The organism is Streptomyces sp. NPDC091682, assembly GCF_044756625.1.
GTDB lineage: Bacteria > Actinomycetota > Actinomycetes > Streptomycetales > Streptomycetaceae > Streptomyces.
This window is the reverse complement of the sequence record NZ_JBIVTH010000006.1, coordinates 1-112,261: the sequence shown is the minus strand read 5'-3', so window position 1 is coordinate 112,261 and position 112,261 is coordinate 1. Positions and strand designations below refer to the sequence as shown.

Sequence of the window (112,261 nt, the reverse complement as noted above, 5' to 3'; positions counted from 1 at the left end):
GCTGCCGTCGGACCGGTGGCGTTCCCCGGCGGAGATCCCGGTCCCCTCGACGGAGAGGAACGGCAGCACGCGGGTCGCGTACCGGAACCGTTGGGGCTCGCCCTCGGCGCACGGGAGGTGGTCGATGGAGGTGAAGCGCAGGTCCCACCGCTGGTGCTGCGCCGGGTCCTGGCTGCGCTCCCACAGCTCGTCCATGCCGACCCGGATCCGCGTCTCGACGTACAGGCCCATCGCCCCCCCGTGCCGCGAATTGAGCGATCGCTCAACCGGCACCTTAGGGGAAGTTGAGCGCTCGCTCAAGACACGCCCGTCCAGCTCCCCGGGGCATGCGAAAGCGCCCCCGGCCCGCTGTGGGCCGGGGGCGCTTTCGGAAGTACCGGTGGGACGAGGACCGGTGAGGGCGGCTCAGCCCTCGGCCAGGTGCCGCTCCACCGTCTCGACCTTGGAGGTGATCCCGTCGTGGACCCCGGGGCGGATGTCGGCCTTCAGGATGAAGGAGACGCGCGGCGCCCGTTCCTCGACGGCCGCCACCGCACGCCGGACCACGTCCATGACCTCGTCCCACTCGCCTTCCACGGTGGTGAACATCGCGTCGGTGCGGTTCGGCAGCCCGGACTCGCGGACCACCCGCACCGCGTCGGCGACGTACTCGCCGACTTCTTCGCCGACCCCCAGCGGGGTGACCGAGAACGCGACGATCATGCGTCGGCCGCCTCGCGCGCACGGGCCGCGACGACGCTGTCGGCCTCGTCGCGCTTGAGGAGCTTGTCGCCGTACAACCCGCCGAAGGGCACCAGCGCGAGCGCGAAGAAGAGGAGGGCCTTCTTGAAGGGCCACTTCGCCTTGTTCCAGACGTCCAGCAGGAAGACCGCGTACAGGACGAACAGGATCCCGTGGATGGCGCCGAGCGGCATCATCAGGTAGTCGATGTCCGAGATCCGGCTCAGCAGCGAACCGAAGATCAGCAGGGCCGGGAACGACAGCGCCTCCGGAACGGAGACGAGGCGCAGTCGGTGCAGGGCGGAGGCGGTCTTGATGTCCACGTGGAACCTTCGGGGTGGAGGCCAGGGTCCTTCCCAGTGTCTCAGCCGCTTTACGGGATCTTGACCCGGCCCCTCCCCCACCGCGGCCCGCGCGGGAGGTCCGGTACCCCGTACGGTCGCACCGATATCTCCTGGGTGTGGCATATATCAGCCACGAGGCCCTGTTCGGGTTCGCCCGCTGCCGATAACGTCTCCCCGTGGCTCAGTTCCGACTCCAAGGCAGCAAGGTGCTGGCCGTCGACCTGACCGGGGACGCCGTGAAAGCGAAGAACGGCTCCATGGTCGCGTACGACGGGCAGATGGCCTTCAAGAAGATGACCGGCGGCGGCGAAGGCCTCCGCGGCATGGTGACCCGCCGGCTGACCGGCGAACAGATGACAGTGATGGAAGTGCAGGGGCACGGCACCTGCTTCTTCGCCGACCGCGCGAGCGAGATCAACCTGGTCAACCTGCGCGGCGAGAAGCTCTACGTCGAGTCCAGCAACCTGCTGTGCACCGACGCCGGCCTGCGCACCGGCACCACCTTCACCGGCCTGCGCGGTGCGACGACGGGCAACGGCCTGTTCACCACCACCGTCGAGGGCTCGGGCCAGGCCGCGATCATGTCCGACGGCCCGGCCGTGGTGCTGCGCGTGAGCGCCCAGTACCCGCTGTCCGTCGACCCCGGTGCGTACATCGCGCACACCGGCAACCTCCAGCAGTCCTTCCAGTCCGGTGTGAACTTCCGCACACTCATCGGCGAGGGCTCCGGCGAGGCGTTCCAGATCCGCTTCGAGGGCGAGGGCCTGGTCTACGTGCAGCCCAGCGAGCGCAACACCGTCGGGGGCGACATCTGATGCCGTTCCGCGAGATCAACTCGAAGATGGTCGAGGCCCAGGTGATCCCGGGTCAGAAGATGTACAGCCAGCGCGGCGCCATGCTCGCGTACCGCGGCGAGGTCTCCTTCACCCCGAGCCTGACGGGCGGTCAGGGCGGGGTCATGGGCATGATCGGGCGCCGGGTGGCGAACGAGCAAACCCCGCTGATGGCGGTCGAGGGCAGCGGCACCGTGATGTTCGGCCACGGCGGCCACCACATCCAGGTCATCAACCTGACCGGCGAGACGCTCTACGTCGAGGCCGACCGGCTGCTCGCCTTCGACGGCGCCCTCCAGCAGGGCACGATGTTCATGGGCTCCCAGGGCGGGGTCATGGGCATGGTCCGCGGCCAGGTGACCGGCCAGGGCCTCTTCACCACCACGCTCAAGGGCCACGGCTCCGTCGCCGTGATGGCCCACGGCGGGGTCATAGAACTGCCGATCACCCCGCAGCGCCCGATCCACGTGGACCCGCAGGCGTACGTCGCCCACCACGGTGACGTGCGCAACAAGCTCTCCACCGCGCTCGGCTGGCGGGACATGGTGGGGCGCGGCTCGGGCGAGGCGTTCCAGCTGGAGCTGTCCGGCCAGGGCGCGGTGTACGTACAGGCCTCCGAGGAGAAGCTGTGAACTTTGGCCCCGTGACCGGCGGACCGGGCGGCGCTGGCAGTCCAACGGTCTACGACCCGTACACGCTGCCCTCCGACGACAACGTGAACGCGTACACCTTCTGCGTGGAGCTCAAGGGGAACCAGTGGTTCCTGCAGAAGGGCAAGATGATCTCGTACTACGGGCACATCGAGTTCAACGGCATCGGCAACGGCCGCTTCGACCGCCTGCTGCGCACCAGCTTCCACTCGCCGCTGCACGCCAGTGACTGGGTGGTCGCCGAGGGCTCGGGCAAGATGCTGCTGGCCGACCGGGCCTTCGACGTGAACTCGTACGACCTGGACAACGGCAACCTGACGATCCGGTCGGGCAACCTGCTCGCGTACCAGCCCTCGCTCGCCCTCAAGCAGTCGATCGTCCCGGGCTTCCTGACGCTGATCGGAACCGGGAAGTTCGTGGCGGCGTCCAACGGACCGGTGGTGTTCATGGAGCCGCCGCTGCGCGTGGACCCGCAGGCGCTGGTGGGTTGGGCGGACTGCCCCTCGCCGTGCCACCACTACGATCACGGCTACATGACGGGTGTGATGGGCGGACTGCGCTCGCTGACCGGCATAGGCGGCAGCTCGGGCGAGGAGCACCAGTTCGAGTTCGTCGGTGCGGGGACGGTGCTGCTCCAGTCGTCGGAGATGCTGATGGCGGAGCAGGCGATCGGCGCGGTCGGTGCCGGGGCGGCCACGGGCAACGCACAGGGCGTTCCCGGGGCCGGTCAGGGTCCGATGGGGCAGCTGGGTGTGCCGCGGATGCCGGGGCAGCTGGGTGATCTCCAGCGCCGCCTCGGACTGTGACCCACCCGACCTGAGATTTTTGTACGCAATTCAACTTTTTAGGTAGAGTTCATTCATGGAGACCATGGAGACCGAAACGGCCGCCCTCCCCCAGACTCCGCCCGGGGGGACCCCCTGGCTGACCGACGCCGAGCAGTGCGCCTGGCGCACCCACCTGGACGTCAGCCGGCTGCTGATGCACCAGCTGGAAAAGGATCTCCAGCCCTTCGGGCTCACCAACAACGACTACGAGATCCTCGTGAACCTCTCGGAGTCGCAGGACCACCGGATGCGGATGAGCGATCTCGCGACCGCCACGCTGCAGTCCAAGAGCCGGCTGTCGCACCAGATCACGCGCATGGAGACGGCCGGTCTGGTCCGCCGGGTGAACTGCGAGTCCGACCGCCGCGGCCTGTTCGCGGTGCTCACGGACGAGGGCATGGAAACGATGCGACGCGTCGCCCCGCACCACGTGGCGTCCGTCCGCCGGCACTTCATCGACCTGCTGCCGCCGGAGGCCCTGGCGGCGCTGCGCGCCTCGCTGACCCCGGTCGCGGAGCACCTGCGCGACAACCGCGGCAAGGTCTGAGGCCGGGGCCGTCCGGGCAGCGCTGGGCCCCACGGGCTCGCCGCGCCCCGGACGGCCATCGGCCCGACAATGGCGGGGAACGCTCGCTGCCGGCCCTGTGTCCGTGGGCCGGCCTGAGGAGGTCCAGCCCATGAAGCGCAACGTGTTCGTCTCAGCGGCCGCGTCCGTGGCCCTGCTGGTCGCGGGCCCCGCGGCGACCGCCGCCGCGGTCTCCGCCGACCTGGCGGGAACCGCCCCCGCGGCCGCCGCCGCCAAGGCCGACGTCACGGCCGAGCAAGCCCTCGCCGCCGCACTGAAGGACTACCCCGGCGTCGTCGAGTCCCTCGACCGCGACGGCAACGTCTGGCACGTGGACGTGATCACCAAGGACGGCAAGGGCCACGCCGAGCTGGAGGTCGACGCCGCCACGGGCAAGGTCTCCCGGCAGAACGTGGACACCGACGAGAACCCCGGCGAACACAAGGGGCTGATCGCGGCCAAGATCACCGCGGCACAGGCCGCCAAGGCCGCCGTGGCCGCCCACCCGGGCACGACGTGGACCGTCGAATGGGACTCCGGTGACAACGGCAAGGCCCCGTACTGGCACGTCGAGGTCAAGGGTTCCGACGGCAAGACGTGGAACGGGTCCGTGGACCCCACGACTGGCAAGGTCACCGCACAGTCCGACTCGGACTCCGACTCCGACTCCGATTCGGACTCGGACGAGAACTCCTGACGCACCGGGGCCGGGGCCCGGCAGCGGCGCCGCACGCGCCCTGCCGGGGCCCGGCCCGGTGTTTCGAGTCCTACGCCTGGCCTACGCCTCCGTCAACGTCGTCAGCAGCGCGTCCGCCGCCGCGTACGGGTCCAGCTCGCCCACGGCCACCCTCGCGGCCAGAGCGCCCAGGTGCGCGTCCCCGTGCACGTCCGCCATCCGCGCCCGCAGCGCCGTCACGGCGATCGTCTCGACCTCCCGGGCCGCCCGGGCCGCCCGGCGCTGGGCCAGCACGCCGCGCTCGTCCATCCACGCCCGGTGCTTCTCCAGCGCCTCGACCAGCTCGTCGATGCCCTGGCCGCGGGCCGCGACCGTCTTCACGATCGGCGGCCGCCAGTCGTCCCGGCCCCGGGCCTCGCCCAGGCCCAGCATGTGGTTCAGCTCCCGGGCGGTGGCGTCCGCGCCGTCCCGGTCCGCCTTGTTGACCACGTAGACGTCACCGATCTCCAAGATGCCCGCCTTGGCGGCCTGGATCCCGTCCCCCATGCCGGGGGCCAGCAGCACCACCGAGGTGTCGGCCTGCGAGGCGATCTCCACCTCCGACTGTCCGACACCGACCGTCTCGACCAGGATCACCTCGCAGCCGGCCGCGTCCAGCACCCGGATCGCCTGCGGGGCGGCCCAGGCGAGCCCGCCCAGGTGGCCGCGGGTGGCCATGGATCGGATGTAGACCCCGGGGTCCGAGGCATGGTCCGACATCCGCACCCGGTCGCCGAGCAGCGCCCCGCCCGAGAAGGGCGAGGACGGGTCGACGGCGAGGACGCCGACCCGCTTGCCGGCCTTGCGGTACGCGGACACGAGCGCCGAGGTCGAGGTCGACTTGCCGACGCCCGGCGACCCCGTCAGCCCCACCACGTACGCACCGCCCGTCAGCGGGGCCAGCGCGGCCATCACCTCGCGCAGCTGCGGGGACGCCCCCTCGACCAGCGAGATCAGCCGGGCCACCGCTCTCGGCCGGCCCTCACGGGCCTGGGCCACCAGCTGGGGGACGTCCACCGCCGTCATACGTGCTGCGCTCCTCGGTTCTCGTACGGGATGCGTGCGGGCCACCGGGCCCGGGGAAGAGGGTCCGCCGGGCCCCCGCATCGGGGCCCGGCGGCCTGGCGTGCCTACTTGGCGACGCGGACGATCAGCGCGTCGCCCTGACCGCCGCCGCCGCACAGGGCGGCCGCGCCGACGCCGCCGCCGCGGCGCTTCAGCTCCAGCGCCAGGTGCAGCACCACACGGGCGCCGGACATGCCGATCGGGTGCCCCAGGGCGATGGCGCCACCGTTGACGTTCACCTTTTCCGGGGTCACGCCGAGGTCCTTCATTGACTGCACGGCGACCGCCGCGAAGGCCTCGTTGATCTCGATGAGGTCCAGGTCGGAGACCTCGAGGCCCTCCTTCTTCAGCGCGTGCAGGATCGCGTTCGACGGCTGCGACTGGAGCGAGTTGTCGGGACCGGCCACATTGCCGTGGGCGCCGATCTCGGCGATCCACTCCAGGCCGAGCTCCTCGGCCTTCGCCTTGCTCATCACGACCACGGCGGCGGCGCCGTCGCTGATCTGGGAGGAGGTACCGGCGGTGATCGTGCCGTCCTTGGCGAAGGCCGGACGCAGCTTGCCGAGGGACTCCACGGTGGTCTCGGGGCGGATGCCCTCGTCCGCCGAGAAGATCACCGGGTCGCCCTTGCGCTGCGGGATCTCCACGGGCACGATCTCGGCCTCGAAGACGCCGTTCTTCTGCGCGGCCGCGGCCCGCTGGTGCGAGGCGGCGGCGAACTCGTCCTGCGGCGCGCGCTCGATGCCCAAGCGGGTGTTGTGCTTCTCGGTGGACTCGCCCATCGCGATGTTCTCGAAGGCGTCGGTGAGGCCGTCGTAGGCCATCGCGTCCAGCATCTCGACGGCGCCGTACTTGTAGCCCTCGCGGGTCTTGGGCAGCAGGTGCGGGGCGTTGGTCATGGACTCCTGACCACCCGCGACCACGATGTCGAACTCACCGGCGCGGATCAGCTGGTCGGCCAGCGCGATCGCGTCCAGGCCCGAGAGGCACACCTTGTTGATCGTGAGCGCGGGCACGTTCATCGGGATGCCGGCCTTGACCGCCGCCTGGCGGGCGGGGATCTGGCCCGCGCCGGCCTGCAGCACCTGGCCCATGATCACGTACTGCACCTGGTCGCCGGAGATCCCGGCCCGGTCCAGCGCGGACTTGATGGCGAAGCCGCCGAGGTCGGCACCCGAGAAGGACTTCAGCGAGCCGAGCAGCCGCCCCATGGGCGTGCGGGCCCCGGCGACGATCACAGAAGTGGTGTTGTTCGATCCGGACATGAGGCACAGCCCCTTGGATGAGGAGTGAACGAGGGTTTACGTGAATGTACTGGGCGGTACCGCAGCGGTCATCGGGCTGCCGGTGTGATCGCGCGCACGTTGCGTGACGGCCCCCTTCGGCGGTGCACTGTCACCATGCTGACAAGAATCGACCACATCGGGATCGCCTGCTTCGACCTGGACAAGACTGTCGAGTTCTACCGTGCCACGTACGGCTTCGAGGTGTTCCACTCCGAGGTCAACGAGGAGCAGGGTGTCCGCGAGGCCATGTTGAAGATCAACGAGACGTCCGACGGCGGCGCCTCGTACCTCCAGCTCCTGGAGCCCACCCGCGAGGACTCCGCCGTTGGCAAATGGCTGGCCAAGAACGGCGAGGGCGTCCACCACATCGCCTTCGGCACCGAGGACGTCCAGGGGGACTCCGAAGCCATCCGCGGCAAGGGCGTCCGCGTCCTCTACGACCAGCCCCGCACCGGCTCCATGGGCTCCTCCATCACCTTCCTGCACCCCAAGGATTGCCACGGAGTCCTCACCGAACTGGTCACCTCGAACCCCGAGCACTGACGGACCACTGATGGCCCGATTCCCCGGCCGGTAGAGTGGCCATGGCTCGGCCGGGGTTCGGTGCGGAGACGGGGTCGGGGCCTGTGACCCCTGCCCCGGTATCTGACACCATTCCCCCGGGGGCGTCGTTCAGCGGGCGAGCGATGCTCATTGGAAGTGAGCTTGCGACCAGGGGACGGATGGGACCGCGCTGTGCGGGGCTACGAAAGCCAGGAGAGCTATCAGGCCGAGGCCGACCATCTCTCGCGCTTCGAGGCCGAGATGGAGCGGCTGAAGAAGGAGCGCGGGAAGGCCGTCCAGCACGCTGAGGACCTGGGGTACCAGGTCGAGGTGTTGCGGGCCAAGCTTCACGAGGTACGACGCGCTCTTGCGTCCCGACCCGCCTACGACGGCGCGGACATGGGGTACCAAGCGGAGCAGCTGCTCCGCAATGCCCAGATCCAGGCCGACCAGATGCGTTCCGACGCGGAGCGCGAGCTCCGTGACGCCCGGGCCCAGACCCAGCGCATCCTCCAGGAGCACGCCGAGCACCAGGCGCGCCTGCAGGCCGAGCTGCACGCCGAGGCCGTCAACCGCCGCCAGCGCCTGGACCAGGAGCTGGGCGAGCGGCGCCAGACCGTCGAGGCCCACGTCAACGAGAACGTGGCCTGGGCCGAGCAGTTGCGCGCCCGTACGGAGTCCCAGGCCCGCCGGCTCATGGAGGAGTCCCGCGCCGAGGCCGAGCAGTCGCTGAACGCCGCCCGCGCGGAAGCCGCCCGGATCGCCGAGGAGACCCGGCGCCGGATGGCCGGGGACGCCGAGACCGCTCGTGCGGAGGCCGAGGCCACGCTGCTGCGCGCCCGCAAGGAGGCCGAGCGGCTGCTGACCGCCGCGTCCGCGCAGGCCCAGGAGGCCAGTGAGCACGCGGAACGGCTGCGCTCCACCACCAGCGCCGAGGCCGAGCACACCCGCCAGCAGACCCTGGACCTCGGCCGGATCGCCGAATCCCGCGTGCAGGAAGCCGATTCCGCGCTGCGCGGGGCCCGCGCGGAGGCGGAAAAGCTCCTCGCGGAGGCGAAGGAGAGCGCCACCCGGCAGCTGACGTCGGCGGAGTCGGTCAACGAGCAGCGCACCCGCACCGCCAAGGAGCAGGTCGCCCGGCTGGTCGGCGAGGCCACCAAGGAGGCCGAGGCCCTCAAGGCGGAGGCCGAGCAGGTCCTGGCCGACGCCCGCGCGGACGCCGAGCGGCAGCGCACCGAGGCCGGCGAGCAGGCCCGTACGGCTGCGGCCGAGGACATGGCGGCGCAGCTGGCGAAGGCCGCCCGCACCGCCGAGGACGTACTGAACAAGGCCTCGGAGGACGCCCGGGCCACCACCCGGGCCGCGTCCGAGGAGGCCGAGCGGATCCGCCGCGAGGCCGAGACCGAGGCCGACCGGCTGCGCCTGCAGGCGGCGGCCACGGCCGACGAGCTCAAGGGCGCGGCGAAGGACGACACCGAGGAGTACCGGGCCCGTACGGTCGAGCTCCAGTCGGAGGCCCGGCGGCTGCGCGGCGAGGCCGAGCAGCTGCGCGCCGAGGCCGTCGCCGAGGGCGAGCGGATCCGCGGCGAGGCCCGCCGTGAGGCCGTCCAGCAGATCGAGGAGGCGGCCCGGACCGCCGAGGAACTGCTCGGCAAGGCCAAGGCGGACGCCGACGAGCTGCGCGGCGGCGCGACCGCCGAGAGCGAGCGGGTGCGCGCCGAGGCCGTGGAGCGGGCCGGCATGCTGCGCAAGCAGGCCGAGGAGACCCTGGAGCGGACCCGCGCCGAGGCCGAGCGGCTGCGCACCGAGGCCGAGGAGCAGGCCGAGGGCGTACGGGCCGAGGCGGACGCGGCTGCCGCCGCCCGGCGCCAGGAGACCGAGCAGGCGCTGGCCGCCAAGCGGGCGGAGGCCGACGAGGAGCTCGTACGGCTGCACACGGAGGCCGAGACCCGGCTGACGACGGCCGAGCAGACGCTGCGTGACGCCCGTGGTGCGGCGGAGAACATCCGCCGGGAGACCACGGAGGAGAACGACCGGCTGCGTGCCGAGGCGGCGGAGCGGATCCGCACGCTGCAGGCGCAGTCGGAGGTCGAGGCCGACCAGCTGCGCACCGAAGCGGCGCAGGACGCCGGCCGGGTGCGCGCCGAGGCCGAGCAGTCCGCCGTGCGCCTGCGCGGTGAGGCCGAGGCCGAGGCCGAACGGGTGCGCTCGGAGGCCCAGGAGACCGCGGACCGGCTGCGCGCGGAGGCGAAGGCCGCCGCCGAGCGGGTCGCCGAAGAGGCCGCGGAGGCGCTGGCCGCCGCACAGGAGGAGGCCGCCCGGCGCCGCCGGGAGTCCGAGGAGACCCTGGCGTCGGCACGCACCGACGCGGACAACGAGCGGGCGCAGGCCCGCGAGCAGAGCGAGGAACTGCTGGCGCAGGCCCGCAAGCGCTCCGAGGAGGCGCAGGCCGAGGCGGTCTGGCTGACCGAGGAGGCCGAGCGGCGCGCGTCGGAGGTCGTCTCTGCTGCGGAGGCCACCGCCCAGCAGGTACGGGACTCCGTGGCCGGGCTGCACGAGCAGGCCGAGGAAGAGATCGCCGGACTGCGCAACGCCGCCGAACACGCGGCGGAGCGCACGAAGACGGAGGCCGAGGAAGAGGCCGGCCGGGTCCGCAGCGACGCCTACGCGGAGCGGGAGCGGGCCACCGAGGACGCCAACCGGGTCCGCAGTGAGGCGCGGGCCGAGACGGACGCGGCAAAGGCACTGGCGGAGCGTACGGTCGCCGAGGCCATCGCCGAGGCGGAGCAGCTGCGCAGCGACACCGCCGAGTACGCGCAGCGGGTGCGTACGGAGGCCACGGACGCGCTGGCCTCCTCCGAGCGGGACGCGTCCCGGACCCGGGCCGACGCCCGGGCCGACGCGAACCGCATCCGCGGCGAGGCGGCGGAGTCCCTGGAGGCCTCCCGCGCCGAGGGCGCCCGGATCACGGCCGAGGCGACGGCGGAGGCCGAACGGATCACCGCCGAGGCGGCCGAGGCCGCCGAGGCCGTCCGCACCGAGGCCGCCAACAGCCTGGACGAGGCTCGGGCCGAGGGCAACCGGCTGCGTACCGAGGCCGCGGAGCAGGTCGACCGGCTCATCAGCGAGGCCGCGGCGGAGGCCGACCGGCTCACCGACGAGACCCGCGCCGCGAACGCGGTGACCGTCGGCGAGGCGACGCTGGAGGCCGAGCGGCTCACCACCGCGGCGACCCGGCTCAAGGCGCAGGCGGCCGAGACCCTCGCGAGCGCCGAGCGCGACGCCGCGCGGATCATGGTCGACTCGCGCGCCGAGGGCGACCGGCTGATCGACGAGACCCGCGTGGCCAACGCGGCCACCGTCGGCGAGGCCACGGCGGAGGCCGACCGGCTGCGCGCCGAGGCGGCCCAGGTGCTGGACGAAGCCCGTGCGGAGGGCGGCCGGATCATCGGCGAGGCCACCGCGGAGGCGGATCGGGTCACGGCCGCGGCGAACGAGACCCTGGCGGGCGCCGAGCGCGATGCCGAGCAGACGCTGGACGAGGCGCGCGCCGAGGCGAACCGGCTGCGCACCGAGGCGGCCGAGCAGGCGGACCGGCTCGTCACCGAGGCCATCTCCGAGACGGAGAAGCTCACCGAGCAGACCCGCAAGGACAACGAGCGCACGGTCGGCGAGGCGGCCGGCGAGGCCGAGCGGCTGCGCGCGGACGCGTCGGAGGCGCTGTCCTCGGCGCAGGAGCACGCGACCCGCACCCGGTCGGAGGCCGAGCGGGTCAAGGCCCAGGCTGCGGCCGAGGCGGAGCGCACCCGCAGCGAGGCCCGTGCCGAGTCCGAGCGGCTGCTCGACGAGGCGCGCGAGGCGGCCAACAAGCGCCGCACCGAGGCCGCGGAGCAGGTCGACCGGCTCATCACCGAGGCCGCGGCGGAAGCCGACAAGCTCACGGCCGATGCGCAGAAGCAGGCCCTCGCCGCCACCACGGCGGCCGAGGAGCAGGCCGACGCGATGGTCGACGCGGCCCGCAAGGAGGCCGTGCGGATCACCTCCGAGGCGACCGTCGAGGGCAACTCCATGGTGGAGAAGGCCCGTACGGACGCGAACGAGCTGCTGGTCGGCGCGCGCACGGACGCGGCTGCCATAAGGGAACGGGCGGAGGAGCTGCGCGGCCGCGTCGAGGGCGAGGTCGAGGAGCTGCACGAGCGGGCCCGCCGGGAGTCGGCGGAGCAGATGAAGTCGGCCGGCGAGCGCGTGGACAAGCTGGTGCGCGCGGCGACGGAGCAGAGCGTCGAGGCCGAGGCGAAGGCCAAGGAGCTGGTGTCGGACGCGAGCAGCGAGGCGAGCAAGGTGCGCATCGCGGCGGTCCGCAAGGCGGAGGCGCTCCTCAAGGAGGCCGAGCAGAAGAAGGCGGAGCTGGCCCGGGAGGCCGAGAGCGCGCTCGCCGAGGCCAAGGCGGAGGCCGAGCGCCTCGTCGAGGAGGGCCGCCGCGAGCTGGAGGTCCTCGTCCGCAGGCGGCAGGACATTCAGGGGGAGATCTCCCGTGTCCAGGACGTTCTTGAGGCGTTGGAGTCATTCGAGGCGCCTTCGGGCGGCGGAAAGCCGGCGGTCGGCAGCCAGGGCACGGGGGGCGTGAAGGCCGGAGTGACTGCGGGATCCACTCGTTCGGGTGGCAAGTCGTCGGAGGGGTAGCCAAATGCTCCGAGGTGTGTGCACCTGATGAAGGTTCAGGCGAACGGGTGACAAGCATTCTGCCGCCTTGCCACTCAAAAGGGGTGTCATTGTCCAGATCAAACGCGGATTGACTCGATGACACGCCGTCTGGGCGCCTAGGATTCCCCTAACACCTCACGTAGCACCTCATCGGTCTCATTCGACAGGAACCCCATGAGCGACACTTCCTCCCCCTTCGGCTTCGAGCTCGTGCGGCGTGGTTACGACCGTGGTCAGGTGGACGACCGCATTACCAAGCTGGTCTCCGACCGCGACAGCGCCCTTGGACGTATCAACTCTCTGGAAAAGCGGATCGAGGAGTTGCACCTCGAAACGCAGAACGCCCAGGCCCAGGTGACCGACGCGGAGCCGTCGTACGCCGGTCTCGGCGCCCGGGTCGAGAAGATCCTGCGGCTGGCCGAGGAGGAGGCGAAGGACCTGCGCGAGGAGGCCCGTCGCGCGGCGGAGCAGCACCGTGAGCTCGCCGAGTCGGCCGCCCAGCAGGTGCGCAACGACGCCGAGTCGTTCGCGGCCGACCGCAAGTCGAAGGCGGAGGACGAGGGCGTCCGCATCGTCGAGAAGGCCAAGGGCGACGCCGCCACCCTGCGCGCCGAGGCCCAGAAGGACGCGGCCTCCAAGCGCGAGGAGGCCGACGCCCTCTTCGAGGAGACCCGCGCGAAGGCCGCCCAGGCCGCCGCGGACTTCGAGACCAACCTGGCCAAGCGCCGCGAGCAGTCCGAGCGCGACCTGGCCTCCCGTCAGGCCAAGGCGGAGAAGCGCCTCGCGGAGATCGAGCACCGCGCCGAGCAGCTGCGCCTGGAGGCCGAGAAGCTGCGTACGGACGCCGAGCGCCGGGCCCGGCAGACCGTGGAGACCGCGCAGCGCCAGGCCGAGGACATCGTGGCCGACGCCAACGCCAAGGCGGACCGCATCCGCAGCGAGTCCGAGCGCGAGCTGGCGGCGCTCACCAACCGCCGCGACTCGATCAACGCGCAGCTGACCAACGTCCGCGAGATGCTGGCGACGCTCACCGGTGCGGCCGTCGCGGCGGCCAACCCGATCGTGGACGACGAGCCCGTGACCCGCGGCGTGCCGGCTCAGCAGAGCCGCTGATTTCCGCCGGGCGGCACGCAGCACCCGTCGCACGCCCGATCGAGGGCCCTATGTCACCTTTTGCGGTGGCGTAGGGCCCTCGGGCGTTCTAGCGTGGCCGCATGATCGAGCTTGAGGGCCTCACGAAACGATTCGGTACGACGACCGCCGTCGACCACCTCAGCTGCCAGATCCGACCGGGGGCGGTGACCGGTTTCCTCGGCCCCAACGGCGCGGGCAAGTCCACGACCATGCGCATGATGCTCGACCTCGACACCCCGACCAGCGGCACGGTCCGGGTCTACGGGAAGCACTACCGCGACCTGCCGGAACCGCTGAAGCACGTCGGGGCGCTACTCGACGCGAAGGCCATGCACGGTGGCCGAAATGCATACAACAACCTTCTCTGCCTGGCCCAATCGAACCGCATCCCGCGACAACGGGTCGATGAAGTGCTGGATCTGGTCGGCCTGACGGCCGTGGCGAAGAAGAAGCCCAAAGGTTTTTCGCTCGGAATGAGCCAACGGCTTGGAATCGCCTCCGCATTGCTGGGTGACCCGGAAATCCTGATGTTCGACGAACCGGTCAACGGCCTGGACCCCGAGGGAATTCTCTGGATCCGCAATCTGATGAAGGGCCTGGCGGCGGAGGGGAGGACGATCTTCGTCTCCTCCCACCTGATGAGCGAAATGGCGCTGACCGCAGACCATTTGGTCGTCATCGGACAGGGAAAGCTGCTGGCAGACCTACCGATGGCCGATTTCATCCGGCAGAACTCGCGCAGCTACGTCCGGCTGCGCACGCCGCAGCAGGAGCGGCTGAAGGACGTCCTGCACGAGGCCGGGATCAACGCCGTCAGCGTTCCCGCCACCGGCACCCTGGAGATCGACGGCGCGAGTGCGGAGCAGCTCGGCGAGCTGGCCGCCCACCACCGGATCGTGCTCCACGAGCTCAGCCCGCAGCGGGCTTCGCTGGAGGAAGCGTTCATGCGCATGACGGCGGACTCCGTCGAGTACCACGCCCACGCACCGGGCACGGCTGCCGACGCCCCGGCCCGGCCGGCCGACGTCCCCGCCTGGGGCGCCGGCTTCCGGGCGACGCGCAAGGCCGGTGAGTGAGCATGGCCTTCACCGCCGTCCTGGCGTCCGAGTGGACCAAGATCCGCACGGTCGCCTCCACCAGCTGGACCCTCGCCCTCGTCTTCCTCGTCACCGTCGGGTTCGCCGCGCTGTTCAGCGCCACGTTCGACCCGAAGACGCTGGACGCGACCCAACGGGCCGCCTTCGACCCCACCTCGACGAGCCTCAGTTCGATGGAGCTCGGACAGCTCGCCATGATCGTCTTCGGCGTGCTGGTCGTGAGCACCGAGTACAGCACGGGCATGATCCGCACCTCACTGGCCGCCGTACCCCGCCGGGAGCGCTTCCTGCTCGGCAAGATGGCGGTCGCGACGGCGCTGGCCCTGGCCGTGGGGCTGCTGACCAGCTTCACGTCGTTCTTCCTCACCCAGGCGCTCCTCGGTGACCTCCGCATCGGGATCGGCGAGGAGGGCGTGCTGCGCGCCGTGACCGGCGCCGGACTGTACCTGGCGCTGCTGGCCCTCTTCTGCATGGGCGTGGCGACCATGCTGCGCAGCTCGGTCGCCGCCATCAGCGTCCTGGTCCCGTTCTTCCTGATCGTCTCGAACCTCCTCGTGGGTTTCGAGGCGACGCGTACGGTCGGCCAGTACCTGCCGGGCAACGCCGGGGAGAGGATCATGCAGGTCGTGCCGAACGCGCTGGGCACCTTCGAGACCCCCTACGGCCCCTGGGGCGGCTTCGGGATCATGCTCCTCTGGACGCTGGCCGCGGTACTCGGGGGCTACGCCGTCCTCCGCAAGAGGGACGCCTGACCTCCCACCCGCGTACTAAGGGGGATCCCCGGGCCCACCTCAGGGGCAGCTCAGGGATTCGGCCGGGACGGAACCGCGGGAACCTCGTTATCCTCTTAACCCTTACGCCGGCGAAAGTCGTCCCGGCCTGGTAAGGGGCAGAAAGATGATCGAGGCAGTCGGCCTGACCAAGCGCTTCGGCGCCAAGACCGCCGTCGACCAGCTGTCCTTCCAGGTCAAGCCGGGGCACGTCACCGGATTCCTGGGGCCCAACGGCTCCGGGAAGTCCACCACCATGCGCATGATCGTCGGCCTGGACCGGCCCACGTCCGGTCATGTCACGATCAACGGCCGGCCCTTCCGGGAGCTGCCGAACGCCCAGCGACACGTCGGGGCCCTGCTCGACGCCAAGGCCGTGCACGGCGGTCGCCGGGCCCGAACCCACCTGCTGTCCATCGCCCAGCTCTCCGGGATCCCGGAGAAGCGGGTGGACGAGGTGCTGGCCGTGGTCGGCCTCCAGGACGCCGCCCGGCAGCGCACGAAGGGCTTCTCGCTCGGCATGGGCCAGCGGCTCGGCATCGCCACCGCCCTGCTCGGCGACCCGCAGGTGCTGCTGTTCGACGAGCCGGTCAACGGGCTCGACCCCGAGGGCATCCTCTGGGTCCGCAACCTCATGCGCCGCCTCGCCTCCGAGGGCCGCACCGTCCTGGTCTCCTCCCACCTGATGAGCGAGATGGCGCTGACCGCCGACCACCTGATCGTGATCGGTCGAGGGCGGCTGCTGGCCGACATGGGTACGCAGGAGTTCATCGCGCACAACTCGGCCGGATTCGCTCGGGTGCGCACGGCCGACACTGATCCTGATGGCCGGGACGCGCTGGGTACGGCCCTGGCCAAGGCGGGCGGCCGGGTCCTCCAGGAGCCCGACGGAGCACTGCGCGTGACCGGCCTGGAGCTACCGCGCATCTCCGACCTCGCGCACGAGACCGGCGTACGACTGTGGGAGCTGTCGCCGCACCGGGCCTCGCTGGAGGAGGCGTACATGCGGATGACCCAGTCCACCGTCGAGTACACCTCCACCGACGACCCGCGTGCCGAGCTGTGGGAACCCGAGCCGCCCTCCGTCCCGGCCTGGGAGGAGGAGGCGGAGGCGGCGGCGGCCCCCGACGTCCCGCAGACCGGCTTCTTCGCGCCCCCGCCGCCCGGGGCGGGCGGGCAGCCCTTCCTGATGCCCAGCGAGCCGGGCGAGCTGGCGAGCACCGCCAGGGACACCACCCCGCACACCCCCGAGGACACCCGATGACCCCGACGACCCCGACGGCGGAGCAGCCCGGGAGCTACAGCTCTCCCCTCGCCACGCCGCGGCCGCACCTGGGGCACGCCATGGCCTCGGAGTGGACCAAGCTGGTCTCGCTCCGCTCCACCCTGTGGACGCTGGGCTCGCTCGTGCTGACCGTGGTCGGCGTCGGCCTGACGGTCGTCGCGCAGACCGCGGACGGGGACTACACGGACATCAACTTCACCACGCCCGCCCTCTTCGGCCTGCTGGTCGGTCAGCTCGCGGTGATCGTCCTCGGGGTGCTGACCATCAGCTCGGAGCACGGCACCGGGCTGGTGCGGACCACGTTCACGGCGGCCCCGGACCGCTTCCGGGTGCTCACCGCGAAGTACCTCGTCTTCAGCATGGTGGCCTTCGCCACCACCGCGTTGTCGGTCTTCGTGGTCGGGATCACCGCGGCGGTCGTGCGCGGCGGCACCGCCTCCGGCCCGCACGCGGCCGGCGAGTGGTTCGGGGCGCTGCTCGGCTGTGGCTACGTCACCCTGCTCGGCGTGCTCGCGCTCGCCATCGGCTCGCTCGTGCGGCACTCCGCCGGGGGGATCGCCGTCATGCTGGGCCTGGTCACCCTGCCGCCGGTGATAGGGGCCATGCTCTCCGTCTGGGAGGCCGTCGCGCCCGCCGGCCGGATGATCCTGCAGCACAACGTGCCGGTGGCGCTGATGACGCTGTTCGGCCTGCCAGGGGGCGGCGACCTGGGCCCGGATCCGAGCAGCCTCTCGCACGTGACGCTCATCGTGCTGGTCACCGGCAGCGCGGTGGCCGCCTCGTACGTGTTCGTCGGCCGCCGGGACGTCTAGGGTCAGTACCGCGGCGCGTTGCGGGACCGCTGCACCTTCGAGGTGCGGCGGTCCTTCGCGTTCCAGCAGGCCTTGTGCCAGTGCCGGCGGTCGTCCACGCCGCCGTATTCGGGCCAGGCCACCAGGTGCGGGGTGCCGGAGGGGATCTCCTGGTCGCAGCCGGGGCAGCGGTAGCGCTTGCCCACCGCGCTCGCGCCGGCCACGTGCCGGACCTTCCAGTCCTCGCCCTGGTACTCCTCCGTGCGCTCCAGCCCGTAGCGGTCGAGGCCGGTGCTCGGGCGTTCGTCCGGGGTCTCGCCGCCCCTGGGGCGGTTGTTGCGCGGTGACACGTATACCTCACGGATGGGCGGACGGCAGTGACTTTCTCCCAGACTACGCGCAGCGAGGCCGGGTACCCGCAGGGTTGCTGAGGAAGGCGGCCGCGCGAGAGGAATGGCCCGACAATCCCAATAACTTTCGTGTCAGCCCGTGCCTTTGGCACGTGTCAGACGTTGTTGCCATAGGAAGAACCGGTCCACCTGGGGGAGGCCGCGTCAGCCGCGAGGAGGATAAAGGCGATGCGCGTAGGAGCGTTTGTACTGGCGGCCCAGTTCCCGGGCCAGGGACAGGGAGAGGCACTGCACCGGGCGGTGCGGACCGCCGACGTGGCAGAGGAGGCCGGGCTCGACTCGGTCTGGCTCGCCGAGCACCACTTCGTCCCCTACGGGGTCTGTCCCTCGGCGGTGACCCTGGCGGCCCTGCTGCTGGGTCGGACCCGGCGGCTGCGGGTGGCCACGGCGGTGAGCGTGCTGCCGAGCACGCACCCGGTGGCGCTCGGGGAGCAGGCGGCCCTGCTGCACATGACCTCGGGCGGCCGGTTCACCCTCGGGGTGGGCCGCGGCGGGCCCTGGATCGACCTGGAGGTGTTCGGGGGCGGCCTGGACAGTTACGAGAACGGCTTCCCGGAGGCCCTGGACCTGCTGCGGCGCTGGCTGACGGAGGCGCGGGTGGGCGCCGCCGGCGAGCGGTACGGGTTCCGCGAGGTGGCCGTCGTGCCCCGCCCCTCGGAGGCCCTGGACGGGGACGCGGCGGGGCCCGAGGTCATCGTGGCCTGCACCTCGCCGGCGTCGGTGCGGATGGCCGCGGAGCGCGGGCTGCCGATGCTCCTCGGGATGCACTGTGGGGACGACACGAAGGCCGAGATGATCGCGCTGTGGCGCAGCACGGCGCTGGCGGCGGGCCACTCGCACGAGCAGGTGGTGGACGCCGGGCACGTCTCCGCCGGGGTGTGCCAGATCGCGGACCGTACGGCGGACGCGCGCGAGACCCTGCTGAAGGCGATGCCGGGCTGGCTCAAGCAGGGCCTCGACGCGCATGTGACGGTGGACGGTCGGGCGCGCGCGATGCGGGATCCGGTCGCCTACACGGAACTGTTGTGCGACCTGCACCCGGTGGGCACCCCGCAGGTGGCGGCGGACCGACTGGCGGCCACGTCGGCACGGACGGGCATCACGCGCTTCGCCTTCCTGACGGAGGGCTCGGGCGATCTTGCCGCGACGGAGGAGAACGTACGCCGGCTCGGCGTCGAGGTCCTTCCCCGCCTCGGCTGAGAGCTGCCGGCCCCACCTGGACGTTTCTTTCGGATCACGCCCGAACGGCATGATCCGAAAGAGGCGGCCCGGACACGGCCGGCAGGGCCTAGCAGTCGCGCAGCTCGGGCGACTGGTTGAGCAGCTGACCGCGGATCGAAGTGAACTTGGCCAGCCGGTCGTCCACCGAGGAATCCAGCGGGAACACCGCCACCCGGTGGCAGTTCTGGAATGCCAGGCGCACTCCGAAGTGCCGCTGCAGCGCACCGCGTATCGCGTCACTCGCGAGGGCGCGCAGCAGCTGCCCCCGCGCCTGCTCGTCCGGGGGCGGCGTCTGGTTGTCGGCGAACTCTCCGCCGTCCACCTTCAGCTGAGCCACCAGCGAGCTGATCATCTCCCAGGCGAAGGGCAGGGAGGTCCGGACGCAGTCGACGAAAGCGGCTTCGTCGACCTCGCCTCGCTCGGCCTGTTCGAGTAGGGCCGGTGAGACGTCGAGCGACATGGGTTCTCCTCTCGCGACCCCGGCCGTTTGGGTTGCCGGAGTCTTACGGGCAGGGAAGGAGGTCGCGACGCAGAGTGCACGCTCGACAACCTCCCGCTCACCACGGTAGGCGTCCCATCGGTGACGCACCAGGAGAATGCGCATACAACGCGCCATCGGCGAACGGGGCTTTCAGGGGCGAATCGCGTGAAGGCCTTCTCGTCGAGTAGCGTTGCCGACCATGCGTCTCGTCATCGCCCGCTGCTCCGTCGACTATGCGGGCCGGCTCACCGCCCATCTGCCCTCGGCACCCCGTCTGATCCTCGTGAAGGCCGACGGCAGTGTCTCGATCCACGCGGACGACCGAGCGTACAAACCGCTCAACTGGATGTCGCCGCCGTGCACCCTCAAGGAGGGGAGCGGTGATGAGGCCAACATCTGGACGGTCATCAACAAGGCGGGCGAGAAGCTCATCATCACCATGGAGGAAGTCCTCCACGACTCCTCCCACGAGCTCGGCACCGACCCGGGGCTCATCAAGGACGGCGTCGAGGCGCACCTCCAGGAACTGCTCGCGGACCGCATCGAAACGCTGGGCGAGGGCTACACGCTGATCCGGCGCGAATACATGACGGCGATCGGCCCGGTGGACATCCTGTGCCGGGACGCCTCGGGCGCGACGGTGGCCGTGGAGATCAAGCGCCGCGGCGAGATCGACGGTGTCGAGCAGCTGACGCGCTACCTCGAACTCCTCAACCGCGACCCGCACCTGGCCCCGGTCCGGGGTGTCTTCGCGGCCCAGGAGATCAAGCCGCAGGCGAAGGTCCTGGCGACGGACCGCGGCATGGACTGCGTGGTCCTGGACTACAACGCGCTGCGCGGCATCGAGGACGACAAGCTCCGCCTGTTCTGATACTCCGCCGCGCTCCGCACAACGGCTCCGTCCCGAGGGACGGAGCCGTTGTCGTTCACTGCTCCGTGACCGGTGAGACGGCCGTACCCGTCTGGGTGGCGGTGGCCGTCGGCGTGGGCTCGCCGGTCCCCGTCGGGGTCGGCGAGGGCTCCGCGCTGGTCGGCGCGGGCGAAACGGGCGTCGCCGGCGGGGACTTGGGCGGCGTCGGGGACGGGCGGCGCGACGGGGTCCGGGCGGGGCTGCGGCCCGGGGTCGGGGCGGCGCTCTGCCCGGGCGCGGAGGTTTCCGCCGGCGGGGCCGATACGGGCGGCTCCGGTGCAGGATCGTTCCCGCTGTTCACGGTGGTCGTGGTGGACTCCGTGACCGTGGGGGTGGCGGACACCGCCGGTCCCTGCTCCGGGGGCGCGCTGTCCGAGGAGCTCAGGGCGAGGCTCACGGCCGTCCCCAGCGCCACCACCGCCAGTGCGCCCGCGCCGGCCAGCAGGACGAGCCGGCGACGGCCGGGGGACGGGGTCGGTGCGGTGGTGGGCCGGGGCGCGGCGGGCGGTGCGGGCGGGGCGGGCTTCGGATTCAGCGGGAAGGCGTCCTCGAAGACCTCGGACAGCGTCGTGGGCGCGTCCGAGCGGCCGGTCACCGGCACGACCGGGGTCATCCGGGTCACGGCCTCGGCGGATACCGGGGCCACGGGGGCGACCCGGGCTCCGGGAGCCACGGGGGGCACCTTGCTCGTGGGCGCCTCGGAGGCCGCCGGGGACGTCGTGGGCAAGGGGGCCGTCATGGGCGCGGGGGCGGCCTTGGGTGCCGCGGCGGCCGGCGTGGCCACCGTCACGGCCTCCCCGGCCGCGGCAGCAGCGACCGGCGCCTCCAGACGCAGCGGGGGTGATGCGGCTGCCCCCGCCGTCTCCTGGTCGACGACGAGCGCGAGCGCCCGCCGCCCGGCGACCGTGCCCCGCTTGTCGGCCAGGGCGCCCCGCAGCCCGATCGAGGTCTCCAGCTCGGCCCGTGCCCGGTCCAGGCGCTCTTCGCACAGGGCCAGCACCCCGAGCTCGTGGTGGAAGTACGCCTGCTCGGCGACCTCTCCGGCCTTGCGCGCGGCCTCCGCTCCCGAGCGCAGCACACGCTCCCAGGCCTCCCAGTGCAGCGAGGCCGCGAACGCCGGAGCCGCCGTGCGCGCCAGCAGCACCGCCGCGACCACGTCCGCTCCGGCCAGTGCCGCCAGCACCGCGTCCGCCTCCGCCGCGACCCGCTCCGGGACCACCGAGGCGTGCCCGGTCCACCAGGCGTAGTGCCGGGCGGCCGTGCGGGCCGCCTCCGGCGCGGTGTCCCCGTAGCCGACCTCCTCCAGCTGTCGTGCGACGCCGGACGCCAGCCGGTACCGCGTCCCGACGGGCGTCAGCAGGCCGCAGGCCAGCAGCTCCGCCACCGCCGTGTCGGCGTGGGTGTCCCCCACCAGCGCGGGCAGGTGCGCGTGGTGCGGGAGTTCGCCGCCGAGCGCGCACGCGATGCGCAGGGCCGCGCGCGCCGACTCGCTGACCCGCGAGGCCAGCAGCTCTGCCGGGGCGGCGGCCTCGGCGAGGGTCGGCAGCGGTACGTGCACGGCGTCGCGCGGGCGCCCTTCGAAGACGCCGGGCTCCTCCTCCTCGTCGTCCTCGTCGCTGTGGTTGAGCTCGTCCCGCTGCCGCAGCAGCGCGGCGGCCTGTACGAAGCGCAGGGGCAGCCCCTCGGAGGCGAAGCCCAGGTCCCCCGCCCAGGCGGCCTCCTCGTCCGTCAGCGGTCGTCCGACGCCCGCTTCCAGCAGTTCCAGGCAGTCGGCCTTGCCCAGTCCGCCGAGGAAGACCTCCTCGACGTGCGAGTCGTCGGAGGGGGCCCGGGTGTCGGGGGTCCCGGCCAGCAGGTAGGCGCATTCGGGGGTGGCGCGCATCAGCTCGTCGAGGGCGGTCCCGCCCATCTCCAGGTCGTCCAGGAGGACGACGGCGCCTATCTCCCGTACGCGGGCCAGGAGCTCGGCCCGTCCGGGGCGCTGCTGCTCGGCCTCGTACACGGTCGCGTAGAGGGCGTGGAGCAGTTCGCCGGGCTGCTGGTGCCCGTATCCGCTGAGCCGTACGACGCCGTCGGGCGCGAGGCCCGCGCACCGGTCGGCGACCGCGTCGAGCAGTGCGCTGCGGCCGGACCCCGAGGGCCCGGTCAGGCGTACGGACCGGCCCCGGCCCAGCAGCCGCACCAGCCGTTCGCACTCCTCCTCGCGCTCCAGCAGGGGGCGGGCGGGCGCGGCCGGGCCCGGCAGTGCGGGCGGCCGGGCGGCGGTGGCACGGGCCGCGCGGGCGGCCTCGGTGCGCTTGGCGGGTCGGGCCGGCTCGGTGCCGGGGCGCAGCGGTTCGATCTCGCTGCCGTCGACCGGGTTGACGGTGAGGGCGAACCCGCCCGCGGTCAGGCTGACGACCCGTGCGGGCCAGGCCGCCGCGGGCGTCGCGGAGACCGTGGGCGCCACGGGCGCGGAGCCGCCCGTGGGCTGCTCGTGCTGTTCGGTCTGCCCGTGTGTACGGTCCATGACCCAGTCCCCCGATCGCGGGCCGCGCGCCTCGCCGTCGTACCGCCCGGCCTTCGCGCACCCGCTGTCGCCACCGGTCCGGTTTCCGCCCGAACCCTAGACGGTGGCCGGTCGTGCGGGAAACCGCAGGGGTGCGATCACCACCGGACCGTTACGTTTCCGCCGGGAATGCGGAGGTCAGCGGGGTGCCGGTCAGACGCGGGGCAGGGACTCGGCTTCCAGGCCGCCTTCGATCGCGAGGATCCGGTGCAGCCGGGTCGCGACGAGCAGCCGCTGCATCTGCGGCGGCACGCCGCGCAGGACCAGGCGCCGGCCGGTCCGGCCGGCGCGGCGGTGCGCTCCCATGATCACGCCGAGACCGGTCGCGTCCCAGGAGTCGAGCCCGGTGAGGTCGAGCACGAGATCGCCCTGGCCGTCATCGAGGGCGGAGTGGAGGGCCGTACGGGCGTCCGCCGCGCTGCGCACGTCGAGGCGGCCCCCGACAGCGAGTTCGGCGTGGTCGCCCCTGATGTGCATGTGTACTCCCGGCAGTACTGCGTACGTATGGTCCGACTGGTCCGTGGTCGGCAACTCTCACTGCAACTGACTGCCGCGCGGGCAGGGAAGTTGCCGACCGTGAGCGAACCGATACTTAATTCACCCTTAGGGGTGAAGGCATTCGAACGGTGGCGCTCCGTGGCAGGGCCAGGCCTCAGTGCTTGTAGAAGCCCTGGCCGCTCTTGCGCCCAAAGTCCCCCGCGTCCACCATCCGGCGCATGAGCTCCGGCGGGGCGAACTTCTCGTCCTGGGACTCGGTGTAGATGTTGCTGGTGGCGTGCAGCAGGATGTCGACGCCCGTGAGGTCGGCGGTGGCCAGCGGGCCCATGGCGTGACCGAAGCCGAGCTTGCAGGCGATGTCGATGTCCTCGGCGGAGGCCACGCCCGACTCGTACAGCTTTGCGGCCTCGACGACCAGCGCGGAGATCAGACGGGTCGTCACGAAGCCGGCGACGTCGCGGTTGACGACGATGCAGGTCTTGCCGACGGACTCGGCGAACGCGCGGGTGGCGGCGAGGGTTTCGTCGCTCGTCTTGTAGCCGCGCACGAGCTCGCACAGCTGCATCATCGGAACGGGCGAGAAGAAGTGGGCGCCGACGACCCGCTCCGGACGCTCCGTCACGGCCGCGATCTTCGTGATCGGGATGGCGGAGGTGTTGGAGGCGAGGATCGCGTCCTCGCGGACGATCTTGTCCAGGGCGCGGAAGATCTCGTGCTTGATCTCGATCTTCTCGAAGGCCGCCTCCACCACGATGTCGACGTCGGCGACCGCGTCGAGGTCCGTGGTGGTGGTGATGCGGGCGAGCGCCGCCTCGGCGTCCTCCGCCGTCAGCTTCCCCTTGGAGACGAACTTGTCGTAGGAGGCCTTGATTCCGTCCGTGCCACGGGTCAGCGCGGCTTCGGTGACGTCGCGGAGCACGACGTCCCAACCCGCCTGAGCGGAGACCTGCGCGATTCCGGAACCCATGAGTCCGGCACCGATGACGGCGAGCTTCCCAGCCACTACACACCCCTCGTTTCCCTACGGCACAGTCACGTAGTCACTCCGGCGGAGACTAGCGCCCGGGCGGTGCGGTGTGACCGTGAAGTAACACGCGTCACGTCTCAGATGACGGACATCACACCGGTACGGCCCAGCAGCCCTGCCCGGCCGTCCAGTTCACGCACCGTCGGCCCCGGGGCACTTCTCGGCCAGTGCGCGCAGTCGCCGCAGCTCCTTGCGCGCGGCCCCGAGATGCCCGATTTCGACGGCCATGGCGCCCCGGCCCGCGAGGTAGTGCGCGTCGGCCCCGGCCTGCGCGTCCGCGTGCGGGCAGGTATGGATCTCCCGTTGCAGGAAGCGGAGCCGCGCGAGGATGTCGCGGGCCGCGGGGAGGTACGCCCGCGCGGGCGCGTGCTCCGCGCGCAGCATGTCCTTGGCGTAGTCCCAGACACGCGCGTCGTGTTCGGCGGCGCCCGGTTCGCCCGGATGGTGCGGATGCTCCGCCCAGCGGGCGGCGTGCTCGCGCAGGTCGTCGACGCGGTCGAGGGCCTCCCCCAGCCGCCCGGCGGCCACGGCCGCGCGCCCGTCCCGGGCGCACTCGGCCGGTTCGGCGAGGTGGTGGTCCGGGCCCGGTGCGTGCCGGGTCGCCAGGAAGCCCGCCAGGAGGTCGATCTGCTGGGCGGCCTCTGCCAGCCGCCAGGTGTAGTACGCGTCGGCCACGTGGCCGCTCCCCCGTTCCCGGGGCTCCCACGGCCCCCTCGGACCGTACGCGGACAGCGGCGACCTCGCCCGGATTTTCCCCGGCGGGGCCGTCTACCCTGGCCGCATGGTGAACCTCACGCGCATCTACACCCGTACCGGCGACCGGGGCACGACCGCTCTGGGCGACATGAGCCGTACCGCCAAGACCGACCTGCGGATCTCCGCGTACGCCGACGCCAACGAGGCCAACGCGGCCATCGGGACGGCGATCGCGCTCGGCGGGCTGTCGGCGGACGTGGTGAAGGTCCTGGTCCGCGTGCAGAACGACCTGTTCGACGTCGGAGCGGACCTGTGCACCCCGGTGGTCGAGAACCCGGAGTACCCGCCGCTGCGCGTGGAGCAGTTCTACGTGGACAAGCTGGAGGCGGACTGCGACCTCTTCCTGGAGCAGGTGGAGAAGCTGCGCAGCTTCATCCTCCCCGGCGGCACCCCCGGCGCGGCCCTGCTCCACCAGGCCTGCACCGTGGTCCGCCGCGCCGAGCGCTCGACCTGGGCGGCGCTGGAGGTGCACGGCGAGGTGATGAACCCGCTGACCGCCACCTACCTGAACCGGCTCTCCGACCTCCTGTTCATCCTGGCCCGGGTGGCCAACAAGGAGGTCGGGGACGTGTTGTGGGTGCCGGGCGGCGAGCGCTGAGCGGGGGTACCGCCGGTCGGTCCGGGCCCGCGGCCCGACCGGCGTGACACCGCCTAACCGTCGGTCCGGGCGAGCCTGCGTTCCTCGGCGGCGGCGTCCGGGACGGCCGGGGGCTTGCTCGGCCAGACCGTGTACGCCGCGGCGACCAGGGCGTGGATCCCGACCACCCGCAGGGCGGCGAACTGCCAGCCCTGCAGCGAGCTGACGTCGCCTGTGTCGCCCACGTGCCAGATCGCCGCCTGGAGCAGGCCGAGGGCAACGGCCGCGCCGAGGACGGTGCGGGCCCACAGCTTCCACTCGTGGACGGCCCGCGCCTTGCCGTAGCCGGCGCCGACCGGCTTGGGCCCGCCGGCCAGGCGGTACGCGGCGTGCCCGTCGAGCCACTTGATCGTGTAGTGGCCGTAGGCCACGGTGTAGCCGATGTAGAGCGCCGCGACACCGTGCTTCCAGTCGGGTTCCGCCCCGTTCTTGAGGTCGACCGTGGTGACGACCAGCAGGATCAGCTCCATCAGCGGCTCGCACAGCAGGACCGCCGCCCCCAGCCCGGGCATCTTCGCGAGGTACCGCAGCGCCAGTCCGGCCGCCAGCAGTACCCAGAAGCCGACCTCGCAGGCGATGATCAGCGCGACGATCATGGGACTCTCCGTCCGCTCGGGTTCTCCGTTCCCTTCCAGGCTCCCGTCCTGCCGGGTCCGATACGTCGTCTCCATTGACCATGTGGGCCTGCATCGTTCGATGTACCCGAACCTCGGCCTGCCTGCCGACGTGCGGGGCCCGTGCACCCTGTTGGATGGGAACGTGACCGAGAAGAGCCTGCGCCCCCACCGTGACGACGTCTTCCTCGCGGTGGTCAGCACGGCCGCGGGCCTGGTCTTCTGGTCGCTCGGCGTCTACAGCAGCCCCGGCCGGGGCTTCCTGCCGGCCTGGGCGGCCCTGGTCCCGCTCGTGGTCCTCGGCTCGATGGAGCTGCTGCGCCGCACCAAGCCGAATCTGACCCTGACCGTCGGCACCATCGGGGTGATCGTCGACCAGCTCACCGTCGGTAGCCTCGCCACCGTCGTGATCTTCACCGACCTGATGTACGCCGCCGTCGTGTACGGGAAGCCGGCCATGGCCCGGCGGCTCCCGATCACCACCGGCATGGTCACCCTCGTGGTCACCATCGCGTCGCTGGCCTGGCTGCGCGTCCCGCAGGCCCTGCTGATCGGCGCGATCACCGGCATCGTGAGCTTCGGCCCGGCCCTGACCGGCGCCACCCTGCGCAACCACCGCGAGGCCGCCGAGGCCGCGCGGCTGCGCGCCGAGCAGACCGCGCTGTTGGCCGAGATGGACCGCAGCCAGGCCGTGGCTGCCGAGCGCGCCCGGATGGCCCGCGAGCTGCACGACATGGTGGCCAACCACCTCTCCGCCATCGCCATCCACTCCACCGCCGCGCTCTCCATCGACACGGCCGCGACCAGCCGGGACGCGCTCGGGGTGATCCGCGAGAACAGCGTGCAGGGACTGGCCGAAATGCGTCGGCTGATCGGGCTGCTGCGGGACGCCGGCGGCGACACGGAGCCGGTCGCCGTGCCCTCGTTGGACGGCCTGGAGGCCCTGCTCGGGCAGGCCAGGACCAACGGCTCGGCCAGCGGGCTGACGTTCGCGCTCCACGACGACCGCCCCTCCGGGGAGCCTGCGGCGGCGCCCGTGGAACTCGCCGCGTACCGGATCGTCCAGGAGTCGCTGACCAACGCCCTCAAGCACGCCGCCCCGGGCACCGTCACCGTCCGCGTGGCGCACGCCGACGGGCTGCTGACCGTGGGGGTGGACTCGCCCTTCGGGGATCGGCCCGGGCCCCGCGCCCCGGGCTCGGGAGCCGGGCTGATCGGCATGCGGGAGCGGACGGAGCTGCTGGGCGGGGAGTTCACGGCGGGGCGGTCCGGTGCGGTCTGGCAGGTGCGGGCGACACTGCCCGCGGAGGAGAAAGCGGTGGAGGCATGACCATTCGGGTGGTGGTGGCGGAGGATCAGGGCGCGGTCCGGGCCGGGCTGGTGCTCATCCTGCGCAGCGCGGGCGACGTGGAGGTGGTGGGCGAGGCGGGCGACGGCGAGGAAGCGGTGCGCCTGGCCCGGGAGCTACGGCCGGATCTCGTCCTCATGGACGTGCAGATGCCCCGGCTCGACGGGGTGTCCGCGACCCGTCAGGTGGTCTCGGAGGGCCTGGCCGACGTCCTGGTGCTGACCACCTTCGACCTCGACGAGTACGTCTTCGGGGCGCTGCGCGCGGGGGCCGCGGGCTTCCTGCTGAAGAACGCGGACGCCGCGGAGCTGATCGCGGCGGTACGGACCGTCGCGCGCGGGGAGGGGCTGATCTCCCCGGCGGTGACCAGGCGGCTGATCGCGGAGTTCGCGGCGCCCCGCCCGGCGCGGCCCGCCCCGGCGCCGGAGCGGGCCGCGGCGGTCGCCTCTCTCACCCGGCGGGAGCGGGAGGTGCTGAGCGCGCTGGGCGAGGGCCTGTCGAACGCGGAGATCGCCGTGCGCCTGGAGATGGCGGAGGCGACGGCCAAGACGCACGTCAGCCGGTTGCTCGGCAAGCTGGAGCTGCGCAGCAGGCTCCAAGCGGCCGTGCTGGCGCAGGAGTTGGGGATATAGGCACGTAGGCGCGCACCGGTCTGGACCTCTTGACGGTTGGTCCAGACCTTTCTACGCTCGCCGCAACACTGTGGTGAGCGTGCCATGACAAAGCGTGCTCACGGGCGGCGCAGGTCCCACCCCCATGTCGCAGTCGGCCCCACGACCGCGACGGACCTACGGAGGATCACCCTTGAGCACAGCATCCCCACCCCGCACCGGGCGCACCCGGCTCTTCCACCGCGTCGCGGCGATCGTGGCCGCGCTCGCCCTGCCCGTCACCGGCCTCGTCGCACTGGCCGGACCGGCCCAGGCAGCCGCAGCCGCGACGGCGACGTACACCAAGGTCTCCGACTGGGGCTCCGGCTTCGAGGGCAAGTGGGTGGTGAAGAACACCGGCACCACCACCCTCAGCAGCTGGACCGTGGAGTGGGACTACCCGGCGGGCACCTCGGTCACCTCCGCCTGGGACGCCACCGTCACCAGCTCGGGCACCCACTGGACCGCCAAGAACCTCGGCTGGAACGGCACCCTCGCCCCCGGCGCGAGCGCCAGCTTCGGCTTCAACGGCGCCGGCGCCGGCGCCCCGAGCGGGTGCAAGATCAACGGCGCCTCCTGCGACGGCACCACTCCGCCCGGCGACGCTCCCCCCACCGCTCCCGGCACCCCCACCGCGAGCAACGTCGCCGACACCTCGCTCACCTTGACCTGGACCCCGGCCACCGACGACAAGGGCGTCAAGAACTACGACGTCTACCGGGGCTCCGCCAAGATCGCCACGGTCACCGGGACCAGCTACGCCGACTCTGGCCTGACCAAGGGCACGACGTACACGTACAGCGTCACCGCCCGCGACACCATCGACCAGACGGGCCCCTCCTCCGGCTCCACCACGGTCACCACGACCGGCGGGGTCATCCCCCCGGACCCGGGCGGCAAGGTCAAGCTCGGCTACTTCACCAACTGGGGCGTCTACGGCCGCAACTACCACGTGAAGAACCTGGTCACCTCCGGCACCGCGGGCAAGATCACCCACATCAACTACGCCTTCGGCAACGTCCAGAACGGCCAGTGCACCATCGGGGACGCCTACGCCGACTACGACAAGGCCTACACCGCCGACCAGAGCGTCGACGGCGTCGCCGACACGTGGGACCAGCCGCTGCGCGGCAGCTTCAACCAGCTGCGCAAGCTGAAGAAGGCCTACCCCAACATCAAGATCCTGTGGTCCTTCGGCGGCTGGACCTGGTCCGGCGGCTTCCCGCAGGCCGCCGCCAACCCGACGGCCTTCGCCCAGTCCTGCTACAACCTGGTCGAGGACCCGCGCTGGGCCGACGTCTTCGACGGCATCGACCTGGACTGGGAGTACCCGAACGCCTGCGGCCTGTCCTGCGACACCAGCGGCCCGGCCGCCTTCAAGAACCTGATGCAGGCCGTGAAGGCCCGGTTCGGCGCGAACAACCTGGTCACCGCGGCCATCACCGCCGACGCCTCGGACGGCGGCAAGATCGACAAGGCCGACTACGCGGGCGCCGCGCAGTACGTCGACTTCTACAACGTCATGACGTACGACTTCTTCGGTGCCTGGGCGGCCCAGGGCCCGACGGCCCCGCACTCCCCGCTCACCTCCTACGCGGGCATCCCGCAGGCCGGCTTCAACTCGGCCGACGCCATCGCCAAGCTCAAGGCCAAGGGCGTCGCCGGCGCCAAGCTCAACCTCGGCATCGGCTTCTACGGCCGCGGCTGGACCGGAGTGACCCAGGCGGCCCCCGGCGGCACCGCCACCGGGCCCGCGCCGGGCACGTACGAGCAGGGCATCGAGGACTACAAGGTGCTCAAGACCAGCTGCCCGGCGACCAGCACGGTCGCCGGCACGGCCTACGCCAAGTGCGGCAGCAACTGGTGGAGCTACGACACCCCCGCCACGATCGCCGGGAAGATGACCTGGGCCAAGCAGCAGGGCCTCAAGGGGGCCTTCTTCTGGGAGTTCAGCGGCGACACCACCAACGGTGAACTCGCGAACGCGATCCACACCGGGCTGCAATAAGGACCGAAGCCGGGGAGACGGGTCCGCCCCCGTCTCCCCGGCTTCTCGGCGTACCGGCTAGGCCACGTTCACCCGCTGGCCGGGGGGCGCCGCCTCCAGCCACGCGAGGAACCCGGTCAGCGCGTCCTCGCTCATCGCCAGCTCCAGGCGGGTCCCCCGGTGGAGGCAGCCAAGCACGACGGCGTCGGAGAGCAGCGCCAGCTCCTCCTCGCCCTCCGGGGCACGGCGGGCGACGACCTCGATGGAGGAGCGCTCCAGCAGCCGCCGCGGGCGCGGGGAGTACGAGAACACCCGGAACCACTCGATCCGGTCACCGCTGTAGCGCGCGACCCCGTACACCCAGCCCTTGCCGGAGATGTCGGGCTCCTCGGACACGCCCCAGCGCATGCTGCAGTCGAAGGTGCCGCCGGACCGCTGGATGAGTCTGCGGCGCAACCCGAAGACAAACAGCCCGATCACCACCAGGATGACGACCAGGCCGCTCACAAGCAGAGCGAGGAGCATCTTCACCGACCTCCTCGCTCATCGAATACACATGAGAAACGGGGGCCCCTCCCAGACGGAGTCTGGGGGAGGACCTGCATCGCCTCAGCCGCGACCCGGTCTGGAAAATTCCAGCACGGACCGCGGCTGAGGTCTGTCGGGTCCCGGAGGTCGCCCCCCGGGACTCAAACGATCAAACTCCGACGGGCGTTCAGCCCGTTACGGCGCGCAGCCGGACATCAGCGCGACGCTCGGCGGCCGCATCGGCCTCCGCCTTCGCGCGCTCCAGTGCCCGCTCCGCACGCTGGACGTCAATCTCGTCCGCGAGCTCGGCGATCTCGGCCAGCAGGGACAGCTTGTTGTCCGCGAACGAGATGAAACCGCCGTGCACCGCGGCGACGACGGTGTTGCCGTCGCTGGTACGGATGGTCACCGGGCCCGATTCCAGCACACCGAGAAGCGGCTGGTGACCGGGCATGACGCCGATGTCGCCGGACGTGGTGCGGGCGACAACAAGGGTGGCCTCGCCGGACCAGACATTGCGGTCCGCCGCGACCAGCTCGACGTGCAGCTCAGCAGCCAAGGTGGCTCCTCGGGTCACCACCCGGCGGGTCGGCCGGGTGTTGGGTCAAATTCTAATGGGCGTGGGGAGAGGGACGGGACACACCCGCCCCTCTCCGTCTGCAGACGGCGTCGGCCTTCGCCGGCGGCCTGCGAACCGGATGCGCTCCGTGAGGAGCGCGCCGGATCAGGAGACGCCCAGCTCCTTGGCGTTGGCCTTCAGGTCCTCGATGCCACCGCACAGGAAGAACGCCTGCTCGGGGAAGTGGTCGTAGTCACCGTCGCAGATCGCGTTGAACGCGGTGATCGACTCGTCGAGCGGAACGTCCGAACCGTCCACGCCGGTGAACTGCTTCGCCACGTGGGTGTTCTGCGACAGGAAGCGCTCGACGCGACGGGCACGGTGGACAACGAGCTTGTCCTCCTCGCCCAGCTCGTCGATACCGAGGATCGCGATGATGTCCTGGAGGTCCTTGTACTTCTGCAGGATCCCCTTGACGCGCATCGCCGTGGCGTAGTGGTCCGCCGCGATGTACCGCGGGTCGAGGATGCGGGACGTCGAGTCCAGCGGGTCCACGGCCGGGTAGATGCCCTTCTCGGAGATCGGACGGGAGAGAACCGTCGTCGCGTCGAGGTGGGCGAAGGTGGTCGCCGGCGCCGGGTCGGTCAGGTCGTCCGCGGGGACGTAGATCGCCTGCATCGAGGTGATCGAGTGACCACGGGTCGAGGTGATGCGCTCCTGGAGGAGACCCATCTCGTCGGCCAGGTTCGGCTGGTAACCCACCGCGGAGGGCATGCGGCCGAGCAGGGTCGACACCTCGGAACCCGCCTGGGTGTACCGGAAGATGTTGTCGATGAAGAAGAGCACGTCCTGCTTCTGCACATCGCGGAAGTACTCCGCCATGGTCAGACCGGCGAGCGCGACGCGAAGACGCGTGCCCGGCGGCTCGTCCATCTGGCCGAAGACGAGCGCCGTCTTGTCGATGACGCCGGAGTCGGCCATTTCCTCGATGAGGTCGTTGCCCTCACGGGTACGCTCACCGACGCCCGCGAACACCGACACACCGTCGTGGTTGTTGGCGACGCGGTAGATCATTTCCTGGATCAGAACGGTCTTGCCGACACCGGCACCACCGAACAGACCGATCTTTCCACCCTTGACGTACGGGGTGAGGAGGTCGATGACCTTGACGCCGGTCTCGAACATCTCGGTCTTCGACTCGAGCTCGTCGAAGCGGGGCGCCTTGCGGTGGATCGGCCAGCGCTCGGTGACGTTGGCGTTCTCCTCCGGGTAGTTCAGCACCTCACCGAGGGTGTTGAACACCTTACCCTTGGTGAAGTCACCGACGGGGACGGTGATGCCCTCGCCCGTGTCGGTCACCGGGGCCTGGCGGACCAGGCCGTCGGTCGGCTGCATCGAGATGGTACGGACGAGGCCGTCACCCAGGTGCTGCGCGACCTCGAGGGTCAGGGTCTTGAGCGCGCCGTCCTCGGCCGGGTCGGTGACCTGGACCTTGAGGGCGTTGTAGATCTCGGGCATGGCGTCGACGGGGAACTCCACGTCGACGACCGGGCCGATGACCCGGGCGACGCGGCCCGTGGCGGCGGCCGTCTCAACAGTGGTCGTCATTACTTGTCACTCCCCGCGGTCGCGTCAGCCATGGCGCTCGCGCCACCGACGATCTCGCTGATTTCCTGGGTGATTTCGGCCTGGCGGGCCGCGTTGGCAAGCCGGGAGAGGCTCTTGATGAGCTCTCCGGCGTTGTCGGTCGCCGCCTTCATCGCGCGGCGGCGGGCGGCGTGCTCGGAAGCGGCCGACTGCAGCAGTGCGTTGTAGATGCGGCTCTCGACGTAGCGCGGCAGCAGGGCGTCGAGGACGTCCTCCGCCGACGGCTCGAAGTCGAACAGCGGAAGGATCTCGCCCTTCGTGCTGGTCTCCTCCGGAGCCTGGTCAAGGCTGAGCGGCAGCATCCGGCCGTCGACCGGGTTCTGCGTCATCATCGACACGAATTCCGTGTAGACGATGTGCAGCTCGTCGACGCCACCCTCGGCCGTTTCCAGCTGGATGGCCTCGATCAGCGGCCCCGCGACGCGCTTGGCGTCGGCGTAGGCCGGGCTGTCGGTGAAGCCGGTCCACGAATCCGCGACCTTGCGCTCGCGGAAGCCGTAGTAGGCCAGCCCCTTACGGCCGACGATGTAGGTGTCGACCTCCTTGCCCTCGCCGCGCAGCCGCTCGGTGAGCCGCTCCGCCTGCTTGATGGCGTTCGAGGAGTAGCCGCCGGCCAGACCGCGGTCGCTCGTGATGAGCACGATCGCGGCACGGGTCGGCGCCTCGGCCTCGGTGGTCAGGGCGTGCTTGGTGTTCGAGCCGGTCGCCACCGCGGTCACCGCACGGGTGAGCTCGGTCGCGTACGGCATCGATGCCGCCACCTTGCGCTGCGCCTTGACGATGCGCGAGGCGGCGATCATCTCCATCGCCTTGGTGATCTTCTTGGTCGCCGTGATGGCACGGATGCGACGCTTGTAGACCCGGAGCTGCGCTCCCATGAGTCAGGTCCCTTCCGTCGTCACTTGGAGACGTTGACGGCCGGTGCGTCCTCGCCCAGGAGCTTGCCGTCCGAGGTCTCGAACTGGCGCTTGAAGGAAGCAATGGCGTCCGCGATCGACGTCAGGGTGTCGTCCGACATCTTGCCGCCCTCGGCGATGGAGGTGAGGAGGTCCTTGCGCTCGCGGCGCAGGTGCTCCAGCAGCTCCGACTCGAAGCGACGGATGTCGGCGACCGGGACGTCGTCCATCTTGCCGGTGGTACCGGCCCAGACGGAGACGACCTGCTCCTCGACGGGCATCGGCTGGTACTGGCCCTGCTTCAGCAGCTCGACCAGACGCTTGCCGCGCTCCAGCGAAGCCTTCGACGCGGCGTCCAGGTCGGAACCGAAGGCGGCGAACGCCTCCAGCTCGCGGTACTGGGCCAGGTCCAGGCGCAGACGGCCGGAAACCTGCTTCATGGCCTTGTGCTGGGCGGAGCCACCGACGCGGGAGACCGAGATACCGACGTTCAGCGCCGGGCGCTGGCCCGCGTTGAACAGGTCGGACTCGAGGAAGCACTGGCCGTCGGTGATGGAGATGACGTTGGTCGGGATGAACGCCGACACGTCGTTCGCCTTGGTCTCGACGATCGGCAGACCGGTCATCGAACCGGCACCCATGTCGTCGGACAGCTTCGCGCAGCGCTCCAGCAGACGGGAGTGCAGGTAGAAGACGTCACCCGGGTAGGCCTCGCGGCCCGGCGGGCGGCGCAGCAGCAGCGACACGGCGCGGTAGGCGTCGGCCTGCTTCGACAGGTCGTCGAAGATGATCAGGACGTGCTTGCCGGCGTACATCCAGTGCTGGCCGATGGCGGAACCGGTGTACGGCGCCAGGTACTTGAAGCCGGCCGGGTCGGACGCCGGGGCGGCGACGATCGTCGTGTACTCGAGCGCACCGGCGTCTTCCAGGGCGCCGCGAACGGACGCGATGGTCGAGCCCTTCTGGCCGATGGCGACGTAGATGCAGCGGACCTGCTTGTTCACGTCGCCCGAGCGCCAGTTGTCGCGCTGGTTGATGATCGTGTCGACGGCCAGAGCGGTCTTACCCGTCTGACGGTCACCGATGATCAGCTGACGCTGACCGCGACCGACCGGCACCATGGCGTCGATGGCCTTGTAGCCGGTCTGCATCGGCTCGTGGACGGACTTGCGGACCATGACGCCAGGAGCCTGGAGCTCCAGGGCGCGACGGCCTTCGGTCGCGATCTCGCCGAGACCGTCGATCGGGTTGCCGAGCGGGTCGACGACGCGGCCGAGGTAGCCCTCGCCGACGCCGACCGAGAGCACCTCACCGGTGCGCTGCACCGGCTGGCCCTCCTCGATACCGCTGAACTCGCCGAGGACAACCGCACCGATCTCGCGCTCCTCGAGGTTGAGGGCGAGACCGAGGGTGCCGTCCTCGAACTTCAGCAGCTCGTTCGCCATGGCGGAGGGCAGACCCTCCACCTTCGCGATGCCGTCGCCGGCAACGCTGACCGTTCCGACCTCCTCGCGCGAGGCCGCGTCCGGCTGGTACGACTGGACAAAGTTCTCCAGTGCGTCCCGGATCTCCTCCGGCCGGATCGTGAGCTCCGCCATCTGGGTTCCCTGCTCTCCTTGTTGGGCCTGAAGCTTCTTAGGGGTCTGGGGGCGACCCCCAGGAATCTTCTGCAAGTTCTGCACGGCCCAACCGGGCCGCTAGGAATGCTTCTGTTCTATTGGTGGCTGGTCAGCCGGCCATGCGGCGCGACGCCTCGGCGAGGCGGTCCGCGATGGTGCCGTCGATGACCTCGTCGCCGACTCGCACCGAGATCCCGCCGAGGACCTCGGGGTCCACGTCGAGGTTCAGGTGCATCTGGCGGCCGTACAGCTTGGCCAGCACCGCGCCGAGACGCGTCTTCTGCACATCGCTGAGCGGAACCGCGCTGGTCACGGTGGCGACCATGCGGTCACGGCGCTCGGCGGCGAGCTTGGAAAGGGACTCGAGTCCCGCTTCCAGGCTACGTCCACGCGGGTGCGTGACAAGACGGATCACCAGGCGCTCGGTGACGGCGTTCACCTTGCCGCCGAGCAGGCTGCGCAGCAGCTCGCTCTTGGCGGAGGCGGTCGCCGCACGGTCGGTCAGCGCGGAACGCAGCTCGGTGCTCGAGGAGACGATCCGGCCGAACCGGAACACCTCGTCCTCGACGTTGTCGAGCGCGTCGCCCTGCTGGGCCGCCGTGAGGTCGGCGGTGGCCGCCAGCTCCTCCAGCGAGTCCACCAGGTCGCGGGACTGCGACCAGCGGGACCGGACCATGCCGGACACCAGGTCGAGGGTCTCCCCGCCGACCTGGCCGCCGAGCAGCCGCCCGGCCAGCTCGGCCTTGGCCTCGCCGGACTGCGCCGGGTCGGTCAGGACCCGACGCAGCGAGACCTCACGGTCGAGCAGCGCAGTGACGGCAGCCAGCTCACCGGCGAGCTTCGCCGCGTCGACGGACGTGTTGTCCGTCAGCGCGTCGAGACGCTCACGCGCGGAGGCCAGCGCCTCGCGGCTCGCTCCGTTCATCGGGCCGCCTCGGCCTTCTCCTCGAGCTCGCTGAGGAAACGGTCGATGGTGCGGCTCTGCCGGGCGTGGTCCTCAAGGGACTCGCCGACGAGCTTTCCGGCCAGGTCGGTGGCGAGCTTGCCCACGTCCTGGCGCAGCGCCTGGGAAGCGGCCTTGCGGTCCGCCTCGATCTGGGCGTGGCCGGCAGCGATGATCTCCTCACGCTGCCGCTGGCCCTCTGCGCGCAGTTCTTCCTTGAGCGCAGTGCCCTGCTCCAGCGCTTCCTGGCGCAGGCGCGCGGCCTCGTGCCGGGCTTCGGCGAGCTGGGCCTTGTACTGCTCCAGGACGCTCTGGGCCTCGGTCTGGGCGGATTCCGCCTTCTCGATACCGCCCTCGATGGCCTCGCGGCGCTCTTCCAGAACCTTGTTGATGTTCGGGAGGAGCTTCTTCGCGAGGAAACCGAAGACGATGACGAAGGCGAGCAGACCGATGACGAGCTCGGGGATCGGCGGGACGAGGGGGTTACCCGGCTCCTCGGCCGCGAGAACCAGGAGGTTCACATCAGTGCCTTTCGTCGATTCGGACTAGTCGTGGGGTTCGTCAGCTGTAGACGAACGGCATGACCAGACCGATGAGGGCGAGCGCCTCACAGAAGGCGAAGCCGAGGATCTGGTTGGCGCGGATCAGACCGGCAGCTTCGGGCTGACGGGCGAGCGCCTGGGTGCCGTTACCGAAGATGATGCCGACGCCGACGCCGGGGCCGATGGCCGCGAGGCCGTAGCCCACGGAGCTGAGGGAACCGGTGACGGCAGCAAGGGTCTGGGACATGCCAGTTCTTCCTTCTCTTTCACGGACCGGTGGGGGTTGGCCACCGGACGACTGGGGGATTGCTTGGAGCGGGTCGCGCTCAGTGGTGCTCGGCGAGCGCGCCCTGCAGGAAGCTGCAAGCCAGGAGCACGAAGACGTAGGCCTGGACAGCCTGGATGAAGAGTTCGAACGCGGTCATCACGATGACCATGACGAACGAGACGCCCGCGTAGGCGATGCCGATCCCGTTCAGCAGGTACCAGCTGGCGATGGTGAACAGCAGCAGCAGGGTGTGACCGGCGAACATGTTCGCGAACAGTCGGACCGCGTGGGTGAAGGGCCGGACCAGGACGTTCGAGAAGAACTCGATCACCATGACCAGCGGCAGGATCCCGCCGAGCGACTTGTCGTAGCCGGTGATGTTCTTGAAGCCGCCGACGAAGCCGTGGCGCTTGAAGGTCACCGACATCCACATGACGTAGATGACGAGGGCGAGACCGGCCGGGTACGCGATGACCGCGGTCACCGGGAACTGGGCGAGCGGGATGATGGACCAGAGGTTCATCATCCAGACGAAGAAGAACGTCGCGACCATGAAGGGGACGTACTTCTCGCCCTCCTTCTTGCCCATCGTCTCGTAGACGATGCCGCGGCGCACGAAGTCGTAGCCGGCCTCGGCGACCATCTGCAGCTTGCCCGGGACGACCTTCGGCTTCCGGAACGCGGCCCAGAAGAAGCCGACGATGATGATCGAGCCCAGCAGGGCCAGCAGCATCGTCTTGTTGAAGTACAGGCCGCTGTCGTCGCCGAAGATCGGCTTGAACAGGAACGAGTACAGGGTCGGGCCCGGGAAGCCGCAGCCAGTGCCGTCTTCGAAATGACAATTGATCTCGAAGGCGAGCGTCATGTCAGCAGCACTCACCGCAGGGCTCCTTCAGCGTGGCGCATAGGTACGGCAACCTCGTTGTGTCGGCGCGGCGCGCAGCCGCGGTTCGGCACTGGACTGGTGTAACGGATGGTGGGGCGGCAGTCAGGCATCGAGCCTCGCGATGGAACAGGCGTCAGCTCAGATGCCCGCGCCCGCAGTGCCGCAGTTGGCACCGGACGATAGCAGGATCTCGAACGCCCACTTATCCCGGCCCTACCCTTCACGACTTCGGCCCCGGATTTTCGGGCTTGTCGCCCTTCACCGAGTCCGGCTCGACGTAAAGAATCTTGGCCTTCATGTGAGCACGGGTCTGCGCGCCGATCCACACCAGGGTGGTGGCGACGAGCGTGATCGCGAACGCCTTGGGGTTGAACAGGGTGGTGTTCTTGAACGCCGCGACAAACACGAAGAGCAGCAGGATCTGGGCCGTATAGAGCATGAGCCCCATGGCCTGGAAGAGATGCGGAAGTGATTTCGCCGTGCGCTGCAGAACGACGAATCCGATGCCCATGAACAGAATCACGACCAGCGTCGCGACGACGGCTCCGACTGCACCCTTGCTGCCGACGACCAACGCGCTGATCACGGCGGCGATAGCGCCGGCTACAGCTGTGGGTACAGCGGCTTGCAGGAGGAGTCGGACGTCATCTGACCGCATGGCGGTTTGCTCCGCGTGGTGGTGGGGGCACTGGACTCGTACAGGACGAGCGTAAGCCCGGTCCGAGAGAGAACCTCGGGCCAAGGGGCCGTCGCACTACGGTCCTTCGGCTCTGTCGCCGGGTTTAGTGAACGGTATCACAAACTATTTGATGAGAGCTTTACCTGCTCGGTGTGCCGACTGTCACACATGAGAGTGACCCTGCGCGTGTGTGCGCGACAGGCAGCTGGCTTGTCTGGTAAAGGGCATCCATGTCCGACATGTGACCGGAGGGTCAGCGGGTGGATTCAGCCTTACGCCGGTCGGGGAAGCGCGAACGGGGGCCCACGGCGGTCGCTCCGTTGACGCCGGAGACGCCCGCGGCGATGGGCCTCACGGGCTCCGGCTCCTGGCCCGAGGCGTCCTGTGCGGCAGCCTCGGCCGCCCGTTCCGCATGGCGGTAGCGCGGCGGAACCAGACCTTCCGCCCAACGCGGGGCGCGCGGGGTGAAGCGCGGCAGGAGCAACAGGATCAGGCCGACCGCACTCAGTGCGACGATCGCCAGCACGATCCACATCGTGGCGGAATGCACGGAATAGGCCACCGTGCCGAAGGCGATCAGGCCCGACCAGAAGTACATGATCATGACCGCGCGGCTGTGCGAATGCCCGAGTTCCAGCAGCCGGTGGTGGAGGTGCCCGCGGTCGGCGGCGAAGGGCGACTGGCCCTTCCACGTACGCCTAACGATGGCCAGGACCAGGTCCGCCATCGGGATCGCGATGACCGTCAGCGGCAGGATCAGCGGGATGTAGGCGGGGAGCATCGCGTGCGTCGCGTTGCGCTCACCACCCGCGAAGAGGGCGAGCGCGTCCGGGTCCACCTGCCCGGTGAGGGAGATCGCGGAGGCGGCCAGCACCAGGCCGATGAGCATCGAGCCGGAGTCGCCCATGAAGATCCGGGCGGGGTGCATGTTGTGCGGCAGGAAGCCCAGGCACATGCCCATCAGGATCGCGGCGAAGAGGGTCGCGGGCGCCGCCGACTCGATGCCGTAGCCGAACCAGATCCGGTACGCGTAGAGGAAGAGCGCCGCGGCGGCGATGCAGACCATGCCGGCGGCCAGGCCGTCCAGGCCGTCGACGAAGTTCACGGCGTTGATGGTGATCACGACGAGGGCGACGGTGAGCAGGTTGCCCTGCCACTGGGTGAGCGGCACCGTCCCGATGCCCGGGACGGGGATCCACAAGATGGTCAGACCCTGCATGACCATCACACCGGCGGAGATCATCTGCGCGCCGAGCTTGATCAGGGCGTCGAGCTCGAACTTGTCGTCGAGGACGCCGACCAGCCAGATCAGCGCCGCGCCGGAGAGCAGCGCGCGCGGCTCGTTCGACAGCTCGAAGACGCCGTTGAGGTTCCGCAGGTGGTCGGCGACCAGCAGGCCGGCGCAGAGACCGCCGAACATGGCGATGCCGCCCAGTCGCGGTGTGGGCTCGCGGTGCACGTCGCGGGCGCGGATCTCCGGCATGGCCCCGGCCGCGATCGCGAACTTCCGCACGGGCCCGGTCAGCAGGTAGGTCACCGCGACCGTGACGCAAAGCGTCAGCAGATATTCACGCACGGGCTGCCCCAGATGTATCGCCGGCCATCTCAGCCCCACACATTAGCTGCGATGTCACCTCCTTCGAGGACGCGAGGGGACCGCATCCCGGTTCCAGTACGCCCCGCTTGTCCCGCTTACTCCCCGTAAGGGGGAAATCCGGCCGTGAGCTCGCCGACCTCCGTACGCGTTTTCACGCCATCCCCGTCCAGCGCCGCGGCGAACAACGCCGCGATCCGGACCATCTCCGCCTCCCCCATCCCCTGGGTGGTCACGGCGGCCGTTCCCAGCCGGATGCCGCGCTGGTCCCCGTACGGGAGGGCACAGGTGTCCAGCACGATCCCGGCGGCGGCCAGCCGGCCGCGGGCTGTCGGACCGTCCACGCCCAGCGGGGCCGGATCGGCGGTGATCAGATGGGTGTCGGTACCGCCGGTGGTGAGGGTGAACCCGTGCTCCTGGAGCGCGCCCGCCAGCACCCGCGCATGGGCGACGACCCGGTGCGCGTACGTGGTGAAGGCCGGCCGGGCCGCCTCGCCGAAGGCCACGGCCTTGGCGGCGATGGTGTGCATCTGGGCCCCGCCCTGGGTGAAGGGGAACACCGCCCGGTCGACGCGCTCCGCGTATTCGGCGCCGCACAGCACCATGCCGCCGCGCGGGCCGCGCAGCACCTTGTGCGTGGTCGCGCAGACGACGTCGGCGTACGGGACGGGGCTGGGCGCGGCCCCGCCGGCCACCAGCCCGATCGGATGGGCGGCGTCCACGATCAGATAGGCCCCGACCTCGTCGGCGATCTCCCGGAAGGCCGAGTACTCGGGGTGGCGGGGGTAGGAGATGGAGCCGCACACGATCGCCTTGGGGCGGTGCGCGTGGGCGAGGCGCTGGACCTGCCGGTAGTCGATGAGGCCCGTCGCGGCGTCGACGCCGTAGCCGACGAAGTCGAACCACCGCCCGGAGAAGTTGGCGGGCGACCCGTGGGTGAGGTGCCCGCCGTACGGGAGACCCATCGCCAGCACGGTGTCCCCCGGCCGCAGCAGGGCGGCGTACGCGGCCAGGACCGCCGAGGAGCCGGAGTGCGGCTGTACGTTGGCGTGCTCGGCCCCGAAGAGCGCCTTGGCCCGCTCCACGGCGGTCCGCTCGGCGAGATCGGCGTACTCGCACCCGCCGTGGTGCCGGGCGCCGGGGTACCCCTCGGCGTACTTGTTGGCGAGCGCGGACCCGAGCGCGGCGAGCACGGCGGTCGAGGTGAAGTTCTCCGCGGCGCTCATCTGCAACGTGTCGGCCTGCCGCTGCCGCTCCCCGGCCAGTACGTCGGCCATCTGCGGGTCCTGCGCGCGCAGCAGGTCCGTGGGCTGGGTGATGACGCTCATGGCGGCGCTCCAGGGGTACCGGGTACCAGCCACTGTAGGCCCGCGGACCCCGCGGTGCCCGGTCAGCGCGCGGCGGTCACGCCCGTCAGGGCCGTCACGACCGGATCGAGCGCCTGGTTGATTTCGTCGCCGATGGAGCGGAAGAAGGTGATCGGAGCCCCGTACGGGTCGTACACCTCGTCCGCGTCGGGCGACGGCGCCAGCAGCCAGCCGCGCAGGGCCGCGGCGGCCCGTACGAGCGCCCGCGCCCGCTCCGCCATGCCGTCGTCCAGCGGCGGCAGCGTGGCCGGATCTATCGCCCGCACCAGCCGGGTGAATTCCTTCAGCGTGAAGGTGCGCAGCCCCGCCGAGTGGCCCATCGAGATGACCTGGGCCCGGTGGTCGCGGGTGGCGGTCAGGACCAGGTCGGCGCGTATGACGTGCTCGTCCAGCAGCTCCCGCCCGGTGAACCCGGAGGCGTCGGCCCCGAAGTCCGCCAGCACGGCGGCCGCGTTGGCCTCCATGGGGGCGCCCTCGTGGCCCCAGGTGCCGGCGCTCTCCACGATGAGGTCGCCGGTGACGGGGCCGCCGAGGCGGTGCGCGAGGGCATGCCGCGTCAGCCGCTCGGTGATGGGCGAGCGGCACACGTTCCCGGTGCTGACGTGGAGTATGCGGAAAGTGGTTCCTCCGGCTACCGCCGGCCGGTACCCCCCTGCTATGCCACGCCCCTCAGGGCTCACGGGGCGACCTCGAGGTCGGGTACGACCTCCCGCAGCTGATCTGCGGTAAGTGCCCCCTCGCGCAGCAGGAGGGGAACCTTCCCGGTGACGTCGACGATCGACGACGGCTGGATGCCGGGCGTCGGGCCGCCGTCCAGGTACACGGACACGGAGTCCCCGAGCATCTCGCGCGCGGCGTCGCAGTCCTCGGGCGCCGGGTGACCGGACAGGTTGGCCGAGGACACCGCCATCGGGCCGACCTCGGTCAGCAGCTCGATTGCCACGGGGTGCAGGGGCATGCGCACGGCGACGGTGCCCTGGGTGTCCCCCAGGTCCCACGCGAGCGAGGGCTGGTGCTTAGCGACCAGGGTCAGCGCGCCGGGCCAGAAGGCGTCGACGAGCTCCCAGGCCTGCTCGGAGAAGTCCGTGACGAGGCCGTGGAGCGTGTTCGGGGAGCCGATGAGCACCGGGGTGGGCATGCCGCGACCGCGGCCCTTGGCGGCCAGGAGGTCGTGGACGGCCTCCGGGCTGAAGGCGTCCGCGCCGATCCCGTACAGGGTGTCGGTGGGCAGCACGACGAGCTCTCCGCGGCGCACGGCGGATGCGGCTTCACGCAGACCGGTCTTGCGGTCCGTCGCGTCGTTGCAGTCGTATCGCCGGGCCATCAGCGGGCCTCCTCGTGCAGCAGGGGGGTGGCGGGAATCGTCGCGCCGGTCACGGCAGGGCCTTGCGGGCCGTCGCGAAGCGCGGGCGGTTGTTGAGGTCCGGGTGGTCGGCGGCGTCGGCCCAGCCCTGCTCCTCGGCGAAGATCCACGGCACCTGGCCGCCCTGGGTGTCGGCGTGCTCGATGACGACGATGCCGCCGGGCCGCAGCAGCCGGTGGGCGGTCCGCTCGATGCCGCGGATGGTGTCGAGGCCGTCCTCGCCGGAGAAGAGCGCCATCTCCGGATCGTGGTCGCGGGCCTCGGGGGCGACGTACTCCCACTCGGTGAGCGGGATGTACGGCGGGTTGGAGATGACGAGGTCGACCTGGCCGTCGAGCTCGGGCAGTGCGCTCAGGGCGTCACCCTGGTGGACGGTGACCCGGGAGCCCTCGGCGTTCTTGCGGGTCCACCGCAGGGCGTCCTCGGACAGCTCGACCGCGTGCACGCGCGAGCGCGGCACCTCCTGGGCCATGGCCAGCGCGATGGCGCCGGAGCCGGTGCACAGGTCCACGATCAGCGGCTCGACGACGTCCATCGCGCGCACGGCGTGTATGGCCCAGTCCACGACCGACTCGGTCTCGGGCCGGGGCACGAAGACCCCGGGCCCGACCTGGAGCTCCAGGTACCGGAAGAAGGCGCGGCCGGTGATGTGCTGGAGCGGCTCGCGCGCCTCGCGGCGGGCGACGGCCTCCCAGTAGCGGGCGTCGAAGTCCGCGTCCTTGACGTGGTGCAGTTCCCCCCGTTTGACGCCGTGCACGAAGGCGGCGAGCTCCTCCGCGTCGAAGCGCGGTGAGGGCACGCCGGCGGCGGCCAGCCGCTGGGTGGCCTGGGCCACCTCGGCAAGCAGCAAGTTCACGCTGGTCCTCCGGGCTGCTGTCGTACGGGGGTGGTGCGGGGATCGGGTCAGTGCGCGGCCGCGAGCTTGGCCGCGGAGTCCGTGTCGACACAGGCCTGGATGACCGAGTCGAGGTCACCGTCGAGCACCTGGTCCAAGTTGTACGCCTTGAAACCGGTCCGGTGGTCCGAGATCCGGTTCTCCGGGTAGTTGTACGTACGGATCTTCTCGGAACGGTCCACGGAGCGCACCTGGCTGCGGCGCACGTCCGAGGCCTCCTGCTCGGCGGCTTCCTGGGCCGCGGCCAGGAGCCGCGAGCGCAGGATGCGCATGGCCTGCTCCTTGTTCTGGAGCTGGCTCTTCTCGTTCTGGCAGGAGGCGACCACACCGGTGGGGATGTGCGTGATGCGCACGGCCGAGTCGGTGGTGTTGACAGACTGGCCGCCGGGGCCGGACGAGCGGTACACGTCGATGCGGAGGTCGTTCATGTTGATCTCGACCTCGACCTCCTCGGCCTCCGGGGTGACGAGCACGCCGGCGGCTGAGGTGTGGATGCGGCCCTGGGACTCGGTGGCCGGAACCCGCTGGACGCGGTGCACGCCGCCCTCGTACTTCAGGCGGGCCCAGACGCCCTGGCCGGGCTCGGTGGCGCCGTTGCCGCCCTTGGTGCGGACGGAGACCTGGACGTCCTTGTAGCCGCCGAGCTCGGACTCGGTGGCGTCGATGATCTCGGTCTTCCAGCCCACGCGCTCGGCGTAGCGCAGGTACATGCGCAGCAGGTCGCCGGCGAACAGGGCCGACTCGTCGCCGCCCGCGCCCGCCTTGACCTCGAGGAGCACGTCCTTGTCGTCGCTGGGGTCGCGCGGAACGAGCAGCAGGCGGAGCTTCTCGGTGAGCTCTTCGCGCTGTGCGGCCAGTTCCTTGGCCTCGGCAGCGAAATCGGGGTCGTCGGCCGCGAGCTCCTTGGCCGTCTCGATGTCCTCGGCGGACTGCTTCCAGGCACGGAAGGTCGCGACGATCGGGGTCAGTTCCGCGTAGCGCTTGTTCAGCTTGCGCGCGTTGGCCTGATCCGAGTGGACCGAAGGGTCGGCGAGCTTCTTCTCAAGATCGGCGTGCTCGCCGACCAATTCCTCGACCGCTTCGAACATCGGGGGACTCCTGGGGTGAAAAGTGCGAAGGACTGCAGGGGACGTGCCGGAACGACGACAAAGGCGCCGGTCCGGCCGCCCCCGAGTGGACAGGGGGCGGCCGGAGACCGGCGCCTGGGTCGCGCTACTTCTTGGCCGCACCCTTGCCGAAGCGCGCCTCGAAGCGGGCCACGCGGCCACCGGTGTCGAGGATCTTCTGCTTGCCCGTGTAGAACGGGTGGCACTCGGAGCAGACCTCGGCACGGATGGTGCCCTCGGTCAGGGTGCTACGGGTGGTGAACGACGCGCCGCAGGTGCAGCTGACCGCGGTCTCGACGTACTCGGGGTGAACATCGCGCTTCAAGGTGTCTCCTAGATTCGGGAGGGCGCCGGGTCGCAGGAAGCCGAATTGCGTACTGCGTGAACCGGGGCCGACAGACCAGTCTGCCAGGACCGGGCCGCCTGTCAAAATTCTGAGGACGCCTTCCTCAACGGCAGGGGGTCGCCGTCTATTCCGCACCGGTGCGCAGGCCCTGCGACCAGGGGTGCTACTGGACGATCGACCCGGCGGCGCTCTTGTCCCCGGAGGAGTTCACGGTGGCCTCGGCCGGGATCGGCCGGTCCGCCAGCAGGGCGTCCCACACCATCTTCGTCTCCTTGGTGAGCGGGGCCACGCGGTTCGGGTCGCGGGGGTCCGTGGTCACCGGCAGCGTGATCATCTGCATGTCCTGCGCGTCGATGCCCTGGAGCCCCTGGGCGAAGCCCATGAGGGACTTCACATCGCCGAGCGCCTTGTCGGTGGTGATCGCCTTGGTCGCGGAGTCGGCGATGCCGAGCAGCTTCTTGGGGTTGTCGAAGACCCCGATGCCCTTCACCTGCTTGATGAGCGCCTTGATGAAGGCCTGCTGGAGCTGTATTCGGCCCAGGTCGCTGCCGTCGCCGACGCTCTTGCGGGTGCGTACGAGGCCGAGGGCCTGCTCCCCGTCGAGCCTGTTGGTGCCGGCCGCGAGGTCGAGGTGGCTGGCACCGTCCTTGATCGGCTTGGTGGTGGTCACCTCGACGCCGCCGAGATTGTCGATGATCTTCTTGAAGCCGGTGAAGTCGACCTCTATGTAGTGATCCATGCGGATCCCCGACATCTTCTCGACGGTCTTAACCGCACAGGCGGCCCCGCCGACGGTGAACGCCTCGTTGAACTGGGTTCGCTGACCGCCGGGGTCGGTCTTGCCGCCGGACGTCGGGCAGGAGGGCCGGGAGATCATGGTGTCGCGCGGTATCGACACGACGCTGGCCTTCTCGTGGCCCTCGTACAGGTGGATGATCATCGCCGTGTCGGAGCGGGCGGAGCCGCCGTCGTCCTGGCCGTACTCGCCGTTGGCGCCGCCCCGGGAGTCGGAGCCGAGGACCAGGATGTCCATGGAGCCGTTGTCGACGTTCTGCGGGCGGTCGGTGCCGAGGGCCTGGTCGAGGTCGACGCTCTTCAGGTTGCCGTTGAGCTTGAAGTAGAAGTAGCCGAGGCCGGCTCCGCCCAGCAGGACCACCCCCGCGGCGCTCCAGGCGGCGACGGCGACGGCCCTGCGGCGCTTCGCCGGTTTGCGGCGGGCGCGCCGGGCCGCGGCACGTCCGCCGTGCTCCTTGCTCTCCTCGGTCATGCTCTCCTCAGTCCTGTGTCCGGTCCCCTGGTCGTTCGGCCCGCCGTCCACCCCGCGGTTCCTCTGACACAGACGGGCGTACGCCGCGCAGGGTTCCATTCCCGCCCGAACCGCCCGGCGGGGGCGCAGCCGCGCCGCTGGGGCGCCCGTACCCAGAAAATCCGCCCGTACGCGCGACAGCCCCCGCCGCGGGTGCGGCGGGGGCTGTCGCGGTGATGCGCGAGCCGGACGTCAGTCGTCGTTCTTGCCCGACGGGGTCGTCTTCGCGATCTGCATCAGGAACTCGGCGTTCGACTTCGTCTGCTTCATCTTGTCGAGCAGCAGCTCGATCGCCTGCTGCGAGTCGAGCGCGTGCAGCACCCGGCGCAGCTTCCAGACGATGGCGAGCTCCTCCGCGTTGAGGAGGATCTCCTCCTTGCGGGTGCCCGACGGGTCGACGTCGACGGCCGGGAAGATGCGCTTGTCGGCGAGCTTCCGGTCGAGCTTGAGCTCCATGTTGCCGGTGCCCTTGAACTCCTCGAAGATCACCTCGTCCATGCGCGAGCCGGTGTCGACGAGCGCGGTGGCCAGGATGGTCAGCGAGCCGCCGTCCTCGATGTTGCGCGCGGCACCGAAGAAGCGCTTCGGCGGGTAGAGCGCGGTCGAGTCGACACCACCGGACAGGATGCGGCCGGAGGCGGGCGCCGCGAGGTTGTACGCGCGGCCCAGGCGGGTGATGGAGTCCAGCAGGACGACCACGTCGTGACCCAGCTCGACGAGACGCTTGGCGCGCTCGATGGCCAGCTCGGCGACGGTGGTGTGGTCCTCGGCCGGGCGGTCGAAGGTCGAGGAGATGACCTCGCCCTTGACCGACCGCTGCATGTCGGTGACCTCTTCCGGACGCTCGTCGACCAGGACGACCATCAGGTGGCACTCGGGGTTGTTGGTGGTGATCGCGTTGGCGATCGCCTGCATGATCATGGTCTTACCGGTCTTCGGCGGGGCCACGATCAGGCCTCGCTGACCCTTACCGATCGGCGACACGAGGTCGATGATGCGGGTGGTCAGCACGCCCGGGTCGGTCTCCAGACGGAGCCGGTCCTGCGGGTACAGCGGGGTGAGCTTCTGGAACTCCGGTCGGCCGCGGCCGGATTCGGGCGCCATGCCGTTCACCGAGTCCAGCCGCACGAGGGCGTTGAACTTCTCGCGGCGCTCGCCGTCCTTGGGCTGGCGCACGGCACCGGTGGTGTGGTCACCCTTGCGCAGGCCGGCCTTGCGGACCTGGGCGAGGGAGACGTACACGTCGTTGGGGCCGGGCAGGTAGCCCGAGGTCCGGATGAACGCGTAGTTGTCCAGGATGTCGAGGATGCCCGCGACGGGGATCAGCACGTCGTCGTCGGCGACCTGCGGCTCGCTCGGCGCGAACTCGTCGCGGCCACGGCGGCCACGGCGGTCGCGGTAGCGGCCGCGCCGGCCGCGCCGGCCGTCCTCACCGTCGAAGTCGTCCTGGGGACCGTTGTCCTGGCGGTCCTGACGGCCCTGCTGACCCTGGCCCTGGCCCTGGCCGCGGCCGCCCTGCTGCTGACGGTCGGCGCGCTCCTGACGGCCGCCGCCCTGGCCGCCCTGTGCGCCCTGGCCCTGGCCGCCCTGACCCTGGCCGCCCTGGCCCTGGTCGTCGGCCTTGGCGCCGCGGTCACGGCGGTCGCGCTGACGGTCGGTGCGCTCGGCACGGTCACCGCGGTCACGGCGATCGCGACGACCACGGCCCTCGCCGTCCTGGCCCTGCGCCTGGCCGGCGGAGACCGCGGTGGCGGCTTCGGCCTTGGTCTCGGACGGGGCGGTGGCGGCGGGCGCGGTCTCGGTCTTCTGCTCGACCTGTACGGCGACGGGGGCCGAGGCCTCCGGGCTGCCGGAGGGAGCCGTGGCACGGCGGCGGCGGCGCTCGCCGACCGGGGCGCCATCTCCCCCGCGCTCGGCTTCGCTCGTGCGGGAGGGACCCCCCGCCGGCTGACCCGGGATCTCGATCTGCGCCTGCACTGCGGGCTTCTCGGCGGGCGCCTCGGCGGCGGCCTCACCCGTGCGGGCCTTGCTGGTGGCACGGCGCTTCGGCTTGGCCTCGGCGGTGGCTGCGGCGGTGGAGGCGGCGGCCTTGGGGGCACCGCTGCCCGCCTGCGCCTCCTTGATGACCTCGATCAGCTGGCTCTTGCGCATCCGCGCGGTGCCCCTGATCCCGAGGCCCGAAGCGACCTGCTGCAGCTCGGCCAGGACCATGCCGTCAAGGCCGGTGCCGGTGCGTCGACGCTTGGGTGCGGCGCCCGCGGCGGGGGCACTGGTGTCGACAGAGGTGTCGGCAGCGCCCATCAGATCGGTGGTGTCGCTCACGAAGGGTCCTTCCCTGGAGCGGACGTCGGCCTGTCTGGCTCGGCGACCGGTTGTGCTGTCCGACAGCAGTCCTTGGTGTGGACCGTGCCGGGGCGGTGGTCCGCCGGTAGAAGTACGGCGGAAGAAACGTGCATGGCTGGTTCCGGCGAGAAGCCCCCGAGCTGAAAGCGTGGGAATGTCACGCCGATTCCGGAGCGTGCTCGAAACTGCTGGAGGTGATCAAAGCAGTCGGGGAGGCTCCCGGAAGAAATGTGGTCCCGAATGGGGACACTGAGCACCGAGCCATAGCGGCTTCCGATGCGCACTTGAGACTAACACTACCGGATCCAATAGTTATTCCCCCTCTCAATCACCGGCAATCGCGCCCTTCCGTGCGGGCGGCCTGCCCCGGCCGCCCGCCCCTGACCGGCTGTGCACTCCGGGGAAGCGGGTCTAGCCGCCCTGGGTGCCCAGCGGAAGTACGCTCGCGCCCGCGGCGTCGAGGGCGAGCCGGTTGGCCGCCCACCCCTCGCCCGCGAGCTGCGCGACCTTGTCGGCCGCGCCGTTGTCGACCAGCGCGAGGACCGTGGGGCCCGCACCGGAGATGACCGCGGGGATCCCGTCCGCCCGCAGCCTGTTGACGAGTGCCACGCTCTCGGGCATCGCCGGGGACCGGTACTCCTGGTGGAGCCGGTCTTCGGTGGCCGGCAGGAGGAGCTCGGGACGCCTGGTCAGGGCTTCCACGAGCAGGCCCGCGCGACCCGCGTTGACGGCCGCGTCCACGTGCGGGACGGTGCGCGGCAGCAGGCCGCGCGCCGTCTCCGTGAGGACCGGCTTGGAAGGCACGAAGACCACCGGAACGATGGATTCGGCGGGCTCCATCCGGATCGCCTTGGCGCTGCCGCCGTCCATCCAGGCGAGGGTGAAGCCGCCCAACAGGCAGGCGGCGACGTTGTCGGGGTGGCCTTCGATCTCAGTGGCGAGCTCCAACAGCGCCGCGTCGTCGAGCTTGGCCTCGCCGCCTATGGTCACGGCGCGCGCGGCGACGATGCCGGCGCAGATGGCGGCGGAGGAGGAGCCGAGTCCGCGGCCGTGCGGGATGCGGTTGGCGCAGACGACCTCCAGGCCGCGCGGCTGACCGCCCAGCAGGTCGAAGGCGGTGCGCATGGAGCGTACGAGCAGGTGGCTCTCGTCCCGCGGGAGGGTGTCGGCGCCCTCACCCGCGATGTCGATGTTCAGGCCGGAGTCGGCCACCCGGACGACTACGTCGTCGTAGAGCCCCAGGGCCAGACCCAGGGCGTCGAAGCCCGGGCCGAGGTTGGCACTGCTGGCGGGGACGCGCACCCGTACGGCGGCGGCGCGGAACGCTGGACCGGCCATCGTCCGATGACACTCCTTGTGACTGTGCGAGATCTTCGCTCTTCGCTGGCTCGCTGCGAATGTACTGGAGAACGTACGACACCCGAAGGCCCTCTGGGCAGCACCGCAGTCATATGCGCGGTGGCGGATGTGGGTACAGCGTATCGAAGGAAGGTTCTCTCGCGACATAGGGCGCACAGGAGGCGCACGATGCGTGTCGCGGACTTCAACCGACTTCGACCGACTTGAGCCGTATTTTTGTTGCCGTACGGGTGAGTTGCCGGGTTCCGAAGGATCTCGGGAAGGCCCCTGCGGGTGCTGCTCCACTACTGCGGGAGTGCCGCAGTAGTGGAGCAGCAGTGCCGTCAGACCAGGCCGAGGCGGACGGCGGCGGCTTCGGCGTCCACCGGAACGGTGACCGGCTGCGGAGCACCGGCGATCGCCCAGTCGGGGTCCTTCAGGCCGTTGCCGGTGACGGTGCACACGATCTTCTGGCCCGGGTCGACCAGGCCCAGCTCGGCGGCCTTGAGTAGACCGGCCACCGATGCGGCCGAGGCGGGCTCGACGAAGACGCCCTCCTGCGAGGCCAACAGCCGGTAGGCGGCGAGAATCTGGCGGTCCGTCACCTCGTCGATGAAGCCGCCCGACTCGTCCCGTGCGGCCAGCGCGTAGTCCCAGGAGGCCGGGTTTCCGATCCGGATCGCGGTGGCGATGGTGTGCGGCTCCTTGACGACCTCGCCGCGCACGATGGGCGCGGAACCGGAGGCCTGGAAACCCCACACGCGGGGCGTACGGGTGGACAGGCCGTCGGCCTTGTACTCCTTGAAGCCCTTCCAGTACGCGGTGATGTTGCCCGCGTTGCCGACCGGCAGCACGTGGATGTCGGGCGCGTCACCGAGCGCGTCGACGATCTCGAACGCGGCCGTCTTCTGGCCCTCGATACGCACCGGATTGACCGAATTGACCAGCGCGACCGGGTAGTTGTCGGAGAGCGCGCGGGCCAGGTTCAGGCAGTCGTCGAAGTTGCCGTCCACCTGCAGGATCTTGGCTCCGTGCACCAGGGCCTGGCCCATCTTGCCCAGCGCGATCTTGCCGCGGGGCACGAGCACCGCGGAGACCATGCCGGCGCGCACCGCGTACGCGGCGGCGGAGGCCGAGGTGTTGCCGGTGGAGGCGCAGATGACCGCCTTCGCGCCCTCCTCCTTCGCCCTGGTGATCGCCATGGTCATGCCGCGGTCCTTGAAGGACCCGGTGGGGTTCGCCCCCTCGACCTTCAGGTGCACCTCGCAGCCGGTGCGCTCGGAGAGCACCTGGGCGGGAACGAGGGGAGTACCGCCCTCGCGGAGCGTCACCACCGGGGTCGTGTCCGTCACCGGCAGGCGGTCCCGGTACTCCTCGATGATGCCGCGCCACTGGTGGGTGCGATTGCTGCTCATGGGTCCTTACTCCCCTTCAACACGCATGATGCTGGCGACACCGCGGACGGTGTCCAGCTTCCGCAGCGCCTCGACGGTCCCGGAAAGGGCGGCGTCGGGTGCGCGGTGAGTGACGACGACGAGGGAGGCCTCCTTGCCGACCCCGTCCGGACGACCTTGCTGCCGCACCGTGTCGATCGACACGCCGTGCTCCGCGAAGGTGGTCGCCACCTGGGCGAGGACGCCCGGCTTGTCCGCCACATCAAGGCTGATGTGGTAGCGGGTGACGACGTCCCCCATGGGGCTGACCGGCAGCTGGGTGTACGCCGACTCGCCGGGCCCCGTTGCCTCGGCGAGCTTGTTGCGGGCGACGGCGACGAGGTCGCCGAGGACCGCGGACGCGGTCGGCGCGCCGCCCGCTCCGGGCCCGTAGAACATGAGCTGCCCGGCGGCCTCCGCCTCGACGAAGACCGCGTTGTACGCCTCGCGGACGGAGGCGAGCGGGTGGCTGAGCGGAATCATCGCCGGGTGGACGCGGGCGGTGACGGATTCGCCGTCGGCGGCGCGCTCCAGGATGGCGAGGAGCTTGATGGTGCAGCCCATGCGCTTGGCGGAGGCGAAGTCGGCGGCGCTGACCTCCGTCATGCCCTCGCGGTACACGTCGTCCAGCCGGACGCGGGTGTGGAAGGCGATGCCGGCCAGGATCGCGGCCTTCGCGGCGGCGTCGTAGCCCTCGACGTCGGCGGTCGGGTCGGCCTCGGCGTACCCGAGGGCCGTGGCCTCGTCGAGCGCCTCCTGGTACCCGGCGCCGGTGGAGTCCATCTTGTCGAGGATGAAGTTCGTCGTGCCGTTGACGATGCCCATCACGCGGTTGATCTTGTCGCCCGCGAGCGACTCGCGCATCGGGCGGACCAGCGGGATGGCGCCGGCGACGGCGGCCTCGTAGTAGAGGTCCAGCCCGGCCTGCTCGGCGGCGGCGTGCAGTGCGGCGCCGTCCTGGGCCAGCAGCGCCTTGTTCGCGGAGACCACGGAGATGCCGTGCTCGAAGGCGGTGGTGATGAGGGTGCGGGCGGGCTCGATGCCGCCGATGACCTCGATGGCGATGTCGATGTCACCGCGTTTGAGCAGGGCGGTCGCGTCAGTGGTGATCAGCGCCGGGTCGATGCCCTCACGGACCTTGGAAGGGCGGCGTACGGCCACGCCGGCGAGCTCCACGGGCGCGCCGATCCTCTGCGTGAGGTCGTCGGCGTGCGTCGTCATGATGCGAGCCACCTCTGAGCCGACCACTCCACAGCCCAGCAGCGCCACCTTCAGCGGACGCGTACGCATCATTCGACCTACGCCTTTCGATCTTCCATCAGTCCCCGTGCGGGCGGTTTGCCCGTCGGGTGGAACAAGTCTCACTCAATGGACAGCAGTTTCCATCCTCGGTCCATTGAGTGAGACACCTATTTCATCATCCGAGGTCGAGACGCAGGAGATCTTCCTCCGTCTCGCGGCGGACGATCACTCGGGCCTGTCCGTCGCGCACCGCGACGACGGGCGGGCGCAGCGCGTGGTTGTAGTTGCTGGCCATGGAGCGGCAGTACGCGCCGGTGGCCGGAACGGCCAGCAGGTCGCCGGGTGCGAGGTCGGCGGGCAGGAACGCGTCCTTCACGACGATGTCGCCGCTCTCGCAGTGCTTGCCGACGACGCGTACGAGCATGGGCTCGGCGGTGGAGGTGCGCGAGACCAAGGAGATGGAGTACTCGGCGTCGTAGAGGGCGGTACGGATGTTGTCGGACATCCCGCCGTCGACGCTCACGTAGGTCCGCAGGCCTTCCAGCGGCTTGATCGTCCCCACCTCGTACAGCGTGAACGCGGTCGGGCCGACGATGGCGCGGCCGGGCTCGACCGAGATCCGCGGGGCGCGCAGTCCGGCGCTCTCGCACTCGCGGGCCACGATCTCGGTGAGGGCCTTGGCGATCTCGTGGGGCTCGCGCGGGTCGTCGTTCGAGGTGTACGCGATGCCGAGGCCACCGCCGAGGTCGATCTCGGGCAGCTCCACCCCGTGCTCGTCCCGTACGGCGGCCAGCAGCCGCACGACGCGCTTGGCGGAGACCTCGAAGCCGGCCATGTCGAAGATCTGCGAACCGATGTGGGAGTGGACGCCGAGCAGCTCCAGCGAGTCGTGCCCGAGCGCCCGGCGCACGGCCTCGGCGGCGGACCCGTCGGCGACCGCGATGCCGAACTTCTGGTCCTCGTGCGCGGTGGCGATGAACTCGTGGGTGTGCGCCTCGACGCCGACCGTCACGCGGATCTGGACGGGCTGGCGGACGCCCAGCTCACGGGCGACGTGCGCGACGCGGGCGATCTCCTGGAAGGAGTCGAGCACGATGCGTCCGACCCCGGCCTCGACGGCCCGCCGGATCTCGCCCTCGGACTTATTGTTCCCGTGGAAGGCGATCCGCGCGGCGGGCATCCCGGCGGCGAGCGCGGTGGTCAGCTCCCCGCCGGAGCACACGTCGACGTTCAGTCCCTCTTCCTTCAGCCACTTCACGACGGCCTTGGAGAGGAACGCCTTGCCGGCGTAGAACACGTCGGCGTCGGGACCGAAGGCGTGCGCCCAGGCCCGGCAGCGGGCCCGGAAGTCCTCCTCGTCGAGGAAGTAGGCGGGGGTGCCGAACTCCTCGGCGAGCTCGGTGACTTCGATGCCGCCCACGGCGACGACCCCGTCGGCCCCACGCTCGACGGTCCGGGCCCAGACCTTCTCGTCGAGCGCGTTCAGGTCGGCGGGCGGCGGGGAGTAGTGCCCCTCGGGCAGGACGTCGGCGTGGCGGGGCCCGGCGGGGTGCGCGGAACGGCTCATCGGTATCTCTCTTCGCGGGTCACAAGCGTGTCGGTGCGTCTATGCCGAGCAGGGCCAGGCCGCCGGCCAGCACCGTCCCGGCGGCTTCGGCAAGAGCCAGCCGGGCACGGTGGGCGGCCGAGGGTTTCTCGTCGCCCTTGGGCAGGACGCGGTGCTGGAAGTCGAGCAGCGCGTCGGCCAGCTCGACGAGGTGCCGGGCGAGCCGCTCGGGCGCACGGTGGTGCGCGGCGGCTTCGAGGACGAGGGGGTGGTCGGCGAGGACGCGCAACAGGGCGGGCGCGTCGACCTCGCCGGGCTCGGGGCGGAACCCCAGCTGCTCGGCATTGCGTACGAGCGCGTGGGCGCGGGCACGGGCGTACCGCACCCGGAAGAGCTCGTTGCCCTCCCCCTGTACGAGCAGCTCGTCGCGGAACTCAGGGGTCTCGCGCGCGGGGGTGGTGAGCGCGGCCCAGGCGACGGCGTCGGCCCCGTACCGCGCGAGCACGTCCCCGTCCCGGCGGGCGACGGGCGCGACGCTCACGGCCGGACCGGGCAGGGCTCCCTGCAGGGCCTCGATCCGCGCGACGGCGGCCCGTACGAGGCGCTCGCGCAGCTCGCCGGACGGCGGATCCGGGACCTCGATCACCGCCACCGGGCGCACGTCACGCACCAGCTGGGCGGCGGAAACGGAACTCAGCGAAAAGTTCAGGAACCCGGCCCCGGTGACCTCGACCCGCTCGATCCCGGCCACACCGCCCAGCCGGCGGGCCAGTACCTCGGCCACCTCGGCCGGCCGCGCTCCGGCGCCCTTCGCGATCTGGAAGGCGACGGGGGTGGCGTACTCCCCCACCCCACCGGGCCGGGTCCGCTCGACCACGACCCGCGCGGGCACCGCCCCGCCCAGCTCACCGTCCTCGACGGCGCGGCGCACGGCGCTCACGACGCAACGGGAGAGGTCTGCGGGGGTCACGGGACCCAGCCTAGGGGAGACGCACCGTCATGGGTCGAAGGGTTTCGCCATGTGAACAGCGCCCTGGACGAGCGGGCCCGGCAAACGGGCCGCCCTACTGGAGGGGACCGCCCCTCCCCCTCCCGGCGGGCGCCCCTTCCCACCCGTCGTGCCGGTCCTTGCTCTCGATCAGCCGGCGCACGACCCGTACCAGCTCGGTGGGCTCGAACGGCTTCGCGAGGAAGGCGTCCACCCCGGCCGCGATCCCGGCCTCCACCTCTTGCTGCGTGCAGGCGCTGACGATGGCGACGGGGACGTCCCTGGTCCGCGGATCGGCCCGCAGCTGCGCGGCAGCCCCGAACCCGTCCAGCCGCGGCATGACCACATCAAGGGTGATCGCATCGGGACACACCTGATGCACGACGTCCAGACACTCGGCACCATCGTTCGCGGTCACGACCTCGAAGCCCTCCAGCTCGAGATTGACCTTGATCAGCTGCCGGATGACCTTGTTGTCGTCGACAACAAGCACCCGACCCGAGACGCCTGGCACAACTCGAGAGTAGGTCCGCGGGGGCCCCCGCGTCCGGGTTTTCGCCACTTCCACCCCCTGCGGGCGAACCACTCCCTCCTCCCCCGTAAAGCAGTTCCTGATCACCCCACGGAAGCTGGTAGTGTTCAACCCGTCGCCGCAACACCAACGACGCGCCCCCGTAGCTCAGGGGATAGAGCAACGGCCTCCGGAGCCGTGTGCGCAGGTTCGAATCCTGCCGGGGGCACTTCGCAGGAAGTGCCAAAGAGACCCTCCAAACAGTGTCATTACTGTTCGGAGGGTCTTCTTGTGTTTCGCACCATGGACACCCGCAGACCAGCATTCGGGGGGACCGACACCGTGGACGACAGACTCCGCGACTTCGCGAAGGGCTCACCGAACTTCGGGGTCCTCTACCAGCATCAGCCGCTGCTCTCTCTTTACGGCGCTTCGGCGGAAGCCACGGTTTTCACTCACCCGAACTCGTCCCTGGTCCAGGCCGGCCAGTTCGGTGAGGTCCTCGCCGAGGAGCTGATCACCCGCATCGGTATGCGGATCGAGGGCGACCGGCAGGTCGACCGGCTGACCGCGCTGACGCGTGCCGGGGTACTCGTCCCCGAGATCCGTGACGATTTCGACCGGCTGCGCCGCGACCGGAACAAGGCCGCGCACAGCCACCTGTTCGACACGGCACGGGCCCTGGCCGCCGTACGCGTCTGCTACAAGCTCGGCCTCTGGTTCCACGACGCCATCGAGGGCCGGCGGACGGTCGCGGAGTTCGTACCGCCCACGGACCCCGGTGACACCGCGCAGGTCACCGACCCGGCCGAGCTGGCCGAGCTGCGGGAGGCCCTCGACGGCCACCGACAGGCGCTCACCCAGGCCCGGACCAGGCTCGCCGAGTCAAGCGACGCCCTCGAAGCCGAGCGCAAGGCACGGGCCGAGGCCGAGCACCTCATCGCCAGCGCCGACGCGAACAAGAGCAAGCTGCTGGCCCGCGTCGAGCAGCTGACCTCGCAGATCGACGAACTGCGCACCACCCAGCAGGCGAAGTACGAGGCAGCCCGTCAGCAGCCCCGGCAGGTGGACGCCAAGCGCCGCGAGGCGATCATCCACCGTGCGCAGCGGCCGGCCCCGCTCAACGAGGTACAGGCCCGCGACGCCATCGACGGGATGCTGCGCGCGTCCGGCTGGGTCGTGCAGGACCGCGACCAGGTCAACCCGGAGGCGGGTCAGGGTGTGGCGGTCCGCGAGTTCACCCTCGCGACCGGCCGCGCGGACTACGTCCTGTACGTCGACGGGCACATCGTCGGCGTGGTCGAGGCCAAGCGCGAGGGCGACCACCTGTCCAGCGCCGTCGAGCAGAACGACCGTTACGCGTCCGGAGTCCTGAAGGAGCACCGCCTCGCGGTCTGGCGCGAGGCGGAGCCCTTCGCGTTCCGGTACGCGACCACCGGCACCGAGACGTACTTCATCAACCGCCTCGACCCCGACGCCCGCTCCCGCGAGGTCTTCTCGTTCCACCGGCCCGAGACGGTGGCCGCGTGGATGCGGCGCGCGGAGGAGAACCGGGAGGCCCTCACGTTCCGCGCGGCTCTGCGCCAACTGCCCGTACTGGAGGCCAACGGCCTGCGCCTCGCCCAGATCGACGCGATCACCGGTCTGGAGAAGTCCCTGGGCGAGGACCGCGCGCGGGCGCTGATCCAGATGGCGACCGGCGCCGGCAAGACCTTCACGGCCGTGGCGCAGACGTACCGGCTGCTCAAGCACGCCAAGGCCCGGCGGATCCTGTTCCTCGTGGACCGCAACAACCTGGGGCGGCAGGCCTACGACGAGTTCCGGAAGTTCACGACGCCCGACGACGGCCGCAAGCTCTCCGACATCTACAACGTCGACCGCCTGGCCGCCGCCGGACTCCAGGACACCTCGTCGGTCACCATCTGCACGATCCAGAAGATGTACTCGCTGCTGCGCGGGGAAACCCTCGCCGAGGACGAGCAAGCGGACGAGGCCGCGGACAGCGAGGCGTACGAGGACACGTACGCCACCGACCTGCCGATCGACGTCTCCTACAACCCCGATGTGCCGATCGAGTCCTTCGACCTGATCATCGTGGACGAGTGCCACCGGTCGATCTACGGGCTGTGGCGGGGGGTCCTGGAGTACTTCGACGCGCATCTGGTCGGCCTGACCGCCACGCCCACGCTCCAGACCCTCGGCTTCTTCGGCCGCAACCTGGTCTCCGAGTACACCTACCCGCAGGCGGTGGCGGACGGGGTGAACGTCGACTTCGACGTCGTACGGATGCGGACCGACCTGCGGGAGAACGGCGGCGCGAAGATCGAGTCGGGTACGACGGTCCGGATCAAGGACCGCAAGACCCGGCGGCAGCGCTACCAGGAGCTGGACGACGACTTCACGTACACGACCGGGCAGATCGGCCGGTCGGTGGTCACGGTGGACGAGATCCGTGCGGTCCTGACGGCGTACCGGGACAACTGGCAGCGCTGGTTCCCCGGGCGTAGCGAACTCCCCAAGACCCTGATCTTCGCGGTCGGCGAGGACCATGCCGAGGACGTCCTGGCCCAGGTCAAGGAGATCTTCGGGCGTGGAGACGATTTCGCGAAGAAGATCACGTACAAGAGCCGCCAGGCCGGCGAGGACCCGGACGAGCTGATCCGCGCGCTGCGGAACTCGCCCCGGATGCGGGTCGCCGTGACCGTCGACATGATCGCTACGGGCACGGACGTAAAGGCCCTGGAGTGCGTCATCTTCCTGCGCGAGGTGCGCAGCGCGGTGCTCTTCGAGCAGATGAAGGGGCGCGGCGCCCGGACCATCGACGCGACGGAGCTCCAGGAGGTCACGCCGGACGCGGACGCGTCGGTGCGCAAGGACCGCTTCGTGCTCGTGGACGCGGTGGGCGTGACGGACTCGCCGCTGGTGGACGCCCGGCCGCTGGTTCCGGCGGGTGAGCGCCAGGTGTCGCTGGCCAAGCTGCTCGACAAGGCCGGTACGAAGTCGATCAGCGCGAACGAGGCCGAGATCCTGGCGGGACGTCTGGCTCGCCTCAACCAGCAGCTGACGACGGAGGAACGCGAGCAGCTGACGCGGGCGGCGGGCGGACAGACGCTGTCCGAGATCGCGGGAGCGATCGTCAAGGCGGTGGACCCGGACCGGCAGGAACGCGCGCTGGACGAGGGCGGCCAGGCGGCGGCCAGGCGGCTGATCGAGAACGCGATCGCCCCGCTGACGGAGCGGCCGGAGCTGCGTCGGCACATCATCGAGATCCGGCGGGACAAGGACTACGTCTTCGACGAGTTCACGCCCGTCGCGGTGACGGATCTGAACGAGATCCCGCGCGAGGAGCGGGCGAAGGAGCAGGTCGACCGATGGAGCCGGCTCCTGAAGGAGGAGCGCGACCGCATCGCGGCGGTCAGCATCGCCCTGACGAGCCCGCGATCGGTCTCCCCGGCGGAGACGTACGCGGCGCTCCAGGAGCTGGCGCTGGAGATCCGCCGTCCGCACTTCGGGTGGACGCCGAAGGCTCTCTGGACGTACTACGAGGACCTGGGTGTGGCAGCCCACTCTCCCGGCCGCGAGGCGGACGTGCCGGATCTGATCTCCCTGATCCGGTACGAGCTGGGCGTGGACGAGGAGCTGCGGCCGTACCGTGAGACGGTGGAGGAGCGCTTCGAGGCGTGGCTGCTGAAGCAGAGCCAGGCCGGGGCGGACTTCTCGCAGGAGCAGCTGTGGTGGCTGCGGTCCATACGGGACGTGGTGGCGAGTGACGTCGGCATCAGCACCAAGGAGTTCAACGCGGAGCCCTTCAAGGGTAAGGGCGGGGGCCGCGGTTTCCAGCACGCGTTCCCGGGGCGGGATGTGCGGTCTCTGTTGAGTGAGTTGAATCGAGAATTGGCTTGAGTGACGTGAAACTTCCGGCAGGGTGGGCTAAGGCTACGCTCGGGGAGCTCGGAGTCGAGGCCCAGCCAGGCTTTGCCAGCGGAAAGCACAATCGTGATGGCCTAGGCGTTCTGCACCTGCGGCCAATGAATGTGACCCGCCAAGGGACACTGGACCTAGCGGACGCGCGCCATGTCGACGATGAGTCAGAGCGTCGAGTAAAGGAGGGCGATGTCCTATTCAACAATACAAACAGCCCCGCCCTCGTCGGAAAAACTGCTGTAGTTGCGGGTCTTCAGCCACTTGCATACTCGAACCACATGACCCGCTTGCGCCCCCCACATGGCATCTCACCTAAGTTCTTGGCCATTCAGCTTCACTGGCTTTGGATGAGTGGATACTTCCAGAGGGTTCTTAACAATCATGTGAACCAAGCCAGCGTGGCGACGAAGAAGCTACTTGAAACACCCGTTGCGTTCCCGTCGACGGCGGAGCAGCACCGTATCGTCGAGACCCTCGAAGACCACCTGTCCCGCCTCGACGTCGGCATCGCTGAACTGAATAAGACTCGGGCAAAGGCCAAGCGGCTCTCATCGGTTCTGTACGGACGCGCGGTATCTGGCGGTTTCAGTCGCTCGGTACACGCCGCCGAGGCCGTAGACGAAGGCGCTGTTCGCAAGGCGAGCAGCAGCATGGCCATCCGCCGTTGGAAGCCTGTCCAGCCCGTACCGATCCCCGACTACACCCTTCCAAAGAACTGGACGATCGTTAGCCTGGGAAACCTGTCGCACTCATCCGGATACGGCACATCGACCAAGTGCGACTACGAGGCATCTGGCTATCCGGTCCTGCGTATCCCAAATGTGCAGCAGGGATCACTGGATCTCTCGGACATGAAGTACGCGCTCGATCCTGCTCTTGATTTGACCAAGTTCGCCATCGATCCCGGGGACCTGCTTTTTGTTCGTACGAACGGCAGCCGAAACCTGATCGGCAGGGTGGGCGTCGTAGAGGAATCACTTCCCTACGCCTTTGCATCCTACCTGATTAGGTTCCGACTCACGCCCGGTATCGTGGAACCACGCTGGGTTCAACTGGTCACGCAGAGCCCGCTATGGCGGCAGGCAATCGAGCGATACGCGGCATCCTCGGCTGGTCAATATAACCTGAGCGCGGAAACTCTCTCCCAGCTTCCAGTGCCAGTACCTCCCCTCGAGGTTCAGCGAGAAACCCTTGAAGCTGTGGACGCATCCGTTACAAAGGCCATGCGACTATCCGCCGCAACCAACATCGCCCAGAGACGCGCGGACCACCTGCGGCGTGCACTGCTACAGCGCGCCTTCACCGGCCAGCTCGTCTCGCAGGACCCCGTCGACGAGCCCGCCTCCGTGCTGCTCGACCGGATCCGGGCCGAGCGCGAAGCGCAGGGCGGCAAGGCCAAACGGGGCACCCGTCGGCCCCGTAAGGCGGCCGAAGCCGCGCCGCCCCCGGCCCCCGCCTCAACCCCCTCCCCCGCCACCGCCGTTCAGCAGGAGCTTCCGCTGTGACCCCCGCATCCCCCGCCCTGGCGCACGCACAAACCAACACCCTGGTCGCGAAGCTCTGGAACTACTGCAACGTCCTGCGGGACAACGGCCCGGCTTCCTCATCGCCGCGCACGCCTACATCCGCAAGCACCACATGCAGAACCTCTCCCGCGAGGAGCGGCTCGCGCTCGGGGACGGCAAGATCTGGGGCAACGAGCTGGTCACCGGCACCGCCCGCCTCGCCGCCATGAACATGCTGCTCCACGGCATCGGCGACGCCGACGGTAAATCCCTCATCACCGAGGGGGACGCGCTCGCCGAACAGCCCAAGCAGCATGCTTCCCTCGTCCTCGCCAACCCGCCCTTCGGCAAGAAGTCCGCGATCACCATCGTCGGCACCGACGGCAAGGCCGACAAGCAGGACATCTCCTACGACCGCGATGACTTCCGCGCCACCACCACCAACAAGCAGCTGAACTTCCTCCAGCACATCATGTCGCTGATGGAGATGAACGGCCGCGCGGCAGTCGTCCTCCCCGACAACGTGCTCTTCGAAGGCGGTGCCGGCGAGAAGATCCGGCGTCGCCTGCTCGAAGACTTCGACCTCCACACGATCCTTCGTCTGCCCACCGGCATCTTCTACGCGGGCGGCGTCAAGGCCAACGTCCTGTTCTTCGAGAAGAAGCCGCCCCGCAGCGGAGGCGCGCACAACACCTCCAAGCTATGGGTGTACGACTTCCGCACCGCCAAGCACTTCACCCTCAAACAGCATCCGCTGACCCGCGCGGCTCTGGAGGAGTTCGTCGAGGCCTACCTGCCGGGCAAGGACCGAAGTGAGCGCGTCGAGACCGAGCGCTTCAAGTGCTTCGACTACGACGAACTCATCGCCCGCGACAAGGTAAACCTCGACATCACCTGGATGAAGGACCCGGCCCTCGACGACGCCGACAGCCTGCTGCCGCCCGAGGTGATCGCGCAGGAGATCGTCGAGGACTTGCAGGCCGCACTCAGCGAGTTCGCCGCGATCGCGGAGGCTCTCGGTGGCGAGATCTCGGCCGATACTGACGAGATCCAGCCAGGCGAAGGCGCATGACCCGCAACTGAGTTGACCCGTCCCCGTCTCGCCGGAAGTCTTGATCTCGATCAATCAGCGAGACGGGGGCATCCCATGGCAGTTCCGCAGCCACAGACGCGCGAGTTCCAGGCGTTCAAGACCAACATCGAGTACGCCCGGAAGATGGTCCTCGCCGGCCAGAGCCTGGCCGCCTTCCAGTCCCCTGTCTTCGACATCGGCGACTTCTACCGTGCCGCGTGGGTGCAGGCGGTCAGCGCCATCGACCACTGGTTCCACGAGGAGCTGTACCGCCGGGTGGCCGACCTCGCCGCCGCGGACAGTCCTGGCATGCCGTACCAGCTGACGAAGTTCGAGCTGCCGCTGGAGAAGGTCGAGGAGGTCCGGCGGGGCACCACCACACTCGCCGACGCCGTGTCCGAGCACGTCAAGGCGAAGTGGGCCAACGCCTCCCTTCAGAACCCGCGCAAGATCAGCGAGGCGCTGAAGCTGGTCACGGAGGAGAACATCTGGGGCAAGGCCGCAGTTCAGCTCAACGAGTGGAACCACGGCCGCACGGGGATGACCGACCAGACCCTCAAGAAGCAGTACATCTCGATCACCGACCGTCGCAACAAGATCGCCCATGACGCGGACCTGCTGGACGGCGACCTCAAGCGGCGCCGCCCCATCTCCGACGCCGACGTGACGGACGCGATCGACTGGATCGAGCGGATCGCTCTCGCGATCGCCAAGGTTCTCGGCTGACTTCTGGGATGGGTGAGAGCGCTGTGGACTACTGTCCGTGGCGCCCTCGGCGTCTCAAGAGCCGGGCGGCGTCCCGTACAGGGGAAGGCCCGAAGTGGGCAGGTCACCGCCGAGGTCGTCGGGCAGCGGGACCGGTTCGCCGTACTTTCCGTGGACGACGCCCTTGTACTCGGATTCTCCCGGACGGGTGAACAGGGACCACGTGCCCGTGCGCGGGTCGATCTGCAACAGGCGGGCGACACGTGCCGCCGCGTACCACGCGGTCTTCTCGTTGATCCCCCTCAGCCGCTCGCTGGGCGAGATGACCTCTACCGCAAGGGCGATCGCGTCCGCCTCCAGGAGCCAGCCGTCGTCCTCCTTGAAGGCGCGGGGACCGATGGTCAGGTCCGGGGTCGCGTAGTCGTCCGGATCGTCGGGCATCGGGACGGACACGTTCTCGTACGCCTCGTACGCGGCCGCGAGGCTCGGACGGATGGCGTCGCGCAGGTCGATGACGGTCCCGGCGTGCTTGCCGCTCGGGCTCGGGGACATCATGAGCGTGCCCCCGATGATCTCCACGCGCATGCCGGTGGCCTGCTCGATCTGCTCGGCGGCGTCGCGCAGGTGTCCGCGGCGAACGGGGATGGGGTGGTGGGCCGGGTCCGACACGGTGTCGCCTCCTTGCCTGCGGGGAGTGGGTGCGGGGCCTGGGTGTACATCGCACTCGGCACTCGTACGGCGCGATTCACCTTACGGCAGCCCTCGTACGGCCAGCGGTTCCGCTGCGGGCAGGTGGAGGGGCGGACCTTCGTCCAGGGCGAGGACGACCGTCAGGCCGCCGGTGGCGTGGCGGGCCGTCCGCACGGTACGGACCGCGCGCCATGCGCCCCAGACGCGGACCTGTTGGCCGGGGCTGACCGTGACCGCCGCGACCTCCCTCGTTGACGGGGTGGGGACGAGGTCCGGGGCCTTCAGCTCCGACCAGACCGTCTTGCCGAGGCCGCCCGCACGGGTGCTGACGCCCCAACGGTGGCTAAGCGCGTCCACGAGCCGTAGCCCTCGGCCGCGTTCGTCGTCCGCACCGGGCTCCCTGAGTTCCGGCCGGCCGGATCCGGCGTCGCTCACCTCCAGGCGCAGCAGCCCGTCCGTCGAGGAGTGTGCGATCCGTACGCCGACTTGGCGGTCGCTGGGTGCGGGTGCGCGGAGGGCGTTGGTCACGAGCTCGGAGAGGACGAGTTCGGCGGTGTGGAGGAGGTCGTCCCCCGCGCCCCAGTCCCCGAGTAGGGCGCGCAGTGCCGCGCGGGCCCTTGCCGCGCTGCGGGGTCGGCGTGAGAGCCGGAATGAGACGTCGATCAGTGCGGCCATGGCAGCTCCAGAGGGTCGGAACCCCCGGACAAGCGGGGGCTCAGTTACCGACACCAGGAGAGTGTCCGCAGAACAGGTAACGGCGCAACGTTGAATGGATTGCTGGCTCTTAATTCACCCATACGGGCATTCGCGAGTCCGCAAGCCTCCGGCTCTGATAGGGAGTTACCTATGCCAAACGTGATGCCCTCCACGGTCCTGGGTCGCCAACTCGGCGATGAACTACGCCGGTCCCGAGAAGCCGCAGGCCTCACCACTGCGGCTGCTGCCGAGGTGCTGGACTGCACAAAGGGAAAGATCAGCCGCATCGAAAACGGCCATGTCCCGGTCCGCACACCTGATCTCATCGCGCTCATGGAGGCATACGGGGTGATGGACACGGAGTCGCGGGAGCGCCTGACTTCCCTTGCCTTGAGGGCGAACAGACGACGGCGTGAAGGGTGGTGGCATGAGTACGCCTCCGTTCTCAGTGACGCGTACCGCGACCAGATCGAGATGGAGTCGATCTGCGACAGCATCCGCACTTACCAAGTGCAGATGGTGCCCGGACTCCTCCAGACTCCGGAGTACGGGCGGGCCGTAACAGTGGCATCACGCGCCTGGCATACGGCTGAGGAGATCGACCGGTTCGTCCAGGTACGACTTGCCAGGCAGGAACGGTTGACGAGTGCGGAACCCATGGAGTTCTGGGCAGTACTCGCTGAAGGAGTGCTGCGCCAACAAGTCGGCGGGCCGGACATCATGCACGCACAGTTGAAACACCTACTGACCATGGCCGAGCGACCCAACATCACCGTTCAGGTGCTGCCGTTCACACGCGGCGCCCACTCGGGCATGTTCGGCCCGTACGTGCTGCTCAGCTTCCCGCAACTGGCGTCGCTCGACCTCGTACTCACCGAGGCCCCCACTGGCAACATCTGGATGGAGCGAGAGCAGGAAGTCGCCTGCTACCGAGGGCTCTTCGATGACGCGCGCATGGCAGCATTGCCGCCTACGGAGTCACTCGCGCTGATCCAGCGTGTTGCCAAGGAGCACAGAGCATGAGCAACGAGGTCCGCTCGACGACCGGCCACAAGACCGCGATATGGCGCACGAGCAGCTACAGCGGAGGCCAAGGCGACTGCGTCGAGGTCGCCGACAACGTCCCCGGAATCGTCCCCGTCCGCGACAGCAAGCGGCCCGCCGGGCCTGTGATCGGGTTCGGGGCCGGCGCCTGGCAGGCGTTCGTCACGCAGGTGGGCTGACCGGGGCGACCCGGGGGCAGGAGCCGGGCGACCACGTCGCCGGCGCGGGACGGGCTCCGCGCGGCCCCCGGCCCGGCGTTCACGTCGGTCAGCGCCGCTTGCGTTTCCCGCCCGCGCGCTTGGCGGGCTTCTTCCTGCCCGGGGAGCGGGCCGTACCGCTGGTCTGGAAGGCCCGCCAGGCTCGGCGGGCCTGTTCGGCGGTGGCGCGGTCGGGGTGGTGTGCGAGCTGCTCCGCCAGGAAGGCGGACGTGTACGGGTCCGCCGCCGTGAGGGCGGTGAGCAGGGCCGGGGCGCCGCCCGGCCAGGCTGCCGCGGCCTTGTCGAAGGCGGCGTGGACCTCGGCGAACAGTTCGGGCTCCTCCTCATTCGGAGAAGCCGTCATGCGGTGGTCGAGGGATGCGGCGCTCCGTACGGCTTCGAGCGCGTCGAGCAGGTACACCGCGCGGGCCGACAGCGGAACGGCTGAGGGGTCGGGCGCCTGGCCGCGTGCGTGCAGGGTGTGCTCGGCCCAGCCGCCCAGGGCCGGGTCGGCCAGCAGTGCGTACAGGGCCTTGTCGGGTACGGCCGTCGCGTCGAAAGTGGCGAGCAGCGCTCGCCGCCTGGCGGGCTCGTCCTCGGGGCAGGCGGCGGAGATCGCCGCGAACAGAGGGGTCCATCCGTCGGTGCGCTGCGCGGCCAGCCAGTCGCCGACGGCCGGGCGGGCGGCCCGCTTCGGCCACCACTGGGCTGCCGCGACGAGCCGTTCCGCGTCCCAGGCGAGCATCTGCTGCCGCGTGGGGAAGACATCGGCGGCTTCGCCTCCGAGGCCCAGGAGGAGGGCGTCGCGGAGCAGGGCGGAGCCGAGTGGGGTGAGGCTGAGTGCGTCTCCGGTCCGTTCGGTGACACTCAGAGCGGCCAGGCGGTCCATCAGGCGCACGAGGCGGGCAGCGGACGGGATCAGATCCGTACGGTCGGACGCGGTGAGTGCCGGGAGTCCCAGGACCGCGGACAGGGCCTGGGGGTCGGGCAGTTCGTAGTCTCCGGTGGCCGGGACGGACGCGTCGGGGTCGCTCTCATGGCCCGGCGGCACGGACCACATGTCGTTCAGGGCGGCCATGCGGGCCACGGACTGCGCCATCCCCGCCTGCTCGCACAGGAGGTAGAGGGTGATCAGGTGCTCACCGTCGTACTCCTCGGCGGTCTCCTCCTCCTCGGCCGACTGCGCCAGTAGGGCACCGAGCAGGTTCAGGGCCAGTCCCGTCAGCTCGGCGGGGCCACCCTCACGCCAGGCCTCGGCCGATGGCCCCGCGCTCAGCGCGCCGCTCTGCTCCCGCACCAGGAAGCCGCTCGCCAGCGCCAGTTCGCACGTTCGCTCGTCCGCGCCCCGCGGGTCGGCGGCGGCTCGCGCCAGGAGCTGGGGCAGCGGGGCGGAACGCAGCAGCGCGGCCTGTTCCTCCAGGGAGGCCGGCAACGGGGCCGGTGGCAGCGGCGCGAAGGCGTCGCCGTACATCTCCAGGTGCTGACCGGCCATGGCTTCGACGAGGGCGAGGAGAGGGGTGGGCGCGCTGCCGCCGCCCGGCGCCAGGTGCGCGAAGGGTCCGCGCAGCAGGGCGTCGAGCCCGGCTGCCGTCCAGCGATCCGTGAGCACCGCTGCCTGCGCCCCGTACCAGTCGTCTCTCTCGTCGTCCGGCTTGCCTACCGGGGCATCGGCGACCAGCAGGCCCTCGCCGGGGCGGGGCCGCACCTGCTCGGCCAGCGCCACGGCCTCCAGCCGTGCGGCGAGCAGCGGACGGGCCTGCCGGGAGCGTTCCGCGCACAGCGCCTCCGCGTATGCCGCTTCGGCGAGCGGTCCGTTCGGAGAGGAGGAGGCGGAGGAGGCGAAGCCGAGCGTGGCGTTCCGCCCGGCGTGCGGGCGGGCGGCGAACGCCTCCAGCCAGTCGCGCACAGCCCGGGGATCGGTGGCGTCCACGCCCGCGGCGCGCAGCAGGTTTCCGTACAGCCGCGGCCAGGTGAGGCGGCGGGGGCTCGTCATCGCCTGGGTGAAGCCCTCGGCCAGCTCGTGCACCCGGGTCACGAGCTTCGCCTGCCGCTTGGCGTTGAGGCGGCCGGCCTCGTGGGTGTGGTCGACCAGCGCGACCAGCGCGGCCACGAAGCCCGGCAGCTCTTCCTCGGTGGCACTGACGTACAGCGGGAGCAGGATGTGCAGCAGTTCCTCGGCCAGCTCCTCGGTGGGCTCGGGCAGGCCGGTCCGGCGGCGTGCCTCGCCCAGCGCGAGCAGACCGAGGACGGCCTCGGCCGCCCGCGCGTCCAGCGGAGCGCCTCGCTCTTCGGCTCGGGCGAGGAACGAGTCCAGATCAAGGAGAAGTGGCGTGGCGGTGTTCATCCCGGCAGCCTAGCGACGCGGCACGGCCGCCCGTCCCCATCGGCGAAATCCGGGACGGCGAACGGGACGGCGACGCGCGAAAGCACATGTACGCCATCGATGCCATGCTCTGCGCCACCGCGCCTCGACTCGCCCGGCCCTGTCACCGTGCTCGCCTCCGCTCCGGAAGGCCTGACGGCGCTGTGCGGCGGTCGGGCCACCCTCATCGAGGACCCACGCCTCCTAGCCGGCCGAGGTGAGTGCGCAGGCCAGCGCGCGGGCGCTCGCCGGGACGCCGCGGACCGGTTTGCCGTACAGGGGGTGGGCCTGGTCCAGGGTGGGCAGGAGGCTCGGCGCGCGGTCGGTGGGGGCGCGGTCGAGGACGGTGGTGCCGGTCTCGGCCTCTTGGGTGGGGGCGTAGCCCGCGGCGCGCAGGGCGGTAAGGGTGTCCTCGGGAGGTGCGGTGGAAATGAGGACGGTGGGGGCGATCCGGCGCAGGCGGAGCTTGGCCAGGCCGCGGGCCTGGGCCACCTCGGCGATCAGGCCGGTGTCGTCCGAGCGGATGCAGCAGGCGGAGCGGACGACCTTGAGCTGGCCGTGGGTACGGGCGGTGTCCTTGATCGTGTAGGCCAGTGGCTGCGGCAGCGGGGTGCCGCACTCGCTCGCCTCGGTCAGACGGTCGAGGAGTTCGTCGGCGCTCCAGCCTGCGTCCAGGGCCCGGCGTACGGAGCTTGCTGTGATGCGCCAGACCACCGCGTGGCCCTCGGACTCGATGTCCCCGACGGCGGAGAGCAGGTCGGCGAGGGCGGGCGCGGGCGCGCCGGTGACAGTGGCGGTCAGGTCGCCCTGGAACCGGGCCGTGCCGCTGGGTGCGGGCAGGGTGGCGTACAGCGCCTCGCGCAGCGCGGTCACGGCCTGGGCCAGGGCGGGGCGGTGGGTGAGGTCCTCGCCCAGGCCCTCGGAGCCGCGGGCGGCCGGGGCGGCGCCCGCTCCGGGCACGGCGGGGTAGTAGTGGGCGGCGCCCGACTCCAGCAGGCGGCACAGGGCCCGCCCGACGGGGGTGAGGGCACCGTGGGCGACCACGCCGAGCAGGGCCGCCTCCTCCAGGGTGGCGGCCAGCCGGTCGAGTAGTTCGTCCGCACCGGTCAGTGTTCCGGTGCCGTCTCCGGCCAGGTGGGCGCGCAGGGCGGGCCGGAACCATGCGGCCAGAGCGAGGAGTTCGGCATGCCCCTGCGCCTCCCCGGTGAGGCCCTGTCCGTCGGGGAGGGTGGCGAGAGCCCGCAGTACTCCGGTGCGCAGGGTCACGGCTTCCTCGTCGCTCGGGCTGGTGAGCGCGACCGGGGTCTCGTCGGGGTCCGGCCAGTGGCTGAGGACTTCGGGGACCACGGCCCAGGCGGCCAGCAGCGGCAGCAGCTTGCCCGCGGCCGGGGCGGCGGCCCAGGCGTCGTAGCGGTCACTGGGCAGCAGCCGGGCCGAGGGCTTGGGGGCCTTGGAGTTCCGGCCCCGGGCGGCGGGGGCCGGCTCCTCGTCCTGGGGTGCGGCGAGCCCGGCGTTCACAGAGAGGTCGAGCCACAGCCGGGTGTCGGCTTCGTCCGCCCCGGCCGCCTTGGCCAGCCGCCGGGTGTCCCGTACGGCGATCCCGCCCGCCTTGCGGATCGCGACCGGCTGCGCGGCCAGCGCCCGCAGGACCAGTTCGGCCCGCCAGGCCGCCGCCGCGGCGGCCGTGCCGCCCTCGCCCTCCCAGCCGGACGGCAGCGGTGCGGTGGCGGTGAACGGCTCTGGTTCCAGTCGGGGGCTGGGTGCCGCGCCCCCATGGCGGAGCGCACGGGCGACCTCGTAGGGAAGCTCCACCAGGTCGAGACCGACGGGGGCCAGCAGTCCGCGCACGGCCAGCCAGTCGGTGCCCTCGTCACCGCTGCCGCCCTCCCGGAAGACGTACTTGGCGTCCGGGCCCGCGTACTGCGACCCGTACCGGCCGACGAAGCAGTGGGTCCGCAGCAGCGGCGGGCCGGGTACCAGGTGGTCCAGCAGCTCCAGCGCCCGGACCGGGGCGTCCGCCACCAGTGCCCGCACCCGGGCGGGGTCGGCGAGCAGAGCGGTGATCAGCTCCTGGGCCTGGTCGCGGGTGCGGGCCACCCCCTCGCCGAAGAGGGTTGCGGCGATCCGCTTGACCTCGGGGGCGTTGTAGGCGGTGGTCAGCAGCCGGTCGGCCGTACGCCCGTAACCGTCGAACCCGGCGGCGCGGACGTGTAGAAGTGGTGGGAGCGCCAGTCGGCCCTTGGGCGCGGGAAGCAACAGTGCGCGCTCCCGCAGTCGGGTGAGCGTGCGTTCCGCCCGCTGCCGCTTCTCTCCCGGCTCGAACCAGGACAGTACGTCCCGCTCAGGCACCAATCGGTCCGCGGGTTCCACCGGGGGAACGGACTTCCGCTGTTGCCAGGGATACCGAGGCCCGTCCTCGGACTCGCCACCGGCTACGGGGCCGTGCCGCTCCAGAGCAAGGGCGGCGATCGAAGCGAGCAATTCCAGCTCTCCGGCGGTGCCCGCCATCAGGCCCTGGCCCACCGACTCGTCGGTGAGCAGGTGTTCGGCGAGCTCGCGGAGGGTGGTGATCCGTCGGTACCCGGCGGCGAGCGGCAGATCCCGCTCCTCCAGCAACGCGGTCAGCCGCTGAGGATCCAGGGTTCCCAGCCATTTCACAAGGGCGGTACGCGCATTCACCCGGCCAGGCTAGCGCCGTCCGGTCACCCCGCGGGGGTGAACCGGCCGCGTCCCCTCGGACCCCCGCGCCCAGTGCCGGCGCAGGCTCCCCCCTCCGGGGCCGTCACCTTTTCCCCCCCCCCCGCGCATATGGGCTTCGATGCCCGGGAGGTTCTCAGAGGATCGTCGACGCCTACTGCCATTGGGCGCCCGAGGTAGGTGCATCACCATGACCACCCTCGCGGTTTCCCTGACTACCGCCAGGCACGGACAAGGTCTTCCGGACCCCAGTGCGCCGCAAGAGGCAGATCGTCCTCGACACCGCAACGGGACACCGCAACCAGCGCCGTGTCCGGCTCGGCACCGGGCACGGCGAGCATGTCCCGCACCAGTGCGTCGTACTCACGTCGGCCGAACGGCTGCGACTCCAGCCACTTCACCGAGCCGATGAAGTGAACCTGCCCTGCGACGGGTTCCCGATCGGCTCCGATCAGGTCGATCTCCGGGTTGTTCTGCCGGTTCCACCAGCCCCCGACCGCTTCCGTCTGCGGCCACGTCTCGTCGGGCAGCAGCCGCAGCAGCGACTCGCGGACGACCGGCTCGACGGCCCGGCCCCGCCATGTCGTCCACGACCGCTCGATGCGCTCCAGCGCCAGATCACCGCGACCGCGCTCGATGAGCGGGATCCCGCGTTGCAGGAAAGCCAGCCAGAACCGCAGGTACGGATCAGAGATGCGATAACGCTTGTTCTTGCTGTCAGCCTTGACCGAGAGCGGCAGGTCAGCGGCCAGGACTCGCTTGGCCAGCAGCGTGTTCAGCAGCGGAGACAGCGTGCCCGAGGGCAACGCGCCGGCACCACCGGCTTGTGCGGCAATGGTGGAGAAGGTCCGCTCGCCGCTGCCGACCGCTTCCAAGATCGCGCGCGAGTGGGACGCCTCGGGAAACTCCCCCAGCAGCGACAGCTCGCCCGCCACCAACAGCGGGGCAAGCGGGTTGGACACAGTCTCGCGCAGAAAGTCTCGGCGGCCCATCCCCGGCCGCCAGGACTGAACGATCTCCGGGAACCCTCCGGTGATCAGCAGTGCGTCCACCGCTTCCGCCGCGTCAAGGCCGGTCATCGCCTGCACATCGGCCAGATGCAGCGGCTGTACGGTCATCTTGGCCGCCCGGCCGAAGAAGGGGCGCCCATAGGACTGCAGCGCCTCCATCACCGACATGTCGCTGCCGACCAGGATCAACAGGACGGGCTTGGCGGACAAGTGCCGGTCCCAGACCGTCTGCAGCGCCCCCTCGAACTCCCCGTCCTGTTCGACCAGCCACGGCACCTCGTCGACCACCGCAATGCTCGGTGCATCGTCCGGAATCGCGACTGCGAGGGAACGCAGCGCCTGGTTCCAGTCGGCGGCCTGCAGCCCGGCCACCAGCTCAGCCCCGGGAAGAGGGGAATGCGCCAGCGTCGCGGCGAAGTCCGCCCGCTCGGCCACCGCGTTGCGTCCCCGGGTCGCCTGGAAGACCACGTACGGAAGCCCGGAACGGTCGCAGAACTCCTGGACCAGACGAGACTTGCCCACCCGGCGCCGGCCCGTCACGATCACAGCCTGACCACGCGTGGCACCCGTACCACCGACCACCAGGCCCAGCTGCCGAGCCAGCTGATCCAGGTCGGCAGACCTGCCCTTGAACTCCATCAGCGCCCCACCCCCAGCGTCCATGAGACATAGATTCGATATTACGTAGATTGAATCTTACTTAGATGCTAGCTCGCTTCTGACTGTCCCCCCTACGCCCTCGCCGAGGCGGCGGGGAAGGAATCCGCCCGCCGACGCCTCGGCCACCGGGGCCCACACCATGCACATTCCGGCGGGGCGGGCGTTTCCGGTGGTCCGTACGAGGGAGGTGGGGCGGGGTCTGTGGGATCCGGGGGGGGGTGGGTAGGGGCGGGGTGCGTGCGTACGTTGGGGGTGAGGCCGCACGGCGCCGCTGGCCAGGTGCCCTGTGGCGGGCTCTGACGATCGAGAAGGGGCGGCGCGGATGCGTGAGCTGGTGGAGACGGCGCGGCGGTGGGTGGCCGAGGGGCGGGCCGGGTATCTGGCCCGGCCCGTGACCGAGCAGGGGTTCGGGCCGCGAGATCCGGCCGGGGCCGTGCTCATCGATGCGCGGGGGGAGTGCGTCGGCACGCTCTACCGCGGGGTCTTCGACGCCGAGCTCGCCACCGAGGTCGCGGCCCTGCCGGCCGGTGTCTCGGCGCGGGTGTGCGAGGTGTCCGTGCGGGCGGCCGAGGCCGTGGCCGCGAAGCTGACCTGCGGCGGGCAGGCCGAGGTGCTGCTGCAGCCGCTGTCGGCGATCCCGGCCCAGTGGTGGGAGCTGCTCGGCGACGGGGTCGGGGTGGCGTTGGTGACCCGGCTGAACGAGGCTGCGGACCGGGCCGTCAGCGAGATCGTACGGGCCACGGACGCGCCCGGTGACGATGCCGGGCGGCGGGCGGGCGAGCTGCTGGCGACGCGGCGGGCCGGGCGGGACGCGCTGTACGCGGAGTCGGGGCTGGTGCTGGTCGAGGCGTTCCCGTCGGCCCCGTACGTGGTCATCGGTGGCGGCGGCGAGCTCGCCGAGATCATCGAGCGGCAGGCGTTGTTGCTGGGCTGGGAGGCCGTTCTGGTCACCGGCCCGGAGGAGGCCGGCACGGTGCTGGAGGCGCGCCGGGACGCCGCGTGCCTGGTGATGCTGAGCCATGAGGAGTCGTTCGACGTGCCGACGCTGCGGGTGGCCCTGAACCGGGAGGTGCCTTACGTCGGCGCACTGGGCTCCCGCAAGACCACGGCCCGGCGGCGCGAGGGGCTGCTCGCGGCCGGGGCCACCGAGGCCCAACTGGCGCGGGTGCACGGACCGATCGGACTGGACCTCGGCGCCCGCACCCCGGCGGAGACCGCGCTGGCGATCTGCGCCGAGATCCTGGGGGCGCTCGGGGAGCGCAAGGCCGCCGGCGCCCTGCGGGACGCCGACGGCCCCATCAACTCCTAGGCGAAGGCAGCGACCTTCACTTCCCCAGGGCCCGCTTGAGCTGTGTCTTGTTCATGTCCGAGCGGCCGTGGACGTTGCGGCGCCGGGCCTCGGCGTAGAGCTGTTCGTACGTGGGGCCCTGCGCGCCCGAGTGGGAGTGCAGGCCTCCGCGCCGCGACGAGGAGATGTCCTCGACGGATTCCTTGCTCGCGGTCCGGGATTCGCCGGCCCGGGCGCGTTCCTTGTTCACCGTCCGGGCCGCGATCTCCTTCGCCTTCTCCTCTGGCTCGCCGCGCCGCTCCAGGCCTTCCTTGATGTGCTCATACTGCCGTTCGCGCTTCGGGGACGATCCGCGGGGCATGGCCGGCCTCCTTCTGGTTCGGCGGGTGCGCACACCGGGCGCATACCCCGGATGGCCCAAGGTATCCAGGGCATAGCGGAGCATTTCGGACTTGAGTACGGGAACATGGTCGGTATGGACACGACTTTGAGCGTGGACGCGACCCTCGCCGACATCGCATGGTTCCTGGTCGTCGGCATCTTCGTCGCCGGCTTCCTGCTGGGCGGCTTCCTGTTGGGCAAGAGGGTACGGGCCAAGGAGCCACCCCCGCCCACCCCGGAGAGTCAGCCGCACCTGCCCGAGGGGGGCGCGGTCTACGAGGTCCGCGAGGAGCGGGACCAGGTGGAGATCCCGGAGGGCGGCCTACGGCCGCACGAGATGCAGGGCTACGGGAACTTCGGCTCCACCACCTCCAGCCATCCCGAAGAGGCCCGCGCCGAACGGGAGTCCGGCTACGAACTCCCCGAGGGGCCGGGACCGCACCCCCAGCCGGGGGCTCCGCCGGACGCAGGACGGGGCGCACACTCCTGACACCAGGACCGCCTCGCCCTCTGACCCGCGCCTCCGTCGCGGGTCAGAGGTCCGTCGCGGGTCAGAGGTCAACCCGCAGCCGCAGCACCTCCGGCGGCGGGTGCCGGGTCGAGGCGTGTCGGACCTCCGCCGTGAGCGGCGGGTCGAGCGCCCGGAAGGGGACCTCCCCGAACCCGATCGCCGTGACCGTGGCCAGGGCCGGCGCGGCCGACCCGCGGGCGGCCACCTCGGCCGCCACCTGCGAACGCAGCGCCGCGCTCAGCGGGCTCGACACCAGCGGGCTCTCGTCCCCGACCGGCAGGACGAGCACCAGCGCGAGCGGGCGGCGCGGGGTGCCGGTGTAGCCGACCACCGCCGCGTCCCGGACGTCGGTGTGCCGCAGCTTCTGCCAGCCGCGCCGCCCGGCGGGATAGGCCTGGTCCAGCCGCTTCACGACGAGGCCCTCGATCCCGCTGGCCGGCAGGGTCTCGTACCAGGTGGCGGCCAGTTCCGGATCGGTCGTCATCGGCACCGGTTGCAGCGGCGGCCCCAGCGGCAGCAGCAGGTCGACGAGGAGGGCCCGGCGGCGCTCGTACGGGCGGCCGCGCAGGTCCAGTCCGGCCAGTTCCAGCACGTCGAAGGCGGCGTACGAGGCGGGCAGGCGCTGTGCGAGGACGGCGGCCCGCGCCGCGGTGGCCGCCGCCCTGCGCTGCACCAGGGCGAAGTCCGTACGCCCCGCGTGCCAGACCACCACCTCGCCGTCCAGGACCGTGTCTGCGGGCAGCAGCAGCGCGGCCGCGGCCAGGTCCGGGAAGGCGCTGGTCACGATCCGGCCGGAGCGCGCCTGGAGCGTCACGTCGGTCGCCGAGCGCAGCACGACGAGCCGGTGGCCGTCGAACTTCGGCTCGTACGCCAGCCCCGCCCCGCGCGGCAGGGTGCGTACGGCGGCGGCCAGCGCGACGCGGATCACGGCCGGGTCCCGGGGGTTCCGGGGGGTCCGGGGAGCGGGCGGGCGCGCGCGGGGTCGGTCAGCGGGGCGAACAGGTCTCCGTCGCGGGCGAGCCTGGGAGCGATGTCGTCGGCGAGGAAGACGAGCCCGGCGGCGGTCCGGCAGGCCTCGACCTCCGCCCAGGACACGGGCGCGGACACGGTCGGCCGGGCCCGCGCGCGCAGGGTGTAGGGGGCCGCGGTGGTCTTGGCGGCGGCGTTCTGGCTGTGGTCGACGAACACCTTGCCGGGGCGCAGGGCCTTGGCCATGCGGTGGACGACCAGGTCGGGGAGCGCGCGCTCGGCCTCCTGGGCGAGCTGCTTCGCGTACGCGGACACCCGGTCGGACGGGGTCGGCTCCAGCGGCACGGCCAGGTGCATGCCCTTGGAGCCGGAGGTCTTGGCGTAGGCGTGCAGGCCGTCGGCGGCGAGCCGCTCGCGCAGCCAGAGCGCGGCGGTGCAGCACTCGACGACCGTGGCGGGCGGGCCGGGGTCGAGGTCGAGGACCATCCGGTCGGCGAGGGCGGGGTGGCCGGCGGTCCACTGGGGGGTGTGGAACTCCACGACGAGGTTGGCGGACCACATGAGGGTGGCCAGGTCGGCGACGACCACCTGGGCGGCGGAGAGGTCCTCGGTGCGCGGCACGGGGGTGGTCCTCACCCAGTCGGGCGTGCCGGGCGGCGGGTTCTTGGTGAAGAAGAGTTGCCCGTCCGGTCCGTCGGGATAGCGCAGGAAGGACACCGGTCGGTCGTGGACGTGGGCGAGCAGCGGGCCCGCGACGGTGGCGTAGTAGTGCAACACCTCGCCCTTGGTGAAGCCGGTCTCCGGGTACAGGACCTTGTCGAGATTGCTGAGCGCGATGCGACGGCCCTCCACCCATGTGATCGGCGTCATACGATGAGACTGCCACGAAACAGGAGGAACCGTGCGATCCATTTGGAACGGGGCGATCTCCTTCGGCCTGGTCAGCATCCCGATCAAGCTCGTGAACGCCACCGAGAGCCACTCGATCTCCTTCCGCCAGATCCATGTGAGTGACGGCGGGCGCGTCCGGTACCGCAAGGTGTGCGAGCTGGACGGGGAGGAGGTGCCGAGCGCCGAGATCGGCAAGGGGTACGAGGAGGCCGACGGGTCGATCGTCCCGATCACGGACGAGGACCTGGCGCAGCTGCCGCTGGCGACCGCGAAGACGATCGAGATCATGTCGTTCGTACCGGCGGAGGAGATCGATCCGCTGCAGATGGACGCGGCGTACTACCTCGCGGCGAACGGCGCCACGGCGGCGAAGCCGTACACGCTGCTGCGGGAGGCGCTCAAGCGGAGCCGGAAGGTCGCGATCGCCAAGTACGCGCTGCGGGGGCGGGAGCGGCTGGGCATGCTGCGGGTGGTGGACGACGTGATCGCGATGCACGGGCTGCTCTGGCCGGACGAGATCCGGGCGCCGGAGGGGGTGGCGCCGGAGGTCACGGTGTCCGTACGGGACGCCGAACTCGACCTGGCGGAGGCGCTGATGGCGACGCTGGGAGAGGTGGAGCTGGCCTCGCTGCACGACGACTACCGGGAGGCCGTGGAGGCGCTGATCGTGGCGAAGTCGGGCGGGGCGTTCGAGCCGACAGAGGCCGCGGTGGAGCCGGCCGGCGGGCAAGTGATCGACCTGATGGCGGCGTTGGAGAAGAGCGTGCGGGCCGCGAAGGCGTCCCGGGGGGAGGCGGGGGCCGAGGCCGAAGCGGAGGCGGAAGCGGAGGTCACGCCGATTCGGCGAAAGGCGCGCGGGGGTGCGGGTACGGGTACGGGTACGGGTTCGGCTGCGCCGAAGGCGGTCGGCGGGAAGAAGTCGACGGCGGCTTCGGCCAAGAAGACGGCGGCTTCGGCTGCGACGAAGAAGAAGGCGACGACCACGGGCAAGTCGGCTTCCGGCAAGTCCACTTCGGGTGCGGCGGCGACGAAGAGCACGACGAAGAGCACGGCCAGGAGCACGGCGAAGAGCACGGCCAGTACGGCGGCGGCGAAGAAGACCGGTGCGGCGGCTGCGAAGAAGGCCGCGACGCCTCGGAAGCGGACCTCTGCCTGAGCCGAAGCCTGCGTTGTGGCGGGTCGGGGCCTGCGGCGCTTCCCCCTGCCCGCCCCTTCCCGAAACTGGGGCTCCGCCCCGGACCCCGCGCCTCAAACGCCGGCGAGGCTGGAATACGCGGCGGAAGCGCAGGGGCGGGGCTCAGGGTGTGGTCGGGGTGAGCCAGGTGGTGGTGTCGCGGGCGCGGGCGAAGAGGTTTTCGACCTCCGGGGGTTTGAGCGTCGTGGGGGCTGCCGCGAGGTTCGGGGTGGCCGTCGGGGGCTGGAGGATGCGGATGTCGCGGACGGTGGGGGCCGTTTCGACCCGCGAGGCGTCGACCAGCGCCAGCGCCGGGGTGACCTCGGTGGCCAGGGCCGCCGTGGCGAAGGCCGCCGCGCGGCGGATCCAGCGGGGGTCCGGGCGGGGTTCCGTGCGGCCCACCGTGAGCAGGAGGTCGCCGATTACCGCGCGTTGCCGGCGGCCCGGGACCGTACGCACGCAGAAGGTCCCCGCCGGGCCGATGAGCAAGTGGTCGATGCGGCCCAGGCCCGGGAGCGGGACGCAGTGCAGGGTCCGCCACCCTTCGGGTTCCAGGGCGTCGAAGGCGTCGCCCATCCGCTGCTGCGCGGTCAGGTCCTGGCGCAGCCGGTGCCGGGCCCTGGTGCCCGCCGGGCCGTGTTCCAGTTCGCCCAGCAGGGTCTCCCCCGGGCGGTTCGGGGCCAGGTCGGCGTCCGGCGGCAGCGCGAGACGTCGCAGGTCGGAGGCGGTGGGGACCGGGGGCGGGCCGATCGAGACCGTCCCGCTCAAGTAGGGGCGCAGCGCCGCCAGGATCGCCTCGCGGTGGTCGTCCGCGAGGACGCTGATCCGGTTGGCCTGCCGGTCGTACCAGGCCACCGCCTGCCCGTCGGGCAGATTGACGTACAGCCGGCCGCGGCCGGGCCGGCCGCTCGGCAGTACCTTGAGTCCGCGCATCGCCCTCACCCCCGCCGTCCATGGGAGCAGCCGGGGCGCCGCAGGGCAATCCCTCGGATGTGTAACGACTCCGACGGAACGTTGCGACTCCGCTGTTACACGAACGGGGCGCTGCCGCAACGGCCGGGCCCTAGGTTTGACCCGCCTGGATGGCCCAGGCCCTGACCGGCACCGAAGGACTTCTCCGTGAGCACCGTCAGCCGCCGCACTCTCGTTCGCGCCGCCGCCGTGACCGCATGCGCCGGAAGTCTGCTGGCGCTGCCCACCGCCGCCGCCCTGGCCGAGGGGGTCCCCGCGGCCTCGTCCGCGCACTCCGCGGCCCCGCAGGCGGTCCTCGTCAAGAGCCTCGCGCTCGCGGACGGGGTCTCGACCGCGAAGGTCTACCGCACGGCGAACGGGGTCTACCGGGCCGAGGTCCTGGCGGCCGACGGCACCAGGGCGGCCACCCTGACCAGCGGTGACGGGGTCACCGCCTTCGGCGGCTCCGGGGACCTGCACGCGGCGCTGGACTCCTCCGGACGGCTGACCTCCTGGGTGGGCGACGTCCCGGCCCGGGGCGGCGACCACACCGTGGCGGGCGACGGTCACAAGACCGGAACCCGAGACGAGGCCCGCAACGAAGACCGCGGCGAAGACCGCGGCGAGGCCAGCAACGAAGCCCGCAACGAGGCCCGCGGCGGGCAGGTCGTGCCGGCCTCCGTTGCGCGGAAGGCGACCACCGGGGACGCCCACGTCGTCGCCGACGGCTCCGGCGGTGGGCGGCGGCTGAGTACGCTGGCGGACGGGCCGGGCGACGGCGTGCTGCTGCTCGGCGCCGCCGGCGGGATCGCGGCGGTCGGCGCCGCCGGGCTGGGCTTCGCGATGCTGCGCCGAGGGCGCACGGACGGCTGAGACCGCCACCGGGTAAATCGGCTGGACCTCCGCATATGGTTGACGAGGTCGACCGTCGGACCGTCGCGGGCAGAAGGGCACAGGGGCTGTGAACAGGTTGCGCTTGCGTGTGTCCGCGCGCCCGCTGGTCCCCCTGCTCGGGCTGGTTCCGCTGCTGGCGGGCTGCGGGGACACCGGCGGGCTGGTGAGCGCCGGCTCCACGCCGACCGTGAGCGGACCCGTACATCTGTGGCCCGACCGCCGTGGGGCGTCCGTGCCGCCCGCCGATCCGGGTGGGGCCCCGCCCGAATACGTCAAGGGGATCCCGCCGGTCCGCGACCAGGACGTGCACGCCGTCGACCCGGTGGCCCTCGTCCAGGCCGAGCTGCGCACCCATCCGGACACCGAGGTCGGCACGGACGGGATGCCGCCCCGCACGGCGGCCGCGATCCAGGAGTGTCCGAAGGAGGAGGACGCGAAGGAGCCGGAGGCGTGCCCGGTGCTGAAGCCGTACTACCGGGACCTCACGGGCAACGGCAAGGACGAGCTGATCGTCGGCATCGAGTTCCCGGACAAGATGATGTCCGTACGGGTGTACACCGCCGACCCGGACGGGCGGCTGAACCGGATCATGGCGACCACGGAGACCGTCATCACGGTGGAACTGGCCGGGCGCGACGTGATCCTGCGGGTGCCCAGCGGCAACCGCGGCTACGAGCTGGTCACCGCCTGGTCCTGGGACGAGAGGCAGCTCACCATGCTGCCGACGCGCGAGCAGATCGTACGGGTACCCGGCAATCAGGGGGCCCCGGGCAGCCGGGAGCCCGCTCCCGTGCCGGGCCGACCGTGAGGCCCGTGCGGCTGCCCGCCTGGACGGCCACGCTGACCTGGAAGTCGGCGTGCTTCATCGTCGTGATGTGCTGCTCGCTGGCTGCCGTGCTCGGCGCGCTCGTGCACGTGGAGGTGACGCGGCAGACGATGGCCACGGCGCGGGAGAAGGCTCTGGCCAAACTGCTGGAGGTCGCGCGCGCGTACGAGGCGGGCGAGCCCCTTCCGCGCGGTTCCTGGTTGGATCCCGTCGGGCTGCCGCCCGATCTGCGCACGCTCGCCGTCAGCGGGCGCCGGGGCACTCTGGTGGCGGACCACCGGGGCCGCCCGACCATGTGGGCGGCGGGCCCGGCGGACGGCCGCGCCCTCGCGACCACCGTCGACTACGGGCAGAGCGCGCGCACGATCAGCGGGCTGGACAACGCGATCATCGGCTCCTCGCTGCTGGCGATCGGTGGCACGCTGCTGGTGGGCGCCTTCTCGGTGACCCGGGTGACCCGGCGCCTGCACCAGACGGCGGCCGTGGCCCGGCGGATCACCCAGGGCGACCTCGACGCGCGGGTGGACGACCCGCGGACGAGGACACCCTCGCGGCACCAGGACGAGGTGGCGACGGTGGCCGCGGCACTGGACACCATGGCCGGGAGCCTGCAGGCGAAGCTGGAGAGCGAGCGGCGGTTCACGGCGGACGTGGCGCACGAGCTGCGCACCCCGCTGACGGGCCTGCAGGCGGCTTCGGAGCTGCTGCCGGAGGGGCGGCCGACGGAGCTGGTGCGCGAGCGGGTACGGACGATGCGGCAGCTGACGGAGGACCTGCTGGAGATCTCCCGGTTGGACTCGGGCAGCGAGGTGGTGGAGAGCGATCTGCACCAGCTGGGGCGGCTGGTACGCCGGGTGGTGCGGGCGTCCGGGACGGACTCGGAGGTGGTGGTCGTCCGCGACGCGCACGTGGAGACGGACCGCCGGAGGCTGGAACGGGTGCTCGGGAACCTGGTGGCCAACGCCCACAAGCACGGGCGGCCGCCGGTGGTGCTGACGGTGGACGGGCCGGTGGTGACCGTACGGGACCACGGGGACGGGTTCCCCGAGTACCTGGCGGCGCACGGCCCGCAGCGCTTCCGCAGCGGGGGCAAGGGCCACGGGCTGGGCCTGACCATCGCCGTGGGGCAGGCGCGGGTGATCGGGGCGCGGCTGGAGTTCCTGGTGGCGGAGGGGGGCGGCGGGCTGGCGGTCCTGACCCTCCCCGACGACGTGCCGACGCAGGCGCCGTAGCCCCCTCCACCCGCAGCACGCGCCGGCGCGACGCACGGGCGGGCGGGCGGGCGGGCGGAGGTCCGGTGGGCGCCAGGGACGCCAAGAAACGTCAGCGACGCCAGGGACGTCAGGGGACGCGAGGGACGTCAGGGGGCGGCGTCTTCGTCCAGGGCCAGCGGAGCTTGGGCTTGGTGCCCGCGGGGCGGAAGTCGTACTTCCACCCCTTCTGCAGGCCGAGCCGCTTGGAGTGCCCCGCGGGGACGCGCTCGTACAGCAGCACCGTCGACGGGCCGCCGTCCGGTGCCGGGACGGGGATCTCGTACCACTTCGGGGGGTGTCCGGTCGGGCCGAGGAGGACGGGGAGGACCCGGCCGTCCATCGGGCCGCCCTCGAACGGGGTCGGTTCGCTTCTCACCCCACCAGTGTCACAGCAGGTGGGCGGCCTCGGACACCACCGGGATCACGCGGCGGGCCAGGACCCCGACCGGGCCGTCCGCCGATTCCAGGGCGAGGGCGGCCCGGGCGGCCGCGGCCGTCTCCGGGTCCGTGGCGGCGGTGGCCGTCAGCAGGGCGATGAACTGGTCCAGCAACCAGTCCCGGAGGTGTTCGACCTCGGGCTGCTTGCCCTCGTCGATCCAGATGAGGGAGGCCCCCTCGACGGCCGTGATCCACGTACGGACCATCATGCGCAGCCGGGGGCCGGGGGCCGGTACGCCCAGGTGGAAGAGGATCTGCTCGGCAGCGGCCCGCCGGATGCCGTCGACCGTCGCCGTGGTGCGGGAGGTCTCCACGACGCTGCCGCCCTGGAGGAGAGCGGCGAAGCCGGCGTCGTGTTCGTCGACGAAGGCGAGGTAGCGGTCCAGGGCCCGGGACAGGCGCCGGGTCAGGGGACCTTGCTGGGGTTCGGCGAAGCACAGCTCGAGGACGTCGGCGGCCGAGCGGAGGGCGGCCTCGTAGAGCTGCTGCTTGCCGCCCGGGAAGTAGCGGTAGACGAGCGGGCGGGACACCCCGGCGGCCTCGGCGACGTCGTCGAGCGAGACCTCTTCCGGCGCCCGGTGCGCGAACAGCGAGAGGGCGGCGTCGAGGAGTTGGGCCCGCCGCTCCTCGACGCTCAGCCTGCGGTACGCGCGTACGGTCATGTCCGCAGCGTATCCCCGCGGGCGCCGGACGACTGGGCGTCCTGTGGATCGGGCCCGATCGGCGCCGGCACGGGGCCCCGTGTGCCGGACCCGTCCGGCCCGGACCGCGGGCGGGCGGGGTCGGGCGAGCAGGCGGGGCGGGCGAGCAGGCGGGGCCGACGGCGAACCGGCGGGTCGAGCAAGCCGGCAAGTCGGGCGGGCGTCACGCCCTTGCGCTACGCGAGCAGCCCCGAGCTCTGCCAGAGCCTGCGGCCGACCCCGCGCAGCACACCGATGTCGTCGAGGAAGTCGGTGAGCCGCTTCGCTCCGCTCTGCATGACCTCGCGGCGGTGGCCGCTCGCCTTCACCTGGGCGACGGCCTCGCGGCGGTCCACGCCGATGTTGTCGTAGACGGCCGGGTTCACGAAGGCCAGCGAGAAGACGCGGGCGGCCTCGCCGCAGCTGATCCGGGTGAGTTCCTGCTCCCAGCGCGGGGCCGTCAGCATCTGGCGGCGCAGTTCCTCGCGGGCGTACCGGACGTGCCGGGCCTCCTCGATGACGTGGATCCGGGTGACGCCGCGGACCAGCGGCTGGATGCGCTCGTCGGGGAAGGTCAGGCGCTGCATCCAGTCGAGGATCTCCTCGCCGAGGAGGGTGCAGGCGAAGGAGCCGGGGGTGGTGGAGACGGTCTTCAGGATCCGCGCGAGGTTGTGGTTGACGCGGGTGACCGGGTACGCGGGGGCGCCGGCCTTCTGGATCATGCGGGCGAACATCATCGAGTGGCGGCACTCGTCGGCGATCTCGGTGAGCGCGTAGCGGACGTGGTTGCTGGTCAGGGACTTGTCGTAGATGTGCCGGACCAGGAGCTGCATGAGGATGATCTCGAACCAGATGCCGAGCGAGCCGAGCGCCGCCGCCTCGTGGCGGGAGAGGTCGATGCGCTGCTCCTCCCCCATCTTCTTCCACAGCGGGGTGTCGTAGAGGGAGAGCAGTTCCGGCGGCCAGTAGTACTTGCCCTCGATCGGCGGGGCGTCCCAGTCGAGTTCCTTGTCGGGGTCGAAGGAGTGCTTGGCCGAGGATTCGAGGAGTCGCTCGGCTATCTGCTCACGGTCCTTGAGCAGGCCGAGGGCGTCCCGCAGCGCAGCTCGTTCGGTCACGGTCGTCATGGGTTCGGACACCTCGTCGTCGAGTTACCGGCGGTCGCTTCTTATGAGACTGCCTGTCAGCAAGACCGTCAATCCCTTGCGCACGACTTGTTGACCCCGTGTCTACCAACGTGTGACGCTGCCAACTGTCCGGTCCCACACGGCAGTACGTGAGACGAGGGGGCGTCAGTGTCGACGCACGAGCTCTACACCGAGAACCCTGGCGAGCCGGTCTGGCAGGTTCCCACTGCCGGATCCGCCCGCTTCAACTGGGAGTACGCCGACGGCCGCGAGCGGCTCCTGGCGCTCTACCAGAAGGGCAAGGACAAGCAGTGGGACGGCACCAAGCGCATCGACTGGGACATCGAGGTGGACCCGTACGATCCGCTGGGCACTCCCGACGAGGCCCTGCCGCTGTACGGGACGCGGCACTGGGCCAAGCTCACCGCGAAGGACAAGGGCGAGCTGCGCCGGCACTACGCCTCCTGGAACTTCAGCCAGTTCCTGCACGGCGAACAGGGCGCGATGGTGTGCGCGGCGCGCATCGTGGAGTCGGTGCCGGACCTGGACGCGAAGTTCTACTCCGCCACGCAGACGATGGACGAGGCACGGCACGCCGAGATCTTCGGGCGCTTCCTGCACGAGAAGGTCGGGATGCTGTACCCGATCAACGACAGCCTCCGGGGGCTGCTGGGCGACACCCTGCGCGACTCCCGCTGGGACATGCCGTACCTGGGCATGCAGGTGCTCATCGAGGGGCTGGCGCTGGCCGCCTTCGGCTTGATCCGCGACACGACCACCAAGCCGCTGCCCAAGCAGCTCCTGGCGTACGTGATGCAGGACGAGGCCCGGCACGTGGCCTTCGGGCGGATGGCGCTGCGCGACCACTACGCGCAGCTCACCGACGCCGAACTGCGCGAGCGCGAGGAGTTCGTGATCGAGGGCTGCTACCTGATGCGGGACCGGCTGCTCGGGGTGGAGGTGCTGGAGAACTTCGGGGTCGCGGCCGAGGAGGCGACGCTGCTCAGCGAGCAGTCCGAGTTCCTGCAACTCTTCCGCAAGCTGCTGTTCAGCAGGATCGTGCCGTGCGTCAAGGACATCGGGCTGTGGGGCGAGCGGTTGCAGCGGGCCTATGTGGACCTCGGCGTCTTCGACATGGGCGACTCGAACCTGGACCTGCTGATGAGCCAGGACGAGGAGATGGCCGAGGCCCTCGACCGCGAGCGGTTCGCGGCCGAGGAGTCGGCGCGGGTGGCGGAGGTCGAGGCCGCCATCGCCGACGGATCGGCCGCCCCCTGAGTCGGGCCGCCGTGCCGCCCCCGACGCGCACGCGCGGCGGGCCGGGCGTCAGCCGGCGGCCAGCGCCGCCTCCATCACCGCCCGCGCGATCGGCGCCGCCGCGCCGTTGCCGCTGATGTCACCCCGGTCCGCCGACGCGTCCTCGACCACCACCGCGACCGCCACCCGGGGCAGCGCCGCACCTTCGGCCCTGGCCCAGGAGATGAACCAGGCGTACGGGGTGCCCTTGTTGCCGACCCCGTGCTGTGCGGTGCCCGTCTTGCCGCCGACCACCGCGCCCGGGATCGCGGCGTTGCGGCCCGTCCCGTTCTCCACCACCTTGACCATCAGCTCCTGCAGCCGGACGGCGGTGGCCGGGGTCATCGCCCGGCCCAGGCTGCGCTGGTCGCCGCGCCGGACCTGGGATCCGTCGTCCCGGGTCGTCCGTTCCACCAGGTACGGATAGGTGAGCTCGCCGCCGTTCGCGACGGCCGCCGCCACCATCGCCATCTGCAGCGGTGTCGCCGTGGTGTTGAACTGTCCGATCGAGGACAGGGCCAGCTGGTCCTGGCTCATGTCGGTGTCGAAGTTCGACCGGGACACCCACGAGGGCACGCGCAGCCCCTCGGTGTTGAAGCCGAAGCGGCGTGCCGCCTCCACCATCCCGCGCAGTCCGACCTGCACCCCGATCTTGGCCATCACCGTGTTGCAGGACCACTGCACCGCGTCCGCCATCGAGGCGTCCTCGCAGCCGGCGCCCGCGTTCGGCAGCAGGGTGCTGGTCCCGGGCAGCGGGTAGGGGTCGGGGGTCCGGGTCGGCGCGTCCACGTCGGTGACCACGCCCGCATCGAGGGCGGCCGCGGCCGTCACGATCTTGAAGGTGGAGCCGGGCGGGTACGTCTCGCGCAGGGCCCGGTTGAGCATCGGCCGAGCGGGATCCGCGTTCAGGGCGGACCAGGCCTCCTTGACCTTCGTACCGGTACCGGAGAGCGCGGAGGGGTCGTACGAGGGGCTGCTGACCAGCGCGAGGATCTTCCCGGTGGCCGGCTCGACGGCGGCCACCGCGCCGCGCTTGCCCGCGAGCCCGGCGTACGCGGCGCGCTGCGTGCCGGAGCGGACGGTGGTGGCGGCGTTCCCGCCGGCGGGGCGGCCGCGGGCCAGTTCGTACCAGAGCGGGAAGGCGGAGAGACCGGGGTCGGTGCCCGACAGGATCGGGTCCTCGGCGCGCTCGACGAAGCTGGTCCCGTAGGTCTGGGAGGAGAAGCCGGTGACGGGCGCGTAGAGCGGACCGTTCGCGTACGTCCTCTCGTAGCGCAGCAGTTGGCCGCTGTCGCGGGAGCCGGTGACGGGGCGCCCGTCGACCAGGATGTCCCCCCGGGGTTCGGCGTAGCGCTCGATGGCGGGGCGCTTGTTGGCCGGGTTCGCGCCGTAGGCGGCGGACTCCCAGACCTGCACGCGGGCGATGTTGACCAGCAGGGCGACCAGCAGGAGGGCGCAGAAGTACGCGCACCAGCGGATGTAGCGGATCACTGGTCCGGCTCCTTCGCGGGGCGGGGGCTGCGGGCGCTGTCACTGAGCCGGACCAGCAGGGCGACGATGATCCAGTTGGTGACGACGGAGGAGCCGCCCTGCGCGAGGAAGGGCATGGCCATGCCGGTGAGCGGGATCAGGCCGGTGACGCCGCCCGCGATGACGAACACCTGGAGCGCGACGATCGAGGCGAGTCCGGTGGCGAGCAGCCTCCCGAAGGGGTCGCGCAGGGCGAGTCCGGCACGGAAGCCGCGGGCGACGAGCAGCCCGTAGAGGAGCAGGATCGCGACGAGGCCGACGAGGCCGAGCTCCTCTCCGGCGGTGGCGAGGACGAAGTCCGACTTGGCGGCGAAGCCGATGAGGAAGGACTGGCCGTGGCCGAGGCCTGCGCCGAGGAGGCCGCCGGCGCCGAAGGCGAAGAGGGACTGGGCGAGCTGACCGGGTCCCTCGCCGCGCTCGATGGAGGCGAAGGGGTTCAGCCAGTCGTCCACCCGGCCGTGCACGTGCGGTTCGAAGGTCCCGACGGCGTACGCGCCGAGGGCGGCGAGTAGGAGCCCGATCGCGATCCAGCCGATCCGCCCGGTGGCGGTGAACAGCATGATCACGAACAGTCCGAAGAACAGCAGCGAGGTGCCCAGATCCCGCTCCAGGACCAGCACGCCGACGCTGAGCAGCCAGATCGCGAGGATCGGGCCGAGGACGCGGCCGGGGAGGAGCCGGAGCTTCCAGAAGAGCCGGCGGCCGGTGAGGGCGAGCGCGGTGCGGTTCGCGGCGAGGTAGGCGGCGAAGAAGACCGCGAGCAGGATCTTGGCGAACTCCCCGGGCTGGAAGGAGAGCCCGGCGAACCGGATCCAGATGTGCGCGCCGTTGACCGCCGGGAAGAAGACGGGGACCAGCATCAGGACGAGGGCCACCGCGACGGACAGGTACGCGTAGCGCTGGAGCACCCGGTGGTCGCCGAGCAGTACGACGACCAGCACGAAGAGCGCCACGCCCAGCCCGGACCACAGGAGCTGGTCCCCGGCGGTGAGGTGCCCGGGGGTGGTCACGTCGAGGCGCTGGATGAGGACGAGGCCGAGGCCGTTGAGGAGGGCGGCGATGGGGAGCAGGAGGGGATCGGCGTAGGGGGCCCGCAGGCGGACGGCGAGGTGCGCGAGCAGGGCGGCGACGCACAGACCGGTGGCGTAGCGGGCGGCGGGGCCGGGGACGTGGCCGGTGGTCGCGAGGCCGACGTAGAGGTGACCGAGGACGGAGATCAGGACTGCTCCGGCGAGGAGGGTCAGCTCGACGCCGCGCCGTTTGGGGGCGCCGGCGCCCGGGGGCGGGGGCGGGGCGGGCTCCGCCACCTTTGCCGTCAGAGCGGTCATACACCGAAACGTAGCAAGCGGGCGGATGATATGTCCGCTTATGCCATAGTATGCCGAAGAGTCGTCACAAACGGTCGGAAGTATCCCCGCACGTGAGGAGCCGAGGCGCATGGGACCCGTGGAATTCATCGTCCTCGCCTTCCCGGAGGAACAGCTGCGGGCCCCGGCGGTCGAGGCCGTGATGGGGCTGCGCAAGACCGGGGTGGTCCGGCTGATCGACGGGATCGTGGCGACGAGGACGGCGTCGGGGGAAGTCCTGGCGGCCGAGTTCGACGAGTTCGTCGAACTGCACGGCCTGCTGACCGGCCGGGACGTGGCCCGGCTGATCGGGCCGGAGGACATCCAGGAGGCGGCGGGGCTGCTGGAACGCGGGAGCTGCGCACTGCTGCTGGTGGTCGAACACCTGTGGGCCGAGGACGCGGCGATCGCCGTACGGGCCGCGGGCGGCCGGATCGTCGGCTCGGTCCGCATCCCGCCGGACCGGGTACCGGCGGATCCGCGGGCGGGGGTGGCCTGATGTTCATCCGTCCGATGGGAGTGACGGTCCGTGCGGCGAACCGCCCACCGGGGCACCCGCTGCTGCGGGGCCTGCTGGCGCGGGCGTCGGGAGCGGCGGAGCCGACGGCGGGCTCGGTGGGAACACCGGGCCCGGAGACCGCCACGGACCCGGCGGGCGCGCCGGACCGGAGCGGGGCACAGGTCGAGCAGCTCCCGGCCGGGACGCCGCCCGAAGCTCCGCCCGAGCCCCCGCTGCCGACCGGACCGGAGCCGGCGGCGGCGACCGCGCCCGGACCCGCCCCGGCCGGCCTGGTGGCGGAGCTCACCCAGGTCGCCGGCCTGGCCCGCGAGGGCCTGCTGACCCCCCAGGAGTTCACGACGGCCAAGGCCCGCCTGCTGCGGGGCTGACCGCGACAGCCGCGACGCAGACCCCGGCCCGGGCGACAACACCGTCCCGGCGCATTGTCAGTGGCCGGATCCAGAATCGACCGCATGAGTGACTACTACGACCTGTTCCTGACGGTGGAACTGCCGGAGGACCTGCCCGAGCCGGCCATGCGGGAGCTGAGGTGGCTCCTGGGCGAGGCGGAGGCGCCGACACCGCTCGTGTCGGCCGACTGGGAGGCCTGGGGGTACCCGTGGCAGGTCTTCGACGGCGGCACCCCGAGCCACGCCTTCGACGGCGTGGACAGCTCGTCGCTGCTGCGGACGGACAGGACGTACGCGGACGGCAGCACGCCCTGGGCCCTGACCGTCCGGACGTGCGTCCACGAGGACGTGTTCGGGATGGTGATGGAGGTCGTCGAATGGGTGCTCGAGCTCGCGACCACCCGGGGGTGGGTCGGCTTCCTGCGGCATTCGGGCTCTGACGGGGTCCAGCACCTCCTGCGCCACGAGGACGGGTTCGACGTGGTCGACGTCCGCGCGACGGGGCGGCCGGACCGCGTGGTCTTCGACTAGGCCGTCTCTTTCGGATCTTGCCGGGCTCCCCCGGCCCACATCGACGTCGGGTCGGTCGACACCTTCCGGGACGAAGACATGGCCTACGCCGACACGATCTGGCGCGCCGGCGGCCGGGCCGAACTCCACGTATGGCCCGGCGCCTTCCACGGCTTCGACGGCCTCGCCCCCGAGGCGGCCCTCAGCCGGGACGCCCGCGACGCCCGCACGCGCTGGCTCCGGCGCATCCTCGCGCAGTCCGAGAACCGGGAGACGCAGGTCCTGGGAGACGTAGGTCACACGCGCCCGTGTCACAGGAGGTCGGGCCATCTCGTCTCGGGGATGTAGCCAACGACGACCACCGAGGAGCACACCATGGACGCGCGACTGAACCTCTTCGCCGGCCCGACCACCGGCAAGGCCCTGAAGCACCTCATGTCGGCCGGCAAGGTGATCAAGGAGTCGCCACTGCCGGCCGCAACGCAGGAGCTGGTGTCGCTGCGGGTGAGCCAGATCAACGGCTGCGCCGTCTGCATCGACATGCACACCAAGGAGGCCGCAGCCGCCGGCGAGACCCCGGTACGGCTGCACCTGGTGGCGGCGTGGCGGGAGGCCACGGTCTTCACCGAGGCCGAGCGTGCCGCGCTGCAACTGGCGGAGGAAGGCACCCGGACCGCGGACGGGGCGGGCGGGGTGGCCGACGCGGTGTGGGCACGGGTCGCCGAGCACTACGACGAGGAGGAGCTCAACGCCCTCGTGCTGCTGATCGCCCTCATGAACATGGCGAACCGGATCAACCTCATCACCCAGCAGCCGGGCGGCGACTACGTGGCCGGGCAGTTCCGCTGAAAGCCACCGGCGAGGGCTTGTCCTCCCCCACCGTCACCCTGATGATCATCCAGAACCACCCGGGGGAGGGGAGCCGACATGAGCAAGGTCGAGGAGTTCGAGGACCTGCGGCCGCTGCTGTTCTCGATCGCGTACCGGATTTTGGGCAGCGTGAGCGAGGCCGAGGACGCGGTGCAGGAGACCTGGCTGCGCTTCGACGCCTCGGCGACCCGGCCCGCATCCGTCAAGGCCTTCCTGTCGACGACGGTCACCCGGCTCTCGATCGACGTACTGCGCTCCGCGCGGGTGCGTCGCGAGGAGTACGTCGGACCGTGGTTCCCGGAGCCCTTGCTGAGCGATCCCTACCAGGACCCGGCACGGTCGGTGGAGCTGGCGGACTCGGTGTCGATGGCCTCGCTGCTGCTCCTGGAGCGGCTCAGCCCGCTGGAGCGCTCGGTGTTCGTCCTGCGGGAGGTCTTCGCCTTCGGCTTCGACGAGGTCGCCGCGGCGGTGGGCCGCTCGGAGGCGGCTTGCCGCCAACTGCTGGTCCGGGCGCGGCGGCACATGGAGGCCGGCCGGCCGAGGTTCCGGGCTGACCGTCAGGAGCGGCAGGAACTGGCGACGCGGTTCCTGGACGCGATGAAGGACGGCGACATCACCGGACTGCAGCGACTGCTGGCCGCGGACGCCCAACTGGTCGGGGACAGCGGCGGCAAGGCCCCGCAGCTGGCGAAGACCATCAACGGCGCGGAGAACGTGGCCCGCCTGCTCGCCGCGTTCTTCCCCTGGCTGTCCCGCATCGGCGTGACCGCCGAGCCCCACGACGTGAACGGCGAGCCGGGCGCGATCGTCCGCGACCCGGACGGCCGGGTGCTCCACGTCCTGGCCTTCGAGATGCTCGACGGCAGCATCAGCACCATCCGCTCGTTGGTCAACCCCGACAAGCTCTCCCACCTGGGCCCGGTGGCGGACGCCTGGGCGATCACCCGCGCAATCCGCGAGGCCCGCCGCGCGGCGAGGTGAGGGGGCGGGGTGGGGGGCGGGAGCCGATCGACCGGGGTCGGATGGTGGGGCGGGGGCTGCGGAGAGCGGGAGCCCCCGCCACACCTTCCCGAAGCCCCCGCCCCGCCCCCAACCGGGTGAGGGCCGGCGACCGGCCGGATTCGCTGGGGGATTTGTCATACCGGGCGTGGCAGCATCGGCCGCCTCGGAGGTGATCCCATGTCACATCGACCGTCACGTCGGCTGTCCTACCGGCCGCTTCGCGCCGTCTGCATCGCCGCGGCGCTCGTCTTCGCCGGCCCGGTCCCGGGGGCCGGGGCCGAGCCCGGGCTTCCCGAGGGGGAGTCCGTCGGCGTGCTGCTCACCCGCCTGCAGGGCCTGTACCAGAAGGCCGAGGAGGCCAGCGAGGCCTACAACGCCACCGACGTGGCCCTCCGGGCCGGCCAGGCCGAGGAGCGGCGGCGCGCCGCCGAGCTCGGCAAGGCCCGTACCGCGCTCGACTCCGAGCGCGCCCTCGCCGGGCGGCTCGCCCGGGAGCAGTACCAGGGCGGCCAGGGGCTGTCCCCGTACGCGCGGATGCTGCTCGCCGGGAACCCGCAGGCCGCCCTGGACCAGCATCGGCTCGCCGCCCGCGAGGGCGCCCGGCGGGCGGGCGTGCTGGCCCGGCTCTCCCGGGGCGAGAAGAAGGCCGACGCGCTCGCGATTCGGGCCCGCGAGGCCCTGGACACCCGGCAGGCCCTGGCCGCGCAGCAGAAGATCCACCAGGACGAGGTCGCGGCGCAGCTCAAGGAGGTCGAGCGACTGCTCTCCGCCCTGACCCCGGACCAGCTCGACCGGCTGGGCGCGCGGGAGGCCGACAACACTGCGGCCGCGCAGCGGGACCTGGTCGGTTCGGGCCGCCTGCCCACCCGTACGGGCACCCCCACGGCGGCCGGTGGGGCCGCCTTCAGGTACGCGGCGGCGCAGATCGGCAAGCCGTACCTCTGGGGTGCCGAGGGGCCGGGGGCCTTCGACTGCTCCGGGCTGACCTCGCAGGCTTGGGCGCACGCGGGGCGCACCATCCCGCGGACGAGTCAGGAGCAGTGGGCGCAACTGCCGAAGGTGCCGCTGGACCGGCTGCGTCCCGGGGACCTGGTGGTCTACTTCCCCAAGGCCACCCATGTGGGCCTGTACGTCGGCGACGGCAAGGTGATCCAGGCGCCGCGGCCGGGGGCGCGGGTCAAGGTCTCGCCGATCGCGGCGAATCCGCTGCTGGGGGCGGTCCGGCCGGACCCGGACGGTGCCCCGCTCGCGGAGTTCACCCCGCCCGAGCTGCCGGAGGCGGCGACGGGCGGAGTGGGCGATGATGCCGGCTATTCAGCCGAGGAGGCCCCGGACGCCGACGACGCCGCGACCTCCGCCAGGTAGTCGGCGGTGTCCTCGGGGTCGTAGAAGTACGCGTCGAAGTCGGCCGGGTTGTCGAAACCGTTGGCGAATCGATTCGCCACCGGCTGGAGCTGCCCGGCCGCGCCGATCAGGTTCAGTACGTGCTCCGGCGGAACGCCCAGCATCGCGTTCGTCCACTGGGTCACCGGCTTGCCCGTGGTGAACCAGTACTTGTCGAAGGTGGCCTTCATCCAGGCCTCGTCGAACGGCTTGTCCCCGTGCATCAGGATCGACGACAGGTACGAGGCGGCGCACTTCGCGGCGGAGTTCGAGCCCTGCCCGGTGATCGGGTCGTTCGCGACGACCACGTCCGCGACGCCCAGCACCGAACCACCGCCGGGGAGGCGTCCGATCGGGTTGCGGACGACCGGCGCGTAGCGCCCGGCGAGCGTGGCGCCCGCGTCCGTCAGCTCTACCTTCGTGGCCCGGGAGTACTCCCACGGCACGAACTTCTCCATCAGCTCCAGCGTGAGCGCCAGGTGCTGCGCCGGGTCCTTGACGCCGTTGAAGACGTCCAACGGACCGCCCGGGAGGCCCTCCCAGAACAGGATGTCCGCCCGGCCCGAAGTGGTCAGGGTGGGCATGACGAACAGTTCGCCGACGCCCGGGACCAGATTGCAGCGGACCGCTTCCGTCTCCGGGTGCTCCGGGCGCGGGCCCAGGCCGTGCACGTAGGCGACGGCGAGCGCGCGCTGCGGGGCGTCGTACGGGGAACGCGCCGCGTCCCGCCCGAACATCGAGACGAGCTCGCCCTTGCCGGCGGCGACCAGCACCAGGTCGTACGTACGGGAGAAGAAGTCGAGGTCGGCGACCGAGGCGCCGTGGATGACGAGCTGACCGCCCCGCTGCACGAAGGTGTCGAGCCAGCCGGCCATCTTCACGCGCTGGTCTACGGACTGCGCGTACCCCTTGAGCCTGCCGAGCCAGTCGATGGCGCGGCCGGCGTCGGGGGTGGCGACGGAGACGCCGAGGCCCTCTATCTTCGGGGCCTGGTGCTCCCAGAAGTTGATCTGGAGATCGCGCTCGTGCTGCAGGGCCGTGTCGAACATGCACTGCGTGGACATCACCCGCCCGGTGCGGATCTCGTCCGCCGTCCGGTTGGACATGAGGGTGACCTCGTACCCCTTCGACTGGAGTCCGAGGGCGAGCTGGAGACCGGACTGACCGGCTCCCACGACGAGTATCTTGCGCATCTCTCACGCTCTCTGTTCGGGGTGCTCTATTCGGGGGTGGTGTCGAGGGCGTGGCCCACCAGGGCGAGCAGGGATTCGACCACCGTGTCGCGGCGCCGCGCATCCATGATCACGACGGGTACGTGGGGCGGGACGCTGAGCGCCTCGCGCACGTCGTCGGGCTCGTACGACTGCGAGCCGTCGAAGTGGTTGACGGCGACGGCGTACGGGAGCCCGCAGGTCTCGAAGTAGTCGAGGGCCGGGAAGCAGTCGCGCAGGCGGCGGGTGTCGGCGAGGACGAGACCGCCGATGGCACCGCGCACCAGGTCGTCCCACATGAACCAGAACCGCTGCTGGCCGGGGGTCCCGTACACGTAGAGGACGAGGTCGTCGTCGAGGGTGACGCGGCCGAAGTCCATGGCGACGGTGGTGGTGTTCTTGTCGGGGGTGCCGGACAGGTCGTCGGTCGGAGCGCTCGCCTGGGTCATCACCGCCTCGGTGCGCAGCGGGGTGATCTCGGAGACGGACGAGACGAAGGTGGTCTTCCCCACGCCGAACCCGCCCGCGACCAGCACCTTGACGGCGACGGGTGCGCGGGAGCGGTCGTACTGCCAGGGCTGGGCCGGCTCGTCGTCCGACTGCGGCAGGGACACCGGATTGTCAGAGACGGCGAAGACCACTGAGCACCCTTTCCAGCAGCGCGCGTTCGGGACGGCCGCTGCCGTGGCCCGTGGCGTAGACGCGGACCCGCCCCTGGTCGGCGAGGTCGCTGACCAGGACCCGGACCACGCCGAGCGGGAGCTTGAGCAGCGCGGCTATCTCGGCGATCGTCCGCATGCGGCGGCAGACCTCGACGATGGCGGGCATCTCGGGCATGCGGTCGGGCTTCTGCGGCTCGGAGACCTTCGTGTCCAGGGCGGCGACGAACGTCTCGACGTGCAGGACCTGCGTGAAGCGGGTGCGGCCGCCCGTGAGGGAGTACGGACGGACGCGGGCGGGGCGGCGGTCGGCGCCGCGTATGGGCAGCCGGTCGGAGGCCGCACTCCTCACGGGGTGTTCTCCATCGACTGGCGCAGCTCGCTGCGGACTTCGGGGGTCAGGACGTGGCCGGCGCGGCCGACGAACAGGGCCATGTGGTAGGCGACGACGCTCATGTCGCAGTCGGGGGTGGCGTGCACGCCGAGCAGTGAGCCGTCGCTGATGGCCATGACGAAGACCGAGCCGTGCTCCATCGCCACCATGGTCTGCTTGACCGAGCCGGTCTCCATGAGGGCGGCGGCGCCGGTGGTGAGGCTACCGAGGCCGGAGACGATGGTGGCGAGGTCGGCGGACGCGCCGCGCGGACCCTTGGGCCCCGGCCGGTCGACCGGTTCGGCCGCGCCCGCCCCCGGGTCGGAGGACAGGAGCAGCAGCCCGTCCGAGGAGACGACGGCGACGGAGTTGACGCCGGGCACCTCCTCGACCAGGTCGGTCAGCAGCCATTGCAGGTTGCGGGCCTGGGTGCTCAGTCCGTACGTACTGGGCGCGGTCATGTGCGTGCCTCCTGTGCGGTGTCCCCCCGGTCAGTCTTGCTCTGGCCCTGCCGCTCCGTGGGCCCCTGGTCAGGGGTGTGGTCGGACCCCTGGTCCTGGGCGAGTTCGGCGGCGGCGACGCGCCGTCCGTCCTGGGCTCCCTGGTAGAAGCCTCCGAGCCGGCGCCGCAACTCCTCGGCGTCGACCCGGCGTGGCGGCTCGGACGGTCCGTCGGCACGGGCCGGACGCTTGGCGGGGACGGTGCGCGGGGTCCGCTTGGGCAGGCCCTTGTCGGTGACGGCGCCTTCGGCCTCGGCCCGGTCGGCCGGGTGGCTGCTCTGGCGGGGGAGCCAGTTGCCCTCGGCCGGGGCGTGGGTGTGCGGCTCCGCCTCCGGTTCGGCTTCCTGTACGTCGGCCACGGGTGCGGTGGTGTGCGCCGTGGTCGGGATCTCCTCGGCGGGGTCCGCCACGCCGGGGGCGGCCGGCTCCGCGTCGGGTACGACCCGCGCGAGCAGCTGCTCCTCGGGGGTGGGCCCGTCTCCTGCCGGGGGCTCGGCCACGAACACCTGGTCAGCGGGGACCGGCTCGGCCGGGGCCTCGGCAACGACGGCGGGGCCCGCCAGGGCTTCGGCCAAGGTGATCGGGACCGCCGCGACGGCGGGCTCCGGGGCCGGCTCCGGTTCCGGTGCTGGTGCTGGTTCCGGCTCGACGGCGACGGGGACGACCGGCTCCTCGGCGAGGCCCTCGGCAAGGCCCTCGGTAGCAGCCTCGGTCTCGGTCTCGGCGTCGGTCACGGCCTCGGGCTCCGCTTCCGCGGCCGCCTCCGTGGCGACCTCCGCATCCGCATCCACGTACGGGCCCGCGTCCGCGTCCGGGTCCGGAGCGGCATGCGTCCCTCGGCGCCGCACCGGCAGCGTGTTCTCGTTCGCCTCAGCTATCACTCCCGGCAGCCGCAGCGCGGGCCCTCCCGGCATGGCCAAGGCATGCACCGGGGAGACCACCGGGGTGGTGGGCAGCAGCGTCACCGGGATGACCACCAGGGCCTCGGTCCCGCCGTGCCGCGGAGTGCGCAGTTCGGCGGTGACCCCGTGCCGGGCCGCGAGCCGGCCGGCCACGTACAGGCCCAGGCCGAGGCCGTGTTCCGCCTCGGGTTCCTCGTCGTAGGCCTCGGGCGTGGACAGCCGGGTGTTCAGCGCCTCCAGGCGGTCCTCGGTGATGCCGATGCCTTCGTCCACGACGGACAGCACCACGTCGCCGGCGCCCTCCAGCCAGCAGGACACCTTCACCTTGACCTCCGGCGGGGAGAACGTGGTCGCGTTCTCCAACAGCTCGGCCAGTACGTGTGAGATGTCGTCGGCGGCGTGGCCCGCGACCTGGGTGTACGAAGGCAGCGCGGCGAGGTCGACGCGCTCGTAGCGCTCGATCTCGCTGACGGCGGCCCGCATCACGTCGACCAGCGGCACCGGCAGGCCCTGCCCGTGTCCGTGCTCCTGCCCGGCGAGGACCAGCAGGTTCTCGTTGTGGCGGCGCATCACGGTCGCCAGGTGGTCCAGCTTGAAGAGGGTCGCCAGCCTGTCTGGGTCCTGTTCCTTGGACTCCAGTTCCTCGATGACCGCGAGCTGGCGCTCCACGAGGCCCAGGGTCCGCAGCGACAGCGAGACGGAGGTCGTCGACATGATGCGCCGGTGCTCCTCCAGCCCCGCCCGCAGCGTCTTCAGTTCTTCTTCCAGCACGTCCCGGGCGGCGGCCAGCGCCTCGCTGCGGCCGATGATCCGGCGCCGGTCGGCGTCGAGCCCGGCGATCCGGGTGTGCAGGGAGACCGTCTGGTCGCGCACCGCGTTCAGGTGGCGCACGACCTCGGCGAACTCGTCGTTGCGGCCCGTGAACCGCACCGGTTCCACCGAGCCCTCCGGCGTGGCCAGCCGCTCCGCGCCGCGGCGCAGGACCGACAGCGGCCGGGTCAGCGACCGCGCCACGGCGGTCGAGATGCCGACGGCGAGCAGGAACAGCACGCCCATGAACGCGATCACGAGTTCGAGCCGGGTCACGTCGTCGTCGCGCAGCGCGGCCAGGGCGGAGGCCCGTTCACTCGCGAGGGTGGCCTCCACGGTGCGCATGCGGTCGATGCGGGCGGTCAGCGCGGTGCCGACGGCGGCCCCGTCGGACTTGCGGTCGGCGGGCGTGAGGGTGGGCCGGTCGGTGAGCCGCTTGAGGAAGTCGTCGGCCGTCTTGACCTCGGGGCCGGTGACGGTGGCGGCCAGGGTCTGGCGCACGTCGGGCCGCGCGGCCCGGGCGAAGTCGTCGAGGGCGGCCTGCTCGCGCACGCGCGCCCGCTGGGCGGCGGCGGTGAGTTCGTCGACCACGGCCGAGTTGGGGGGCTGGTCGCCGCGGGGGACGGCCAGTGCGGCGAGCAGCAGTCCGCGGGTGGCCGAGGCCTGTTCCACGGCCTGTCCCAGCGGGGCCAGCGGACGGGTGGTGGTGAGCGCGGCCTCGGCGCGCGGCGGGGTCAGCTCGGCGAGCCGGTCGTTCGGGGCGAGGAGTTCCGCGATGACCCCGGCGTAGGCCTGGTGGACGGCGAGGGCGCTGCCCTTGCCGTCGACGGCCTCGGCGCGGACGGTCCGTACGCGGGCGAGGGCCCGGGCGGTCGCCTCGTCGGCCTCGGCCTGGACCTCGGCGAGCTGCCGGTCGGTCCCGGCGATGCGTTCCTGGACGGGCCCCTTGGCCGCGCCGGGCCGGCCCTTCGCGGCGTACTCGACGACCGCGTCACGCTCGTCACCGAGGAGGTGCGTGAGGGTGAGGGTCTGCCGGGTCTGATCCGCGAGGGTGACCAGGTGCTGGGAGTCGTTCAGTTCCCTCGAGGCGGAGACGACGGCGGGCGCGCCTGCCACGAGGACGGTGAGGCCGGCGACGGCCACGCCGATGACCAGCCTGCGGCGCACGCGGACGCGGCGTCCTGCGGGGGCCGGGCCGTCGGCGGCGGTGCCGTTCTTCCGAGACCGCTTCTTCTGCACCGGTGCTCGCAATCCTGTACGTGTGCTCTTGATCGTCTACTCGTGTGGCCGAGGTAACGGCCGGTCAACAAGTAAACGCCCCCTGCTCCCTCGTACCGCCTCAGACCTTTGCAGCGTGCTGGGAAGAGAGCCGCACATCGCCCAACCGGCCACCCGAACGAGTGAACATCACGGATGAGTTGCCGACCAACTCGGGCACCCCGTGCCGGGGCGCCTCCATGGACAGGTGGTTGAAAGATCGATGCGGGCTTTGGCAGGATGCCCGCCCACACGACCGACCCGCCGTCCCGGCACCCGCCGCCCGCCCCGGGCGGCCGGCGGGTGGAGCCGCCCCGGCGCACCCGATTTGGTACGGACCTACCCGCACCCGCGGCCTCCCGCGCGGCAGAATGCGGACATGCGCATCGACCTCGCCTCGGCCCCCGGTCACCAGGAACGCCCCAATGAGGACTGGGTGTCGGCCGCGATCCCCGCTTCGGGAGGAGGCGTCCTGGTGCTCCTGGACGGCGTCACCCCGCCGCAGGGCGACGACGGATGCGTGCACGGAGTGCCCTGGTTCGCGGCCCGCCTCGGCGGCCGATTGACCGAACTGTCCGGATCGCGGCGGGACATGCGGCTCGATCAGGTTCTGGCCGAGTCCGTCCGCGCCACGGCCGACGCCCACCGCGACACCTGTGACCTTTCTCACGCACGCACCCCGCAGGCAACGGTCGTCGTGGTCCGCTGGGACGCGCAGTACGTGGAACACCTCGTCCTCTCGGACTCCGTGCTGCTCCTGCAGGCGCCCGACGGCGAGGTGACGGCGGTGCTCGACGACCGGCTGGACCGGGTTCCACGGGAAGTACTGGGCTCGGTGGCCGCGACGGACGCCCTGCGCAACGCGGAGGGCGGCTTCTTCACGGCGGCCGCGGACCCGGCGGTGGCGGCCCGGGCGCTTGTGGGGCGCACCCCGCGCGGGCGGGTGCGGGCGGTGGCCGCGCTCACGGACGGGGCGAGCCGGTGGACCGACACCTTCGGGCAGGGCGACTGGGCGGACTGTCTGGCGGTGCTGCGGAAAGAGGGGGCGCAGGGCCTGATCGGCCGGGTGCGCGCCATCGAGTCCGGCGCGAAGCGCCCGTCGGCGGCCCGGTCCAAGCGGCACGACGACGCGTCAGCGGTCTACGCGGAGCTCTGAACTGCCCCGACCCCCCGGCGGCCCCGCGCACGGGCGTCCGTGCGCACGGGTGGTCCCTGCGCCGCCCTACTCCGCGCCCGCGTTCAACTGGTTCAGCAGCCGGGCCAGTTCCGCCACCTCGCCGCGGTCCCAGTCGGCGAGCTTGCGCATGTACCGCTCGCGGCGCGCTCCGCGGACCCGCAGGAACCGCTCCCGGCCCTCCTCCGTGAGGCCGACCAGGGAGGCCCGGCCGTCTGCGGGGTCCGGCTCGCGGGCCACCAGGCCGAGCACCTCCAGGGCCCGCAGCTGCCGACTCATGGTGGCCTTGCCGACCCCGAAGTAGGCGGCGAGCTCGGTGGCCCGCTGCCGGCCGGCCGCTTCCAGGCGTACGAGGAGCCCGTACGCGGCGGGCTCCAGCTCGGGGTGGAGCTCGCGGGCCATCTCGCCCGAAGAGGCCCGGGCCCGCCGGAGGAAGACGGACAGCTCCCGCTCCAGGGCAAGGAACTCCTGGTCTTCGCTCCCGTGCACGTCCCGCTCCTTCGATGCTGTGTGGCACCCACGTGGATGCGGGGCCAGTATTTCGCAGTGGGTGTGCCGACGGCCCGGTACCCCGCCGGAGCGGGACACCGGGCCGCGTGCACGGGTCAGGCCGCCGCGACGACCGCGGCCTCCGCCCGGGCCAGGGCGAGCTCCAGGACCTGGCGCACGTCCGTCACCGGGTGCACCTCCAGCTTCTCCAGCACCTCGGCCGGGACGTCGTCCAGGTCGGCCTCGTTGCGCTTGGGGATGATGACGGTGGTCAGTCCGGCCCGGTGCGCCGCCAGCAGCTTCTGCTTCACCCCGCCGATGGGCAGGACGCGCCCGGTCAGCGAGACCTCGCCGGTCATGGCCACGTCCGTGCGCACCTGCCGCCCGGAGAGCAGCGAGGCGAGGGCGGTGGTCATGGTGATGCCCGCGCTCGGGCCGTCCTTGGGCACGGCGCCCGCCGGGAAGTGGATGTGCACGCCCCGGTCCTTCAGGTCGGCGACCGGGAGCTCCAGTTCGGCGCCGTGGGAGCGCAGGAAGCTCAGGGCGATCTGCGCCGACTCCTTCATGACGTCGCCGAGCTGGCCGGTGAGGGTCAGGCCGGCCGCGCCCGTTTCCGGGTCGGCCAGCGAGGCCTCCACGAACAGCACGTCGCCGCCCGCGCCGGTGACCGCGAGGCCGGTGGCCACGCCGGGGACGGCGGTGCGCCGCTCGGCCGGGTCCTGGGCGGACTCCGGTACGTGGTGCGGGCGCCCGATCAGGGCCCGCAGGTCGTCGGCGCCGATGCTCAGGGGCAGCTCCCGCTCGCCCAGTTCGTGCTGCGAGGCGACCTTGCGCAGCAGGCGGGCGAGGGACCGCTCCAGGGTGCGTACGCCCGCCTCGCGGGTGTACTCCCCGGCCAGCTTGCGCAGGGCGTCCTCCTCCAGGACCACCTCGTCGGAGCCGAGCCCGGCCCGCTCCAGTTGGCGCGGCAGCAGGTGGTCGCGGGCGATGACGACCTTCTCGTCCTCGGTGTACCCGTCGAGCCGGACGAGCTCCATCCGGTCGGCCAGGGCCTCGGGGATGGCCTCCATGACGTTGGCGGTGGCCAGGAAGACGACGTCGCTGAGGTCCAGTTCCACCTCCAGGTAGTGGTCGCGGAAGGTGTGGTTCTGTGCCGGGTCGAGGACCTCCAGCAGGGCGGCCGCCGGGTCTCCCCGGAAGTCGGAGCCCACCTTGTCGATCTCGTCGAGGAGGACCACCGGGTTCATCGAGCCGGCTTCCTTGATCGCCCGGACGATCCGGCCGGGGAGGGCGCCGACGTAGGTGCGGCGGTGGCCGCGGATCTCGGCTTCGTCGCGGACGCCGCCGAGGGCGACGCGGACGAACTTGCGGCCCATGGCGTGGGCCACGCTCTCGCCGAGCGAGGTCTTTCCGACACCGGGCGGACCCACGAGCGCGAGCACGGCGCCCCCTCGTCGGCCGCCGATGACGCCCATGCCGCGCTCGCCGCGCCGCTTGCGGACGGCGAGGTATTCGGTGATGCGGTCCTTCACGTCTCCGAGGCCGGCGTGCTCGGCGTCGAGCACGGCCCTGGCCCCCCGGATGTCGTACGCGTCTTCGGTGCGCTCGTTCCAGGGCAGTTCCAGCACGGTGTCCAGCCAGGTCCGGATCCAGGACCCCTCCGGGCTCTGGTCGCTGGCCCGCTCCAGCTTCTCGACCTCCTTGAGCGCGGCCTCCCGGACCTTCTCGGGGAGGTCGGCGGCCTCGACGCGGGCGCGGTAGTCGTCGGACTCCTCGCCGTCCTTCTCGCCGTTCAGCTCGCGCAGTTCCTTGCGCACGGCCTCCAGCTGCCGCCGGAGCAGGAACTCGCGCTGCTGCTTGTCGACGCCGTCCTGGACGTCCTTGGCGATGGACTCGGCCACGTCCTGCTCGGCGAGGTGGTCGCTGAGCGCCTTGACGGCGAGCTTGAGGCGGGCGACCGGGTCGGCGGTCTCCAGCAGTTCGACCTTCTGCTCGACCGTCAGGAAGGGCGAGTAGCCGGAGTTGTCGGCGAGCGCGGAGACGCCTTCGATCTGCTGGACCCGGTCCACGACCTGCCAGGCGCCGCGCTTCTTGAGCCAGCTGGTGGCGAGTGCCTTGTACTCCTTGACGAGCTCGGTGACCGCCCCGGGCAGCGGATCGGGCACCGTTTCGTCGACGGTCTCGCCCTCGACCCAGAGCGCTGCTCCCGGGCCGGTGGTCCCGGCTCCGATGCGGACCCGGCCGAGGCCGCGGATGAGCGCCCCGGGGTCCCCGCCGGACAGTCGGCCGACCTGCTCGACGGTGCCGAGCACACCGGTCCCGGCGTACGTCCCGTCGATGCGCGGCACGAGCAGGACCCGGGGTTTGCCGCTGCCGCTCTTCCCGGCGGCGGCCTGCGCCGCCTCCACGGCGGCGCGTACCTCGGCGTCGGAGAGGTCCAGCGGTACGACCATTCCGGGCAGCACGACCTCGTCGTCGAGCGGCAGTACGGGCAGGGTGAGTGTGACGGACGTCGAAGCCATGATCTTCCCTCCGGCAGTGAAGTTGAGCTCTGCCGACTCAATGCATCTGCGCCTCCCGATGTTCCCCAAGCCCCGTTCGCCGGGGGCGAACGCAGCCGGCCCGTCCTAAGTAGGAAGGCACCATCTGGCGCAGCACACGCACCGACGACCTCATGCGCGATGAAGTCGCGAAGAAGCGCCGGGCTCCCGAAGGAACCGATTAAGAGGTGGTTTCTACGGGGAAGAGGACGTCGAGCCGAGGAGTCCCAGCCGTCACCGTGGCTTCTACGGTGACGGTCTCTTCTTCGACCTTCGCGCATGCGTCCTGGACGGCTTCCAGGGCCTCGTGGAACGCCTCCCCACAGCCGTCCTCCTGGCCTGTCAGCTCGTCGAATACCTCCTGGGCCACGTAGTCGAGCTCCTCCCATTCCGGCCACTCGTCGTCGCACCACTCCCGCGGGTGCCGTCCCACCAGGGCCCGCACCTCGGCAACGTCAGCGAGGGCGTCCGGATCAGCAAGCACCGCTCGGTACGTTTCGCGCCCCTGGGCCACCAGCCAGAGCGCGAAGTAGTCGAAGCTGTCGTCGGAGCACAAGCCGCCCTCAATCCGGCCCACCGCCCGCCACAGTGCGCCCGTGGTGACCGCCGCGCACGCAACTTCCAGACGCGCCTGAAACTCCACGCCCTCGACGGCCGGCCGGCGACGCAACTCCCCACGCAGCCACTCCAGCCGTTCATGCCGGTCACCGGGGTGACAACTCAGCCCGTCCATGAGCGCCCAGAAGGTTTTCTCGTTCATGCGGCACAGCATCACAACCACCACTGACAAACCCCGGAGCCCTTGTCAGAGCGGGCGGAAATCGAAAAGTAGACCAGCAAAAGACCTCATGCCTCGGCGCAACCCAACTCTTCGCCCCGCAGCTAGGACGTCGGAGCCGACGCAATACGAAACGGCACCCGCCATGGCCCGTCCTTTGACGTGGATCTCTTCGTGTCGGCGGGTGCATCTACGCTCCCGTTCATGCACATGGATGATCTTGCCTGGCAGGCGGGCAACTTCGGCGGCATCGCCCCGAGAAGCGTGGACCTGCTGTTGGAGCACGGCCACCTGGAACTGGTGATCCGAGCGGCGGCGGAACGCGGCGAGTGGTTCTGTGCGGAAGGCGCGGTGGAGGAGTTGTGCCGGGGAGGGGAGTTCGACCGGGCGCTGAAGGTCATGGAGCCGTTCGTCGCAACCGGGTGGCCGACCGCCTTGTGGGCGAAGGCTGACGTCTTGCTCCGGTCGGGACGGCCGCAGGAAGCACTGGACCTGGTACGCCCGGACGCAGCCGGTGGGACCTCGAAAGCCGAGTCCCATGACTTCGCCGGTTTGCTCGCCAGGGCAGGGCGCGTCGGCGAGGCCGTCGAGCTACTCGTCCCGCACATCGACGGATGGTGGACCCTGTCCGTCCTCGTGGAGATCACCGAAGGCCGGGACCGTGACGAGCAGGTGCTGCAGCTGATCGCCCCGCACGCCGACAGTGCGCGCCGCGCCCGGGGCGAGAGCCGGTGGAATCACCCCTTCGACAACGCGCAGGAACTCCAGGCCCAGGTGTTGGAGCGCGCGGGCCATGCCGACGAAGCGATCCGGATCCTCGGTCAGGACATAGCCGGACGCAATTACCTGACGCAGAACACCCTCACCGCCTATGCCGGGCTGCTGTCGCGTCATGGTCGGCTCGACGAGCTGCGCGAGCTGGCCACCGGGCAGGACGCGCGCGCCGTCCTGGACCTTTACGCCGGTGCCCTTCGCGACCACGGCCGGGCCGAGGAAGCCGAGACCGTGATGCGCGAAGCCATTGCCGCCGACGACTGGGTCGGGTACCGGGCTTGGCTCTCCTCGACCTTGCTGCGGGACGGCCGACTGGACGACGCGATCTCCGTGGCCGAACCCGGCTTCGGCTGGTACGACTGCTCCAACCTCCTGGCCCCGCTCGTCCTCCCGCTTCTCCACCGCCCCGAGGAGCTGATGCACCTGGTGGAGCACCCCAGCGTCGTGCCCCACCATGACCACGAGGAGTTCCAGCTCGGGTGGCGGGCCTTGGCGCTCGCCGGACTTGGTCGCCTCGACGAGGCGATCGCCCTGGCCGAGGCCGACCCGCGCCCCTGGACCGACCCCCGCATCGTCAAGGCCCACCTCCTCAGCACGGCCGGCCGGTTCGATGCTGCCGCTGCCGAACTGCGATCCCTCGGCACGATCAAGGCACGTGAAGAACTGTGCGAGCTCTTGGTCCGGCAAGGGCGGGCCGCCGAGGCGATCGCCGTCCACCCCACCGCGGCCGAGCAGCGAGCTGCCAAACCGAAGCCCGTACCCGTCCCTCTGGACGAACACGGGTACTCCTTGGAGCCCCCCTTCTAGGAGTGGCAGGCCGCCACCAGGTCTGCGGGCGGGGCTGGCTCACCTCACGCGCCCTACCGGGGGGGCTCACATCGGATCGGACATCAGACCGCGGAGATGCGGATGTTGCCCGACGTGGTCTCCACCGAGATGCGGGAGGAGGCCGAGGCGTCGTCGGGGAGGGTGACGTCGCGGTCGCCGGAGTCGGTGGAGACCTTGATCCGGTACGGGTCCTGCGGGGCCTTCAGGGTGACGTCGCCCGAGCTGGTTTCCGCGAGCACCGATGACGGGGCCTTCGTGAAGTCCAGGCGTGCGTCGCCCGAGGACGAGCGGATCTCGGCGCTGGGGCCGGTCAGGCCGGTGGCGGTGATCCCGCCCGAGGAGGTGCGGACCTTCAGCGGGCCGCCGATCCGGTCGGCCGTGACGTTCCCGGAATCGGCCTCCACCTCGGCCCCCGCTACCCCCGTCACCGTGATGGCGCCGCTGGAGCTCTCCAGCTCGACCGTGGCCGCGGCCGGTACCTCCAGTCGGTAGTCGACGTAGCAGTTCCCGGAGCAGTTGTTGCTGAAGGTCAGTACGCCTCCGGTGACCTTCTGGCCGGTCTTCGGAACGGTGTCCCCGCGGTAGTGGACGGTGCGGTGGACCGTGACTCCGGGGCCGGTCCCGGGGGTGACGTCGATCGAGCCGGACCGGGCCCCCGTCACCTTCACCGCCTTGACCGCCTCGGTGACCGTGGCATCGGCGCTCGCCGTCTTGTAGGCGTCGTCCGCGAGGGCGCCGCCGGAGAAGGAGCAGCCGGCCAGGAGGAGGCCGGCGCCGAGGGCGGCGATCGCGGTGCGGGACGTGCGGGCGGACGTGGTGGAGGAGGTCATGGACCGATTCTGGGTCGGCAGCCCGTCCCGGGCCGATGGGGCACGTACCCGAACCCCCGGTGGGGTTAACCCCCGTTCCCCGTCCACTCCCCGTCCGCTACGGGCCGGTGGTCACGGGGAATTCCGAGGGCGTGCCGGGCGCACCGGGCAGTCCCCACTCGCTCCAGGAACCGTCGTACACCGCGATCTCCTCGTACCCGGCGAGGTCGGCGCCGAGGGCCAGCACGCAGGCGGTCACCCCGGACCCGCAGCTGAAGTAGAGCCGGTCCCGGTCCCCCGTCAGCGCCCTGAAGGCCGCGCGCAGTTCCCCGGCCGGTCGCATCAGACCGCTCGGGTCCTGGAGTTCGGCGAACGGCAGGTTGACCGCACCCGGCATGTGGCCGCCGCGCAGGCCCGGGCGGGGTTCGGGGACGGTACCGGCGAAGCGTTCCCGCGTGCGGGCGTCGAGGACGGCCGCGGCCGGGTCGGCCAGGGCCCGCGCGATGGTGGCGCCGTCGACGAGCAGCCCGGCCCGGGGCCGGGCGGTGAAGGAGCCGCGCGGACCCCTGTACGCGGGGCCGGTGGCCGAGGTCGGCAGGCCGGCGGCGGTCCAGGCGGGCAGTCCCCCGTCGAGGACGGCGGCCCGGTCGAAGCCCATGGCGCGCAGCATCCACCAGGCGCGGGCGCTGGAGTAGATGCCGGCCCCGTCGTAGACGACGACGGTGTCCGCGTCCTCGACACCGAGGGCGCGCATCGCCTCGGTGAACTCCGGGGCCCCGGGCACGGTGTGCGGGGTGGGGGCGGTGTGGTCGGACAGGGGCCCGTCGAGGTCGAACGGGCGGGCGCCCGGGATCCGGTGGGACGCGGCGCGGTGGGCGCCGACCGAGGCGTCGAAGAGGACCAGGCCGGGCGCACCCAGTCGCTCGGCGAGCCAGTCGACCCCGACGAGCGGTCCGGGAAGGGGCCCGATCAGCACTTCGGGCCGTGCCACGGGCAGGGTTTCGGGCCGTTCCACGGGCAGAGCTTCGGGCCGTGCTTCGGACGCGGCGTCCTGGGGCTGGGTCATGCGGCACCTCCGGCTGTACGACACGGGTCGCCCCATCCTCCGCCGTGGCCCGCACCGGCTTCCCGTCCGGGGGTCAACCGCAGCCGCCCGGCCGGGCGTAGACCGCCACCCGGGCGCCGCGCACCCCGGTCATCGAGCACAGGTCGAAGCGGGCGGCCAGTTCCTCCCGCTTGACCGCCTCCCGCGGGTACGGGTCCAGCGGCTGACCGGCCGGGTCCGACAGCACGATCACCCGGGGCGAGGCCAGCAGTGCCGCGCGGATCCGGTCCGGGGGCAGCTCGGTGCCCTGGAGGCTGTGCGAGGCCGCCGGGGTGCGGTCCAGGGCCACGTCGCGCAGTTCTCCGTAGAGCTCGGGCGAGGACAGCAGCCACTCGCGCCTGCGCGAGGGCGTGAACAGCACCGCGTCCCCCGGCCGGGCCCGCTCCCGGACCGCGGCGGCCACCGCGAGCACGTCGTCCTTGCGGCTCTCGGGCGTGCGCAGCCACACCGACCAGAGGCCGAACGGCACCAGGAGCGCGCCCGCCAGCACCCACGGCCACCACCCGCGGGCCCGCGCGAGCCGGACCCCCGCCAGCAGGGCGAGCCCGGCCAGCGCGTAGATCACGTACCGGTCGACGTACCAGGGGTTGAACAGGGAGATCACCATCAGTACCCCGGGCGGCAACAGGACGAGCGGGAGCGCCACCCGTACGAGGTCGGGCGGAGCGCCCCGCGCGAGCAGCAGGGCCGCGGCGGCCACCACCCCGTACGCCACCCAGTCCTGCCAGCTGGGCCGCCCGAGCCAGCCGAGTTGCTGCTCGGCCTGCCGGGCGCTCACCACGGCCAGCGGCAACAGCAGGACCAGCAGGACGGCGGCGCTCCGGCGCCAGCCGCGCGAGCGCCACGCGGTGAAGGCGTGGGCGAGCAGGGCGAGCGCGGCGAACTCGTGCAACCAGCAACCGATCAGCAGCACCACCGTGTACGCCGGCCACCGCTCGCGCAGCATCAGGTACGTCGCCCACGCCACGGCGGCCGCGACCATGGCGTACGAGCGCCCCTCCTGGGCGTACATCTGCACGGGGGGCAGTACGGCGTACGCGCAGCCCGAGAGCAGTGCGGCCCGCTCCCCCGCGAGCCGGTGGGCGACGGCGGCGACCCCGGCGGCCGCGAGGGCGGTGGCGACGACGGAGGGCAGCCGCAGCGCCCACAGGCCGCCCTCCCACGCCTGGAACACCCCGTGCACGAGCACGTAGTGCAGGCCGTGGACGGCGTCGACCCGGCCGAGCAGCTCGACGATCCCGCCGAGCGGCCGGTGGGCCACCTGCCAGGTGACGGACTCGTCGCGCCACATGCTGCCGCCCCGTTCCAGGCCCCACAGGCCGAGGAGCACGGCCAGCAGCGGCGGGAGCAGGCGCCAGGGGGCGATCCGGCTGATGTCGGCCTCCGCGTGCGGTCGGGACGGGTGTCGCAACGGGTGTGCGGACTCCATACTCGGTGGTGGACCCGAGTCCCCGCGGAGGTGGGTGTGCACGCGTTGAGAACGGTTGCGGTGGCAGTACTGGGCGCAGCGGTCCTAGCGGGCTGCGGGCCTTCGGGCACCGCGGGCGGCGACGACCCGGCCCCGAAGCCCTCCACGAGCGCGAGCGCGTCCGTGGACCCGAGCGCGGGCACCCGTACGAGCCCGGGTACGAGCCCGGGCGCGAGCACGGGCGCGAGCACGGGCGCGAGCACGGGCGCGAGCACGGGCGCGAGCACGGGCGCGAGCACGGGCGCGAGCACGGGCGCGACGGCCGACCCGACCACGAGCCCCACGGCCGGCCGGGTCCCCGCCCCCGGCGAGACCCTGGTCCGGGTGACCCGTACCGGCGGCTTCGCCGGGCAGACCCACACCCTCATCGTCAAGGGCGACGGCTCCTTCACCCGGCTGGACGCCGGGGCGAAGCCGACGGGCACCGGCAAGCTGACCGGAGCGGAGCTCGCGCGCCTGCGCACCGCACTCCGGGAGGCCGACTTCGCCCGGCTGCCGCGGGTCGCGACCGGCGGCCCCACCATCTACGACGGGTACTACTACGCCTTCGTCCACGACGGCCACGAGGTGACGAGCGACCAGGGGTCCCTGCCGGAGGTCCTGGCGAAGGTGCTGGACGCGCTGCCCGCGTTCACCGGCGGCACCGACGCTCCCTAGCCCGGGTCGACCCGGGGCGCGGCCGAGACGTCCCGCAGCAGCCGGTCCAGGAATCCGCGCAGCCCGGCCGGCATGTCCACGCTGCCGGGCGCCAGCACCCACTGGATCTGCAGGCCGTCCATGACGGCGAGGACCTCACGGCCGACGGCCTCGCAGTCGGTGTCCGGGCGCAGTTCGCCGCGTGCGACGCCGGCCTCCAGCAGTTCGACGGTGTAGCCGAGCACCCGGGCGTAGCGCTGGGTGAAGTACGCGTGTGCGGGGTGCTCCGGGTTGCCGGATTCGCCGACCAGGGTGTTGAACATCCGGACGATGCCGGGCCGCCGCTCGTTGTCGGCGGCGAGCTCCACGACGGTGGCGAAGTGGGCGGCGACCGACTCGGCGGGCGCGCTGAACAGACGCTCGACGTCGTGCTGCTCGCTCTGGGCCAGGACCGAGAGCAGCAGGTCCTCCTTGCCGCGGAAATGGTGCAGCAGTCCGCCCTGGGTGATCCCGCAGTCGGCGGCGATGCGGGCCAGCGAGGAGGCGTTGAAGCCCCACTGCGCGAAGTGCTCGACGGCGGTGTCGAGGATCTTCTGCCGCCGGGCGTCGCCCACCGCGTAGGTCCCCCGGGCCGAGCCCTTCGTCGCCTTTGCGGCCCTTGCGGCCCCTGCCGCCCCTGCGACCCGTGCCGCCCCTGCGGCCCCTGCGGCCGGCCGCTCCGTCCGCCCCGTGTCCTGTGCCATGCGGACAGCCTAGGTCTCAGCCCTTTCCGACCGTCCGGCCCGTGTGACCCGGCTCACTTTTTAAAAACCTAGCAGGTGCATGGTTTTCGACTCTACCGTGGCCGTGCCGATCCGCCAGTCACGTGCTCCAGGAGCCCGCCATGAACGCGACGCCTGATTACCGAGACGCTGCGCTGCCCGTGGGCCGCCGCGTGGCGGACCTGCTCTCCCGGATGACCCTGGAGGAGAAGGCAGGCCAGCTCTTCCACTCGATGCTGATGATGAACGCGGACGGCACCCCGGTCACCGAGACCGACGGCTCGATGCTCCCCTTCACCACGCCCGAGCTGGTCGAGGACCGCTTCCTCACCCACTTCAACCTGCTCGGCACCTACGGGGCCCGCGAGATGGCCCGGTGGCAGAACGCCGTCCAGGAGATGGCCGCGGCCACCCGCCTCGGCATCCCGGTCACCCTCTCCACCGACCCGCGCCACACCTTCACCGACAACATCGGCGCGTCCTTCAACTCCGGCGCCTTCTCCGCCTGGCCGGAGGCGCTGGGTCTGGCCGCCATCGGCGACCCCGAGCTCGTCCACCGGTTCGCCGACACCGTCCGCCGCGAGTACCTCGCCGTCGGCTTCCGCGTCGCCCTGCACCCGCAGATCGACCTGGCCAGCGAACCCCGCTGGGCCCGCCAGTCCGGCACCTTCGGCTCGGACGCCCGGCTGACGGGCGAGCTCGTGGCGGCGTACGTGCGCGGCCTGCAGGGCCCAAGCCTCGGACCCGGTTCGGTCTCCGCGATGGTCAAGCACTTCCCCGGCGGCGGCCCCCAGAAGGACGGCGAGGACCCGCACTTCGCGCACGGCAAGGAGCAGGTCTATCCGGGCGGCATGCGCGAGCACCACCTGGAGCCGTTCCGGGCGGCGATCGCCGCCGGGTGCGCGCAGATGATGCCGTACTACGGCCAGCCGATGGGCACGGACTGGGAGGAGGTCGGCTTCGGCTTCAACAAGGGCGTGGTCACCGGCCTGCTCCGCGAGGAGCTCGGCTTCGAGGGGATCGTCTGCGCCGACTGGGGGGTGCTCAACGACGCGACGATCTTCGGGCAGGTGCACCCGGCGCGCGCCTGGGGCCTGGAGCACCTGGGCGTGGCCGAGCGGGCGGCCCGGCGGCCTGGAGGCCGGCTGCGACCAGTTCGGCGGCGAGCAGTGCCCCGAGGTGATCGTGGAACTGGTCCGCTCGGGCCGCGTCGCGGAGTCCCGGATCGACGACTCGGTGCGCCGCCTGCTGCGGGAGAAGTTCACGCTCGGCCTGTTCGAGAACCCGTACGTGGACCCGGACGCGGCGGCCGAGATCGTCGGCCGGTCCGACTTCACGGCCCTGGGGGCCGCGGCCCAGCGCCGCTCCCTCACCGTCCTGACCAACCCGGACGGCCTGCTCCCGCTCACCACGGGGCCGAAGCTGTACGTGCGGAACGTGGACACGGCCGTCGCCGCCGAATACGGCGAGGTCGTCGGCGACCCGGCCGACGCGGATCTCGCCGTACTGCGACTGCGGACCCCGTACGAGCCCCGCGAGAACGTCTTCGAGTCCTACTTCCACTCGGGTTCGCTGGCCTTCCCCGAGCCCGAGCTGACCCGGATCCTGGCCCTGCTGGACCGGGTACCGACCCTGGTCTGCATCAACCTGGAGCGGGCCGCCGTCATCCCGGAAATCGCCGAGCGCGCGGCGGCCCTGATCGCCGACTACGGGGCCGGCGACGCGGCACTGCTGGACGTGGCCTTCGGCCGCGCCGCCCCCGGGGGCCGCCTCCCCTTCGAGCTCCCCCGCTCGATGAAGGCCGTCGAAGCCTCCCGTCCCGATGTGCCGAACGACACGCTCGACCCGGTCTTCCCGCACGGCCACGGGCTGACCCTCTAGCGGCCCGGGGCGCCCGTGGACACCCTCCGAGCACCCTCCGAACACCCGCCCGGGTACCCCTAGGAAACTGATGAAGATGTTGGGTTCTGGCCCCGCCGCGTCAGCGGTGGGGCCAGACTCGTTCTCGTGGTGCAAGGGGAATGGTTCGGGGAGA

The 112,261-nt window shown here is 71.4% G+C and carries 105 protein-coding genes, 1 tRNA gene and 1 pseudogene (1 of these 107 cut by a window edge); 44 read left to right on the top strand and 63 right to left on the bottom strand.

Annotation, left to right across the window (positions count from 1 at the left end; all coding sequences use genetic code 11):
- The 3 genes from ACIQK6_RS15850 to ACIQK6_RS15840 form a co-directional block, all read right to left on the bottom strand.
- Positions 1-231, bottom strand: partial view of a hypothetical protein gene (locus ACIQK6_RS15850; RefSeq protein ID WP_329098984.1) — the 5' end (the start) only. It extends 468 nt beyond the left edge of the window; only the first 231 of its 699 coding nucleotides appear in the window; the start codon lies at positions 229-231; its stop codon lies off the left edge, out of view.
- 174 nt (positions 232-405) lie between these two features.
- Positions 406-702 (bottom strand): MTH1187 family thiamine-binding protein, encoded by a 297-nt coding sequence (locus tag ACIQK6_RS15845; RefSeq protein WP_150259427.1) that lies wholly within the window; start codon positions 700-702, stop codon positions 406-408.
- Positions 699-1,043, bottom strand: a complete 345-nt coding sequence (locus ACIQK6_RS15840; RefSeq protein ID WP_329098985.1) for a DUF3817 domain-containing protein — start codon at positions 1,041-1,043, stop codon at positions 699-701. Before ACIQK6_RS15840 ends, ACIQK6_RS15845 begins: the two co-directional genes overlap by 4 nt.
- 197 nt (positions 1,044-1,240) lie before the next feature.
- Between ACIQK6_RS15840 and ACIQK6_RS15835 the strand changes: the two genes are divergently transcribed.
- The 5 genes from ACIQK6_RS15835 (at position 1,241) to ACIQK6_RS15815 (ending at position 4,636) form a co-directional block, all read left to right on the top strand.
- On the top strand, positions 1,241-1,879 hold the full coding sequence (locus tag ACIQK6_RS15835) for an AIM24 family protein (protein ID WP_030009698.1): 639 nt from the start codon (positions 1,241-1,243) through the stop codon (positions 1,877-1,879).
- Positions 1,879-2,529, top strand: coding sequence for an AIM24 family protein (locus ACIQK6_RS15830; protein WP_402694965.1), 651 nt, complete (start codon positions 1,879-1,881; stop codon positions 2,527-2,529). The genes ACIQK6_RS15835 and ACIQK6_RS15830 overlap by 1 nt, the downstream gene beginning before the upstream one ends.
- Before the next feature lie 11 nt (positions 2,530-2,540).
- Entirely contained in the window at positions 2,541-3,353 is an 813-nt protein-coding gene (locus ACIQK6_RS15825; RefSeq protein ID WP_402695027.1) for an AIM24 family protein, read from the top strand.
- Positions 3,354-3,417: 64 nt separating this feature from the next.
- Positions 3,418-3,921 (top strand): MarR family transcriptional regulator, encoded by a 504-nt coding sequence (locus ACIQK6_RS15820; RefSeq protein WP_329107631.1) that lies wholly within the window; start codon positions 3,418-3,420, stop codon positions 3,919-3,921.
- A gap of 130 nt (positions 3,922-4,051) precedes the next feature.
- Positions 4,052-4,636: a PepSY domain-containing protein gene (locus tag ACIQK6_RS15815; protein WP_329098986.1), complete on the top strand. Its 585-nt coding sequence runs from the start codon at positions 4,052-4,054 to the stop codon at positions 4,634-4,636.
- A gap of 81 nt (positions 4,637-4,717) precedes the next feature.
- On the opposite strand, the gene meaB is transcribed toward ACIQK6_RS15815, so the two are convergent.
- Together meaB and ACIQK6_RS15805 are read right to left on the bottom strand one after the other, a co-directional pair.
- Entirely contained in the window at positions 4,718-5,680 is a 963-nt protein-coding gene (gene meaB, locus ACIQK6_RS15810) for a methylmalonyl Co-A mutase-associated GTPase MeaB (RefSeq protein WP_402694964.1), read from the bottom strand.
- 104 nt (positions 5,681-5,784) lie between these two features.
- Entirely contained in the window at positions 5,785-6,984 is a 1,200-nt protein-coding gene (locus ACIQK6_RS15805) for an acetyl-CoA C-acetyltransferase (RefSeq protein ID WP_329098988.1), read from the bottom strand.
- Between the two features lie 135 nt (positions 6,985-7,119).
- Here ACIQK6_RS15805 and mce point away from each other — a divergent pair, with 135 nt between their 5' ends.
- The 7 genes from mce to ACIQK6_RS15770 all read left to right on the top strand — a co-directional run bounded on the left by mce (position 7,120) and on the right by ACIQK6_RS15770 (position 17,350).
- Complete coding sequence (mce, locus tag ACIQK6_RS15800; RefSeq protein ID WP_008738238.1) at positions 7,120-7,548, top strand: methylmalonyl-CoA epimerase; 429 nt, start codon at positions 7,120-7,122, stop codon at positions 7,546-7,548.
- A 192-nt stretch (positions 7,549-7,740) separates the two neighbouring features.
- Positions 7,741-12,231: a polarized growth protein Scy gene (gene scy, locus ACIQK6_RS15795; RefSeq protein ID WP_402694963.1), complete on the top strand. Its 4,491-nt coding sequence runs from the start codon at positions 7,741-7,743 to the stop codon at positions 12,229-12,231.
- A gap of 195 nt (positions 12,232-12,426) precedes the next feature.
- Positions 12,427-13,365: a cellulose-binding protein gene (locus ACIQK6_RS15790; protein ID WP_266605029.1), complete on the top strand. Its 939-nt coding sequence runs from the start codon at positions 12,427-12,429 to the stop codon at positions 13,363-13,365.
- 101 nt (positions 13,366-13,466) lie between these two features.
- Entirely contained in the window at positions 13,467-14,462 is a 996-nt protein-coding gene (locus ACIQK6_RS15785; RefSeq protein ID WP_329098990.1) for an ABC transporter ATP-binding protein, read from the top strand.
- A gap of 2 nt (positions 14,463-14,464) precedes the next feature.
- Positions 14,465-15,235, top strand: coding sequence for an ABC transporter permease (locus ACIQK6_RS15780; RefSeq protein ID WP_329098991.1), 771 nt, complete (start codon positions 14,465-14,467; stop codon positions 15,233-15,235).
- 145 nt (positions 15,236-15,380) lie between these two features.
- On the top strand, positions 15,381-16,517 hold the full coding sequence (locus tag ACIQK6_RS15775) for an ABC transporter ATP-binding protein (RefSeq protein ID WP_329098992.1): 1,137 nt from the start codon (positions 15,381-15,383) through the stop codon (positions 16,515-16,517).
- Positions 16,514-17,350, top strand: coding sequence for an ABC transporter permease (locus tag ACIQK6_RS15770; RefSeq protein ID WP_329098993.1), 837 nt, complete (start codon positions 16,514-16,516; stop codon positions 17,348-17,350). Before ACIQK6_RS15775 ends, ACIQK6_RS15770 begins: the two co-directional genes overlap by 4 nt.
- Before the next feature lie 2 nt (positions 17,351-17,352).
- Here the strand turns inward: ACIQK6_RS15770 and ACIQK6_RS15765 are convergent, their stop codons facing one another.
- Complete coding sequence (locus ACIQK6_RS15765) at positions 17,353-17,679, bottom strand: ATP/GTP-binding protein (protein ID WP_329098994.1); 327 nt, start codon at positions 17,677-17,679, stop codon at positions 17,353-17,355.
- A gap of 228 nt (positions 17,680-17,907) precedes the next feature.
- On the opposite strand from ACIQK6_RS15765, the gene ACIQK6_RS15760 reads away from it, so the two are divergent.
- A complete protein-coding gene (locus tag ACIQK6_RS15760) occupies positions 17,908-18,939 on the top strand; it encodes an LLM class flavin-dependent oxidoreductase (RefSeq protein ID WP_329098995.1) in 1,032 nt (343 codons plus the stop codon).
- A gap of 88 nt (positions 18,940-19,027) precedes the next feature.
- On the opposite strand, the gene ACIQK6_RS15755 is transcribed toward ACIQK6_RS15760, so the two are convergent.
- A complete protein-coding gene (locus ACIQK6_RS15755) occupies positions 19,028-19,420 on the bottom strand; it encodes an SCO5389 family protein (protein ID WP_150259400.1) in 393 nt (130 codons plus the stop codon).
- 220 nt (positions 19,421-19,640) lie between these two features.
- Between ACIQK6_RS15755 and nucS the strand changes: the two genes are divergently transcribed.
- The gene (gene nucS / locus ACIQK6_RS15750; protein ID WP_030720861.1) at positions 19,641-20,312 is read left to right on the top strand and encodes an endonuclease NucS; all 672 of its coding nucleotides are present in this window, start codon (positions 19,641-19,643) and stop codon (positions 20,310-20,312) included.
- Positions 20,313-20,367: 55 nt separating this feature from the next.
- On the opposite strand, the gene ACIQK6_RS15745 is transcribed toward nucS, so the two are convergent.
- The 4 genes from ACIQK6_RS15745 to ACIQK6_RS15730 all read right to left on the bottom strand — a co-directional run bounded on the left by ACIQK6_RS15745 (position 20,368) and on the right by ACIQK6_RS15730 (position 25,099).
- Entirely contained in the window at positions 20,368-22,860 is a 2,493-nt protein-coding gene (locus ACIQK6_RS15745; protein ID WP_329098996.1) for an ATP-binding protein, read from the bottom strand.
- 192 nt (positions 22,861-23,052) lie between these two features.
- Positions 23,053-23,376, bottom strand: a complete 324-nt coding sequence (locus tag ACIQK6_RS15740; RefSeq protein ID WP_030764081.1) for an STAS domain-containing protein — start codon at positions 23,374-23,376, stop codon at positions 23,053-23,055.
- Between the two features lie 175 nt (positions 23,377-23,551).
- Positions 23,552-24,400 carry a 3-hydroxyacyl-CoA dehydrogenase family protein gene (locus ACIQK6_RS15735; protein ID WP_329098997.1) on the bottom strand — a complete coding sequence of 283 codons (849 nt, stop codon included), beginning with the start codon at positions 24,398-24,400 and terminating at the stop codon, positions 23,552-23,554.
- Positions 24,401-24,556: 156 nt separating this feature from the next.
- A complete protein-coding gene (locus tag ACIQK6_RS15730; protein ID WP_329098998.1) occupies positions 24,557-25,099 on the bottom strand; it encodes a hypothetical protein in 543 nt (180 codons plus the stop codon).
- Positions 25,100-25,205: 106 nt separating this feature from the next.
- Here ACIQK6_RS15730 and ACIQK6_RS15725 point away from each other — a divergent pair, with 106 nt between their 5' ends.
- A complete protein-coding gene (locus tag ACIQK6_RS15725; RefSeq protein WP_329098999.1) occupies positions 25,206-25,778 on the top strand; it encodes a cob(I)yrinic acid a,c-diamide adenosyltransferase in 573 nt (190 codons plus the stop codon).
- Between the two features lie 53 nt (positions 25,779-25,831).
- On the opposite strand, the gene ACIQK6_RS15720 is transcribed toward ACIQK6_RS15725, so the two are convergent.
- Complete coding sequence (locus ACIQK6_RS15720; RefSeq protein WP_329099000.1) at positions 25,832-26,413, bottom strand: hypothetical protein; 582 nt, start codon at positions 26,411-26,413, stop codon at positions 25,832-25,834.
- 163 nt (positions 26,414-26,576) lie between these two features.
- Here ACIQK6_RS15720 and ACIQK6_RS15715 point away from each other — a divergent pair, with 163 nt between their 5' ends.
- The 3 genes from ACIQK6_RS15715 (at position 26,577) to ACIQK6_RS15705 (ending at position 30,437) form a co-directional block, all read left to right on the top strand.
- Entirely contained in the window at positions 26,577-27,761 is a 1,185-nt protein-coding gene (locus ACIQK6_RS15715; protein WP_402694962.1) for a sensor histidine kinase, read from the top strand.
- The gene (locus tag ACIQK6_RS15710) at positions 27,758-28,411 is read left to right on the top strand and encodes a response regulator transcription factor (RefSeq protein WP_329099002.1); all 654 of its coding nucleotides are present in this window, start codon (positions 27,758-27,760) and stop codon (positions 28,409-28,411) included. Before ACIQK6_RS15715 ends, ACIQK6_RS15710 begins: the two co-directional genes overlap by 4 nt.
- A gap of 124 nt (positions 28,412-28,535) precedes the next feature.
- Complete coding sequence (locus ACIQK6_RS15705; RefSeq protein WP_329099003.1) at positions 28,536-30,437, top strand: glycoside hydrolase family 18 chitinase; 1,902 nt, start codon at positions 28,536-28,538, stop codon at positions 30,435-30,437.
- A gap of 57 nt (positions 30,438-30,494) precedes the next feature.
- Here the strand turns inward: ACIQK6_RS15705 and ACIQK6_RS15700 are convergent, their stop codons facing one another.
- The 25 genes from ACIQK6_RS15700 to ACIQK6_RS15580 form a co-directional block, all read right to left on the bottom strand.
- On the bottom strand, positions 30,495-30,941 hold the full coding sequence (locus ACIQK6_RS15700; protein ID WP_030008702.1) for a DUF2550 family protein: 447 nt from the start codon (positions 30,939-30,941) through the stop codon (positions 30,495-30,497).
- Between the two features lie 190 nt (positions 30,942-31,131).
- Positions 31,132-31,503: a F0F1 ATP synthase subunit epsilon gene (locus ACIQK6_RS15695; protein WP_030008701.1), complete on the bottom strand. Its 372-nt coding sequence runs from the start codon at positions 31,501-31,503 to the stop codon at positions 31,132-31,134.
- A 165-nt stretch (positions 31,504-31,668) separates the two neighbouring features.
- Positions 31,669-33,111: a F0F1 ATP synthase subunit beta gene (gene atpD, locus ACIQK6_RS15690; RefSeq protein ID WP_314244063.1), complete on the bottom strand. Its 1,443-nt coding sequence runs from the start codon at positions 33,109-33,111 to the stop codon at positions 31,669-31,671.
- On the bottom strand, positions 33,111-34,028 hold the full coding sequence (locus tag ACIQK6_RS15685; RefSeq protein WP_329099004.1) for a F0F1 ATP synthase subunit gamma: 918 nt from the start codon (positions 34,026-34,028) through the stop codon (positions 33,111-33,113). The genes atpD and ACIQK6_RS15685 overlap by 1 nt, the downstream gene beginning before the upstream one ends.
- A 20-nt stretch (positions 34,029-34,048) precedes the next feature.
- Complete coding sequence (gene atpA, locus ACIQK6_RS15680; RefSeq protein ID WP_329099005.1) at positions 34,049-35,644, bottom strand: F0F1 ATP synthase subunit alpha; 1,596 nt, start codon at positions 35,642-35,644, stop codon at positions 34,049-34,051.
- A 130-nt stretch (positions 35,645-35,774) separates the two neighbouring features.
- The gene (locus ACIQK6_RS15675; protein ID WP_327416468.1) at positions 35,775-36,590 is read right to left on the bottom strand and encodes a F0F1 ATP synthase subunit delta; all 816 of its coding nucleotides are present in this window, start codon (positions 36,588-36,590) and stop codon (positions 35,775-35,777) included.
- Positions 36,587-37,129, bottom strand: coding sequence for a F0F1 ATP synthase subunit B (locus ACIQK6_RS15670; protein WP_052873740.1), 543 nt, complete (start codon positions 37,127-37,129; stop codon positions 36,587-36,589). Before ACIQK6_RS15670 ends, ACIQK6_RS15675 begins: the two co-directional genes overlap by 4 nt.
- Before the next feature lie 40 nt (positions 37,130-37,169).
- A complete protein-coding gene (atpE, locus tag ACIQK6_RS15665; RefSeq protein ID WP_030386954.1) occupies positions 37,170-37,397 on the bottom strand; it encodes an ATP synthase F0 subunit C in 228 nt (75 codons plus the stop codon).
- Positions 37,398-37,476: 79 nt separating this feature from the next.
- A complete protein-coding gene (gene atpB, locus ACIQK6_RS15660) occupies positions 37,477-38,283 on the bottom strand; it encodes a F0F1 ATP synthase subunit A (protein ID WP_052873741.1) in 807 nt (268 codons plus the stop codon).
- A gap of 241 nt (positions 38,284-38,524) precedes the next feature.
- Complete coding sequence (locus ACIQK6_RS15655) at positions 38,525-38,962, bottom strand: hypothetical protein (RefSeq protein ID WP_030386956.1); 438 nt, start codon at positions 38,960-38,962, stop codon at positions 38,525-38,527.
- Between the two features lie 274 nt (positions 38,963-39,236).
- Positions 39,237-40,559 carry an MraY family glycosyltransferase gene (locus tag ACIQK6_RS15650; RefSeq protein WP_329099006.1) on the bottom strand — a complete coding sequence of 441 codons (1,323 nt, stop codon included), beginning with the start codon at positions 40,557-40,559 and terminating at the stop codon, positions 39,237-39,239.
- A 116-nt stretch (positions 40,560-40,675) separates the two neighbouring features.
- Positions 40,676-41,905, bottom strand: coding sequence for a serine hydroxymethyltransferase (glyA, locus tag ACIQK6_RS15645; RefSeq protein ID WP_402694961.1), 1,230 nt, complete (start codon positions 41,903-41,905; stop codon positions 40,676-40,678).
- A 62-nt stretch (positions 41,906-41,967) separates the two neighbouring features.
- Positions 41,968-42,624 (bottom strand): protein-tyrosine-phosphatase, encoded by a 657-nt coding sequence (locus tag ACIQK6_RS15640; RefSeq protein ID WP_329099008.1) that lies wholly within the window; start codon positions 42,622-42,624, stop codon positions 41,968-41,970.
- Positions 42,621-43,268 (bottom strand): L-threonylcarbamoyladenylate synthase, encoded by a 648-nt coding sequence (locus ACIQK6_RS15635; RefSeq protein WP_030008689.1) that lies wholly within the window; start codon positions 43,266-43,268, stop codon positions 42,621-42,623. The genes ACIQK6_RS15640 and ACIQK6_RS15635 overlap by 4 nt, the downstream gene beginning before the upstream one ends.
- A 49-nt stretch (positions 43,269-43,317) precedes the next feature.
- A complete protein-coding gene (gene prmC, locus ACIQK6_RS15630) occupies positions 43,318-44,163 on the bottom strand; it encodes a peptide chain release factor N(5)-glutamine methyltransferase (protein WP_266604981.1) in 846 nt (281 codons plus the stop codon).
- A 47-nt stretch (positions 44,164-44,210) separates the two neighbouring features.
- Complete coding sequence (gene prfA, locus ACIQK6_RS15625; RefSeq protein ID WP_329099009.1) at positions 44,211-45,290, bottom strand: peptide chain release factor 1; 1,080 nt, start codon at positions 45,288-45,290, stop codon at positions 44,211-44,213.
- Between the two features lie 124 nt (positions 45,291-45,414).
- Positions 45,415-45,633: a 50S ribosomal protein L31 gene (gene rpmE, locus ACIQK6_RS15620; protein WP_030008686.1), complete on the bottom strand. Its 219-nt coding sequence runs from the start codon at positions 45,631-45,633 to the stop codon at positions 45,415-45,417.
- Between the two features lie 184 nt (positions 45,634-45,817).
- Positions 45,818-46,921 carry an LCP family protein gene (locus ACIQK6_RS15615; protein WP_329099010.1) on the bottom strand — a complete coding sequence of 368 codons (1,104 nt, stop codon included), beginning with the start codon at positions 46,919-46,921 and terminating at the stop codon, positions 45,818-45,820.
- A 231-nt stretch (positions 46,922-47,152) separates the two neighbouring features.
- Positions 47,153-49,282: a transcription termination factor Rho gene (gene rho / locus ACIQK6_RS15610; RefSeq protein ID WP_402694960.1), complete on the bottom strand. Its 2,130-nt coding sequence runs from the start codon at positions 49,280-49,282 to the stop codon at positions 47,153-47,155.
- A 432-nt stretch (positions 49,283-49,714) separates the two neighbouring features.
- Positions 49,715-50,641 (bottom strand): homoserine kinase, encoded by a 927-nt coding sequence (gene thrB / locus ACIQK6_RS15605; protein WP_030008669.1) that lies wholly within the window; start codon positions 50,639-50,641, stop codon positions 49,715-49,717.
- Positions 50,642-50,985: 344 nt separating this feature from the next.
- A complete protein-coding gene (gene thrC, locus ACIQK6_RS15600; RefSeq protein ID WP_329099012.1) occupies positions 50,986-52,056 on the bottom strand; it encodes a threonine synthase in 1,071 nt (356 codons plus the stop codon).
- 6 nt (positions 52,057-52,062) lie between these two features.
- The gene (locus ACIQK6_RS15595; protein WP_329099013.1) at positions 52,063-53,367 is read right to left on the bottom strand and encodes a homoserine dehydrogenase; all 1,305 of its coding nucleotides are present in this window, start codon (positions 53,365-53,367) and stop codon (positions 52,063-52,065) included.
- Between the two features lie 124 nt (positions 53,368-53,491).
- Positions 53,492-54,883: a diaminopimelate decarboxylase gene (lysA, locus tag ACIQK6_RS15590; protein ID WP_329099014.1), complete on the bottom strand. Its 1,392-nt coding sequence runs from the start codon at positions 54,881-54,883 to the stop codon at positions 53,492-53,494.
- Between the two features lie 19 nt (positions 54,884-54,902).
- Positions 54,903-55,832: an ArgS-related anticodon-binding protein NrtL gene (gene nrtL / locus ACIQK6_RS15585; protein WP_329099015.1), complete on the bottom strand. Its 930-nt coding sequence runs from the start codon at positions 55,830-55,832 to the stop codon at positions 54,903-54,905.
- 94 nt (positions 55,833-55,926) lie between these two features.
- Positions 55,927-56,412, bottom strand: a complete 486-nt coding sequence (locus ACIQK6_RS15580) for a response regulator (RefSeq protein WP_402694959.1) — start codon at positions 56,410-56,412, stop codon at positions 55,927-55,929.
- Positions 56,413-56,518: 106 nt separating this feature from the next.
- On the opposite strand from ACIQK6_RS15580, the gene ACIQK6_RS15575 reads away from it, so the two are divergent.
- The 5 genes from ACIQK6_RS15575 (at position 56,519) to ACIQK6_RS15555 (ending at position 63,588) form a co-directional block, all read left to right on the top strand.
- Positions 56,519-56,590: transfer RNA gene (locus ACIQK6_RS15575), tRNA-Arg, on the top strand.
- 113 nt (positions 56,591-56,703) lie between these two features.
- Positions 56,704-60,264 carry a DEAD/DEAH box helicase family protein gene (locus tag ACIQK6_RS15570; RefSeq protein WP_402694958.1) on the top strand — a complete coding sequence of 1,187 codons (3,561 nt, stop codon included), beginning with the start codon at positions 56,704-56,706 and terminating at the stop codon, positions 60,262-60,264.
- A 125-nt stretch (positions 60,265-60,389) separates the two neighbouring features.
- Positions 60,390-61,790 (top strand): restriction endonuclease subunit S, encoded by a 1,401-nt coding sequence (locus tag ACIQK6_RS15565; protein WP_402695026.1) that lies wholly within the window; start codon positions 60,390-60,392, stop codon positions 61,788-61,790.
- Positions 61,791-61,797: 7 nt separating this feature from the next.
- Positions 61,798-62,862, top strand: coding sequence for a class I SAM-dependent DNA methyltransferase (locus ACIQK6_RS15560; protein ID WP_402695025.1), 1,065 nt, complete (start codon positions 61,798-61,800; stop codon positions 62,860-62,862).
- 75 nt (positions 62,863-62,937) lie between these two features.
- A complete protein-coding gene (locus tag ACIQK6_RS15555) occupies positions 62,938-63,588 on the top strand; it encodes a hypothetical protein (protein ID WP_266497695.1) in 651 nt (216 codons plus the stop codon).
- Positions 63,589-63,642: 54 nt separating this feature from the next.
- Here ACIQK6_RS15555 and ACIQK6_RS15550 read toward each other — a convergent pair whose 3' ends face one another.
- Together ACIQK6_RS15550 and ACIQK6_RS15545 are read right to left on the bottom strand one after the other, a co-directional pair.
- Positions 63,643-64,236: a Uma2 family endonuclease gene (locus ACIQK6_RS15550; RefSeq protein WP_402694957.1), complete on the bottom strand. Its 594-nt coding sequence runs from the start codon at positions 64,234-64,236 to the stop codon at positions 63,643-63,645.
- 81 nt (positions 64,237-64,317) lie between these two features.
- Positions 64,318-64,932 carry an ATP-binding protein gene (locus ACIQK6_RS15545; protein ID WP_402694956.1) on the bottom strand — a complete coding sequence of 205 codons (615 nt, stop codon included), beginning with the start codon at positions 64,930-64,932 and terminating at the stop codon, positions 64,318-64,320.
- 171 nt (positions 64,933-65,103) lie between these two features.
- Between ACIQK6_RS15545 and ACIQK6_RS15540 the strand changes: the two genes are divergently transcribed.
- Both ACIQK6_RS15540 and ACIQK6_RS15535 read left to right on the top strand, forming a co-directional pair.
- Entirely contained in the window at positions 65,104-65,976 is an 873-nt protein-coding gene (locus ACIQK6_RS15540; RefSeq protein WP_329099020.1) for a helix-turn-helix transcriptional regulator, read from the top strand.
- Positions 65,973-66,176, top strand: a complete 204-nt coding sequence (locus ACIQK6_RS15535) for a DUF397 domain-containing protein (protein ID WP_329099021.1) — start codon at positions 65,973-65,975, stop codon at positions 66,174-66,176. The genes ACIQK6_RS15540 and ACIQK6_RS15535 overlap by 4 nt, the downstream gene beginning before the upstream one ends.
- 88 nt (positions 66,177-66,264) lie before the next feature.
- Here ACIQK6_RS15535 and ACIQK6_RS15530 read toward each other — a convergent pair whose 3' ends face one another.
- From ACIQK6_RS15530 to ACIQK6_RS15520, 3 genes are all read right to left on the bottom strand, one after another.
- Entirely contained in the window at positions 66,265-68,538 is a 2,274-nt protein-coding gene (locus tag ACIQK6_RS15530; protein ID WP_402694955.1) for a hypothetical protein, read from the bottom strand.
- Positions 68,539-68,760: 222 nt separating this feature from the next.
- Positions 68,761-71,235 carry a helicase-associated domain-containing protein gene (locus ACIQK6_RS15525; protein ID WP_402694954.1) on the bottom strand — a complete coding sequence of 825 codons (2,475 nt, stop codon included), beginning with the start codon at positions 71,233-71,235 and terminating at the stop codon, positions 68,761-68,763.
- 233 nt (positions 71,236-71,468) lie between these two features.
- A complete protein-coding gene (locus tag ACIQK6_RS15520; RefSeq protein WP_329099024.1) occupies positions 71,469-72,902 on the bottom strand; it encodes a DUF234 domain-containing protein in 1,434 nt (477 codons plus the stop codon).
- Between the two features lie 343 nt (positions 72,903-73,245).
- Between ACIQK6_RS15520 and ACIQK6_RS15515 the strand changes: the two genes are divergently transcribed.
- On the top strand, positions 73,246-74,232 hold the full coding sequence (locus tag ACIQK6_RS15515) for an XdhC family protein (RefSeq protein WP_329099025.1): 987 nt from the start codon (positions 73,246-73,248) through the stop codon (positions 74,230-74,232).
- Between the two features lie 16 nt (positions 74,233-74,248).
- On the opposite strand, the gene ACIQK6_RS15510 is transcribed toward ACIQK6_RS15515, so the two are convergent.
- A complete protein-coding gene (locus tag ACIQK6_RS15510; RefSeq protein WP_329099026.1) occupies positions 74,249-74,572 on the bottom strand; it encodes a plasmid stabilization protein in 324 nt (107 codons plus the stop codon).
- Positions 74,573-74,686: 114 nt separating this feature from the next.
- Between ACIQK6_RS15510 and ACIQK6_RS15505 the strand changes: the two genes are divergently transcribed.
- Positions 74,687-75,082 carry a DUF6479 family protein gene (locus ACIQK6_RS15505; protein WP_329099027.1) on the top strand — a complete coding sequence of 132 codons (396 nt, stop codon included), beginning with the start codon at positions 74,687-74,689 and terminating at the stop codon, positions 75,080-75,082.
- Between the two features lie 61 nt (positions 75,083-75,143).
- Here ACIQK6_RS15505 and ACIQK6_RS15500 read toward each other — a convergent pair whose 3' ends face one another.
- Both ACIQK6_RS15500 and ligD read right to left on the bottom strand, forming a co-directional pair.
- The gene (locus tag ACIQK6_RS15500) at positions 75,144-76,028 is read right to left on the bottom strand and encodes an ATP-dependent DNA ligase (RefSeq protein ID WP_329107641.1); all 885 of its coding nucleotides are present in this window, start codon (positions 76,026-76,028) and stop codon (positions 75,144-75,146) included.
- Positions 76,028-76,942, bottom strand: coding sequence for a non-homologous end-joining DNA ligase (ligD, locus tag ACIQK6_RS15495; protein ID WP_402694953.1), 915 nt, complete (start codon positions 76,940-76,942; stop codon positions 76,028-76,030). Before ligD ends, ACIQK6_RS15500 begins: the two co-directional genes overlap by 1 nt.
- Before the next feature lie 31 nt (positions 76,943-76,973).
- Between ligD and ACIQK6_RS15490 the strand changes: the two genes are divergently transcribed.
- Positions 76,974-78,119 carry a Ku protein gene (locus tag ACIQK6_RS15490; protein ID WP_402694952.1) on the top strand — a complete coding sequence of 382 codons (1,146 nt, stop codon included), beginning with the start codon at positions 76,974-76,976 and terminating at the stop codon, positions 78,117-78,119.
- 141 nt (positions 78,120-78,260) lie between these two features.
- Here the strand turns inward: ACIQK6_RS15490 and ACIQK6_RS15485 are convergent, their stop codons facing one another.
- Positions 78,261-79,070, bottom strand: a complete 810-nt coding sequence (locus ACIQK6_RS15485; protein WP_329099030.1) for a nuclease-related domain-containing protein — start codon at positions 79,068-79,070, stop codon at positions 78,261-78,263.
- A gap of 186 nt (positions 79,071-79,256) precedes the next feature.
- Between ACIQK6_RS15485 and ACIQK6_RS15480 the strand changes: the two genes are divergently transcribed.
- From ACIQK6_RS15480 to ACIQK6_RS15470, 3 genes are all read left to right on the top strand, one after another.
- The gene (locus ACIQK6_RS15480) at positions 79,257-79,961 is read left to right on the top strand and encodes a hypothetical protein (protein WP_329099031.1); all 705 of its coding nucleotides are present in this window, start codon (positions 79,257-79,259) and stop codon (positions 79,959-79,961) included.
- A gap of 109 nt (positions 79,962-80,070) precedes the next feature.
- Positions 80,071-80,790, top strand: a complete 720-nt coding sequence (locus ACIQK6_RS15475) for a hypothetical protein (protein WP_329099032.1) — start codon at positions 80,071-80,073, stop codon at positions 80,788-80,790.
- A complete protein-coding gene (locus tag ACIQK6_RS15470) occupies positions 80,787-82,040 on the top strand; it encodes a histidine kinase dimerization/phospho-acceptor domain-containing protein (RefSeq protein ID WP_402694951.1) in 1,254 nt (417 codons plus the stop codon). Before ACIQK6_RS15475 ends, ACIQK6_RS15470 begins: the two co-directional genes overlap by 4 nt.
- 109 nt (positions 82,041-82,149) lie before the next feature.
- On the opposite strand, the gene ACIQK6_RS15465 is transcribed toward ACIQK6_RS15470, so the two are convergent.
- From ACIQK6_RS15465 to ACIQK6_RS15455, 3 genes are all read right to left on the bottom strand, one after another.
- On the bottom strand, positions 82,150-82,437 hold the full coding sequence (locus ACIQK6_RS15465) for a hypothetical protein (protein ID WP_329099033.1): 288 nt from the start codon (positions 82,435-82,437) through the stop codon (positions 82,150-82,152).
- Positions 82,438-82,447: 10 nt separating this feature from the next.
- Positions 82,448-83,161, bottom strand: coding sequence for a helix-turn-helix domain-containing protein (locus tag ACIQK6_RS15460; RefSeq protein ID WP_329099034.1), 714 nt, complete (start codon positions 83,159-83,161; stop codon positions 82,448-82,450).
- Between the two features lie 215 nt (positions 83,162-83,376).
- Positions 83,377-84,306 (bottom strand): diiron oxygenase, encoded by a 930-nt coding sequence (locus ACIQK6_RS15455; protein ID WP_329099035.1) that lies wholly within the window; start codon positions 84,304-84,306, stop codon positions 83,377-83,379.
- Positions 84,307-84,474: 168 nt separating this feature from the next.
- On the opposite strand from ACIQK6_RS15455, the gene ACIQK6_RS15450 reads away from it, so the two are divergent.
- Positions 84,475-85,584 carry a ferritin-like domain-containing protein gene (locus tag ACIQK6_RS15450; RefSeq protein WP_329099036.1) on the top strand — a complete coding sequence of 370 codons (1,110 nt, stop codon included), beginning with the start codon at positions 84,475-84,477 and terminating at the stop codon, positions 85,582-85,584.
- A gap of 48 nt (positions 85,585-85,632) precedes the next feature.
- On the opposite strand, the gene ACIQK6_RS15445 is transcribed toward ACIQK6_RS15450, so the two are convergent.
- A complete protein-coding gene (locus tag ACIQK6_RS15445; protein WP_329099037.1) occupies positions 85,633-87,093 on the bottom strand; it encodes a penicillin-binding transpeptidase domain-containing protein in 1,461 nt (486 codons plus the stop codon).
- On the bottom strand, positions 87,090-88,460 hold the full coding sequence (locus ACIQK6_RS15440; RefSeq protein ID WP_402694950.1) for an FtsW/RodA/SpoVE family cell cycle protein: 1,371 nt from the start codon (positions 88,458-88,460) through the stop codon (positions 87,090-87,092). Before ACIQK6_RS15440 ends, ACIQK6_RS15445 begins: the two co-directional genes overlap by 4 nt.
- A gap of 109 nt (positions 88,461-88,569) precedes the next feature.
- On the opposite strand from ACIQK6_RS15440, the gene ACIQK6_RS15435 reads away from it, so the two are divergent.
- From ACIQK6_RS15435 to ACIQK6_RS15405, 7 genes are all read left to right on the top strand, one after another.
- Complete coding sequence (locus ACIQK6_RS15435; RefSeq protein ID WP_327383279.1) at positions 88,570-88,977, top strand: DUF6325 family protein; 408 nt, start codon at positions 88,570-88,572, stop codon at positions 88,975-88,977.
- Positions 88,977-89,366 (top strand): hypothetical protein, encoded by a 390-nt coding sequence (locus ACIQK6_RS15430; protein ID WP_402694949.1) that lies wholly within the window; start codon positions 88,977-88,979, stop codon positions 89,364-89,366. Before ACIQK6_RS15435 ends, ACIQK6_RS15430 begins: the two co-directional genes overlap by 1 nt.
- An 84-nt stretch (positions 89,367-89,450) precedes the next feature.
- Entirely contained in the window at positions 89,451-89,918 is a 468-nt protein-coding gene (locus ACIQK6_RS15425; protein WP_329099040.1) for a hypothetical protein, read from the top strand.
- 78 nt (positions 89,919-89,996) lie between these two features.
- A complete protein-coding gene (locus ACIQK6_RS15420; RefSeq protein WP_402694948.1) occupies positions 89,997-90,245 on the top strand; it encodes an alpha/beta hydrolase in 249 nt (82 codons plus the stop codon).
- Between the two features lie 27 nt (positions 90,246-90,272).
- The gene (locus tag ACIQK6_RS15415) at positions 90,273-90,746 is read left to right on the top strand and encodes a carboxymuconolactone decarboxylase family protein (RefSeq protein WP_329099041.1); all 474 of its coding nucleotides are present in this window, start codon (positions 90,273-90,275) and stop codon (positions 90,744-90,746) included.
- Between the two features lie 78 nt (positions 90,747-90,824).
- Positions 90,825-91,748 carry an RNA polymerase sigma-70 factor gene (locus ACIQK6_RS15410; RefSeq protein ID WP_329099042.1) on the top strand — a complete coding sequence of 308 codons (924 nt, stop codon included), beginning with the start codon at positions 90,825-90,827 and terminating at the stop codon, positions 91,746-91,748.
- A 222-nt stretch (positions 91,749-91,970) separates the two neighbouring features.
- Positions 91,971-93,134 (top strand): NlpC/P60 family protein, encoded by a 1,164-nt coding sequence (locus ACIQK6_RS15405; protein WP_402695024.1) that lies wholly within the window; start codon positions 91,971-91,973, stop codon positions 93,132-93,134.
- Here ACIQK6_RS15405 and ACIQK6_RS15400 read toward each other — a convergent pair.
- Genes ACIQK6_RS15400 through ACIQK6_RS15380 form a run of 5 tightly spaced genes read right to left on the bottom strand, consistent with a single transcriptional unit; the run spans position 93,080 to position 98,846 of the window.
- Entirely contained in the window at positions 93,080-94,345 is a 1,266-nt protein-coding gene (locus tag ACIQK6_RS15400; RefSeq protein ID WP_402694947.1) for a styrene monooxygenase/indole monooxygenase family protein, read from the bottom strand. The genes ACIQK6_RS15405 and ACIQK6_RS15400 overlap by 55 nt on opposite strands.
- A 26-nt stretch (positions 94,346-94,371) precedes the next feature.
- A complete protein-coding gene (locus ACIQK6_RS15395) occupies positions 94,372-95,004 on the bottom strand; it encodes an ATP/GTP-binding protein (protein WP_384827957.1) in 633 nt (210 codons plus the stop codon).
- Entirely contained in the window at positions 94,985-95,374 is a 390-nt protein-coding gene (locus ACIQK6_RS15390; RefSeq protein WP_402694946.1) for a DUF742 domain-containing protein, read from the bottom strand. The genes ACIQK6_RS15395 and ACIQK6_RS15390 overlap by 20 nt, the downstream gene beginning before the upstream one ends.
- Positions 95,371-95,856, bottom strand: coding sequence for a roadblock/LC7 domain-containing protein (locus ACIQK6_RS15385; protein WP_329099046.1), 486 nt, complete (start codon positions 95,854-95,856; stop codon positions 95,371-95,373). Before ACIQK6_RS15385 ends, ACIQK6_RS15390 begins: the two co-directional genes overlap by 4 nt.
- The gene (locus tag ACIQK6_RS15380; protein ID WP_402694945.1) at positions 95,853-98,846 is read right to left on the bottom strand and encodes a nitrate- and nitrite sensing domain-containing protein; all 2,994 of its coding nucleotides are present in this window, start codon (positions 98,844-98,846) and stop codon (positions 95,853-95,855) included. The genes ACIQK6_RS15385 and ACIQK6_RS15380 overlap by 4 nt, the downstream gene beginning before the upstream one ends.
- A 397-nt stretch (positions 98,847-99,243) precedes the next feature.
- Here ACIQK6_RS15380 and ACIQK6_RS15375 point away from each other — a divergent pair, with 397 nt between their 5' ends.
- The gene (locus ACIQK6_RS15375) at positions 99,244-100,020 is read left to right on the top strand and encodes a protein phosphatase 2C domain-containing protein (protein WP_329099048.1); all 777 of its coding nucleotides are present in this window, start codon (positions 99,244-99,246) and stop codon (positions 100,018-100,020) included.
- A gap of 66 nt (positions 100,021-100,086) precedes the next feature.
- Here the strand turns inward: ACIQK6_RS15375 and ACIQK6_RS15370 are convergent, their stop codons facing one another.
- The 3 genes from ACIQK6_RS15370 to ACIQK6_RS15360 all read right to left on the bottom strand — a co-directional run bounded on the left by ACIQK6_RS15370 (position 100,087) and on the right by ACIQK6_RS15360 (position 103,827).
- Positions 100,087-100,527, bottom strand: a complete 441-nt coding sequence (locus ACIQK6_RS15370; RefSeq protein ID WP_329099049.1) for a MarR family transcriptional regulator — start codon at positions 100,525-100,527, stop codon at positions 100,087-100,089.
- Between the two features lie 116 nt (positions 100,528-100,643).
- The gene (gene lon, locus ACIQK6_RS15365; RefSeq protein ID WP_329099050.1) at positions 100,644-103,049 is read right to left on the bottom strand and encodes an endopeptidase La; all 2,406 of its coding nucleotides are present in this window, start codon (positions 103,047-103,049) and stop codon (positions 100,644-100,646) included.
- Positions 103,050-103,248: 199 nt separating this feature from the next.
- Positions 103,249-103,827: a DUF4240 domain-containing protein gene (locus tag ACIQK6_RS15360; RefSeq protein ID WP_402694944.1), complete on the bottom strand. Its 579-nt coding sequence runs from the start codon at positions 103,825-103,827 to the stop codon at positions 103,249-103,251.
- 222 nt (positions 103,828-104,049) lie between these two features.
- Here ACIQK6_RS15360 and ACIQK6_RS15355 point away from each other — a divergent pair, with 222 nt between their 5' ends.
- On the top strand, positions 104,050-105,426 hold the full coding sequence (locus ACIQK6_RS15355) for a hypothetical protein (protein ID WP_402694943.1): 1,377 nt from the start codon (positions 104,050-104,052) through the stop codon (positions 105,424-105,426).
- Positions 105,427-105,509: 83 nt separating this feature from the next.
- Here the strand turns inward: ACIQK6_RS15355 and ACIQK6_RS15350 are convergent, their stop codons facing one another.
- The 3 genes from ACIQK6_RS15350 to ACIQK6_RS15340 form a co-directional block, all read right to left on the bottom strand.
- On the bottom strand, positions 105,510-106,277 hold the full coding sequence (locus ACIQK6_RS15350) for a DUF4097 family beta strand repeat-containing protein (RefSeq protein ID WP_329099053.1): 768 nt from the start codon (positions 106,275-106,277) through the stop codon (positions 105,510-105,512).
- Positions 106,278-106,374: 97 nt separating this feature from the next.
- On the bottom strand, positions 106,375-107,322 hold the full coding sequence (locus ACIQK6_RS15345) for a sulfurtransferase (protein ID WP_402694942.1): 948 nt from the start codon (positions 107,320-107,322) through the stop codon (positions 106,375-106,377).
- Positions 107,323-107,395: 73 nt separating this feature from the next.
- Entirely contained in the window at positions 107,396-108,772 is a 1,377-nt protein-coding gene (locus ACIQK6_RS15340) for a hypothetical protein (RefSeq protein WP_402694941.1), read from the bottom strand.
- A 78-nt stretch (positions 108,773-108,850) separates the two neighbouring features.
- Between ACIQK6_RS15340 and ACIQK6_RS15335 the strand changes: the two genes are divergently transcribed.
- On the top strand, positions 108,851-109,486 hold the full coding sequence (locus ACIQK6_RS15335) for a hypothetical protein (RefSeq protein WP_402694940.1): 636 nt from the start codon (positions 108,851-108,853) through the stop codon (positions 109,484-109,486).
- Here ACIQK6_RS15335 and ACIQK6_RS15330 read toward each other — a convergent pair.
- Positions 109,483-110,208 (bottom strand): TetR/AcrR family transcriptional regulator, encoded by a 726-nt coding sequence (locus tag ACIQK6_RS15330; protein ID WP_402694939.1) that lies wholly within the window; start codon positions 110,206-110,208, stop codon positions 109,483-109,485. The two genes, ACIQK6_RS15335 and ACIQK6_RS15330, sit on opposite strands and share 4 nt — an antisense overlap.
- Positions 110,209-110,348: 140 nt before the next feature.
- Here ACIQK6_RS15330 and ACIQK6_RS15325 point away from each other — a divergent pair.
- Positions 110,349-111,236: pseudogene (locus tag ACIQK6_RS15325) on the top strand (glycoside hydrolase family 3 protein); the annotation flags it as partial.
- A 169-nt stretch (positions 111,237-111,405) separates the two neighbouring features.
- Positions 111,406-112,107 carry a glycoside hydrolase family 3 C-terminal domain-containing protein gene (locus ACIQK6_RS15320; protein ID WP_329099058.1) on the top strand — a complete coding sequence of 234 codons (702 nt, stop codon included), beginning with the start codon at positions 111,406-111,408 and terminating at the stop codon, positions 112,105-112,107.
- The last annotated feature ends 154 nt before the right edge of the window (positions 112,108-112,261 follow it).

Excerpts from the sequence above, each read along its gene's own strand:
- thrC (WP_329099012.1), bottom strand. The coding sequence starts at position 52,056 with ATGAGCAGCAATCGCACCCACCAGTGGCGCGGCATCATCGAGGAGTAC.
- ACIQK6_RS15420 (WP_402694948.1), top strand. The coding sequence starts at position 89,997 with ATGGCCTACGCCGACACGATCTGGCGCGCCGGCGGCCGGGCCGAACTC.
- ACIQK6_RS15505 (WP_329099027.1), top strand. The coding sequence starts at position 74,687 with ATGGACACGACTTTGAGCGTGGACGCGACCCTCGCCGACATCGCATGG.
- ACIQK6_RS15830 (WP_402694965.1), top strand. The coding sequence starts at position 1,879 with ATGCCGTTCCGCGAGATCAACTCGAAGATGGTCGAGGCCCAGGTGATC.
- ACIQK6_RS15520 (WP_329099024.1), bottom strand. The coding sequence starts at position 72,902 with ATGGAGTTCAAGGGCAGGTCTGCCGACCTGGATCAGCTGGCTCGGCAG.
- ACIQK6_RS15770 (WP_329098993.1), top strand. The coding sequence starts at position 16,514 with ATGACCCCGACGACCCCGACGGCGGAGCAGCCCGGGAGCTACAGCTCT.
- ACIQK6_RS15705 (WP_329099003.1), top strand. The coding sequence starts at position 28,536 with ATGTCGCAGTCGGCCCCACGACCGCGACGGACCTACGGAGGATCACCC.
- ACIQK6_RS15375 (WP_329099048.1), top strand. The coding sequence starts at position 99,244 with ATGCGCATCGACCTCGCCTCGGCCCCCGGTCACCAGGAACGCCCCAAT.
- ACIQK6_RS15355 (WP_402694943.1), top strand. The coding sequence starts at position 104,050 with ATGCACATGGATGATCTTGCCTGGCAGGCGGGCAACTTCGGCGGCATC.
- atpA (WP_329099005.1), bottom strand. The coding sequence starts at position 35,644 with ATGGCGGAGCTCACGATCCGGCCGGAGGAGATCCGGGACGCACTGGAG.
- ACIQK6_RS15790 (WP_266605029.1), top strand. The coding sequence starts at position 12,427 with ATGAGCGACACTTCCTCCCCCTTCGGCTTCGAGCTCGTGCGGCGTGGT.
- ACIQK6_RS15360 (WP_402694944.1), bottom strand. The coding sequence starts at position 103,827 with ATGAACGAGAAAACCTTCTGGGCGCTCATGGACGGGCTGAGTTGTCAC.
- ACIQK6_RS15710 (WP_329099002.1), top strand. The coding sequence starts at position 27,758 with ATGACCATTCGGGTGGTGGTGGCGGAGGATCAGGGCGCGGTCCGGGCC.
- ACIQK6_RS15775 (WP_329098992.1), top strand. The coding sequence starts at position 15,381 with ATGATCGAGGCAGTCGGCCTGACCAAGCGCTTCGGCGCCAAGACCGCC.
- ACIQK6_RS15540 (WP_329099020.1), top strand. The coding sequence starts at position 65,104 with ATGCCAAACGTGATGCCCTCCACGGTCCTGGGTCGCCAACTCGGCGAT.
- ligD (WP_402694953.1), bottom strand. The coding sequence starts at position 76,942 with ATGACGCCGATCACATGGGTGGAGGGCCGTCGCATCGCGCTCAGCAAT.
- ACIQK6_RS15545 (WP_402694956.1), bottom strand. The coding sequence starts at position 64,932 with ATGGCCGCACTGATCGACGTCTCATTCCGGCTCTCACGCCGACCCCGC.
- ACIQK6_RS15440 (WP_402694950.1), bottom strand. The coding sequence starts at position 88,460 with ATGACCGCTCTGACGGCAAAGGTGGCGGAGCCCGCCCCGCCCCCGCCC.
- thrB (WP_030008669.1), bottom strand. The coding sequence starts at position 50,641 with ATGGCCGGTCCAGCGTTCCGCGCCGCCGCCGTACGGGTGCGCGTCCCC.
- ACIQK6_RS15780 (WP_329098991.1), top strand. The coding sequence starts at position 14,465 with ATGGCCTTCACCGCCGTCCTGGCGTCCGAGTGGACCAAGATCCGCACG.
- ACIQK6_RS15330 (WP_402694939.1), bottom strand. The coding sequence starts at position 110,208 with ATGGCACAGGACACGGGGCGGACGGAGCGGCCGGCCGCAGGGGCCGCA.
- ACIQK6_RS15485 (WP_329099030.1), bottom strand. The coding sequence starts at position 79,070 with ATGCGCGGACTCAAGGTACTGCCGAGCGGCCGGCCCGGCCGCGGCCGG.
- ACIQK6_RS15635 (WP_030008689.1), bottom strand. The coding sequence starts at position 43,268 with ATGGCCCGGCGATACGACTGCAACGACGCGACGGACCGCAAGACCGGT.
- ACIQK6_RS15435 (WP_327383279.1), top strand. The coding sequence starts at position 88,570 with ATGGGACCCGTGGAATTCATCGTCCTCGCCTTCCCGGAGGAACAGCTG.
- ACIQK6_RS15455 (WP_329099035.1), bottom strand. The coding sequence starts at position 84,306 with ATGACGACCGTGACCGAACGAGCTGCGCTGCGGGACGCCCTCGGCCTG.
- ACIQK6_RS15595 (WP_329099013.1), bottom strand. The coding sequence starts at position 53,367 with ATGATGCGTACGCGTCCGCTGAAGGTGGCGCTGCTGGGCTGTGGAGTG.
- ACIQK6_RS15745 (WP_329098996.1), bottom strand. The coding sequence starts at position 22,860 with ATGGACCGTACACACGGGCAGACCGAACAGCACGAGCAGCCCACGGGC.
- ACIQK6_RS15515 (WP_329099025.1), top strand. The coding sequence starts at position 73,246 with ATGCGTGAGCTGGTGGAGACGGCGCGGCGGTGGGTGGCCGAGGGGCGG.
- ACIQK6_RS15535 (WP_329099021.1), top strand. The coding sequence starts at position 65,973 with ATGAGCAACGAGGTCCGCTCGACGACCGGCCACAAGACCGCGATATGG.
- ACIQK6_RS15510 (WP_329099026.1), bottom strand. The coding sequence starts at position 74,572 with ATGCCCCGCGGATCGTCCCCGAAGCGCGAACGGCAGTATGAGCACATC.
- glyA (WP_402694961.1), bottom strand. The coding sequence starts at position 41,905 with ATGAGCGTCATCACCCAGCCCACGGACCTGCTGCGCGCGCAGGACCCG.
- lon (WP_329099050.1), bottom strand. The coding sequence starts at position 103,049 with ATGGCTTCGACGTCCGTCACACTCACCCTGCCCGTACTGCCGCTCGAC.
- nucS (WP_030720861.1), top strand. The coding sequence starts at position 19,641 with ATGCGTCTCGTCATCGCCCGCTGCTCCGTCGACTATGCGGGCCGGCTC.
- mce (WP_008738238.1), top strand. The coding sequence starts at position 7,120 with ATGCTGACAAGAATCGACCACATCGGGATCGCCTGCTTCGACCTGGAC.
- ACIQK6_RS15685 (WP_329099004.1), bottom strand. The coding sequence starts at position 34,028 with ATGGGAGCGCAGCTCCGGGTCTACAAGCGTCGCATCCGTGCCATCACG.
- prfA (WP_329099009.1), bottom strand. The coding sequence starts at position 45,290 with ATGTTCGAAGCGGTCGAGGAATTGGTCGGCGAGCACGCCGATCTTGAG.
- meaB (WP_402694964.1), bottom strand. The coding sequence starts at position 5,680 with ATGACGGCGGTGGACGTCCCCCAGCTGGTGGCCCAGGCCCGTGAGGGC.
- ACIQK6_RS15460 (WP_329099034.1), bottom strand. The coding sequence starts at position 83,161 with ATGACCGTACGCGCGTACCGCAGGCTGAGCGTCGAGGAGCGGCGGGCC.
- ACIQK6_RS15655 (WP_030386956.1), bottom strand. The coding sequence starts at position 38,962 with ATGCGGTCAGATGACGTCCGACTCCTCCTGCAAGCCGCTGTACCCACA.
- lysA (WP_329099014.1), bottom strand. The coding sequence starts at position 54,883 with ATGAGCCGTTCCGCGCACCCCGCCGGGCCCCGCCACGCCGACGTCCTG.
- ACIQK6_RS15755 (WP_150259400.1), bottom strand. The coding sequence starts at position 19,420 with ATGTCGCTCGACGTCTCACCGGCCCTACTCGAACAGGCCGAGCGAGGC.
- ACIQK6_RS15760 (WP_329098995.1), top strand. The coding sequence starts at position 17,908 with ATGCGCGTAGGAGCGTTTGTACTGGCGGCCCAGTTCCCGGGCCAGGGA.
- ACIQK6_RS15845 (WP_150259427.1), bottom strand. The coding sequence starts at position 702 with ATGATCGTCGCGTTCTCGGTCACCCCGCTGGGGGTCGGCGAAGAAGTC.
- ACIQK6_RS15700 (WP_030008702.1), bottom strand. The coding sequence starts at position 30,941 with ATGCTCCTCGCTCTGCTTGTGAGCGGCCTGGTCGTCATCCTGGTGGTG.
- ACIQK6_RS15785 (WP_329098990.1), top strand. The coding sequence starts at position 13,467 with ATGATCGAGCTTGAGGGCCTCACGAAACGATTCGGTACGACGACCGCC.
- ACIQK6_RS15350 (WP_329099053.1), bottom strand. The coding sequence starts at position 106,277 with ATGACCTCCTCCACCACGTCCGCCCGCACGTCCCGCACCGCGATCGCC.
- ACIQK6_RS15410 (WP_329099042.1), top strand. The coding sequence starts at position 90,825 with ATGAGCAAGGTCGAGGAGTTCGAGGACCTGCGGCCGCTGCTGTTCTCG.
- atpE (WP_030386954.1), bottom strand. The coding sequence starts at position 37,397 with ATGTCCCAGACCCTTGCTGCCGTCACCGGTTCCCTCAGCTCCGTGGGC.
- ACIQK6_RS15415 (WP_329099041.1), top strand. The coding sequence starts at position 90,273 with ATGGACGCGCGACTGAACCTCTTCGCCGGCCCGACCACCGGCAAGGCC.
- ACIQK6_RS15725 (WP_329098999.1), top strand. The coding sequence starts at position 25,206 with ATGGTGAACCTCACGCGCATCTACACCCGTACCGGCGACCGGGGCACG.
- ACIQK6_RS15720 (WP_329099000.1), bottom strand. The coding sequence starts at position 26,413 with ATGATCGTCGCGCTGATCATCGCCTGCGAGGTCGGCTTCTGGGTACTG.
- ACIQK6_RS15530 (WP_402694955.1), bottom strand. The coding sequence starts at position 68,538 with ATGAACACCGCCACGCCACTTCTCCTTGATCTGGACTCGTTCCTCGCC.
- ACIQK6_RS15400 (WP_402694947.1), bottom strand. The coding sequence starts at position 94,345 with ATGCGCAAGATACTCGTCGTGGGAGCCGGTCAGTCCGGTCTCCAGCTC.
- ACIQK6_RS15615 (WP_329099010.1), bottom strand. The coding sequence starts at position 46,921 with ATGACCGAGGAGAGCAAGGAGCACGGCGGACGTGCCGCGGCCCGGCGC.
- atpB (WP_052873741.1), bottom strand. The coding sequence starts at position 38,283 with ATGACGCTCGCCTTCGAGATCAATTGTCATTTCGAAGACGGCACTGGC.
- ACIQK6_RS15805 (WP_329098988.1), bottom strand. The coding sequence starts at position 6,984 with ATGTCCGGATCGAACAACACCACTTCTGTGATCGTCGCCGGGGCCCGC.
- ACIQK6_RS15820 (WP_329107631.1), top strand. The coding sequence starts at position 3,418 with ATGGAGACCGAAACGGCCGCCCTCCCCCAGACTCCGCCCGGGGGGACC.
- ACIQK6_RS15555 (WP_266497695.1), top strand. The coding sequence starts at position 62,938 with ATGGCAGTTCCGCAGCCACAGACGCGCGAGTTCCAGGCGTTCAAGACC.
- ACIQK6_RS15385 (WP_329099046.1), bottom strand. The coding sequence starts at position 95,856 with ATGACCGCGCCCAGTACGTACGGACTGAGCACCCAGGCCCGCAACCTG.
- ACIQK6_RS15425 (WP_329099040.1), top strand. The coding sequence starts at position 89,451 with ATGAGTGACTACTACGACCTGTTCCTGACGGTGGAACTGCCGGAGGAC.
- atpD (WP_314244063.1), bottom strand. The coding sequence starts at position 33,111 with ATGACGACCACTGTTGAGACGGCCGCCGCCACGGGCCGCGTCGCCCGG.
- ACIQK6_RS15740 (WP_030764081.1), bottom strand. The coding sequence starts at position 23,376 with ATGCACATCAGGGGCGACCACGCCGAACTCGCTGTCGGGGGCCGCCTC.
- ACIQK6_RS15345 (WP_402694942.1), bottom strand. The coding sequence starts at position 107,322 with ATGACCCAGCCCCAGGACGCCGCGTCCGAAGCACGGCCCGAAGCTCTG.
- ACIQK6_RS15675 (WP_327416468.1), bottom strand. The coding sequence starts at position 36,590 with ATGAACGGAGCGAGCCGCGAGGCGCTGGCCTCCGCGCGTGAGCGTCTC.
- ACIQK6_RS15815 (WP_329098986.1), top strand. The coding sequence starts at position 4,052 with ATGAAGCGCAACGTGTTCGTCTCAGCGGCCGCGTCCGTGGCCCTGCTG.
- ACIQK6_RS15565 (WP_402695026.1), top strand. The coding sequence starts at position 60,390 with ATGAATGTGACCCGCCAAGGGACACTGGACCTAGCGGACGCGCGCCAT.
- ACIQK6_RS15430 (WP_402694949.1), top strand. The coding sequence starts at position 88,977 with ATGTTCATCCGTCCGATGGGAGTGACGGTCCGTGCGGCGAACCGCCCA.